This window comes from Nocardioides maradonensis, from assembly GCF_054777115.1.
Genome location: NZ_BAAHAZ010000011.1, coordinates 1 through 113395, shown reverse-complemented (window position 1 = coordinate 113395; position 113395 = coordinate 1). Strand labels below are relative to the sequence as shown.

At 68.5% G+C, this 113395-nt stretch carries 104 protein-coding genes, 4 tRNA genes and 2 pseudogenes (1 of these 110 cut by a window edge); 40 read left to right on the top strand and 70 right to left on the bottom strand.

Annotated elements, in window-relative coordinates; translation table 11 throughout:
- The 4 genes in view from ACYVAQ_RS14620 to ACYVAQ_RS14605 are tightly spaced (at most 33 nt apart) and all read right to left on the bottom strand, a layout consistent with a single transcriptional unit that may run on beyond the window.
- A protein-coding gene (locus tag ACYVAQ_RS14620; RefSeq protein ID WP_460790819.1) for a TfoX/Sxy family protein crosses the window boundary here: on the bottom strand, positions 1-96 show its start. 237 nt of this gene lie to the left of the window's left edge; only the first 96 of its 333 coding nucleotides appear in the window; its start codon is at positions 94-96; the stop codon falls past the left edge of the window.
- A 33-nt stretch (positions 97-129) separates the two neighbouring features.
- The gene (locus ACYVAQ_RS14615) at positions 130-678 is read right to left on the bottom strand and encodes a TIGR03086 family metal-binding protein (protein WP_460790817.1); all 549 of its coding nucleotides are present in this window, start codon (positions 676-678) and stop codon (positions 130-132) included.
- A 7-nt stretch (positions 679-685) separates the two neighbouring features.
- On the bottom strand, positions 686-1174 hold the full coding sequence (locus ACYVAQ_RS14610; protein WP_460790815.1) for an SRPBCC family protein: 489 nt from the start codon (positions 1172-1174) through the stop codon (positions 686-688).
- A complete protein-coding gene (locus ACYVAQ_RS14605; RefSeq protein ID WP_460790812.1) occupies positions 1171-1554 on the bottom strand; it encodes an ArsR/SmtB family transcription factor in 384 nt (127 codons plus the stop codon). Before ACYVAQ_RS14605 ends, ACYVAQ_RS14610 begins: the two co-directional genes overlap by 4 nt.
- A 77-nt stretch (positions 1555-1631) precedes the next feature.
- On the opposite strand from ACYVAQ_RS14605, the gene ACYVAQ_RS14600 reads away from it, so the two are divergent.
- Positions 1632-2933, top strand: a complete 1302-nt coding sequence (locus ACYVAQ_RS14600) for an APC family permease (RefSeq protein ID WP_460790811.1) — start codon at positions 1632-1634, stop codon at positions 2931-2933.
- On the opposite strand, the gene ACYVAQ_RS14595 is transcribed toward ACYVAQ_RS14600, so the two are convergent.
- The 3 genes from ACYVAQ_RS14595 to ACYVAQ_RS14585 are packed head-to-tail and all read right to left on the bottom strand — an operon-like array spanning position 2908 to position 5431.
- Positions 2908-3567: an NUDIX hydrolase gene (locus ACYVAQ_RS14595; protein ID WP_460790808.1), complete on the bottom strand. Its 660-nt coding sequence runs from the start codon at positions 3565-3567 to the stop codon at positions 2908-2910. The genes ACYVAQ_RS14600 and ACYVAQ_RS14595 overlap by 26 nt on opposite strands.
- Positions 3567-4151, bottom strand: a complete 585-nt coding sequence (locus ACYVAQ_RS14590; protein WP_460790806.1) for an isochorismatase family protein — start codon at positions 4149-4151, stop codon at positions 3567-3569. The genes ACYVAQ_RS14595 and ACYVAQ_RS14590 overlap by 1 nt, the downstream gene beginning before the upstream one ends.
- Complete coding sequence (locus tag ACYVAQ_RS14585) at positions 4148-5431, bottom strand: nicotinate phosphoribosyltransferase (RefSeq protein ID WP_460790804.1); 1284 nt, start codon at positions 5429-5431, stop codon at positions 4148-4150. Before ACYVAQ_RS14585 ends, ACYVAQ_RS14590 begins: the two co-directional genes overlap by 4 nt.
- 17 nt (positions 5432-5448) lie before the next feature.
- On the opposite strand from ACYVAQ_RS14585, the gene ACYVAQ_RS14580 reads away from it, so the two are divergent.
- The 14 genes from ACYVAQ_RS14580 (at position 5449) to ACYVAQ_RS14515 (ending at position 17835) form a co-directional block, all read left to right on the top strand.
- Positions 5449-6855, top strand: coding sequence for an N-6 DNA methylase (locus ACYVAQ_RS14580; protein ID WP_460790802.1), 1407 nt, complete (start codon positions 5449-5451; stop codon positions 6853-6855).
- A gap of 19 nt (positions 6856-6874) precedes the next feature.
- Positions 6875-7813, top strand: a complete 939-nt coding sequence (locus ACYVAQ_RS14575) for an ABC transporter ATP-binding protein (RefSeq protein WP_460790922.1) — start codon at positions 6875-6877, stop codon at positions 7811-7813.
- Complete coding sequence (locus tag ACYVAQ_RS14570) at positions 7813-8634, top strand: ABC transporter permease (protein WP_460790800.1); 822 nt, start codon at positions 7813-7815, stop codon at positions 8632-8634. Before ACYVAQ_RS14575 ends, ACYVAQ_RS14570 begins: the two co-directional genes overlap by 1 nt.
- Positions 8631-9434 (top strand): ABC transporter permease, encoded by an 804-nt coding sequence (locus ACYVAQ_RS14565; RefSeq protein ID WP_460790798.1) that lies wholly within the window; start codon positions 8631-8633, stop codon positions 9432-9434. Before ACYVAQ_RS14570 ends, ACYVAQ_RS14565 begins: the two co-directional genes overlap by 4 nt.
- 64 nt (positions 9435-9498) lie before the next feature.
- Positions 9499-10032: a DinB family protein gene (locus tag ACYVAQ_RS14560; RefSeq protein WP_460790795.1), complete on the top strand. Its 534-nt coding sequence runs from the start codon at positions 9499-9501 to the stop codon at positions 10030-10032.
- Positions 10033-10090: 58 nt separating this feature from the next.
- On the top strand, positions 10091-10285 hold the full coding sequence (locus ACYVAQ_RS14555; RefSeq protein ID WP_460790793.1) for a DUF3046 domain-containing protein: 195 nt from the start codon (positions 10091-10093) through the stop codon (positions 10283-10285).
- A gap of 33 nt (positions 10286-10318) precedes the next feature.
- Entirely contained in the window at positions 10319-12898 is a 2580-nt protein-coding gene (locus tag ACYVAQ_RS14550) for an ATP-binding protein (protein WP_460790791.1), read from the top strand.
- 86 nt (positions 12899-12984) lie between these two features.
- Complete coding sequence (locus ACYVAQ_RS14545) at positions 12985-13257, top strand: DUF4242 domain-containing protein (RefSeq protein WP_460790789.1); 273 nt, start codon at positions 12985-12987, stop codon at positions 13255-13257.
- 236 nt (positions 13258-13493) lie between these two features.
- Entirely contained in the window at positions 13494-14537 is a 1044-nt protein-coding gene (recA, locus tag ACYVAQ_RS14540) for a recombinase RecA (RefSeq protein WP_460790787.1), read from the top strand.
- Between the two features lie 247 nt (positions 14538-14784).
- Positions 14785-15306 (top strand): regulatory protein RecX, encoded by a 522-nt coding sequence (locus tag ACYVAQ_RS14535; protein WP_460790785.1) that lies wholly within the window; start codon positions 14785-14787, stop codon positions 15304-15306.
- The gene (locus tag ACYVAQ_RS14530) at positions 15296-15784 is read left to right on the top strand and encodes a phosphoribosyltransferase (protein WP_460790783.1); all 489 of its coding nucleotides are present in this window, start codon (positions 15296-15298) and stop codon (positions 15782-15784) included. Before ACYVAQ_RS14535 ends, ACYVAQ_RS14530 begins: the two co-directional genes overlap by 11 nt.
- A gap of 10 nt (positions 15785-15794) precedes the next feature.
- Positions 15795-16646 (top strand): PPK2 family polyphosphate kinase, encoded by an 852-nt coding sequence (locus ACYVAQ_RS14525; RefSeq protein ID WP_460790781.1) that lies wholly within the window; start codon positions 15795-15797, stop codon positions 16644-16646.
- Positions 16643-17428, top strand: coding sequence for a HipA family kinase (locus tag ACYVAQ_RS14520; RefSeq protein WP_460790778.1), 786 nt, complete (start codon positions 16643-16645; stop codon positions 17426-17428). Before ACYVAQ_RS14525 ends, ACYVAQ_RS14520 begins: the two co-directional genes overlap by 4 nt.
- Entirely contained in the window at positions 17425-17835 is a 411-nt protein-coding gene (locus ACYVAQ_RS14515; RefSeq protein WP_460790776.1) for a DUF3037 domain-containing protein, read from the top strand. Before ACYVAQ_RS14520 ends, ACYVAQ_RS14515 begins: the two co-directional genes overlap by 4 nt.
- A gap of 66 nt (positions 17836-17901) precedes the next feature.
- Here the strand turns inward: ACYVAQ_RS14515 and ACYVAQ_RS14510 are convergent, their stop codons facing one another.
- The 3 genes from ACYVAQ_RS14510 to ACYVAQ_RS14500 are packed head-to-tail and all read right to left on the bottom strand — an operon-like array spanning position 17902 to position 21129.
- Positions 17902-18645 (bottom strand): sirohydrochlorin chelatase, encoded by a 744-nt coding sequence (locus ACYVAQ_RS14510; RefSeq protein ID WP_460790774.1) that lies wholly within the window; start codon positions 18643-18645, stop codon positions 17902-17904.
- A 19-nt stretch (positions 18646-18664) separates the two neighbouring features.
- Positions 18665-19411, bottom strand: coding sequence for a phosphoadenylyl-sulfate reductase (locus ACYVAQ_RS14505; RefSeq protein ID WP_460790772.1), 747 nt, complete (start codon positions 19409-19411; stop codon positions 18665-18667).
- Positions 19408-21129 carry a nitrite/sulfite reductase gene (locus ACYVAQ_RS14500; protein ID WP_460790770.1) on the bottom strand — a complete coding sequence of 574 codons (1722 nt, stop codon included), beginning with the start codon at positions 21127-21129 and terminating at the stop codon, positions 19408-19410. The genes ACYVAQ_RS14505 and ACYVAQ_RS14500 overlap by 4 nt, the downstream gene beginning before the upstream one ends.
- Positions 21130-21476: 347 nt before the next feature.
- Here ACYVAQ_RS14500 and ACYVAQ_RS14495 point away from each other — a divergent pair, with 347 nt between their 5' ends.
- From ACYVAQ_RS14495 to ACYVAQ_RS14485, 3 genes are all read left to right on the top strand, one after another.
- Positions 21477-22925: a glycine hydroxymethyltransferase gene (locus ACYVAQ_RS14495; RefSeq protein WP_460790768.1), complete on the top strand. Its 1449-nt coding sequence runs from the start codon at positions 21477-21479 to the stop codon at positions 22923-22925.
- 145 nt (positions 22926-23070) lie between these two features.
- The gene (locus tag ACYVAQ_RS14490) at positions 23071-23310 is read left to right on the top strand and encodes a hypothetical protein (RefSeq protein ID WP_460790766.1); all 240 of its coding nucleotides are present in this window, start codon (positions 23071-23073) and stop codon (positions 23308-23310) included.
- A gap of 73 nt (positions 23311-23383) precedes the next feature.
- A complete protein-coding gene (locus tag ACYVAQ_RS14485) occupies positions 23384-23806 on the top strand; it encodes a hypothetical protein (protein WP_460790763.1) in 423 nt (140 codons plus the stop codon).
- A gap of 9 nt (positions 23807-23815) precedes the next feature.
- Here the strand turns inward: ACYVAQ_RS14485 and ACYVAQ_RS14480 are convergent, their stop codons facing one another.
- Positions 23816-24319, bottom strand: coding sequence for a nitroreductase family deazaflavin-dependent oxidoreductase (locus ACYVAQ_RS14480; RefSeq protein WP_460790761.1), 504 nt, complete (start codon positions 24317-24319; stop codon positions 23816-23818).
- 324 nt (positions 24320-24643) lie between these two features.
- Positions 24644-27214, bottom strand: coding sequence for an AAA family ATPase (locus tag ACYVAQ_RS14475; protein ID WP_460790759.1), 2571 nt, complete (start codon positions 27212-27214; stop codon positions 24644-24646).
- Positions 27215-27863: 649 nt separating this feature from the next.
- Here ACYVAQ_RS14475 and ACYVAQ_RS14470 point away from each other — a divergent pair.
- The 5 genes from ACYVAQ_RS14470 (at position 27864) to ACYVAQ_RS14450 (ending at position 36087) form a co-directional block, all read left to right on the top strand.
- Positions 27864-28712 (top strand): hypothetical protein, encoded by an 849-nt coding sequence (locus ACYVAQ_RS14470; protein WP_460790757.1) that lies wholly within the window; start codon positions 27864-27866, stop codon positions 28710-28712.
- Positions 28713-28828: 116 nt separating this feature from the next.
- Complete coding sequence (locus ACYVAQ_RS14465) at positions 28829-29230, top strand: hypothetical protein (protein ID WP_460790755.1); 402 nt, start codon at positions 28829-28831, stop codon at positions 29228-29230.
- Between the two features lie 2 nt (positions 29231-29232).
- Complete coding sequence (locus tag ACYVAQ_RS14460) at positions 29233-34017, top strand: DUF5724 domain-containing protein (RefSeq protein WP_460790753.1); 4785 nt, start codon at positions 29233-29235, stop codon at positions 34015-34017.
- A gap of 19 nt (positions 34018-34036) precedes the next feature.
- On the top strand, positions 34037-34672 hold the full coding sequence (locus ACYVAQ_RS14455) for a hypothetical protein (RefSeq protein ID WP_460790751.1): 636 nt from the start codon (positions 34037-34039) through the stop codon (positions 34670-34672).
- A 173-nt stretch (positions 34673-34845) separates the two neighbouring features.
- Positions 34846-36087 (top strand): tyrosine-type recombinase/integrase, encoded by a 1242-nt coding sequence (locus ACYVAQ_RS14450; protein WP_460790749.1) that lies wholly within the window; start codon positions 34846-34848, stop codon positions 36085-36087.
- 4 nt (positions 36088-36091) lie between these two features.
- Here the strand turns inward: ACYVAQ_RS14450 and ACYVAQ_RS14445 are convergent, their stop codons facing one another.
- The 11 genes from ACYVAQ_RS14445 to ACYVAQ_RS14395 all read right to left on the bottom strand — a co-directional run bounded on the left by ACYVAQ_RS14445 (position 36092) and on the right by ACYVAQ_RS14395 (position 47021).
- Positions 36092-36301 carry a helix-turn-helix domain-containing protein gene (locus tag ACYVAQ_RS14445; protein ID WP_460790747.1) on the bottom strand — a complete coding sequence of 70 codons (210 nt, stop codon included), beginning with the start codon at positions 36299-36301 and terminating at the stop codon, positions 36092-36094.
- A gap of 386 nt (positions 36302-36687) precedes the next feature.
- Positions 36688-37998, bottom strand: a complete 1311-nt coding sequence (locus tag ACYVAQ_RS14440; protein ID WP_460790746.1) for a hypothetical protein — start codon at positions 37996-37998, stop codon at positions 36688-36690.
- A complete protein-coding gene (locus ACYVAQ_RS14435) occupies positions 37998-38297 on the bottom strand; it encodes a hypothetical protein (RefSeq protein ID WP_460790744.1) in 300 nt (99 codons plus the stop codon). Before ACYVAQ_RS14435 ends, ACYVAQ_RS14440 begins: the two co-directional genes overlap by 1 nt.
- A gap of 113 nt (positions 38298-38410) precedes the next feature.
- Positions 38411-38947: a hypothetical protein gene (locus ACYVAQ_RS14430; protein WP_460790742.1), complete on the bottom strand. Its 537-nt coding sequence runs from the start codon at positions 38945-38947 to the stop codon at positions 38411-38413.
- 13 nt (positions 38948-38960) lie between these two features.
- Positions 38961-39374 (bottom strand): single-stranded DNA-binding protein, encoded by a 414-nt coding sequence (locus ACYVAQ_RS14425; RefSeq protein WP_460790740.1) that lies wholly within the window; start codon positions 39372-39374, stop codon positions 38961-38963.
- An 80-nt stretch (positions 39375-39454) separates the two neighbouring features.
- Positions 39455-39778: a DUF6011 domain-containing protein gene (locus ACYVAQ_RS14420; RefSeq protein ID WP_460790920.1), complete on the bottom strand. Its 324-nt coding sequence runs from the start codon at positions 39776-39778 to the stop codon at positions 39455-39457.
- A 728-nt stretch (positions 39779-40506) separates the two neighbouring features.
- Positions 40507-42234 (bottom strand): type IV secretory system conjugative DNA transfer family protein, encoded by a 1728-nt coding sequence (locus ACYVAQ_RS14415; protein ID WP_460790738.1) that lies wholly within the window; start codon positions 42232-42234, stop codon positions 40507-40509.
- On the bottom strand, positions 42231-42662 hold the full coding sequence (locus ACYVAQ_RS14410) for a hypothetical protein (RefSeq protein ID WP_460790735.1): 432 nt from the start codon (positions 42660-42662) through the stop codon (positions 42231-42233). Before ACYVAQ_RS14410 ends, ACYVAQ_RS14415 begins: the two co-directional genes overlap by 4 nt.
- Positions 42663-42691: 29 nt before the next feature.
- Positions 42692-43762, bottom strand: coding sequence for an ArdC-like ssDNA-binding domain-containing protein (locus ACYVAQ_RS14405; protein ID WP_460790732.1), 1071 nt, complete (start codon positions 43760-43762; stop codon positions 42692-42694).
- 75 nt (positions 43763-43837) lie between these two features.
- Positions 43838-45475: an ATP-binding protein gene (locus ACYVAQ_RS14400; RefSeq protein ID WP_460790730.1), complete on the bottom strand. Its 1638-nt coding sequence runs from the start codon at positions 45473-45475 to the stop codon at positions 43838-43840.
- Between the two features lie 730 nt (positions 45476-46205).
- Positions 46206-47021: a DUF4190 domain-containing protein gene (locus ACYVAQ_RS14395; protein WP_460790728.1), complete on the bottom strand. Its 816-nt coding sequence runs from the start codon at positions 47019-47021 to the stop codon at positions 46206-46208.
- A gap of 169 nt (positions 47022-47190) precedes the next feature.
- Between ACYVAQ_RS14395 and ACYVAQ_RS14390 the strand changes: the two genes are divergently transcribed.
- Together ACYVAQ_RS14390 and ACYVAQ_RS14385 are read left to right on the top strand one after the other, a co-directional pair.
- A complete protein-coding gene (locus ACYVAQ_RS14390) occupies positions 47191-47466 on the top strand; it encodes a hypothetical protein (protein ID WP_460790726.1) in 276 nt (91 codons plus the stop codon).
- Entirely contained in the window at positions 47460-49241 is a 1782-nt protein-coding gene (locus ACYVAQ_RS14385; protein ID WP_460790724.1) for a nuclease-related domain-containing DEAD/DEAH box helicase, read from the top strand. The genes ACYVAQ_RS14390 and ACYVAQ_RS14385 overlap by 7 nt, the downstream gene beginning before the upstream one ends.
- On the opposite strand, the gene ACYVAQ_RS14380 is transcribed toward ACYVAQ_RS14385, so the two are convergent.
- The 5 genes from ACYVAQ_RS14380 to ACYVAQ_RS14360 form a co-directional block, all read right to left on the bottom strand.
- Entirely contained in the window at positions 49213-51090 is a 1878-nt protein-coding gene (locus ACYVAQ_RS14380; protein WP_460790722.1) for a hypothetical protein, read from the bottom strand. The two genes, ACYVAQ_RS14385 and ACYVAQ_RS14380, sit on opposite strands and share 29 nt — an antisense overlap.
- Positions 51091-51538: 448 nt before the next feature.
- Positions 51539-52990: an SCO6880 family protein gene (locus tag ACYVAQ_RS14375; protein WP_460790721.1), complete on the bottom strand. Its 1452-nt coding sequence runs from the start codon at positions 52988-52990 to the stop codon at positions 51539-51541.
- A gap of 6 nt (positions 52991-52996) precedes the next feature.
- On the bottom strand, positions 52997-54226 hold the full coding sequence (locus ACYVAQ_RS14370) for a TrbL/VirB6 family protein (RefSeq protein ID WP_460790719.1): 1230 nt from the start codon (positions 54224-54226) through the stop codon (positions 52997-52999).
- Positions 54227-54262: 36 nt separating this feature from the next.
- Positions 54263-54571: a DUF6112 family protein gene (locus ACYVAQ_RS14365; protein WP_460790717.1), complete on the bottom strand. Its 309-nt coding sequence runs from the start codon at positions 54569-54571 to the stop codon at positions 54263-54265.
- Between the two features lie 31 nt (positions 54572-54602).
- Positions 54603-54887 (bottom strand): DUF6112 family protein, encoded by a 285-nt coding sequence (locus tag ACYVAQ_RS14360; RefSeq protein ID WP_460790715.1) that lies wholly within the window; start codon positions 54885-54887, stop codon positions 54603-54605.
- Positions 54888-55027: 140 nt separating this feature from the next.
- Here ACYVAQ_RS14360 and ACYVAQ_RS14355 point away from each other — a divergent pair, with 140 nt between their 5' ends.
- Complete coding sequence (locus tag ACYVAQ_RS14355; RefSeq protein ID WP_460790713.1) at positions 55028-56278, top strand: hypothetical protein; 1251 nt, start codon at positions 55028-55030, stop codon at positions 56276-56278.
- Between the two features lie 7 nt (positions 56279-56285).
- Here ACYVAQ_RS14355 and ACYVAQ_RS14350 read toward each other — a convergent pair whose 3' ends face one another.
- The 18 genes and pseudogenes from ACYVAQ_RS14350 to ACYVAQ_RS14265 form a co-directional block, all read right to left on the bottom strand.
- Positions 56286-58076, bottom strand: a complete 1791-nt coding sequence (locus ACYVAQ_RS14350) for an NlpC/P60 family protein (RefSeq protein WP_460790711.1) — start codon at positions 58074-58076, stop codon at positions 56286-56288.
- Between the two features lie 232 nt (positions 58077-58308).
- A complete protein-coding gene (locus tag ACYVAQ_RS14345; RefSeq protein ID WP_460790709.1) occupies positions 58309-58974 on the bottom strand; it encodes a hypothetical protein in 666 nt (221 codons plus the stop codon).
- 18 nt (positions 58975-58992) lie between these two features.
- Entirely contained in the window at positions 58993-59472 is a 480-nt protein-coding gene (locus tag ACYVAQ_RS14340; RefSeq protein WP_460790707.1) for a 5' nucleotidase, NT5C type, read from the bottom strand.
- Positions 59469-60932 (bottom strand): ADP-ribosylglycohydrolase family protein, encoded by a 1464-nt coding sequence (locus ACYVAQ_RS14335; protein ID WP_460790705.1) that lies wholly within the window; start codon positions 60930-60932, stop codon positions 59469-59471. The genes ACYVAQ_RS14340 and ACYVAQ_RS14335 overlap by 4 nt, the downstream gene beginning before the upstream one ends.
- Positions 60929-61708, bottom strand: coding sequence for a T3SS (YopN, CesT) and YbjN peptide-binding chaperone 1 (locus tag ACYVAQ_RS14330; RefSeq protein ID WP_460790704.1), 780 nt, complete (start codon positions 61706-61708; stop codon positions 60929-60931). Before ACYVAQ_RS14330 ends, ACYVAQ_RS14335 begins: the two co-directional genes overlap by 4 nt.
- Positions 61709-61820: 112 nt before the next feature.
- Positions 61821-61997 carry a hypothetical protein gene (locus tag ACYVAQ_RS14325; RefSeq protein WP_460790701.1) on the bottom strand — a complete coding sequence of 59 codons (177 nt, stop codon included), beginning with the start codon at positions 61995-61997 and terminating at the stop codon, positions 61821-61823.
- Positions 61998-62196: 199 nt separating this feature from the next.
- Positions 62197-62592 (bottom strand): hypothetical protein, encoded by a 396-nt coding sequence (locus ACYVAQ_RS14320; protein WP_460790699.1) that lies wholly within the window; start codon positions 62590-62592, stop codon positions 62197-62199.
- A 21-nt stretch (positions 62593-62613) separates the two neighbouring features.
- Positions 62614-63107: pseudogene (locus tag ACYVAQ_RS14315) on the bottom strand (O-acetyl-ADP-ribose deacetylase).
- Complete coding sequence (locus ACYVAQ_RS14310) at positions 63100-64140, bottom strand: PGN_0703 family putative restriction endonuclease (RefSeq protein WP_460790698.1); 1041 nt, start codon at positions 64138-64140, stop codon at positions 63100-63102. Before ACYVAQ_RS14310 ends, ACYVAQ_RS14315 begins: the two are co-directional and overlap by 8 nt.
- A gap of 55 nt (positions 64141-64195) precedes the next feature.
- Positions 64196-65200 (bottom strand): hypothetical protein, encoded by a 1005-nt coding sequence (locus ACYVAQ_RS14305; protein ID WP_460790696.1) that lies wholly within the window; start codon positions 65198-65200, stop codon positions 64196-64198.
- Positions 65201-65313: 113 nt separating this feature from the next.
- Positions 65314-66273, bottom strand: coding sequence for a ParB N-terminal domain-containing protein (locus tag ACYVAQ_RS14300; RefSeq protein ID WP_460790694.1), 960 nt, complete (start codon positions 66271-66273; stop codon positions 65314-65316).
- A complete protein-coding gene (locus ACYVAQ_RS14295) occupies positions 66266-67075 on the bottom strand; it encodes a serine/arginine repetitive matrix protein 2 (protein WP_460790692.1) in 810 nt (269 codons plus the stop codon). Before ACYVAQ_RS14295 ends, ACYVAQ_RS14300 begins: the two co-directional genes overlap by 8 nt.
- On the bottom strand, positions 67072-67419 hold the full coding sequence (locus ACYVAQ_RS14290; protein WP_460790690.1) for a hypothetical protein: 348 nt from the start codon (positions 67417-67419) through the stop codon (positions 67072-67074). Before ACYVAQ_RS14290 ends, ACYVAQ_RS14295 begins: the two co-directional genes overlap by 4 nt.
- Positions 67416-68327 carry a bifunctional DNA primase/polymerase gene (locus ACYVAQ_RS14285; RefSeq protein ID WP_460790688.1) on the bottom strand — a complete coding sequence of 304 codons (912 nt, stop codon included), beginning with the start codon at positions 68325-68327 and terminating at the stop codon, positions 67416-67418. The genes ACYVAQ_RS14290 and ACYVAQ_RS14285 overlap by 4 nt, the downstream gene beginning before the upstream one ends.
- A gap of 113 nt (positions 68328-68440) precedes the next feature.
- Positions 68441-68626 (bottom strand): hypothetical protein, encoded by a 186-nt coding sequence (locus tag ACYVAQ_RS14280; protein ID WP_460790686.1) that lies wholly within the window; start codon positions 68624-68626, stop codon positions 68441-68443.
- 416 nt (positions 68627-69042) lie between these two features.
- Positions 69043-69627 (bottom strand): dual specificity protein phosphatase family protein, encoded by a 585-nt coding sequence (locus ACYVAQ_RS14275; protein ID WP_460790682.1) that lies wholly within the window; start codon positions 69625-69627, stop codon positions 69043-69045.
- Positions 69627-69983, bottom strand: coding sequence for a hypothetical protein (locus tag ACYVAQ_RS14270; protein ID WP_460790680.1), 357 nt, complete (start codon positions 69981-69983; stop codon positions 69627-69629). Before ACYVAQ_RS14270 ends, ACYVAQ_RS14275 begins: the two co-directional genes overlap by 1 nt.
- Complete coding sequence (locus ACYVAQ_RS14265) at positions 69980-70477, bottom strand: EVE domain-containing protein (RefSeq protein WP_460790678.1); 498 nt, start codon at positions 70475-70477, stop codon at positions 69980-69982. Before ACYVAQ_RS14265 ends, ACYVAQ_RS14270 begins: the two co-directional genes overlap by 4 nt.
- 135 nt (positions 70478-70612) lie before the next feature.
- Here ACYVAQ_RS14265 and ACYVAQ_RS14260 point away from each other — a divergent pair, with 135 nt between their 5' ends.
- Complete coding sequence (locus ACYVAQ_RS14260) at positions 70613-71239, top strand: RNA polymerase sigma factor (protein ID WP_460790675.1); 627 nt, start codon at positions 70613-70615, stop codon at positions 71237-71239.
- 55 nt (positions 71240-71294) lie between these two features.
- On the opposite strand, the gene ACYVAQ_RS14255 is transcribed toward ACYVAQ_RS14260, so the two are convergent.
- The 12 genes from ACYVAQ_RS14255 to ACYVAQ_RS14200 form a co-directional block, all read right to left on the bottom strand.
- Positions 71295-74312: a LysM peptidoglycan-binding domain-containing protein gene (locus ACYVAQ_RS14255; protein ID WP_460790673.1), complete on the bottom strand. Its 3018-nt coding sequence runs from the start codon at positions 74310-74312 to the stop codon at positions 71295-71297.
- Positions 74309-74740 carry a TadE/TadG family type IV pilus assembly protein gene (locus ACYVAQ_RS14250; protein ID WP_460790671.1) on the bottom strand — a complete coding sequence of 144 codons (432 nt, stop codon included), beginning with the start codon at positions 74738-74740 and terminating at the stop codon, positions 74309-74311. The genes ACYVAQ_RS14255 and ACYVAQ_RS14250 overlap by 4 nt, the downstream gene beginning before the upstream one ends.
- On the bottom strand, positions 74737-75156 hold the full coding sequence (locus ACYVAQ_RS14245; RefSeq protein WP_460790918.1) for a TadE/TadG family type IV pilus assembly protein: 420 nt from the start codon (positions 75154-75156) through the stop codon (positions 74737-74739). Before ACYVAQ_RS14245 ends, ACYVAQ_RS14250 begins: the two co-directional genes overlap by 4 nt.
- On the bottom strand, positions 75156-75599 hold the full coding sequence (locus ACYVAQ_RS14240) for a TadE family protein (RefSeq protein ID WP_460790668.1): 444 nt from the start codon (positions 75597-75599) through the stop codon (positions 75156-75158). Before ACYVAQ_RS14240 ends, ACYVAQ_RS14245 begins: the two co-directional genes overlap by 1 nt.
- The gene (locus ACYVAQ_RS14235) at positions 75568-75762 is read right to left on the bottom strand and encodes a hypothetical protein (protein WP_460790666.1); all 195 of its coding nucleotides are present in this window, start codon (positions 75760-75762) and stop codon (positions 75568-75570) included. Before ACYVAQ_RS14235 ends, ACYVAQ_RS14240 begins: the two co-directional genes overlap by 32 nt.
- 32 nt (positions 75763-75794) lie before the next feature.
- Entirely contained in the window at positions 75795-76697 is a 903-nt protein-coding gene (locus ACYVAQ_RS14230) for a type II secretion system F family protein (protein WP_460790663.1), read from the bottom strand.
- Entirely contained in the window at positions 76694-77557 is an 864-nt protein-coding gene (locus tag ACYVAQ_RS14225; RefSeq protein ID WP_460790661.1) for a type II secretion system F family protein, read from the bottom strand. The genes ACYVAQ_RS14230 and ACYVAQ_RS14225 overlap by 4 nt, the downstream gene beginning before the upstream one ends.
- Positions 77554-79026 (bottom strand): CpaF family protein, encoded by a 1473-nt coding sequence (locus ACYVAQ_RS14220; RefSeq protein ID WP_460790659.1) that lies wholly within the window; start codon positions 79024-79026, stop codon positions 77554-77556. Before ACYVAQ_RS14220 ends, ACYVAQ_RS14225 begins: the two co-directional genes overlap by 4 nt.
- Positions 79023-79787: a MinD/ParA family ATP-binding protein gene (locus tag ACYVAQ_RS14215; protein ID WP_460790657.1), complete on the bottom strand. Its 765-nt coding sequence runs from the start codon at positions 79785-79787 to the stop codon at positions 79023-79025. Before ACYVAQ_RS14215 ends, ACYVAQ_RS14220 begins: the two co-directional genes overlap by 4 nt.
- A complete protein-coding gene (locus ACYVAQ_RS14210) occupies positions 79787-80341 on the bottom strand; it encodes an SAF domain-containing protein (protein ID WP_460790655.1) in 555 nt (184 codons plus the stop codon). The genes ACYVAQ_RS14215 and ACYVAQ_RS14210 overlap by 1 nt, the downstream gene beginning before the upstream one ends.
- 143 nt (positions 80342-80484) lie before the next feature.
- Positions 80485-81453, bottom strand: coding sequence for a hypothetical protein (locus ACYVAQ_RS14205; RefSeq protein ID WP_460790654.1), 969 nt, complete (start codon positions 81451-81453; stop codon positions 80485-80487).
- On the bottom strand, positions 81438-82058 hold the full coding sequence (locus ACYVAQ_RS14200; RefSeq protein ID WP_460790651.1) for a hypothetical protein: 621 nt from the start codon (positions 82056-82058) through the stop codon (positions 81438-81440). Before ACYVAQ_RS14200 ends, ACYVAQ_RS14205 begins: the two co-directional genes overlap by 16 nt.
- Positions 82059-82407: 349 nt before the next feature.
- Here ACYVAQ_RS14200 and mobF point away from each other — a divergent pair, with 349 nt between their 5' ends.
- Positions 82408-85950 carry a MobF family relaxase gene (gene mobF, locus ACYVAQ_RS14195; RefSeq protein ID WP_460790649.1) on the top strand — a complete coding sequence of 1181 codons (3543 nt, stop codon included), beginning with the start codon at positions 82408-82410 and terminating at the stop codon, positions 85948-85950.
- On the opposite strand, the gene drmB is transcribed toward mobF, so the two are convergent.
- The 7 genes from drmB to ACYVAQ_RS14160 form a co-directional block, all read right to left on the bottom strand.
- A complete protein-coding gene (drmB, locus tag ACYVAQ_RS14190; RefSeq protein ID WP_460790647.1) occupies positions 85875-87587 on the bottom strand; it encodes a DrmB family protein in 1713 nt (570 codons plus the stop codon). The genes mobF and drmB overlap by 76 nt on opposite strands.
- Complete coding sequence (locus ACYVAQ_RS14185) at positions 87574-90798, bottom strand: helicase-related protein (protein ID WP_460790644.1); 3225 nt, start codon at positions 90796-90798, stop codon at positions 87574-87576. The genes drmB and ACYVAQ_RS14185 overlap by 14 nt, the downstream gene beginning before the upstream one ends.
- Positions 90795-92582 carry a UvrD-helicase domain-containing protein gene (locus ACYVAQ_RS14180; RefSeq protein ID WP_460790642.1) on the bottom strand — a complete coding sequence of 596 codons (1788 nt, stop codon included), beginning with the start codon at positions 92580-92582 and terminating at the stop codon, positions 90795-90797. Before ACYVAQ_RS14180 ends, ACYVAQ_RS14185 begins: the two co-directional genes overlap by 4 nt.
- A complete protein-coding gene (locus ACYVAQ_RS14175; protein ID WP_460790640.1) occupies positions 92579-97327 on the bottom strand; it encodes a DEAD/DEAH box helicase in 4749 nt (1582 codons plus the stop codon). The genes ACYVAQ_RS14180 and ACYVAQ_RS14175 overlap by 4 nt, the downstream gene beginning before the upstream one ends.
- Before the next feature lie 132 nt (positions 97328-97459).
- Entirely contained in the window at positions 97460-98512 is a 1053-nt protein-coding gene (locus tag ACYVAQ_RS14170; protein WP_460790638.1) for a DNA cytosine methyltransferase, read from the bottom strand.
- A 523-nt stretch (positions 98513-99035) separates the two neighbouring features.
- Positions 99036-100178: a NaeI family type II restriction endonuclease gene (locus tag ACYVAQ_RS14165; protein ID WP_460790636.1), complete on the bottom strand. Its 1143-nt coding sequence runs from the start codon at positions 100176-100178 to the stop codon at positions 99036-99038.
- Between the two features lie 41 nt (positions 100179-100219).
- On the bottom strand, positions 100220-101359 hold the full coding sequence (locus tag ACYVAQ_RS14160; protein ID WP_460790634.1) for a DNA cytosine methyltransferase: 1140 nt from the start codon (positions 101357-101359) through the stop codon (positions 100220-100222).
- A gap of 233 nt (positions 101360-101592) precedes the next feature.
- Between ACYVAQ_RS14160 and ACYVAQ_RS14155 the strand changes: the two genes are divergently transcribed.
- Entirely contained in the window at positions 101593-102054 is a 462-nt protein-coding gene (locus ACYVAQ_RS14155) for a very short patch repair endonuclease (protein ID WP_460790632.1), read from the top strand.
- On the opposite strand, the gene ACYVAQ_RS14150 is transcribed toward ACYVAQ_RS14155, so the two are convergent.
- On the bottom strand, positions 102051-102434 hold the full coding sequence (locus ACYVAQ_RS14150; protein WP_460790630.1) for a DUF3846 domain-containing protein: 384 nt from the start codon (positions 102432-102434) through the stop codon (positions 102051-102053). The two genes, ACYVAQ_RS14155 and ACYVAQ_RS14150, sit on opposite strands and share 4 nt — an antisense overlap.
- A gap of 199 nt (positions 102435-102633) precedes the next feature.
- Here ACYVAQ_RS14150 and ACYVAQ_RS14145 point away from each other — a divergent pair, with 199 nt between their 5' ends.
- Positions 102634-103938 (top strand): restriction endonuclease, encoded by a 1305-nt coding sequence (locus ACYVAQ_RS14145; RefSeq protein WP_460790628.1) that lies wholly within the window; start codon positions 102634-102636, stop codon positions 103936-103938.
- Between the two features lie 526 nt (positions 103939-104464).
- Here the strand turns inward: ACYVAQ_RS14145 and ACYVAQ_RS14140 are convergent.
- From ACYVAQ_RS14140 to ACYVAQ_RS14130, 3 genes are all read right to left on the bottom strand, one after another.
- Positions 104465-104710, bottom strand: a complete 246-nt coding sequence (locus ACYVAQ_RS14140) for a hypothetical protein (RefSeq protein WP_460790626.1) — start codon at positions 104708-104710, stop codon at positions 104465-104467.
- A gap of 255 nt (positions 104711-104965) precedes the next feature.
- Positions 104966-105037: transfer RNA gene (locus ACYVAQ_RS14135), tRNA-Val, on the bottom strand.
- 37 nt (positions 105038-105074) lie between these two features.
- Complete coding sequence (locus ACYVAQ_RS14130; protein ID WP_460790625.1) at positions 105075-105902, bottom strand: aminotransferase class IV; 828 nt, start codon at positions 105900-105902, stop codon at positions 105075-105077.
- A gap of 132 nt (positions 105903-106034) precedes the next feature.
- Between ACYVAQ_RS14130 and ACYVAQ_RS14125 the strand changes: the two genes are divergently transcribed.
- The 9 genes from ACYVAQ_RS14125 to pgsA all read left to right on the top strand — a co-directional run bounded on the left by ACYVAQ_RS14125 (position 106035) and on the right by pgsA (position 112431).
- Positions 106035-106107, top strand: a tRNA-Gly gene (locus tag ACYVAQ_RS14125).
- 48 nt (positions 106108-106155) lie between these two features.
- Positions 106156-106226: transfer RNA gene (locus ACYVAQ_RS14120), tRNA-Cys, on the top strand.
- Between the two features lie 20 nt (positions 106227-106246).
- Positions 106247-106321: transfer RNA gene (locus tag ACYVAQ_RS14115), tRNA-Val, on the top strand.
- Between the two features lie 165 nt (positions 106322-106486).
- Positions 106487-107422, top strand: a complete 936-nt coding sequence (locus ACYVAQ_RS14110; RefSeq protein WP_460790623.1) for a matrixin family metalloprotease — start codon at positions 106487-106489, stop codon at positions 107420-107422.
- Between the two features lie 105 nt (positions 107423-107527).
- Complete coding sequence (thrS, locus tag ACYVAQ_RS14105) at positions 107528-109510, top strand: threonine--tRNA ligase (RefSeq protein WP_460790916.1); 1983 nt, start codon at positions 107528-107530, stop codon at positions 109508-109510.
- A 1-nt stretch (position 109511) separates the two neighbouring features.
- Positions 109512-110489, top strand: coding sequence for a hypothetical protein (locus ACYVAQ_RS14100; RefSeq protein ID WP_460790622.1), 978 nt, complete (start codon positions 109512-109514; stop codon positions 110487-110489).
- Positions 110490-110517: 28 nt separating this feature from the next.
- Positions 110518-111222: a TetR/AcrR family transcriptional regulator gene (locus tag ACYVAQ_RS14095; RefSeq protein ID WP_460790620.1), complete on the top strand. Its 705-nt coding sequence runs from the start codon at positions 110518-110520 to the stop codon at positions 111220-111222.
- Complete coding sequence (locus tag ACYVAQ_RS14090; RefSeq protein ID WP_460790618.1) at positions 111219-111743, top strand: HIT family protein; 525 nt, start codon at positions 111219-111221, stop codon at positions 111741-111743. The genes ACYVAQ_RS14095 and ACYVAQ_RS14090 overlap by 4 nt, the downstream gene beginning before the upstream one ends.
- A 10-nt stretch (positions 111744-111753) precedes the next feature.
- A complete protein-coding gene (gene pgsA / locus ACYVAQ_RS14085) occupies positions 111754-112431 on the top strand; it encodes a phosphatidylinositol phosphate synthase (protein ID WP_460790616.1) in 678 nt (225 codons plus the stop codon).
- 8 nt (positions 112432-112439) lie between these two features.
- Here the strand turns inward: pgsA and ACYVAQ_RS14080 are convergent, their stop codons facing one another.
- Positions 112440-113195, bottom strand: coding sequence for a hypothetical protein (locus ACYVAQ_RS14080; RefSeq protein ID WP_460790614.1), 756 nt, complete (start codon positions 113193-113195; stop codon positions 112440-112442).
- Between the two features lie 71 nt (positions 113196-113266).
- Between ACYVAQ_RS14080 and ACYVAQ_RS14075 the strand changes: the two are divergent.
- A pseudogene (locus ACYVAQ_RS14075) lies at positions 113267-113395 on the top strand (pyridoxal 5'-phosphate synthase lyase subunit PdxS); the annotation flags it as partial.

The window sequence follows — 113395 nt, the reverse complement described above, 5'->3', positions numbered from 1 at the left end:
GAACGCCAGGCCGCCGAACATCTTCTTCTCGCTGAGCCCCGGCTCACCCTCGACCAGGTCGCGGATGCGGCCGGCCAGCACCTCGTCGTACGCCATGCAAGGGAGGGTACGGCGGACCGGGGACAGTCCTCAGCCGCGCCAGCCCGGGTCGCGGCCGATGAAGGCCACGAACCGGTCCTGCGCCGACGCGTCGTCGGGCACCTCGACCCGCGGCCCGAACTGGCCGCTGCTGCGCAGGACCTCGTCCATCGGCTCCATGGCCACCAGCGCCTCCGCACACCGCTCCTCACCGAGGTCGATGTCGCGGCCCAAGGCCTTGGCGAGGTCCCACGAGTGCATCCACACGTCACCGGTGTAGAACCGGTCGACGGCTGTCGCGATCGTCAGCGTGCCGAACATCGGGCTCTCGAACTCGCGGTCGCCCTCGGTCTCGAGCAGCTGCTGGACATCCGCGGCCCGCTGGTCCCAGGCTGCCACGGGGTCGATCCCGTCGACGGCCGGCAGGATCGTGCCGGTGCGCTCGAGGAAGTCCGGGAGCCAATCGATCAGGTGGTAGACGACGTCGCGCGCCGTCCACTCCTGGACCGGCGACGGACGGGTCCAGTCCTCGGTCGACGCGGAGGCGACGAGCTCGCCGAAGCGGGCGGCGTCCCGGGCGTGGTTCTGTGCTGCGCTCATCGCGCCATCATGCTCCGGCCGCGAGGAGCCGGTCGAGCGCGGCGTACCCCTCGTTGATCCCGACCTCCATGCCGGAGGCGAGCATCGCGTCGCGGGCCGCGATCGAGTCGACGACGGAGGTGATCTCCAGCCGGGTGCGGCCGCCGGGGAGGTCGGTGAGGACCAGCGTCTCGAGGCTGACCGCGTCGGGCATCTCCTCGAAGCCGAAGGTCTGCACGATCTTCTCGTTCTCCCACACGCGGTGGAAGGACCCGTAGAAATGCGCGACCTCCTCGCCCTGGCGGTGCGCGGTGTAGCGGTACTCGCCGCCGGTGCGGACGTCCCAGGTCTCGAGGACGCAGCTCAGGCTGTCCGGCCCGAGCCACTGCGCGATCAGCTCCGGATCGACGTGCGCGCGGTAGACCCGCTCCCGCGACGCGTCGAACTCCCGCACGATCCGCACGACCGGCAGGTCCGGGACCGCCTCGATGGTGGTCTCCTGGGTGGTGGTGGTCATGACGCTGCTCCTTCTCGTTTGTCTTCTCGGTTGTCGGGTCGCTCGTCGGCCTCGCCCATCCGGGCGAGCAGGTCGTCGAGCCGGCGGTAGCGCTGCTCGGCCTCGTGCCGGTAGCGCTCGATCCACTTCGTCATCAGGTCGAACACCTCCGCGTCCAGGTGGACGTGGCGCTGCCGCCCCTCCCGCGTCCGGGTGACGACGCCGGCGTCCTCGAGCACCCCGAGGTGCTTGGAGACGGCCTGGAGGGACATCTCGTACGGCGCCGCGAGCTCGCCCACGGTCGCGTCCCCGTCGGACGCGAGCCGGGCGACGAGGTCACGGCGGGTCGGGTCGGCCAGGGCCGCGAAGGCCCGGGACAGGGGATCCGATTGCTCAACCACAAGGTTGAGTGAACGCCGGCTCGGACCGTATGTCAACCCCCTGGTTGACTGTCGGCGGCGTACGACAGGATCTGCCCGTGACCACCGCCGCAGAGCCGGCCGACCTCCCGCAGGCCGCGCCGATCCCACCCACCGGCCTGTCCGTCCTGCAGGGCACGGCCCTCACCCTCGCGGCGGTCCTCGGCACCGGCGTCATCTCGTTGCCCGCCCTCGCCGACCGCGCGGCCGGCCCGGCATCGCTGCTCGCCTGGGGAGCGCTGCTGCTGATCTCGGTGCCGCTCGCGGCCACCTTCGCCGCGCTCGGCGCCCGGCACCCGGACGGTGGCGGGGTGTCGACCTACGCCCGGCTCGCGTTCGGCGAGCGGGCCGCCAGCCTGGTCGGTTGGGCGTTCTTCGTGGCCATCCCGATCGGTGCGCCGGTGGCCGCGGGCTTCGCGGCGTCGTACGTCGCGGACGCGGTCGGTGGCGGTCGTCGTACCGAGGTGGCCGTGACGGCCGCGGTGATCCTGCTCGTCACGGTGATGAACTGGTACGGCATCCGGGTCTCGGCCCGCGTCCAGCTCGGCATCGCGGCCGTCATCGCCACCCTGCTGCTGGCCGCGATCCTGGTGTCGCTGCCCCGCGTCGACAGCGCGAACCTGACGCCCTTCCTGCCGCACGGCTGGTCCGGGGTCGGGTCGGCGGCCGCCCTGCTGGTCTGGGCGTTCGCCGGGTGGGAGATCGTCAGCTCCCTGTCGGCGGAGTACGCCCACCCCGCGCGCGACATCACGCGCGCCACCGCGATCACCCTCGGTGTGGTCACGGTCCTCTACCTGGGCATCGCCTTCGTGACGGTCGCGGTCCTCGGGGAGCACGCCGGTCGCGCGCCGCTCGCCGACCTGCTGGCCGGCGCGGTCGGCGGCTGGGCCCGTCCGATCACGACCGTGATCGCGGTGCTCCTGACGGTCGGCGCGATCAACTCCTACTTCGCAGGCGCCTCCCGGCTCGGCGGGGCGCTCTCGCTGGCCGGTGCGATGCCGGCGTGGCTCGGCGCCGACCTGCGCGCCGGGTCGTCGACGCCGCGCCGCGCCCTCCTCGTGGTCGCCGCCGGAGGCCTCGGTGTGACGGTCGGGGAGGCGCTGCTCGGTCGCCCCACCGACGCCACCCTGCTCGTCACCACCGGCACCTTCGCGCTCGTGTACGTCGTCGGCACGGCCGCCGCCGTGCGGCTGCTCCCGGCCGGTTGGCCCCGCGCGGCCGCCGTGGTGTCCTTCGTCGCCTCGGTCGGGCTCGTGGTGCTGACCGGCATCCCGGTCCTCGTGCCCTTCGCCAGCGGCCTCGCCGGTGTGGGCTGGATGGCCTGGCGCGGCCGGGTCAGTCGCGGTACATCGGCGGCCTGATCGCGGTCGCCGGGCCACGGCGGTAGTGCGTGGCGCCGTCGCCGCCCACCGGCACCACGAAGCCGGCGGTGCCGAGGACCTTGCGCCGGAACGTGCCGAGGTCCGGGGGCGTGCCCCACACGGCGGCGTACACCTGGCGCAGCTCGGGCAGCGTGAACGGCTCGGTGACGAACTCGGACGCCAGCGTCGTGTACTCCAGCTTCGCCCGCACCCGCTCGACCGCGTCGGCCAGGATCTCGCCGTGGTCGAACGCGAGGTCCGGCAGGTCGGCCACGTCCCACCAGCGGGCGTCGGCCGCGTCGTCACCGGCGGCGGGGTCGGGAAGGCCGGGCGCGAACGCGACGTGGGCCACCGAGACGGTGCGCATCCGGGGGTCGCGGTCGGGCGCGGTGTAGGTCCTCAGCTGCTCGAGGTGGCCGGGGAACTTCGCCAGGCCGGTCTCCTCCTCGAGCTCGCGCCAGGCTGCGGACTCGGCGTCCTCGTCGGGGTCGACGAAGCCGCCGGGCAGCGCCCAGGCGCCGGCGTGCGGGTCGCGGGCGCGCTCGATGAGCAGCACCGACAGCCGCCCGTCGCGGATGGTGAAGAGCGCGATGTCGACGACGACGGCGAACGGCGGGTACTTGGTGGTGTACATCAGCGGACCTCCACGCCGGCCGCCGCCATCTCCTCGAGAGCCTGCTCGGACGTCTCGGGCGCGACGCCCGCGTGCAGCCCGCCCAGCAGTCGTACGTCGAACCCCGCGGCCCGCGCGTCGAGAGCCGTCGCCCGCACGCAGTAGTCGGTCGCGATGCCGGTGACGTCGACCTCGGTCACGCCGGCGTCGCGGAGCACGTCGACGAGCCGCTCACCCGCCTCGGTCACCCCCTCGAACGCCGAGTACGCCGGCACGCCCATGCCCTTCGTGACGTGGTGCGTGACGGCGTGGGTGTCCAGCTCGGGTGCGTACGCCGAGCCGTGCTCGCCGGCCACGCAGTGCACCGGCCAGGTGCCGGCGAAGTCGGGGTCGGTGCCGGGTGCGGCGAAGTGGCCGCCGTTGGTCTCCCCGTCGACGGGTGCGTGGTGCCAGTCGCGCGACGCCGCGACCACGGCGTACTCGTCCGCGTGCACCGCGAGGTGGGCGGTGATGGCGGTGGCGACGTCCTTGCCGCCCGCCACCCCGAGGGAACCTCCCTCGACGAAGTCGTTCTGCACGTCCACGACGATCAGTGCTCTGCTCATCGGTCCTCCTCCAGCTCGACGGTCAGGTAGGGCGCGCCCGCGGCGACCTCGCGGGCAGTGGGGGGAAGGCTGGCGAGGGCGGCCGCGGCGTGGTCGCGGACCGCGGCCAGGGTCGGTCGGTGCACGACCTCGCCGCCGCGGACCAGCGGCACCTGCGGCGAGGCGTCGGAGCCGGGCCGCAGGGTGGTCCGCTCGGCGACCAGGGTCGCGCCGTCGTACTCCCGGACGACGTGCTTGCGGCCGCCGGCCGACGCCTTGCCGACGGCCTTCTTCTCCACCGGTCGGAGCGCCCCGTCGGGCGAGTCGGCCACGGCGACGAGCTTGTAGACCATGCTCGCGGTCGGGTGGCCCGACCCGGTGACGAGGCGGGTGCCGACGCCGTAGCCGTCGATCGGCGCGTCGGCGAGGGCGGTGATGACGAACTCGTCCAGGTCGCTGGTGACGACGATCCGGGTGCCGACGGCGCCGAGGTCGTCGAGCAGGGCGCGCGCCTTCGCGGACTCCTCGGCGAGGTCGCCGGAGTCGATCCGGATCGCGCCCAGCTCGGGGCCGGCGACCTTGACGGCCGTGCGGATGCCCTCGGCGATGTCGTAGGTGTCGACGAGCAGCGTGGTGCCGACGCCGAGCGCCTCGACCTGGCTGCGGAACGCCTCCTCCTCGCTGGTGTGCGCGAGGGTGAAGGCGTGCGCGGCCGTGCCGACGGTGGGTACGCCGTGGCGCAGCCCCGCCGCCAGGTTGCTCGTCGACGCGAACCCCGCGAGGTAGGCGGCCCGCGCGCTGGCGACCGCCGCCTCCTCGTGGGTACGCCGGCTGCCCATCTCGATCAGCGGCCGGCCGTCCGCCGCGTCGACCATCCGGGCGGCCGCGCTGGCGATGGCGGTGTCGTGGTTGAGGACGCTGAGCACGAGCGTCTCGAGCACGACGCACTCGCCGAGCGTGCCGGTCACGGTGAGGACCGGGCTGCCGGGGAAGTAGAGGTCGCCCTCGGCGTACCCGTCGACGTCGCCGCGGAAGCGGAAGTCGCGCAGGTAGCCGGCGGTCAGCCCGCTGATGGCGCCCTGCTCGACCAGCCAGTCGACCTCGTCGGGGGAGAAGGTGAACTCCTCGATCAGAGGGAGCAGGCGGCCGAGGCCGGCGAGTATCCCGTAGCGACGCCCCTCCGGCAGGCGCCGTGCGAACGCCTCGAAGACCGCCGGGTGCCCGGCGCTGCCGTCGCGCACCCAGGAGTCGAGCATGGTCAGCTCGTAGCGATCGGTGAACAGTCCGCTGCGGTCCCTCACACCCCTATTCTGCTCAGGTGGACGCGCGCGCTCGGGCCGAGGAGGTCGCGGCCGACTACGAGCGGGGTCTCGCGGCCGACCCGGGGCGACGCGGACGGGGCGCCTTCTACACCCCGGCCTCGCTCGTGGAGTGGGTGCTCGACCGGGCCGTTTCCCCTGCAACCACGCGGGTCCTCGACCCCGCGTGCGGCACCGGGCACTTCCTGGTCGCGGCGGCCGAGAGGGTCGGCGCGCGAGCGGTGTGGGGGAGCGACCTGGACGAGCAGGCGGTCCTCGTCGCGCGGTCGCGGCTGCGCGCCCTCGACCCGACCCTCGCCGAGGCGGAGCTCGCCGAGCACGTCCGGTACGCCGACGGCCTCGTCGCCTGGGAGGGCGAGGTCTTCGACGCCGTCGTGGGCAACCCGCCGTTCCTCGGCCAGCTGCGGCGGCGTACGGCGGGGGCCACAGGCGGGCTCGGCGCCTACACCGACACCAGCGCCGCGTTCCTGCACCACGCGCTCGGGCTGGTGGGGGGCGGCGGGACGGTCGCCCTGGTGCAGCCCTTGTCGGTCCTCGCCGCCCGCGACGCCGGGCCGGTCCGGGCCGCGGTCGCCGCCCGCGGCGCCGTCATCGACTTCTGGTGCTCGCCGACCCCGGTCTTCGCCGACACCTCGGTGCTGACCTGCGTCCCGGTCGTCCGGGTGGGCGGCAGCGGCGGCCCCGGTCCCGACGACTGGGGCTTGCTGGCCGCCCCCACCTTCGGCATCCCGCCGGTGGTCGTCGCCGGACCCCGCACGGTCGCGGAGCTGGCCACGTGCACGGCCGACTTCCGCGACCAGTACTACGGACTGGTGCCGCACGTCCGTGACGCTCGCGACGGGCTGCGCGAGGGCGAGGTCGCCCTGGTCACCACCGGCCTCATCGACCCGATGGTGTGCGGCTGGGGATCGACCCCCACGCGCTTCGCGCGCCGGCGGTACGACGCCCCCGCGGTTCGGCCCGCCGACCTCCCCGACCCGCTCCGGGCCTGGGCGCGCTCGCGGCTCGTCCCGAAGCTGCTCGTCGCGGGTCAGGGCCGGGTCATCGAGGCCGTCGCCGACCCCGCGGGCGAGCTGCTGCCCTCGGTGCCGGTCGTGTCCGTCGTACCGCACGACCCGGCGGACCTGTGGCGCCTGCTGGCCGTCACGCTCGCGCCGCCCGTCGTCGCCCATGCGGCCGCGCGCTACCTCGGCACCGGCCTCACGCCCGGGTCGCTCAAGGTGAGCGCGAAGCAGCTCGCGGCGCTGCCGCTCCCGACCGACGAGGTGGCCTGGGACGAGGCGGCGGCGCTGGCCGCCGAGGGCGGCAGCCTGGCCGAGATCGGCCGGCTGATGACCCGCGCCTACGGCATCGACGACGGGCTCGTCGACTGGTGGCTCCGCCGGGCTGTCCGTGGCTCCGTCTAGGGTCGGTCGGGTGGACGCCATGATCGAGGCTCGGGGCCTGCGCAAGACCTTCGGCGAGGGGGAGCGCGCGTTCGAGGCGGTCCGGGGCATCGACGTCACCGTGACCAAGGGTGAGGCCTTCGGGTTCCTCGGGCCCAACGGCGCCGGCAAGTCCTCGACCATGCGGATGGTGGCCGCCGTGTCGCCGATCAGCGGGGGAGAGCTGCGCATCCTCGGCATGGACCCCGCCACCGACGGGCCGTCGATCCGCGCGCGGATCGGCGTCTGCCCGCAGGAGGACACCCTCGACGCCGAGCTCAACGTCTTCGAGAACCTCTTCATCTACGGGCGGTACTTCGGGCTGCCCCGCGCGGTGGTCAAGGAGCGCGCCGAGGAGCTGCTGGAGTTCGCCAAGCTCACCGAGCGGGCGAAGGACCGGGTGGAGGAGCTGTCGGGCGGCATGAAGCGCCGGCTCACCATCGCCCGTTCGCTGATCAACCGCCCCGACCTGCTGCTGCTGGACGAGCCGACCACGGGCCTCGACCCGCAGGCCCGCCACCTGCTGTGGGACCAGCTCTTCCGGCTCAAGCAGGCCGGCGTCACCCTCGTCATCACCACCCACTACATGGACGAGGCCGAGCAGCTGTGCGACCGGCTCGTCGTCATGGACAAGGGCCTCATCGTCGCCGAGGGCGCGCCGCTCGACCTGATCCGGCGCTACTCCACCCGCGAGGTCGCCGAGCTCCGCTTCCCGGTCGGCGAGGGCGCCGACGACAACGAGGTCATCGCCGAGAAGATCGCCGACCTCGGCGACCGGCTGGAGGTCCTGCCCGACCGGATCCTGGTGTACGCCGAGGACGGCGAGGCAGTGCTGGCCGCTGCTCTCGAGCGGGGGCTCCGGCCCGTCGCCTCGCTCGTGCGGCGCTCCACCCTCGAGGACGTCTTCCTGCGCCTGACCGGCCGGACGCTGGTGGACTGATGGCTGCCTCCCCGAAGGTGGTCGAGCCTGTCGAGACCCTCCGGCTGAGCGACGGCATCCTGCGGCAGGCCGACTACTGGGGCATCCTCTGGCGGCGTACCTGGCGCGGGGTGCTGGCGACCTCCTTCCTGAGCCCGTTCCTCTACGTGCTCGCGATGGGCGTGCTGCTCGGCGGGTTCATCCACGCCGACCCCGCGCGGCTCGAGGGCGCCCACTCCTACCTGGCGTTCGTGGTGCCCGGCCTGATCGCGGCGCACGCCATGCAGCTCGCGGTCGGCGAGACGACGTACCCGGTGATGGGCATGATCAAATGGCGCCCGACGTACCGGGCGATGTTCGCGACGCCGCTGGAGGCGCGGCACGTCGTGGGGGCGCACCTCGCCACGGTCGCGCTGCACCTCGCCGCGGCCACCGGCATCTACTCGCTGGTGATGGCACCCTTCGGCGTCTACGCGACCTGGTGGGGCGCGGTGCTCGCCTGGCTCACCCAGGTCGCTGTCGGGATGGCCTTCGCCGTGTGGATCTACGGGATCTCCGCGCGGCTGCAGAACGAGGAGGGCTTCGGGCTGATCTTCCGGCTCGGCGTCTTCCCGCTCTTCCTCTTCTCCGGCGCCTTCTTCCCGGTCAGCAACCTCGGTCACGTCGGCGCTGCGATCGCCCGCTGCACCCCGCTGTGGCAGGGAGTGAACCTGTCCCGGATGCTCACCCTCGACCACGTCACCTGGTGGATCGCGGGCGTCAACGCGGCCGTGCTGGTCGCGCTCGTGGCCGCCGGCTGGCGCTGGGCGGTCTCCGGTCTCGAGCGGCGGATGATCACATGAGCGTCCTCTCGCCCGGCGCCGCCGCCCAGCCGCTCCGCCCGTTCGCCGCCCTCCGGCTGCTGGTCTACCGCAACTTCGTCGTCTACCGGCGCGCCTGGAAGCTGTTCCTGACCGGCTTCCTCGAGCCCTTCTTCTACCTGCTCTCGATCGGCATCGGCGTCGGAGCGCTCGTCGGCGGCTTCGTGTTCCAGGGCCACCACGTCTCCTACAGCGCCTTCGTGGCGCCGGCGATGCTTGCCACCTCCGCCTTCAACGGGGCGCTCATCGACTCGTCGTACAACGTCTTCTTCAAGCTGCGGTACGTCAAGCTCTACGACCAGATGCTCGCGACCCCGCTCACGCCCGCCGACGTCGCGCGCGGCGAGATCGCGTGGGGCCAGGTCCGCGGCGGTGTCTACGCCGCCGCCTTCCTGCTGGTCATGGTCGCCATGGGGCTCGTGCAGTCGTGGTGGGCCGTGCTGGCGCTGCCGGCCGCGCTGCTGATCGGGTTCGCCTGCAGCGCCGTGTGCATGGCGGCCACGACGTACATGCGCAGCTTCCAGGACTTCGACAAGATCACCCTGGTCCAGCTGCCCCTCTTCCTGTTCTCGGCCACGTTCTTCCCGGTCACGACCTACCACGGCGCGCTGCGCTGGGTCGTCGAGTGCACGCCGCTCTACCGGGGCGTGGTGCTCTGCCGTGAGCTCACCCTCGGAACCCCCGGCTGGGCCTCGCTGATCTCGGTGGTCTACCTGGTCGCCCTGGGCCTGGCCGGTCTCGCCGTCGTACGACGCCGCCTGGAGACCCTGCTCCTGACCTGATCTCCCCGGTGCTTGGCAGGAAACCGCGTGTCGCCCGGATCCTGCCGTCCGCGATCCTGGGTGCGTGACGATCGCACCTGACACCAAGGACTGGACCTGGGTCCTCGAGAAGGCCTGCCCGGAGTGCGGGTTCGACGCCTCCGCGGTGGGCGGTGCGGAGATCGCCGGCGCGATCCGCGCCAACGCGGCGTTCTGGGCGCAGGCACTGACCCGGGAGGGCGTGGAAGCACGGCCCGAGCCGGGCGTGTGGTCGCCGGTCGAGTACGCCTGCCACGTCCGCGACGTGCACCGCGTGTTCACCGAGCGGCTCGCGCTCATGCTGACCGAGGACGACCCGCTCTTCGCCAACTGGGACCAGGACGAGACCGCGCTCGCCGAGCGCTACGACCTGCAGACCGCTGCCGCCGTGGCGCCGGAGCTGGCAGCGGCCGCGGAGGCGGCCGCGAGCGCCTACGAGAGCGTGGCCGCGGACCAGTGGGACCGCCCGGGCCGGCGCAGCAACGGCAGCGTCTTCACCGTCACCACCCTCGGCCGCTACCAGCTGCACGACCTGGTCCACCACCGGTGGGACCTGAGGGGCTTGCCGGTGGTTGAGTAGCCGCCGCGAGGGACGAGCGGCGGCGTATCGAAACCACCCCACCTGCAACGATGGACTCGTGCGGCACACGGAGTTCTGGGAGCGGATGGACCACCACCTGGGTCCGTCGTACTCCCGCACCTGGGCGAGCACCGTGGTGATGGCCGCCCTCGACGGCCGCACCGCCGAGCAGGCCCTGGCCGACGGCTGGTCGACCAAGGAGGTCTGGCGCGCGGTCTGGGAGATGCTCGACCTTCCTGCCTCCGAACGCTGAACCCGCAGCGCGCCAGCGGCCTACGATCAGCCCATGCTGGTCGAGCGCGAGGCCCAGCTCGGGTTGCTGCGCTCTGCCCTCGGTGGCGACGAGGGCCGCTTGGTGCTGGTCGCGGCCGAGGCCGGCTCCGGCAAGACCTCGCTGCTCCGGGAGTGGACCGCAGAGGTGGCGGTCCTCGGCGACCGCCCGGTCCTGTGGGGCGGCTGCGACAGCCTCCGGACCGCCCGTCCGCTCGGGCCGGTCCTGGACTGGGGACGGGCCGCCGATCCTGACCTGGTCGAGCGGATCCGTGCGGGAGCGCCGCTGTCCGAGGTCCTCGAGCGCACCCTCGCGACCCTCGAGCGGCTGCGGCCGGTCGCCGTGGTCGAGGACGCGCACTGGGCCGACGACGCCACCGTCGACCTGCTGCTCTTCCTGGGCCGTCGGGTCGCGACGACCGGTGCCGTGCTCGCCGTGACCTACCGCAGCGACGAGGTACGGCGCGGGTCGCCCCTCGCCCTGGTCCTGGGCGACCTGGCGGGCGCGGCGCCGCTGCGGGTGGCCGTCCCTCCACTGAGCGTCCGCGGGGTCGCGGAGCTGGTCGCCGCGGAGGGCCACGGCGTGGCGGCGGAGTCCCTGCACCGGCGTACCGGCGGGAACGCGTTCTTCGTCACCGAGTGCCTGGCTGCGCCCGAGGCCCTGCCGGACACGGTCCGCGACGCGGTGCTGGTCCGGTTGCACCGGCTGAGCGGGCCGGCGATCAGCGCGGCCGAGACGGTCGCGGTGTTCCCGGGCTCCGTCGAGCGCACGGTGGCCGAGCAGCTGGGCGCCGATCCGGACGGCCTCGACCTGGCGGTCGACGACGGCCTGCTCGTCGAGGACGGTGGGCGGCTGGCCTTCCGGCACGAGCTGGCGCGGCTTGCTGTCGCCGACGCCCTGCACAGCGCGGACCGCCGCCGGCTGCACGCCGAGGCGTTGCGCCTGGTCGAGGCGATGGTGCCGGTCGACGAGGCGCTCGCGGTCCACCACGCCGTCGAGGCCGGGGACACGGTCGCCATGGTCCGGCACGCCCCGGCGGCGGCCGACCGCGCCGAGGTAGCCGGCGCCCGGCGCGAGGCGATCGCCCACCTGGAGCTGGCGCTCCGGGTCGGCAGCTCGCTTCCCGTCGCCGAGCGCTGCGCGCTCCTCGCGCGCGTCGGCGGTCTGCTCGACGAGGTCGGTGACCACGCCCGCTCCGTCGACGCGTACGACGAGGCACGCGCGCTGGCCCCGGACCGACGTACCGCCGCGCGGCTCCAGCTCCGCGCCTGGAACCCGCTCAGCATGGCCGGACGTCTGGGGGAGGCGTCGGCGCGGCTCGACGACGCCATCACGCTCCTGGACGGGGAGGAGTCGGCGCCCGAGCTCGCCCTCGCCTACGCCCAGCGGTGCTCGCTGCTCATGCTGAGCCGCCGGCTGCGTGCGGCGCGGGAGTGGGGTGACCGGGCGATGTCCCTCGCCGTCGACGCGGGCGACGCCCACACCCTCGCCTACGCGCAGATCCAGAGCGGGGTGGCCCTGTTCATGGCCGGCGACGCGGACGGCTTCGAGCGCGTCGAGGCCGGTATCGAGGGGGCGCGGTCGCTCGGCGCCGCCGGCCTCGTGGCGCACGGCCTGAGCCAGGTCGGCTGCGGCGGCGGCGAGATCCGGGAGTACGACGGCGCGATCCCCGCGCTGCACCGGTGCATCGAGTACGCCGACGCCCACCAGGTCCACGGCCGCGGCAGCTACGCCCGGGCGTGGCTCGGGCGCTGCCTCGTCGAGATCGGCCGCTGGGACGAGGCGACCGTGCTGCTGTCGGGCCTGCTCGCGGCACCGCGCACCACCGGCGTGACGAGGCTGACCGCCCTCGCCGCGCTCGGCCGGCTGCGCGCGCGGCGCGGCGACCCCGACCCGTGGTCGCCGCTCGACGAGGCGCTCGAGCTCGCGCGGCCGACCGGCCACCTGCAGCGGCTCTGGCCGGTCGCGGCGGCGCGCGCCGAGGCTGCCTGGCTCGCCGGGCGGGTGCAGGACGAGGTGCCGCTGGTGGTGGACGTGCTGGACCTGGCCCGCGGGCTCGACCAGCCCTGGGCGACGGGGGAGCTGACCTGGTGGGCGGTCCGCGCCGGCGTACCCACCGAGGTGACGGGGGAGCTCGCGGAGCCCTACGCGCTCTCCCTGGCCGGCCGTCCCGCCGACGCGGCACGTGCCTGGCGCGCGCTGGGGTGCCGGTACGACGCCGCCGACGCGCTCGCCTGCAGCTCTCTCGACGAGGACCAGCTCGAGGCGCTCGACCTGCTCCAGCGGGTCGGTGCCCGGCCGGCCGCGCAGCGACTGGTCGAGGCGCGGCGTGCGGCGGGCCGGCCCGTGCCCCGCGGCCCCAACGCGACGACCCGCGGCAACACGGCCGGGCTGACCGCCCGCGAGCTCGACGTGCTGGCGCTGGTGGCCGGCGGGCTGAGCAACCCCGAGATCGCCGAGCGCGCCCACCTGAGCGTGAAGACCGTCGGGCACCACGTGTCCCACATCCTGGCGAAGCTCGGGGTGGCCAACCGGACCGAGGCCGCGGCTGCCGCGACCCGGCTCGGCCTGGTCCCGGACCCGGGCCAGACATAGGGCATCTGCCCGATGTGAGGGGTGGCGGTGTGGTGCGAGCGTGGGTGCACGACGTACCACCCATCCCGCCATCCCAGGAGGAAGACATGCCCCGCTACCTGATCGAGCGCGAGCTGCCCGGAGCCGGCAAGCTCAGCGACGAGGAGATCCAGGCCATCTCGCAGAAGTCCAACGACGTGCTGTCCACCATGGCGGGCCGCGCCCACTGGGTGCAGAGCTACGTCACCGACGACGCCATCACCTGCGTGTACATCGCCGAGAGCCCCGAGGCGGTGCGCGAGCACGCCGCGGCCGGCGGCTTCCCGGTCACGAACATCCGGGAGGTCGGCCGGGTCATCGACCCGATGACCGGCGAGTGACGGGCCCGCGCCGGTCGTGGTGGGGACGGCCGGCGCGACACGCCGGTCCGCCTTGCCGTGCGTCGAACAGATGTTCGTCTAGTCTCATCCGTAACGACAGGGACCACTTCCTGTCCACAGGTACGACGTCGGACGAGCTCGTCCACAACCACGACCCGGCTGATCAGGCTGTGTCGGGACCTCGCTCTAGCGTCGCCGATGTACCTGGCCCACACCACGGATCAAGGAGATCTCCCATGGCTGGCGACGACCGCTTCAAGGCACTGGACACCGCACTGCTCAACATCGAGAAGGCCTACGGCAAGGGCTCGATCATGCGCCTGGGTGACGACACCCGCGCACCTCTCGACGTCATTCCGACCGGCGCCATCGCGCTCGACGTCGCCCTCGGCATCGGTGGCCTGCCGCGTGGCCGGGTCGTGGAGATCTACGGTCCGGAGTCCTCCGGAAAGACGACGGTCGCCCTGCACGCGGTGGCCAACGCCCAGCGCGCGGGCGGCATCGTGGCGTTCATCGACGCCGAGCACGCGCTCGACCCGGAGTACGCGAAGAACCTGGGCGTCGACACCGACGCCCTCCTGGTCAGCCAGCCCGACTCCGGTGAGCAGGCGCTCGAGATCGCGGACATGCTGATCCGCTCCGGCGCGCTCGACCTGATCGTCATCGACTCCGTGGCCGCGCTCGTGCCCCGCGCCGAGATCGAGGGCGAGATGGGCGACAGCCACGTCGGTCTGCAGGCCCGCCTGATGAGCCAGGCGCTGCGCAAGATGACCGGTGCGCTCAACCAGTCCAAGACGACCGCGATCTTCATCAACCAGCTGCGCGAGAAGATCGGCGTCATGTTCGGCTCGCCCGAGACCACGACCGGTGGTCGCGCGCTGAAGTTCTACTCCTCGGTCCGCCTCGACGTGCGCCGCATCGAGACCCTCAAGGACGGCACCGACATGGTCGGCAACCGCACCCGGGTCAAGGTCGTCAAGAACAAGGTGGCCCCGCCGTTCAAGCAGGCCGAGTTCGACATCATGTACGGCCAGGGCATTTCCCGCGAGGGCGGCCTGATCGACGTCGGCGTCGAGGCCGGCCTGGTCCGCAAGGCCGGTGCTTGGTACACCTACGAGGGCGACCAGCTCGGCCAGGGCAAGGAGAACGCCCGCAACTTCCTCAAGGACAACCCCGACCTGGCCAACGAGCTGGAGAAGAAGATCCTCGAGAAGCTCGGCGTCACGCCGACCGTCGAGGACGAGCTCTCCGACGAGCCGATCGGCGTAGATTCGTTCTAGGCGCGAGCGCGTCGCCGCTGCGGATCTGATGGCGCGAGCGTGTCGCCGCTGATGCTCGCTCGCCGTCCTTGCGGAGCTCGCCCCCTCCGGTCGCTCGTTCCTCGCTCCCTCCGGGACCGAGCTCCGCGCGCACGGCCTCGCTCGCGCGGCGCCGCGCTGCCGCGCACGCAGTTGGCCTTCGTAGGTCCCGCCTTGGTCTGGCGGCAAGACCTGCGTAGCGGCGGTACGACCTGAGGAGGTGGACCTGATGGCGGAGTTCGACACCCGGGGGCCTGAGGAGCTTCCTGAGGCCGATCACGAAGAGGTGGCCCGGAAGATCCTGCTCGACCAGCTGACCGGGCAGGCGCGGAGCCGGCACGAGCTGGCTGCGCGCCTGGCCAAGTGCAACGTGCCCGAGGAGATCGCGGTGCGCCTGCTCGACCGGTTCGAGGAGGTCGGGCTGATCGACGACGAGGCGTTCGCCCGGGCTTGGGTCGACTCGCGGCAGCGCACCCGCGGTCTGGCCCGCCCGGCGCTCGCCCAGGAGCTGCGGCGCAAGGGCATCGACGACGAGACGACGCGGACGGTGCTGGCCGAGGTCGACCGCGAGGACGAGGCCGACACCGCCCGCGCCCTGGTCCGCAAGAAGCTGCGCACCATGGGTGGTCTCGCGCCGGAGGTCGCCACGCGACGCCTGGTCGGGATGCTCGCCCGTAAGGGCTACGGCTCGGGCATGGCGTTCGCGATCGTCCGTGAGGAGCTCGGGGCAGAATGGCCCGGTGACGACTGACGCCGGTCCCGAGCGCGAGACCCTCACCTACGAGCTCTTCGGGACCGCGGTCCGCGACCTCGCCCAGCAGGTCGTGGACGACGGCTACGAGCCGGACATCGTGCTCGCGGTCGCACGCGGCGGGCTCGGTCTCGCGATGGGGCTCGGCTACGCGCTCGACGTCAAGAACCTCTCCGCCGTCAACGTCGAGTTCTACACCGGCATCGACCAGCGCCTGGACGTCCCGATGATGCTGCCGCCGACCCCGGCCGCCATCGACCTCACCGGGATGAAGGTCCTCATCGCCGACGACGTGGCTGACACCGGCGGCACGCTCGAGGTCGTCCGCGACTTCTTCGCCGACCACGTCGCCGAGGCGCGGACGGCCGTGATCTACGAGAAGCCCTGGACGGTCATCCACCCCGAGTATGTCTGGCGCCGGACCGAGAGCTGGATCGAGTTCCCCTGGTCGTCCCAGCCGCCGCTGGTGCGCCGCTAACCTTCGGAGCATGTCGCTCGAGCACCTCACCGAGAAGCTCCGCCTGCCCGACGGCCCGTTCGCCCTGGCGGACTACCCGACCGACACGACGCCGGGCTTCGACGGCGACAAGGAGGCGGGGGAGCAGGCGCTGCTCGACCTCGGCCCGGAGCTGCTCGACCTGCAGACGAAGATGTTCGCGCACCGCGGCCGCCCGACAGCCCGCAGCGTCCTGCTCGTGCTGCAGGGCATGGACACTTCCGGCAAGGGCGGCGTCCTCAAGCACACCGTCGGCCTGGTCGACCCGGTCGGTGTCCGGATCACCTCCTTCAAGGCGCCCACCCCGGAGGAGCGGTCGCACGACTTCCTGTGGAGGATCGAGCGCGCCGTGCCGGAGCTGGGCTACCTCGGCGTCTTCGACCGCTCGCACTACGAGGACGTCCTGATCGCCAAGGTCCGCGAGCTCACCGACGCGAGCGAGATCGAGCGGCGCTACGGCGCGATCAACGAGTTCGAGCAGCGCCTGACCGACGAGGGCATCACTGTCCTCAAGTGCATGCTGCACATCTCGCCTGCCGAGCAGAAGGCGCGGCTGCAGGCCCGGCTCGAGGACCCGACGAAGTACTGGAAGTACAACCCCGGCGACGTGGACGAGCGGCAGCTGTGGACCGAGTACGCCGCGGCGTACCAGACCGCCCTCGAGCGCACCCACACCGAGCACGCCCCGTGGTACGTCCTACCGAGCGACCGGAAGTGGTACCGCAACCTCGCCATCGCGCACCTGCTCCGCCACGCCCTCGACGGCCTCGACCTGGACTGGCCGGCGCCCGACTTCGACCTCGAGCACGAGCTCGAGCGGCTGGCCGAGGACACGATCTCGTGAGCCTTCCCGAGGTGCGCGTCATCCGCTACGTCACCCCGCTCCGCGAGGGCGGGAGCCTGCCCGGGATCGTCGAGGCGGACGACCTCGGCACCTACGTGTGCAAGTTCCGCGGCGCCGGCCAGGGCCTGCGCGTCCTGGTCGCCGAGGTCATCGTCGCCGGCCTCGCCCGGGCGCTCGCCATCCCGACGCCCGATCAGGTGGTGCTCGACCTCGACCCCGAGCTCGCTCGCTACGAGGCCGACGAGGAGGTCCAGGAGCTCATCACCAAGAGCGTCGGCAGCAACCTCGGCATCGACTTCCTCCCCGGCTCCTTCGGGTACGACGCCGCCACCGAGCCCGATCCCGAGCTGGCCGGCCGGATCCTCTGGCTCGACGCGTACGTCGCCAACGTCGACCGCAGCTGGCGCAACCCCAACATGCTGCTGTGGCGCGGTCAGCTGAACGCCATCGACCACGGTGCGTCGCTCTACTTCCACTACTCCTGGCCGGGAGGCCCCGGCGATCCGGCGCGCTTCGCCGCCCAGCCGTACGACGCCGGCGAGCACGTCCTGCGCTCGTACGCCGCGCAGGCGAACGCCCAGGACCCGGAGCTCGCCGCCCGGCTGACCCCCGAGGCGCTGACGGCCGTCGTCGCCGAGGTGCCCGACGAGTGGCTCGAACCCGTGCCCGGCGCCGACACGTCGGACGAGATCCGCAGCCGCTACGTCGCGTTCCTGACGGCCCGCGTCGCCGGAGAACGGTCCTGGCTGCCGGCTCCGGTCGCCGAGGGGGCGGCCGGATGAGCCCGTACCAGTACGTCGTGCTGCGCTGCGTGCCCCGCGTCGAGCGCGAGGAGTTCGTCAACATCGGGGTGGTGCTCTACTGCCCGGACGAGAGGTTCCTCGACGTGGCGTGGGAGATCAGCGCGGCGAAGCTGCACGCACTCGACCCCGATCTCGATGTCGACGCCGTGGCCGACGCGCTCGAGGCCGTCGACCTGATCTGCCGCGGCGAGGCGCACACCGACGCGGCCGCGGCGGTCCGGGCCACGGCGTACGGCACGCGCGAGGCCGCCGACACCCAGGGCACCCGGTTCGGGATGCTCAAGGCGCCCCGTAGCACGGTCGTGCAGCCGGGGCCGGTGCACGGGGGAGTCACCGCAAATGCCGACGAGACGCTCCAGCACCTGCTGGAACGCCTCGTGACCTGATCAGTCGGTGATCGAGTAGCCGGTCGGTGGCCGAGCCTGCGAGGCCACCAACCGGCGTATCGAGATTCAGACCGGAACGAGCTCGACCGCCCCGACGGCGTACCGGGCGAGCACCGTGCGCGCGATCTCCTGGTGCGCGCCCAGCGGCTCGGACACGGCGACCGCCCCGGCCTCGAGCGCGAGCTCGGTGGCCCGGTCGACGAGCGAGCCGGGCGCCAGGAACAGCGAGGCAACGGCGACGTGCCGGCGTCCCTCGGCGCGGAACGCGCGGACCGCCTCGCCGGTCGCCGGCGGCGCGGCCGAGGCGTACGCCGCGGTCACGGGCAGCTTGTGGTGCGCGCCCCAGACCCGGGCGAGCCGCGCGACGGCCTGGTTGGCCAGCGGGTCCGAGGAGCCGGCCGCGGCGAGCACGAGCGCGTCGAGCTCGCGGACGCGGGCGTCCTTGAGGGCAGCGCGCAGCCGCTCATCGAGGACCTCGAGGAAGCGGGGCTCGAGGCCGAGCACCTCGGTGCGCCGGATCTTCAGGCCGGGGTGGCGGGTCGTCGCCTCCTCGATCAGACCGGGGACGTCGACGCGGGCGTGGAACGCCTCGACCAGCAGCAGCGGTACGACGACGATCTCGTCGTACCCGGCCTTCACGAGTTTGTCGATCACCGTCGCGAAGGACGGCTTGGCGAGCTCGAGGAACGCCTTCTCGATGCGCAGGTCCGGCCGGAGCGCCTTGACTTCGTCGACAAGGGCGGTCACGGTCGCGGCGGAGCGGGGGTCACGGCTGCCGTGAGCCAGTGCCACGAGTGCAGGTGCGGTCATCGGGTGTGCCTCCTTCCGATCAGGTGTGGATTCCGCATTCGGTCTTGTTCATCCCGGCCCAGCGCCCGCTGCGCGGGTCCTCGCCGGGCGCGACCCGCGACGTGCAGGGCCAGCAGCCGATCGACGGGTAGCCGTCGTAGACCAGCGGGTTGACGAGGACACCGTTGTCCGCGATGTAGCGCTCGACGTCCTCGTCGCTCCAGCGAGCGATGGGGGAGACCTTGACCTTGCCCTTCTTGGCGTCCCAGCCGATGACCGGCGCGATGACGCGGTTGTGGGTCTCGGCGCGGCGCAGGCCGGTGGCCCACGCGTCGTACCCGTCCAGCGAGGTCGCCAGGGGCTGCACCTTGCGCAGCTTGCAGCACATGTCGGGGTCACGCTTGTAGAGATCGGGGCCGTACTCGGCGTCCTGCTCGGCCACGCTCTGCACGGGCGTGATCGTGATCAGGTTGACCGGGAGCGTGTGCTTGACCGCGTCGGCGGTGCCGATGGTCTCGGCGAAGTGGTAGCCGGTGTCGAGGAAGACCACGTCGATGCCGGGAACGACCTTCGACGCGAGGTGCGAGAGCACCGCGTCACCCATGGACGACGTCACGCAGAAGCGCTCACCGAACGTGGCCGCGGCCCACTCGATGATGTGCTCCGCCGGCGCGAGCTCGAGCTCGGCGCCCATGTGCGACACGAGCTCGCGCAGCTCCTCCGGCGTACGCCCCTCGGTGTGGGTGCCCCGGTTGTTGCGCGCGGTCTCGGTCGCCGAGGTGGTCATGCGACCGGCTCCAGCTTCTGGTCCCCGCGCAGCAGGGCTTCGTCGGCACGCTCGATCCAGGCGGCGAACCGCTCGCCGTCGTTGCGGTCGGCGAGGTAGTTGCGCACCACCGTCTCGACGTAGTCGTCGAGCTCGAGGCTGGTCACCTTGTGGGCACGCAGCTTGCGGCCCAGGACGGTGATCTCGCCGATGCCACCGCCCAGGTGCACCTGGAAGCCCTCGACCTGGTTGCCGTCGTCGTCCATCACGAGCTGGCCCTTGAGGCCGATGTCCGCGACCTGCGACCGGGCGCAGGAGTTCGGGCAGCCGTTGACGTTGACCGTGATCGGTACGTCGAGGTCGGGGATCCGGCGCTCGAGCTCGCTGATCAGGTCGCTGGCGCGCTTCTTGGTCTCGACGATCGCGAGCTTGCAGTACTCGATGCCGGTGCAGGCCATCGTGGACCGCCGCCAGTTCGACGGGTTGGCCTCGAGGCCGATCAGCTTCAGCTCGTCGACCAGGGCGTCGACCTTGTCGCCATCCACGCCGATGACCACGAGCTTCTGGTACGACGTCAGCCGGACACCCGCGGCGCCGTACTGCTCGAGCACGTCGGCGAGCTGGGTGAGCAGCGTGCCGTTGACCCGGCCCACGACCGGGGCGGCGCCGATGTAGAACTTGCCGTCCTTCTGCTCGTGCACGCCGATGTGGTCACCCGGGCGCGTGGCCGCGGCGGGGGACTCGTTGTCGATCAGGCTCCGGCCGAGGTACTCCTTCTCGAGCACCTCGCGGAACTTCTCCTTGCCCCAGTCGGCGACCAGGAACTTCAGCCGGGCGCGCGAGCGCAGCCGGCGGTAGCCGTAGTCGCGGAAGATGCCGGCGACACCCGCCCAGACGTCCGGGACCTCGTCCAGCGGGATCCACACGGCCAGCTTCTGGGCGAACATCGGGTTCACCGAGAGGCCGCCGCCGACCCACAGGTCGAAGCCGGGACCGTGCTCGGGGTGCACCGCGCCGACGAAGGACACGTCGTTGATCTCGGGGGCGCCGTCCAGGCTCGGGTGACCGCTGACGGACGTCTTGAACTTCCGCGGCAGGTTCGAGAAGTCCTTGTTGTTGAGGAAGCGCCGCTTGATCTCCTCCAGCGCCGGGGTCCCGTCGATGATCTCGTCGGCCGCGATGCCGGCGACCGGCGAGCCGAGGAACGGCCGCGGGCCGTCGCCGCAGGCCTCCAGGGACTGCAGACCGACCGCGTCGAGCCGCTCCCAGATGGCGGGGACGTTCTCGATGTCCACCCAGTGCAGCTGGATGTTCTGCCGGTCGGAGATGTCCGCGGTGTTGCGGGCGAAGTCGGTGGAGATCCCGCCCAACGTGCGGACCGCCTCGGGGGAGAGGAGCGCACCGTCGGTGCGGATCCGCATCATGAAGTAGCGGTCGTCCAGCTCCTCCTCTTCGAGGGCGCCGGTCTTGCCGCCGTCGATGCCGGGCTTGCGCTGGGTGTAGAGACCCATCCAGCGGAAGCGGCCGCGGAGGTCGGCGGGGTCGATCGAGTCGAAGCCGCGCTTGGAGTAGATGTAGAGGATGCGGTCCCGCACGTTCAGCGGGTCGTCGTCCTTCTTGGACTGCTCGTTCTTGTTGAGCGGCTCGGTGTAGCCCAGGGCCCACTGGCCCTCGGCACGACGTGGCCGGGGGATCTCGGTGTACTGGGCCTTGCTGGCCTGGTAGCGCAGATCGGGCATGGTGGAAGCAGGTCCTTCGCTGACGGACGGCGCCGGTCGCGGCGCGGAGTGTGAGGGAGGTCGAGGTCGGGGTCAGCGAGGCCAACACATCGCGCTGCGCGTACGCCCGAGGTCCACGTGGCGACGTACCACGAGGAAGGCGTGAGTTGCGGCGGAGACCATGTCAACAAGTCTCAGGTTTCGGACGGCCATCCCACAAACGCTGATCTCATGATGTGGATACGCGGTTCAGGATGTGAGACGGAGTTCCGCTCGTCAGGCGCAGAATGCGGTGTCGTGCGACTCAGGTCACAACGCAGGGCTGGGCACGTCTCCCGCGGCCGGCTGCCGCCACTAGTCTGTGCCGCATGAGCGAGTCGCCGTCCATGAACCTCGTCAGCAGCGCGTACCGGCAGGCCCTCGAGGTGATCGCCTCGGTGGAGCCGCGGATCGCCGAGGCCACCAAGCAGGAGCTGGTCGACCAGCGCGCCTCGCTGAAGCTGATCGCCTCGGAGAACTACGCCTCCCCGGCCGTCCTGCTCACGATGGGCACCTGGTTCTCCGACAAGTACGCCGAGGGAACGGTCGGCCACCGCTTCTACGCGGGCTGCCAGAACGTCGACACCGTCGAGTCGCTCGCCGCCGAGCACGCCAAGGAGCTGTTCGGCGCCGAGTACGCCTACGCGCAGCCGCACTCCGGCATCGACGCCAACCTGACGGCGTACTGGGCGATCCTGGCGCAGCGCGTCGAGGGCCCGTGGCTCGAGAACGCCGGCGTCAAGAACATGAACGACCTCACCGAGGCCGACTGGGAGAAGCTCCGCGGCGAGCTCGGCAACCAGCGCCTGCTCGGCATGAGCCTGGACGCCGGCGGTCACCTGACCCACGGCTTCCGCCCGAACATCTCCGGCAAGATGTTCCACCAGAACCAGTACGGCACCGACCCCGAGACCGGCCTGATCGACTACGACGCCCTCCGGGCGAAGGCCAAGGAGTTCAGGCCGCTCATCCTGGTCGCGGGCTACTCGGCGTACCCGCGCCGCGTGAACTTCGCGAAGATGCGCGAGATCGCCGACGAGGTGGGCGCCACGCTCATGGTCGACATGGCCCACTTCGCGGGCCTGGTGGCGGGCAAGGTCTTCCAGGGCGAGGAGAACCCCGTCCCGTACGCCGACGTCGTCACGACCACGACCCACAAGTCGCTGCGCGGCCCCCGCGGTGGCCTGATCCTGGCCACCAAGGAGTACGCCGCCAACGTCGACCGCGGCTGCCCGATGGTCCTCGGCGGCCCGCTGTCCCACGTCATGGCCGCCAAGGCCGTGGCGCTGGCCGAGGCCAAGACCGAGGCGTTCCAGGCCTACGCCCAGAACGTCGCCGACAACGCCAAGAGCCTGGCCGAGGGCTTCCTCAAGCGTGGCGCGAAGCTCGTCACCGGCGGCACGGACAACCACCTCGTGCTCCTCGACGTCACGAGCTTCGGCCTCACCGGTCGGCAGGCCGAGCAGGCCCTGCTCGACGCCGGCGTCGTCACCAACCGCAACTCGGTCCCGGCCGACCCGAACGGCGCCTGGTACACCTCCGGCATCCGCTTCGGCACCCCGGCGCTCACCACCCGCGGCTTCGGCCACGACGAGTTCGACACCGTCGCGGACCTGGTCGTCAACGTCCTCAGCAACACCACGCCCGGCGTGACCAAGGACGGCGGCTCGTCGAAGGCGACGTACACCCTCGCCGAGGGCGTCGCGGACAAGACCAAGGCGATCTCGGCCGAGATGCTCGACAAGCACCCGCTGTACCCAGGTCTCGACCTGGCCTGACCCTCCGGGCGATCGGGGCCCGAGGACCTCGGGTCCCGGGTCCCGTGACCCGCCCGGGCCAGTGCCACGACCCGGCCGGACAGACCTCGCCGCGGCAGGTCTCCGGGTGCTGACGCGGGCCGCTCGGATGCGCCAGGGTGTGCACATGGCGAGGGATTTCGGACCGTGGGTACGCCTGGACTGGTGCCCGACCTGCTGCACGTCCACCGAGCAGTCCAGGTGGCACTCCTACGTTGCGCCCGGATCGGCGCTCAACGGGCTGAAGGTGCGCTGCAACGTGTGCCTGCAGGCGGTGCCCACGGGCGTCGAGGAGCTCGCGCGCGAGACGGTGGAACCGCTCGCTGTCGCGGTCGGCGACGTGCCGCGCGGGCGTCACTCACGCTGAGTCCGCCCCGATGGGGCATCCGATCCGGAGCGGTGGGTACCCCAGGGTTGAGTCCAACCCGAGGAGGAGACCCATGTCCGGCGTACTGCACGACATCAAGAGCGACCTCGATGGAATGTCCACCGACCTGTGGGCTGACCTGAAGCAGCTGGCCGAGGACGTGCGCCCGGCCGCGGGCACGACCTGGAACGACGCACGGGACCGCGGCGCTGCGGTCGGCGCGACGCTGGTGAGCCACCTGCCGGACCGAGTGATGGAGAAGGTGCCGGACGCGGTCAGCGACCGCATGTCCGGTACGACGTCCCACGGTTCGCGCGCCAAGAAGCTGCTCCTGCTGGGCGGTCTGGCTGGCCTGGTGGCGGCCGGGATCGCCTGGTTCCGCAGCGGCTCGGCGCCGATGCAGCCTGCCGCGGCCGCCTACCCGCCCGCTCCGGGGCGCCCGACCACGATGAAGGACGAGGCGCTCGACCTACCAGTCAACGACGACCTGTCCTGACCCGTCCGGTCAACGGGGGAGCAGCTCGAACACCTTGATCTCACGATCGGCGCGCAGTTCGTAGCGAGCGAAGTTCGGCCACGTGGCGACCATGGTGCGCCACGCGGCCGAACGCTCGTCTGCGACCAGCCTGCGCGCGACGAAGTCTGCGGTCCGGCCGCGGAACCGCACGGTGACCTCGGGGCGAGCCTCGATGTTCTTCACCCACAGCGGTTCGCCGGGGCCGCCGAAGTTCGACCCGGCGATCAGGATCCGGTGCCCGTCGGGCACGCACAGGAGCGGCGTGCTGCGCGGCAGGCCGCTCCTGCGCCCCGTCGTGGTCAGCACCAGGTTCGGCAGACCGGCGATGTCGAGGATGGTGACACGCCCGCCCGTCGCGCGCTGGAGGAGCCGGTCGGTGCGCACGATCTGCGGCAGCAACCGGGGCATCCACGAGATCGCCCCGATCCGCACGCCGAGGGGTGCCAGCGGCCCGAGGGGCCGGGGCGACATGTCGACGCTGGTGCTGGGCATAGAGGCCTCCTCGTGATGCGGAAACGGCCCCGGCTGCATCGCTGCTTCCGGGGCCGATCTCGTGCTCGGTGGGTGATACTGGGTTCGAACCAGATCACGGCCACTCTCTGGTTTCGCCTCCGTGCCTAGCCTATAGGGCTCTGACCAGCGGTTTTGTCCAAGGGCGCCCGTGGTCACGGTGGGCCATCGCGGGTCAGTTCTAGCCCCTCTTGTAGGCAAGTAGTAGGCAGGCTCCCGGACTGAGGGGGCCAGCATGGCGGCGTCCGACAGCAATCCGCCCAGGCCTGACCGTCGTCCTCGACCGACGTCGACCGTGCCCGTCGCTCAGTTCTTGTACTTGCGGACGCGGTCGAACCACTCTTCGACGCACGCATGCTCCTTCTCCAGGTCCTCGACCGGGGGCGCGGAGTAGTTCAGGGCGGAGTCCTTGTCGTGGCGCCGGGCCCATCGAGAGCAGCGCTTGTAGGACTCCTGGAACTGCTTGTTGTCCTCAGCCGTGATCCTCGCGACTACCTTCATCATCGTCACTTGGACCTCAAGGGTGCCTCGGTTGACGAGCGCATCGGCGACGTTCTGGCTGATGAACCGCTCCCAAGTCTCGGAGAGATAGCCAGCCCACATTGCGACCTCGCGGTCGTAGGTCTCGCTGTCCCACTCAGCAGCTTTCTTCTTGATCCGCGCAAGCTCCTGCTTCAGCCATCCGAGGCGGGCGGGTGCGTCCTTCACCGCCCACGGATGGTCGTCCCTACACGCGCCCGGCTGCTGGTCGGGCCGGCCGCGCTCGATCGAGCGGGTGGTGAACTCGATGTCCTCCTCGCCAGCGCAACGCTTGATTTCTGCCGCGAACGTGGCGTCGTGGGTGAAGAAGATGACCTGCCGATTCTTCGCCAGGTCCACCAGCCGCTCGGCAACTCGGCCGCGCCGCTCGTGGTCAAGGCTCGTCACGGGGTCATCGAGCACGAGCGTGGATCGCGACTGGTCGAAGTGGGCCTCGGTGAAGAATCCGGCCAGGCCAAGCGCCGTCTGCTCACCCTCCGAGAGAACCTGTGGGAGATCTGCCGCCAGCGTTGCGCCGATGAAGTCCGGCTTGTGGAGCAGTGCGCCCTGCCGTCCCTTCTTGTCCTGGAGCGTTACCCCCTCGACCCGGAGTCGCTCGGACTCGCGGGAGAACCGGTCTTGGACCGCGACCGTGACGTACTTCCGGGTCAACTCACCTACCTTCGTCGTCAGGCCCGTCGTGGTGGTCAGCTTCCGGGCTTCCTCGATGCAGCGCCGGGCGAGGAGTCGGTCGCGTTCGGCAACCAGCGTGGCCTTGGCCCTCGCGAGGGTGATCCGCGCGCCAAGATCGCGGCGCTGCCGTGCAACCTCCTCGATCTTGAGGGCGAAGTCGCCAGCCTCGATTGCCCGAGCCTGCGCGCGCTGCTGATCCGCCAACCCGTCCAGATCGCCCACCAAGCCGCCAATGTCGGCGCCCGACAACTGCTCGTGTAGCGGTTGGGCGAGGAGCCCTTGCTGCCGAGCACGGAACGCGGTCAGTGCGCCCTTCACTCGGGCCTTCAGGTCCGAGTGGTCCTGGTCGAGAGAGGCGGCGGCGACTGCCACGGCGGCAGGTTCGACCTGGACGGCCGCGATGCTGCGGAGCGTCGCCTCAAGGTCGGCCTCCGCCCGCTTGGCGTGCTGTTCGGTGTCATCTGCCAAGAACGCATCGAACCGGTCCAGACGCTGACTCGCCTCACCAGAGAGTTGCTGCTGGCACAGCACGCAGTGCGCGTCCTCGCCCGTGTGCGGATATGCCTCGGCCGGGTACGCCTCTGCCTCGGAAAAGCGCCTGGCAGCCTCCCACAGGGCCCTCCACGTTGATGTGCCCACACCGCCGATTGGCTCGCCATCGAAGGACGCCGTCGACGCCATTGAGGCCGCTGCACGCTTCTCACGCGCATCCGCGTCGAGCCCCCGTAGAGCCATGACCGCGCCGTCGCCGAGCGAGCGCTCCAGGTCCTTCAGGTGTGCCGAGACAGTCTCGATGGACCCGGCTGCCGAGTTCAGCCGCGCTTTCTCTCCCTCGGGGTTGGTTGACCGCAGGCGCGCCTCCTCCGCCTCCAGATGCGCAGCTTCCGACTCGTGGTCCTCGGGCAGCGTGGCCGCGGCCTCGATGTCGGCGTAGGTCGTGTCGGCCTGCAGAGATGCGGCGAACGCCGCCGAGGGCGAACCCGGGGCCAACGGAGGCAAGGTCGCCGCCGCCCGCGCGTTCTCGCTCAACCGCCGCTCGAGTTCACGACGAACGCCGTCACAGACGTCGTAGAGGTCATCAAGCAGGGTCAGCGCGGACGGACGGTAGGCAATCTCGGCCTCGGTCGTCAGGTAGGCGTCACCGCACTTCTCGTCGTAGAACGCCACCCGGCCAAGCGGGAGCGGCGGCCCGCCCGCAAGATCGGCTTCGGCGGCGATGCCGCCGACCGCGTAGTCAAGATGCCCTTCACGGCTCTGCTGCGGGCCACCGAACACGTCAGGGAGGATGTCCTCCCTATGGCGGGTGCGGACCATCTGCTTGACCAGGCGGGCGTAGCCAGACTTGCCGCTGCCGTTGAATCCGAAGACCACGGTCACGCCGTCCGCGCCGAACGTGAGTCGCTCGTCAGGACGGAGCCGGTTCACGTTCTTCACGTCCCTGACACAGACGAGTTTCACCTGGTCCTCAGCCGACTCGGCAGGTGGCCTTACATCAGCGAGCCAGCCGCCGGGCGGCGTCGTCGGGGCTGGTTCGAGCAGGGAGGCGGCGATCGACGTATGGTCCTCCGGGCCGACCGTCTCGCCCGATGCGAGCCTCGCGAGCACCTGTTGCTGCCACCAAGGACGCGACTCTGCCCACTCGATCAATTCGCCGTACAGACTCATGCCGCACCACCGATCGAACGACGACGGGTCGGAGGTGGAGCCAGGCGGTTGCGATCCGATAGCAAGGTGAGTCGTCTCCTCGAATCCGCACGGTGAGCGGCGGTGAGCGGCGGTGAGTTCGGCAAGCGGACTAATACCGTAGGGGCGACCTCCGACAATCGGCAGGCAAAACCAGAGCCTTGCTGGAGACTCGTTCCACGGTCGCCAGGCGGGTGGGTCGTGGCAGGCTGCAGATGGGACTGGACGGGCCTTTGGAGGCGGCGGAGACCTACGCCTGCGAGCAGGACATGCCGGCGCGCAGGCGTGCCGGCACCGAGGGATTCCGGCCCCGCCGACTCCGCCACACCGCAGCCCTCCGCTGGCTCGCCGCCGGCGGCTCCGAGTCGGGCCTCATCGCCACGCCCGGCCGGACCCGCGTCGAGACGCTCATCAGCTACGCGCGCGCCCACGCAGGCGCGCGCCGCCGCCGAGGCCAGGCGCCTCGACCTCGAAAGGTACTGACGGCGCGGAGTCGTGGCCGACAATGTCCTTCGCGAGAAGGACGGCTTTCTGTTGCCCGCCGGCCGCGGTGCAACACACTTGCCGTGTGACAGACGTGCAGAAGCTGGCGGGAGCTATGGGAATCGCCTCTTGGAAGGCGCGAGCATCCATGCGTGAGTACACCCTCGCGTCCGCGGGTACGGGCAGATTCCTCCACAAGGCTGGCAAGGGAGTTACCTCCAAAGCTGCCGCAGCGGCATCGATCAATGAGGTCGGCCTTACCGATGTCGCCATGGCGAGCCTGTGGACACACGCGGAAGCAGGCACGACGTACGCCGTCACGTCCAAAGCCGAGGCCAACGTGCTCGGCGGAGATCTGGCAGTTCTGGATGGAGCCGGCACGTTGCGGATCTACCAGGCGAAGCTCGTCAAGGATCTCGATGCTGTGTCGGGTGAGTACGTGCTCAAGTCCGCGCTCGCCGTCGCCCACACCCTCCTGCTTAACTCGGGGACGTTCAACTGGGACGGGCGAAGGTTCCACATGAACGGCTACCTGGCGCTGTACCAGCAACACCTAGGCGTCGTGCATGGCACCCGCAAGCCGCATCGATCTGTCTGGTGGACGGCGACTGCGAACTCGGTCAACGCTCCGGCGCTCGGCGCGCGCTACTACTGGGACATGATGCGACCGACGCCCATGGCCTCGGCCAGAGGCATCATGGCGGCACCGGTTCCACCGCTTCCGGCGTCCACGGCGGTCGACCGTGTGCCGATCCACAACAGTTGGCCGTGGGAGTACTCCATCGCGAACACTTGGACTGGGCCTGCAGGTGGCCCGCCAACGGATGACGCGGATGGTGAGCCCGCTCAGCGCAATCCGGGCGACGCGCCGCCGCCCCTCGCAGAGGCGGGCGACTTGTCGCCTCGATCCGAGGAGCAGCGCGCGGACTTCGCGTCGCGACTCTTCGACCGCCTCTACGAGGACCGACCCGCATCGCTCACCGTTGCATTCGTCTGACCAGCGGTGGGATCACCAAGACGACTAGTCATCGAGGCCTCCAACGGTTAAGAACCGGCTGACGACAACCACGGGAGATGGCCGTACCGGTGCCCGATGGATGCCAGAGTGGGCCTGTGATCGTGGAGACCAAAGTCGTCGGCACCAAGGAAACCGAGTCCCTGAGCGTCTCGATGCCTGCCGCCATCGGAACTCTCCGTGACCTCCTGGCTGCACTGGTGCGCCACGAACTCGCTTCCTACGAGCAGCGGAGAACCGCCAGTAGGACCTTGCGGGTTCTGACTCCTGCCGACCTGGCGCGTGGCGTCGACACCGGCGCCTACGGTCGCGAGAGCCGAGCCGTAGCGGCCCCGCCACCGGAGGCCGAGGCGATCGAGCGAGCTGTCGAGGCATTCACCGACGGACTCTTCTTTGTGTTCGTCGACGACCGCCAGGTCGAAGAGCTTGACGCACCAGTGGCGATCCGCCCAGAGTCGACCCTGCGACTCGTCCGCTTGGTCGCCCTGGCTGGGGGCTGAGCATGCTGTCGGGAGACGCCGCACGAGCGGCACTGCAGCAGTACGCCGCGCCGGAGAGCGAGCGCTCGAAAGGCATCCGGATCCACAAGCTCCTGGCGCCGAAAATCGCAACCGACATCGTCACGGCAATGGCTGACACCCGCCGGCCCTGGAGACCTGTCGCCGAGCAGCTCGACGAGCTGAGCCTCCCGAAGCGCGAGAAGGTATTCAGCGCACTCAGTCCCGCGCTCGGCAAGGACCTCGCTCATTGGTGGGAATGGTCCGCACATCAGCCCTACCAGCGCGGGTGGCAACGACGCGCCTACCGCTCCTCGGATCGCGCCGACTCCCGTGCCGCTCGCTGGGACGAGCTACGCCGATACCTGCGCCACTCAGTCGACTACCCGCAGCCACTGTCCTGGCAGGCAGACTGGGCGTTGCACCTCGGCCAATATGTCCCGCTCGGCTCGCTGTTCGCCTCCGCCATCGCGCACGGCAACACCAGCATCGCCCGCACCCTGGCCGCGAGCCTGCGCGGCGAGCACGACATCAGCGGACCTTCACACTCCGCATTCGTCGCACTCCTGTCGTCACCAGACCCCGCCGGGTGGGCCGAAGTGGAGCGCCTGCTGGCAGCCGCACAGCGCTCCGAGGGACTGCGGCAGACGATCCTCGAAGCAGCCGACCTCGCCCATCCCGACGCGTTCGCTCGAATCCTCGACCTGATCGTCGAACACCGGCTCGCCCGATTCGCCGGAACCGTCCGCGCACTGGGCGTCTGGATAGGAGAGGACCTCTCAGTCCGACAGGAGAAGCAGGTCGCTCAAGCAGTGGCCACGATCCGCGACAACCTCCGGCATCCCGTCCCGCCCACGGCACTCGTCGAAGCCGACCCGGTGACCGCATTCCTCGGCGTGTGGTCGCTCGCAGTTCGCGATGTTCGCTCCGCCATCGCGGCCGCCGAGTCCCTCCAGGGAAGCCCAGACGAACGCACTCGGCTGGCAGCCGCCCGACTGCTGACTGACTTCGCAATCCCCGCCACCGGCCCGGCACTAACGCGCGCGATCGCCGACACCTCCACCCCGGTCTACGCCGCGGCCGTCACCGCCTGGCCGGCCCACGCCTACGCGTTCGCGCAGGTTCCGGTCCCGATGCCCGAACCTGTGCGCGCCAACTTGTACGAGCGGGTCCGCACCCTCGGGAAGGTCCAAGAGGTCGAGACGGGACTGATCGGGACTCTTCCACGCAAGATCGGGAGCACACTCGCCGCCGACACCCTCATCTGCCACTCCGGAGACCGGCCGCTCGACCCGGACCTCGTGGCCGCAGCCTCAGCCGACGGGCGGTGGGTCGCCGCCCGCGAGTATGCGAAAGACCCCGTCGCGAACCGCGCAGCGCTTTTCTCACTCGTGACTGACCGCTCGACGTCCGTGCGGGACACGGTGGGCGGTGCGCTGCTGACACTTCCCGAAATCTCGGAAGGCGAGGCCCGCATCCTGGAGGACGCGCTCACCCGCAAGGCGGCCGACCTCCGCACGACCGCTCTCTCCATCCTCCGGAAACAGAGCGCGTCCGCACTCGACTCGTCCACAGAACGACTCGCCTCCGGGACGGCCGACCAGCTGCGCGCAGCCGAAGAACTCGGCGGCGGCCGAGAAGAAACCGACGCCACCGCGAAGCAGGTCCCTTCCACCATCCGCTTCTCCGCCATCGACCGCACGCCCGCTCAGCGCCCGACACCGGCACCCGAGTCGTATTGGACGCCCCATCACGAACGATTCCGGCTCGCCTGGACTTCGTTGACCGGATGGCTCGCCGAACATGCCGACGTGGAGGTCCAGACCTTCCAAGGTGTCGAGCTCCTCGCGAACATCCGCTGGATCCACGCAGGCAAAGACGGCGCACTCCCGATCCCCGAGATCCTGGGTCCTTGGTGGGAACGCATCCAGCCGCAACTCACCGATGGAGGAGTCGAGCTGGCGCTGCTGTCCTACGTCCCGCGAGTCAACCAGCGCTGGGCGGCCGACCTCACCCGCTCTCTGGTCGGGCCGGTGGCCTCGGAATTCCCCAAGGCCGACGTCAACGCTCTGCAGTGGCAGGTCTTCCGTGCGATCGGACACCACGCCAAGCGCGACACCTGGGCCGAGCCTTTCCTGCGCTTCCTGGAGACGGCCGCAGCGGCTCTCCCCATCGACGGCGTGCGCGGCCCTGCTGAGGTGCTGGAGCGACGTGGCCGAAAACTCGAACGCGATCGTTGGGGCAATGCCATCGGCGCGGACAGTCGAGCAACTTTCCGGGACCTGTTCAGCGGCAGCCCCGACTTCATCGACGTCGCGAAACTGACCGACGACCAGGTCGCCCGACTGTGGCGCACGCTCAGGTACATCGACGAACCCGAAGGATCCATCGACCGGTGGGACGGTCCGAAGGTCGAGGTCGAAGTCCGCAACGCCTACGGCCGTGCGGGCGGCACCATCCAAGTTCCCGACCAGCCCGACCGCTGGCCGCCCCCCGCCAGGACCCTGGTCGAAGCCTTCAGCAGGGGCGCGGCCAGTCGGGCCGACCTCATCGACGCCCTCGTGGTCGCGCCACGCGTCCACTACTGGTACTCCCACGGACCCCGCCAAGACGCCCTCCGGGCGCTCACCGGCCTGCGCCCGGAGCCGTGGGCAGGGGCCACCGATGTCCAGGCAGTCGTCTCTGACGTCCGGACTGCCGTCATCGAAACGGAGGTAGCGCGAGGCGACCTCCCGACCGAACTGTCCGAGACCTCCCATGGCTTGCGCACCACCTACGGCACCGCGCAACTCGTCCAGTGCCTCGCCGCGCTCGGCAAGCGTCCCTTCGCTCGCGCCCATGCATGGACCCAGTCGCGAGAAAGCAACCTGTCCCACCTCATTCGCGTCAATCAGCCAACGCCCGAGGACTCCGCAGACCTGCTCGGCCGACTAGCCAAGGAGGCCAAGATCTCCGACCAGCGCCTCATCGAGACCGCGGTGTACGCACCGCAATGGTCCGGTCTGATCGAGCAACACCTCGGATGGGACGGTCTCGAGTCCGCCGTGTGGTGGGTTCACGCCCACACCAAGGACGACAGCTGGTCCGTCGACGCCGAAATCCGCGCCCAATGGGCCACCGAGGTCAGCCAGCGAACACCGCTCGATGCGACCGACCTCGTCAACGGTGCCGCAGACGTCGTCTGGTTCCACGACATGATCGCTACGTTGGGCCAGGACCGCTTCACCGACGTGCTCAAGGCCGCCAAGTACGCCTCGTCCTCCGGTGGTCACAAGCGGGCAGAACTGTTCGCCACAGCGCTGTTCGGGAACGTCGACGAAGCCGATGTCACGCAGCGGATCCGCGACAAGCGCCACCAGGATTCCGTGCGCGCCCTCGGACTTCTCCCGCTGCCGGATCAGCAGACCCTGCTTCGTCGATACGAATTGCTCCGTGGCTTCGTGGCCTCCGACCGAACCTCGGGCTCACAACGGCGCGCATCAGAATCCATTGCCGTTGAGGTCGGACTCGAGAACCTCGCCCGCACGGCCGGCTTCCGCGATCCCCAACGCCTCGTGTGGGCGATGGAAGCAGAAGCGGTCCGCGACCTTGCCGACGGTCCCGTCACCGCCAGCGACGGAGACTTAACGGTGGCCCTCGCGATCGACTCCAGTGGGTCGCCCGAGCTCACGGTGCACCGGGCAGGCAAGCCGTTGAAGTCCATCCCCGCCAAGAGTGCGAAGGTTCCAGAGATCGCTGAGCTCCGGGACCGGGCAACCGCACTGCGGAAGCAGATCCGCCGCATGCGGAGTTCGCTGGAGTCGGCATGCGTTCTCGGCGACGCCTTCGAACCCCACGAGTTGGCGGATCTCCTGCAGCACCCAATCATCGCCCCGATGCTCCGCGAACTCGTCCTGGTCGACGACGAGGGAATCGTCGGCTTCCCGCTGGGCGGAACGAACCTCGCCGGCCCCGACGGCTCCGAGCGGACAAGCGTCGGCGCCCTTCGCGTGGCCCATCCGAATGACCTGCTGACGTCGGGCGAGTGGCCCGACTTCCAGCACGCCCTGATGGTCGACGAGCGACGGCAGCCCTTCAAGCAACTCTTCCGCGAGCTCTACACCCTCAACGAGAACGAACGCGACGAAGCAGGAGTGAGCTCCCGCCGATACGCGGGCCATCAGGTCGAAGGTCGGCAGGCCGGCGGAATCTTCACCTCCCGCGGCTGGGTCGCGGACTTCGAGCAGGGCTTCTCCCGCACCTTCCACCAGCAGAAGATCACCGCTTGGTGCCACCTCGTCAATGGCTGGGGCTCACCCACCGAAGTCGAGGACGCCACCATCGACGACATCACCTTTCACCCATCCGGCAAGTGGCAACCACTGCCGCTCTCAGAGGTCCCGGCACGTGTGTTCTCCGAGACCATGCGCGACCTCGACCTCGTCGTCTCCGTCGCCCACTCCAGCGGTGTCGACCCCGAGACGTCTGAGTCGTCCATCGCGATGCGAGGGCGCCTGGTCGACGAAACCGCTTCGATGCTCAACCTCACCAACGTCGAGGTTGGCGGCCACCACGCCAGGATCAAGGGAGAGCTCGGAACGTACTCGGTCCACCTCGGCTCGGGTGTCGTACATAGGATCCCCGGAAACGCCGTATGCATCGTGCCGGTATCCGCCCAGCACCGCGGCCGCATCTTCCTGCCCTTCGTCGACGACGATCCGCGAACGGCCGAACTGGTGGCCAAGGTCGTCCTGCTGGCCCGCGACGACAAGATCAAGGACCCGACGATCCTTCAGCAGCTGGTCGGCTGACGGGAGTAGGAGGGATCGAATGACCTTCACGATCGACAAGGTCCCCGGCGGAGACATTGCCGCTTGGGGACGCGAATGCCGCGACAAGGCGCTGGCAGGTGCCGCCGAGGGCGACCCGCGAGCTGTTCACGATTGGACCAAGTCCTGGATCGGCTGGGGTGGGGGAGCGTGGCTTCCTGACCCCTGGATCCTCTACACGGTCGCGGGACTCCTCGAAGGCAAGCCACGCATCGCCGTGCACAGTCTCGACATCGCGATCCGCACCTGGCTCGCCGGAGCCTCTGATCGCGCCGCGCTCACGTGGTTGCGAGGCATGGTCATCAGCGATCGACTGAACGACCCCAAGACGGCGCTGATCGACCTCCGTGACGCTGCCGCACAGGTACCTGGCTGGATGACGGTCGCGCCCGATCAAAGGCTCGAGGAGTGCGAGAGCGCCGCGGCGACGAGTCGGAAGCGGGTGGCGTCAGTCAAGCCACGGCCAGCGCACGTGGGCGCGTCCTCGATGGTCGACGTCGTTGCCCCACCCGTCGTCGGTCGCATGATGGGCAGGAGCCTGAGGTCTGGAGCGCCGTCCGACACCACTTCGGATGAGCGCCGAGGTCAAGCTCGACCGATACTGGGTTCGACCCAGACCACGGCCCCTCCTTGGTAACGCCGCTGCACCTGCTCTACAGGGGCGCTGGCCCGCATGTTGTCCACAGGGTCCCGTATTCGCAGGGAGCGATAGCTGCTCACTTCTAGCCTCGTTTGTAGGCAGCTCGTAGGCAGGCTCTGGCCTGGGAGGTGAAGCGCATGGCGGCACGGACCCGCAGGGGCTTCGGGGCGATGAAGAAGCTGGCGTCTGGGAGATGGCAGGCGTTCTACAACGACCCCGACGGCCGGACGACGCTGAGTCGGAACGGGAAGCCCGTCCCGGTTCGCCACTACGCCGGCCGGTCCTTCGAGACCAAGGTGGACGCCGAGGCATGGCTCGCGGACGAACGCCGTCTGATCACCTCCGGTGCGTGGACCTCGCCGGCGGATCGTGCTGCGGCGAGGCGAGCGCGTCCCGAGGTCATCACTTTCGGCGCCTACGCGGAAGCGTGGCTGGCAGGACGCAAGGTGAAGGGTCGCCCGCTCGCGGGCCGCACGCGGGACGGCTACCGCGATCTGCTCGACCGCCTCATCCTGCCGACCTTCGAGGAGGTCACGCTGACGTCGATCACGTCCGACATGGTCGATGCCTGGTACGAGACCGTTGCCCGCGGGCGACCGACGTACCAGGCACGCGCCTATGGCCTCCTGCGCACCATCCTCGGAACCGCGGTCGAGCGCGGCCTCATCACGACAGCCAATCCGGCGAAGGTCCGCGGAGGAGGTACGACGAAGCGCCGCCACGTGGTCAAGCCCGCCAGCTTGTCCGAGCTCGCGATCTTGACGGCCAACGTTCCCGAGCGGCGACGGATGATGGTCCAGCTTGCAGCCTGGTGCGGTCTTCGCTTCGGCGAGCTGGCCGAGCTTCGTCGTAAGGACGTCGACATGACGCACCACCTCATCCATATCCGGCGTGGCGTGACCAAGGTCGACCCGCCCCACAACTCGCTGCCCGATGGGGCCGTCTCATGTCCGTGTCGGCCCGACTGCGTGGTCGGGCCGCCCAAGACCGACGCCGGCGTACGCGACCTACCGATCCCGCCGCACCTCGTCGGCGATCTGAAGACGCACCTCCAGGAGTACGCCGCGCCTGGCCGGGACGGCCTCCTCTTCCCCGGTCCGGGCGGGTCGCATCTGCGGCCCTCGGCGTTCTACGGACGCGTCGCCGCCCTCAAGCCGGACGGCGAGATCCAGCGCAAGGGGCACGGCTACTTCGAGGCACGGCGCCTTGCCGGGCGGCCCGACCTGCACTTCCACGACCTGCGCCACACCGGCCTCACCAACGCTGCCGTTGCTGGAGCGACGCTGGCGGAGTTGATGCAGATGGCCGGCCACTCCACGCCCGGCGCGGCGATGCGCTATCAGCACGCGGCGAGCGACCGCATGAAGGACCTGGCAGCCAGGTTGTCGAAGATGGCTGAAGCGGGGGAGTAGCGGCTCACTCGCCGCGCCGTGTGGTCGGGATCCGGTGCCCGAGTGACTCCAGGTCCTCCAGGCGGACGCGGATGCAACGGGGGCCGAATCGGTACGCCGGAAGCAGGCCGGCCGCGATCCGGCGGCGGAGCGTCTTCTGGGACTGCCCGACCACCTCCGACGCGTCGGCAAGAGTGAGGTAAGTCGGAGCAGTGATCGTGCGGTGGGCGGTCATGCCAGTGGTCCTTTCGAGCGGTGATGCCTCTGAGGTGGACGTGGCTTGCCAACGGCTCCCCGGTGTAGCCTCGACACGTCCCTTCGGCTCCATGGACCTTGGAATGCGGGTGAGCCGGGCGCATCAGCGCAGACCGCCGCCGTGCCGTTCGTCGATAGTGACGAGGCGCCACTCCACACAGTCATTTCTGCTGGAGAGGCCAATGTGCACGAAGGTCCCCTATCCGAATCGCCAAGCGGCCCGGCACGCTATCAAGGCCATGGTCGCCAAGGGTTGGAGCGTGCGGTCCATCCACCCGTGCTTCGACGAGCACAAGGGTGCGTGGCACATCACCCGGAACAAGCCGCGGGGCTGGTAGGCCTTGATTCGCTCGAAGTCCGCGGCCGTTAGAGAGCCGGGAAGTCGCCGCGGTCTGGCCTTGGCCTTGGGCGGTGAACGAGCGCGGAAGCGAGATCGGCCCGGCTGGTGCCGGGTGAGACGACCTGCGGTGCAGGCCTCGGCCGGAGATGTTCGCGTGTGGTGCGGATGACGTCGAGATCGGTGGCCCGCGAGACGGGTACGAAGCGTTCCCTGACCGGTGCCACAAGTTGGCCGTCGCCGCTCACCAGTCGCGGAACGGTGACGCGTTGGACGAAGGCGCCTCGCTCAACCCCGGTCTCGAGGATGTCGGCGATCCGCGCGTCGAGTCGCTGGAAGAGTGCTTGGAAGCCGCCGAGCATTCGTGGCTCGATGATCGTCTCAGCGGATAGGGAGCTCATCCGGCTGACGGCGTTGGCTGCTTCAGCTGCGGCGGCGCCGCCGTTGCCGAGGCGGCCGCCGACGTTTCGGAGTTCGTGGAGCATCCGGTCGTAGGTCGATGCTCGCGCGCGCCAGCGTGCAGCCAGGTCCGGGTCGACCTGCTCGGCGTACGGGACGAGGCGTCCTGTCAGCAGTCGCTGGGAGTCGACGATGCGCCTGAGGTTCATCGCATTCGGCGGGGACTTCAGGCCGACGAGAAGGTTGTGCTGGGCCTGGAGCACGCCGAGAACTCCGGGCTTGCCGGGTCCGGGGATCGGCCTCGTGCGCGGGTGCCAGCCGGTTTGGTCGACGCTGAAATCCGGTTGGCCGAGGCTGACGTCGAGCGCTGTCGCGAGTGCGGCCCAGCCGAGCCGGTCGCTTCCGGGGAGCGTCTCCCACCCGGGGTTGTTGCGGTAGCGACGGTCCAGGACGACGAGTGCTTGAGTGATGGCCGCGACGTCGCCAGCGATGGTGCGGGCCTGTGCGGCAGTCAGGTGGATGGACTGGTCGGGCGCGGTGTCGTGCTCGGCCAGCGCGGCCGCCCTGGCCGCCACGCGCCAGTGCTCGACCACATCGTTCGCGGCCGTGCTGGTGATTTCCGCAGTGGTGGCGCGGTCGGTTGTCCCCGCTTCCCAGGCGCGGATGAGGGCGCGTTGAAGCTCGCGTACTGCGGCGCCGTGGTCGCTGGTCGAGCGGAAGGGGTCGGCGGGCTTGCTAGGGACGTTGGCGAAGGTCAGCGGTGCCGCGGCGTCGATCGCCTGTGTGCACCAGGCGAGTACGACCTGCCGGTATCGCTGGATCTGGCGGCCCACCTCGGCTCGTTCTGTGGGCGAGTCGGTTCCGAGCCGGTGCATGACCCTGTGTTGGCGAAGCAGGATCGCCAGCTCGGTGCGCATCTGCGCGCCGTTCTCGCCGTACATCAGGGCACGTCCAGCTCGCGGGCTTCGATCAACCTCGCGAGGATGAGCTCGACAGACAAGATGTCGATCCCATGCTGCTCGAGCTCCTCGATGGCGCTGGTGGCGACGGCGAGCAGGACGTCGCGGTCGTCGGTGAGGCCCGCGGTGTCGAGTGCGGGGCAGTCGTCGCCGTGGACGCGGTCGAGCTCGAGCAGTGCGTCCTCATACGCCGACGAAGCCTCGGCCGTGACTGCGAGGTCGGCCAGTGCGGCGACGTACGAGCGAGCCTGCGCGAGGGTCTGGACGTGGGCGAGCAGCATGAGCCCTCCTTCAGAAGGTGAGGTGCCAACCGTCCGCCAACCGCACGCGGCGTAGGTCCGCGGACGCCGGTGGCTGTGGACGAGTTCGCGCCGGCGCCTCCTGTGGCGTCGGATCAACCAGCGAGCTGACGGCGCACGAGCGCTTCGACGCGCTCACGGTCGCGGAGATCGTCGCGGACGAAGTCGGCAAAATCCTGGTCGCGGTTCCGGATCTCGACCTCGGTGGAGGACCCGGCGGGGTCTTCGCCCGGCCAGGTGGTCTGCCGTGTCGGGCGATCGCGGTCCAAGCGCGTGCCGCAGATCGACACCCAGTCACGCAGCCGGTGACGGGCCTCGGCGAAGTCCCGCATCCATCCGATCGGCGAACTGGGGGAGCTGGACTCGTGGTAGCAACTCAGCCAGTGGGTGTGTAGTGCGGAGAGTTCCCAGACGAGCTCGTCGTGACGGTGCCAGTACGGCGGCACAATGTTAGGCGGTAGACCGAAGGTGCTCTTGAGCCACTTCACCCACTGGTCCAGGTCGTGCCACTCGCGCCCGGCCTCCTCCGCGTCGAGCAGGTTCCAGTTGATCGGTGGTGGTGGGATCTCGCGCGGTTCCCGCATGCTGTGCGGCGGCAGGTCGTGTGGCTCGTCGGGGTAGTACTCGTCCATGACGACCCGCCGGTCACATTCCGACGGCGGGCGGCTGGGCTACGGCGCTAAATGGCCTCTCAGCGGCGTGACGTGCCCGCTGGACGGTGTAATCGGTCTTGTTGGCGTTGTGCCCGATCTTGCGAGCGACGAACTCCTCCTTGATGACACCACCCTTGCGGCCGTCGAGCTCGTACTCGTGGATGTATCCGCTGGCGATGAACGAGTCACCCTTGCGGAAGCGTGCGTACGTCTCGCGGGCCGTGCTCTCGAAGGCGACCATGTCGTGGAACGTCGGGTCGAGTTTGGTGAACTCCCCGTCGACCTCCTTGCGCCACTGCTCGACCCCGACACGGATGCGACAGCACTCGTCGCCGGACTTGGTGAAGTGCAGCTCGGGTGCAGAGGCGATGAAGCCGACCAGGCTCATCTGGGTGGGGATAGACATCTTGGCTCCTGAATTCCGGGCGCGCCCTGGCGGCGCTTCGCTCAGGAGTTAGGTGCTTCGCGAAGCCCAAGTTTGCTAGGTCACCAATCTGCCGTTACGGCTGCCAGGAAGTTCTTGGTGGTCCGCCCGACTGACCGAACCGAGCCGGGCTTCCACTGCCTGGCCGCAGCCAAGACCTCAGGATCGAAGTACTTGAGGCAGTCCGGACCAATACCTAGTACGACGCTGTTCGGGTCCGACAGCGGTTGGCCGCACTTTGCACAAGTAGTGACCGCGAACCGCTTTAGTCCGTGGCCCGGTCGGAACGGGCGCCTCCCCAGGCGCTCCACGGTGCGATCGAATTCTGCTACAGGCGCCGAAGGATGACGCTGAACGGTCAATTGCGGTGCAGACTTCGGTGACATTTCGAGGAACTGCTCCTTCACGGCCACACGGGCATCAGGGATGGACGTGAAAACCCACACAAGGAGACCCGCGGAGGCATTGTTCGGCATTGCTTCGAGGGGCGCGAGCCGATGTGATGACGGGGCAATCAACCAAGCCCCGTTGATGAACTGGCTGTCGCGGTGGGCAACCCAAGCGGCACTTGGCGCATCTCGGAGGGTTACCCAGACCTGGACGCCTATGCGTGCTGCTACGAAGTCGAACCGTGCGCGGAATTCATTGAGACTCAGCGCCGCTGTCTCGGTGCGTCGATCATCGAGTGCCCTCGCAAGTCGCTCCCAAACAGGGCTTCGAAGTGCTGCATCCGCCGACGTAGCGCCGTCCGAACTCGGCGGCGCCAACTGCGGCCGACCTTGGCCCCGACGAGGGCGGGGCACGACGTTCGCGGCGTCCGACATTGAACCGGGTGAGTCCCAGTTCGTTTCAGGGAGTTGCCCGTCCAGAAGGCGAATCTTTCGTTCCCAAGGTTCGCGTAGTTCCTCCGGTACGGCAGGCAGATGAAGAACCTTGCAGGCCTCGAGCATGTCGCGTGCTCTGTCGACCTTGCCCTTGCGTGACCACGCCTCCACCTGCATCAGGTTCGCGGCCAGTCGAGTCACCGGATCCCGTTTGCGCGGCGAAGCCCGCGGAGGCACGGCGGCTGGCATGTACGGGATCCTGCCACAACGATGAGGCGCTGGCCGGAGCTTCACCGACGACCGGGCCGGATCGTAAATGGACGAAGTCTAGTGACGATCGAGGGCGCACTGCGTAGGAGCACCAGGCCGGTGCCGAAGGGGAGTGTGCGGATCCGCTCGGGCGGCATGACGGCGACGCGTCGCGTGGACCGTTGCCGCGACCTTGCGCCGTAGTCGCTGATCGTCAACGAATCCGATCTCTCGTCGCGCTCGCCGATCAGGACTGACAGTTCTTGAAGATCCTTCGAGGCGGAGGCGCCGCCCAGGATCACCTTCACGATGGACGCGTCCCAGATCGTGCTGGCGGCGTGATCGCCCCACTTGTTCCGCGCCTGGGCGAGCGACTGCAGCACGGGCATCGTGGTGATGCCGGTGCCGCCGCCTTCTGCCATCAGTACCGGCAGGGAGGGCAGCGGGGCGAGGTTGCCGATCTCGTCGAGTGCGAGCAGGAGCGGAGGATCCAGCCGGGCGCCCGGTGAGCTGGCTGCGAGATGCCGGGCTACTTCGGTGAGGTCTTCGAGGAATGCCGCGACCAAGGGCCAGGAGGCGCCCGCACCGGCGCCGGTGGCGAGCAAGTACAGCGTCCCGTTCTGCCGAAGGAAGGCAACGGGGTCGAACGCTTCGTCAGCAGCCGGGCTGACGGCATCGAGGACGTCGGGATCGGCGAGTGAGGCGAGAGCTTGGCTGACGGCCATCCAGATGGAGTCGCGGGTTCTGGGATCGGCGTTGATCATCCCGTCGAGTGCGTCGGACCATCCGGCTGCGGCTTGCGAGCGGCTGGCGAGGATGCCGACTGCGTCGGTCGCGGCCGCGGGCGATAGCGACCAGTCGAAGAGCGTGCGGGTGGAGAGTCCGTCGATGGCGGCGGCGTGCAGGAGGGACTGCAGCGCCGTGCGGGCCTTGCCTTCCCAGAACCCGCCCGACTCGACCCCACCTGACGACAGGCCGGTGGTGGCCGCGAGGCCGGCGGCGCGGATCATCGCGGTCAGCGGTCTCTCGCAGCCGCGTATTGGCGACCAGCGAACACCACTGCCCGACACGCCAGGCAGGCCGGAAGCCAGGTTCTGAGGGTCGAAGACCGCAACAGGTCCGCTCTCGCGGCGGGCTGCGATCGTGGCGACGATGTTGTCCGGCCTGGTGGAGGTCGTCACCACGGCGCCGGGGGCGTCGAGGATCGTGTTGATGACCAGATGCAGGCCCTTGCCAGAGCGCGGCGGTCCGATGACCAGGATCGAGTCCTCGACCGATGCCCAGATCTGGCGGCCGCAGCTGTGGCCGAGGAGATAGCCGACGTCGGTCGGCTGCGGATGGGCGATCGATGGACGCAGGGTCCGGCCGCGTCGTACGAGCGCGTCCCGTGAGGCCGCGGCGTCGATGTCGCGGCGCGTCGCGATGCCGGCGATCTTGCGTGGGTCGTGCGCGCTCCGGTGCCGCGCTCGGGCGACGACGGACCAGACGAGCCACGCCACGGCACCGAGCAGGGAGAGCAGCAGGGCAAGAACGAGCCAGTACGTCGTGGTGGGCACGGTCGGCCGACCGAGTGCTCGGCCGGGATGGCCGGGGTCGGTCAGAACCCGCAGTCCGCTCGCGGCACCACCGATCGGCGCGGGCGCATTCGCCAGCAGACAGGCGAGCTGGCCGGCGAAGGCAAGGGCGACCCCGACGCCCGCGACACCGACGAGACCGATCAAGGCAGCGTTGACGAGCTCGTCGCTTGTGCCGCGTACGCCTGGGTTCACGAGCTCTCCTCGACGGGCGCCACGGTCAGCGAGGTCAGCCCGAACAGCACCAGACCGCTTCTCGCCGCGGCCACCAGCGCCGGCGGAAGGTTGATGGCGGCGGTGCCGTCGGCGTCGGCTAATCGCCGTGCAACGACGTAGGCGAGCGCGACCTCTTCGCCGGGGCGGAACCCGGCACCGGCCAGCGATGGAGACGCGATCTCGGGTGCGCACTCATCGGCGGCCGGTGCCGGGGGATCGGTGGGGAGGTGGACGTCGGTGTAGGTGGCGCCGTCGGCTTCGCGGAGGTCGATCCGTACCGGGCAGCCGAGGTCGGTGGCGATCTCGTCGACCACAGCGCGCAGGTCGGCGCGGGTGAGCGTGCGGTCGTCGGCGTAGGCCTGCCCGTCGAGGGTGACCCGGACTGTGCCGTCTTCGTCGACGGTCACTTGGACGGTGCTGAGTACGACGGGGACGTTCACAGCCCGATCACCGACCCGTCGCGGCGTACGCCGGTGGTGATCCGGGTGCTGTCTGCGTGATGGCTCAACGCGTCGGGGTCGAGCCCGGGAGGGTTGCCGTCGCCGGCCTGCTGAGTGTCGAGCTGATCGAGGACGCCGAGTGCGGTGCGGCGTACCCGCTCGGCCGTGGACTGGACGACCTCGACCGGCGACTTGTCGGGGACGCGCGCTGCCCACGTTGAGACGTAGGGGACGGTGTAGGAGGTGGTGTCGAGGCCGTGGGCTGCGGCGACCATGAGTGCGACGGACTCGGCCTCGACCTCCGCGACGCCACGGTGGAGGGTCGCGTCCGCCGCGACGCCGGTGGACAGTGCGTCGCTCTGTCCAGCATGCAGAAGCACGTGGCCGAGCTCGTGGGCCAGCGTCTTCACCTGAGCTGCGTCGTCCATGTCCATCCGGAGCGAGACCTCTTTGGTCAGGAAGTCCGTCAACCCGTTGGCCCCGCCGATCGCAGCAGACGAGGAGACGAGCCGCAGTTCGAACCCGCGAGCGGTGATCTGGTCGGCCAGGCCGTCCCACAGCCCGGCGGGCGCTTCGCCCTGCAAGAGGTCCGGGCGAGGTAGCTCGGGAACGGGATCGCCGCAGGTCTGGGAGACGTCCCAGACGTGTGTCGGCTTCAGGCCGATGACCTTCGACTTCACGACCTCGCCGGGTGCGGGCTTCTCGCCGCGCGAGAGGCGCCGCCAGGAGGCGGCATCTGACGGGCTCGTCGTGGCGTAGCGCGCGGTGACGGGGGCGAGGATGCCGTACCCGCGCTGGCCCTTCTCGACATGTCGCCCGAGGCTGAGCCACTGATGGAACCCCGCGACGTACGTCGGCGTCGGCGCGGATACGCGACCTTCGCCGTACGCCGCTGCGTGCTGCGACCAGATCAGCATCGTGTTGTTGAAGCTTCTGGAGCGGAACTGTGCTGCGAAGGTCAGCGCCCGCTTCCAGTCCTCGCCGGAGACGAGCGCCTCGACAGCATCAGTGAACTGCGCGTGCAGCGCTTCGATCTTGGCGTCACGCGTGGTCGCCGCCTCGTACACAACTGCCTCCTTAGGACGATGACACCGATGAGGTACGCCGAGCAGTCCGGCGGCACACGACAGCGGCCCTCGCGATCACAGTCCGGCTGCGCGAGCTGACGTATCGAACAGCTCCAGCTCGGCGAGGTGCATCTGGTGCTGCACGACGAACGACCGGTTCTTGATCCGCCACAGCCCCTGCCCGGTCCCGAGCGTGGGGATCAGCGCCTGTTCCGTGCTTGTCAGGCCGAGCGCCGCTGATGTGGATCCGAGTTGGTCGGGCTCCTGGCGATAGACGATCCGGGTCTCGGCGTTCGCGAGCAGCGATGATGCCAGCGCGCGCATGGCGGAGCCCTGGTCGCCGACGTTGTCGAGGTCGGAGAGCTTGTGGAAGATCAACATGTTCGCGATGCCGTAGTGCCGCGCGAGCCGCCAGTGGGCGTCCATCCGCCGCAGCAACGCGGGGTGGGACATGAGCCGCCAGGCTTCGTCGTACACGACCCACCGTGGTCCGCCTGCCGGATCCATCAGCGCCGACTCCATCCAGGCCGATGCGCAGGTCATCAGGATCGAGATGAGCGTGGAGTTCTCGGTGACGCGGGACAGGTCGAGGGAGATCATCGGCAGCGTCGGGTCGAAGTCGACTGTCGAGGGACCGTCGAAGAGGCCTGCGAGGTCGCCGGCAACGAGGCGGCGCAGCGCGTGGCCGACGAGTCGACCGTCTTCGATGAGTCGTCCGTCGTGATCGTCTACGGGATCGGGGGCCAGGAGCCGGTCGACGACCATCGGGAGGACGGGTACGTCGGCACCGCGGACCGTCCGGTCGAGAGCCAGGTCGACCGCACTGTGCTCGAGTGGACTCAAGCGCCGGTCGAGGACGGTCTCGGCGAGGGCGCCGATCAGGTCGCGGCGACGGGCTGTGACCTGGCTGGTCCACTGGACATCGTCGAGCCCCGCAGGTCGATGCCCTTGGTCGAGCGGGTTGAGCCGGTTGGGCATGCCGTGCCCGAGTGCGATCGCCTTCCCGCCGATGGCCTCGGCGACGGCAGTGTGCTCGCCCTTGGGATCGCCCGGAACGTAAACGCGCCGACCGAACGGGATGGACCGGGTGTAGAGGCTCTTGGCCAGCGCAGACTTCCCTGCGCCGACGATCCCCGCGAGCACGAGATTCGGCGCAGTGATCAGGCCGCGGGCGTACAGGACCCAGGGGTCGTAAACGAACGACGATCCGGAGTAGAGGTCCTGGCCGACGAACACGCCCTCGGCTCCAAGACCGCCCTCGGCGAGGAAGGGGTAGGCGCCCGCGAGGGTGGCCGAGGTGTCCTGGTGGCGGGGGAGTCGGAAGCGACCGGGCGTACGTAGGGCAGCCGGACCAGGTTCGCCTGCGGCAGGGAGGATCACGGTGGAGCGGCGCTCCGCGGCGAGCGCGTCAGCCTTCTGCCTTGCGAGGCTCCGTCGCGCCTCGCGATCCTCGGTGACTAGAGCCCGCGCTGCTGCCTTGCGCAGCCTGCGATCACGGCGCCGCTCCCGTCTCGGGGAGACGAGCACACTGGAATGGAGCCGGCGCTCGTCGTATCGGTCGCTCACAGGGAGAGGCCGGATTCGCGCCGAGCCGTCGGCAATGGTGGCACCGGAAGGTGCACGTCGTAGGTGATCGCGGCTTCGAGTTGGTGCGCGCGATCGACGGTCGCCGCGACTTGGTTGACCATCTCGGCTGCGCGATGGAGCTCCCACGAGACCTGGTACGCCGCCGCTCGGTCGGTCCGTCTAGCTGGCCCCTGCCGGTGGTCGGCGGGTGTGTGGTCGTGGGTGGCGCCGAGCTGTCGGAGCACCTGGGCCATGGAGCCGAGCGCCGAGCTGAGCGAGCCGATGACGTTGTAGATCGCCGTGGGGTCCTCGATGTTGCGCGTTGCGTGGGCCAGACCCCGGACAGCCTCTCGGGCTTCGTCTGCGTCTGCGACGGGGTCATTGAACGTAGGCATCGCGTCCTCCTCGATGGATGAGTGCTCATCAACGAGGTGCTCGTGGCGCTCCGCCGCGTCGACCGGGCACCACGCGCCGGGTCGATCTAGCCTTCGGGACCGGGCTGATCTGACCGAGCCCTGTCCGAACTGCGGCCACATGCTCCGCTGGGAGACCTCGCACGAGCGGTGCGACGGCTGCGGCTACATCCGGCCCTGCTGCGAAGGGTCTCCCTGCAACTGACGGGGCTTCACCGCGCCAACGCGTATCTGTCGTCGCTCAGCCGCTTGAGATCGGCGACCACAGTTTCGCGGTTGGCCGGAGCATCGACGCAGATCCTGGATGCCGCCATCTTCAGGCGCCGCCGGCGACGGTTCGGGCGCCCATCCGGGCCCCGCGAGTCCTGGGACTTCCGCGGGACCGGTCGCGCCCGACGTGCAACGCGCATCCGGTGTCCTCGGGCCCATGGTGGTGGTGGGCTGCTGGGGCCACCGGGCAGTGTTCACTTGAGCGCGATGAATGTGTCGTCGCTGAGCATCCCCGGCGAGACGGCGAGTACGCCGGCCTTCCAGTTGGCGGTTGGGATCTCGATCAACTCGTTCCCGGTCTCATTGCCGCCGTGGTACAGCGTCCTCATCAGGTCGAACTGGTGGTCGGGGATCCACATGCTGTTGCCGCTGGTCTGGTCGTAGCTCCTCCCGTTGCGAGCCACGTACTTCACGGTCGCGAACGAGGAGTCTCCCTGGGCGTCGCGGCCGTTGTAGGTCGCGGTCAGGTTGACCAGGAGCAGGGTCTTGCCGGCGGGCGCGGACTGTCCCATCGAGTCGGAGTTCACGGTCTTGACCGAGTTGATCCGCACGGTCCAGTCGCCGCCGGTGATCGAGGATCCGAGCGGCGCCGGGTCCGTCCGGCGGGTGCCGGCCGCGGTCTTCGCGCTGTCGCCGCCGCCGGAACCGGACTTCGCACCGGGCGTCTTCACCGTGCTGGTGTCGACGTTGTTGCTGGTCGCGTCGTCGATGGCCTTGCCGACAGCGGCGTCGATGATGATGGCGATGATGATCGCCAGCACGCCGAGGACGATGCCCGCGATGGCCAGCCCCTTGCCGGCACGCACGGCCTTGGACCGCGCCAGCCCGATTCCGGCCAGAATGATCCCGACGACGGCCAGGACGATCGCGCCGATGTTCACGACGGGGATGAAGGAACCGAGGGCGCCGAGGAGTCCCAGGACGAAGCCCGCAACGGCAAGGCCGTTGCTGCCCTTGGGGGCGATGGCGGGCGCGCCGTACGGCGCCGTGGGGATCTGTGGATCAGACATGGTGTCCTCCGTCTGTCGCGACCCGATGTCGCGTCGAGAGCGGCCCGAGCCGCGTTGTCTATGTGCGGGGATAGGTCTAGGCGCAACTGCCGACACAATTCGCCGGCCGCCTCCTCGAAGAGGCGGGGAATCGCTGCGCGCCCCCGATACGACCGGCAGGATGAGGCCCGTGGCCAAGGAACGTAGGCAACGGGAGTCGGCGCCCCACCGCTCCCGTTGGGCGTTGGACGAGTACGCCGAGCGCAGCACCGTTGTCGCGGACACTGCCGACGGGTTCACCGCCGAGGTCGACCTCCTCGAACCGGTCGGCTGGCCGGTCGGGCTGATCACCCTGGCAGCCTGGCCGGCCGCCGGCGTCTTGAGTCCTTCCGGACTGGTCAGCGAAGCGCCGACCCGGGCGGAGCGCCCGTGGGACCGTCGTCGGTCCGGAGCGCGGCAATGGTGAAGCTGTTCCCGGAATCCCCGCACTTCCCGACCGTCTCCGAGCAGCAGGTCTGGAAGCAGTTCCGCGACGGGCTCGGTCCCGACGACGTACTGTTCGCCAACCTGCGACTCACCGACGAGACCCGGGACTACGAAGCCGACCTGATCGTGGTGATGCCCGAGTTCGGCGTGCTGGTGCTGGAGGTGAAGGGCTCGTCGGTCTGGTACGACGACGGCTGGATCCAGACCGTGGCGGGGGAGTCGAAGTGGATCCAGCCCGTCGACCAGGCGCGAGACGCCAAGCACGCGATCCGCCGCTACGTCGAGGCGGACCCGCGCTGGGGGAGCCGTGGGCGCGTGCGCTGGGCCCACGGAGTCGTCGTGCCGTACAGCACCTTCCCCGCGCAGGCCCTGCCCGACCTGCCCCGCTACGCGTTGCACGACCGCGACGACCTGCCCACGCTGATCGCGCGGGTGCGTCACAACGCCCACGACATGGAGACCAACCGGCGCGCGCTCGACGCCGACGACGCCGAGTGCTTGGCCGAGATCCTGGGTGGTCGCCTGCACACGGCGTACGACGTCAACGCGGAAGCGCTGGAACGACAGGCGAGCGCCGACAGGCTCACCGACCAGCAGAGCCTGATCCTCTCGGTGACCCGGCTGCTGAACCGCGTCGAGGTCCGCGGCGGAGCAGGTAGCGGCAAGACCGTCCTCGCCCTCCAGCAGGCCAAGGAACTCACCCGCGGGCGCCACGAGCGCAAAGGGCAGCGCACCGCCCTGCTCTGCTACTCGATCGGGCTCGCCGAGCACCTCAAACGTCAGGTCGCCTCGTGGCCCCGCAAGGACCGCCCCGCCTTCGTGGGCACCTTCCAGGAACTCGCGGCCGAGTGCGGCATGACCGACTTCGGCGACCGCACCGCATCCACCTTCTGGGAGGAGGAGCTGCCAGCACGGATGGCCCGGCTCGTGCAGGACCTGCCGGAGGGGAAGCGGTTCGACGCGGTCGTCGTCGACGAGGCCCAGGACTTCGCCGACTCGTGGTGGACCCCGGTGCTCGGTGCACTCCGTGACGAGGCCGACGGCGGCCTGTATGTGTTCTCGGACGAGAACCAGCGGATCTTCGGCCGGTTCGGCCGCCCGCCCGTTCCGTTGGTGCCGCTGGTCCTGGACCACTGCCTACGCAACACCAAGGAGATCGCCGAGGCTTTCGCCCCGCTCGCTCCCTCGCGGATGTACGCCCGAGGAGGCAACGGCCCGGAAGTCCGCTTCGTACCTGCGTCAGTCGATGACGCCGTCGATGTGGCCGACGAGGCAGTGATCGGTCTGCTCGACGAGGAGGGATGGGAGGCCGGACAGGTCGCGCTCATCACCACCGGATCCCGCCACTCGACCCAGGTCATGCAGCAGGACCAGGACGGGCAGCAGGGCTACTGGGCCACGTACTTCGCCGGCGAAGAGGTCTTCTACGGCCACGTCCTGGGCTGCAAGGGCCTGGAGCGATCCGCCGTCGTCCTGTGCCTCAACGAGGACGGATCCCGCGACCGTGCCCGCGAGCGCCTCTACGTCGGCATGTCCCGAGCCACCGACCTTCTCATCGTGGTCGGGGACCCCGACGTCGTCACGGCCGTCGGCGGTCACGAGGTAGCCAAGCGCCTGGGGATCCACTGGCGACCACTAGCGGATCGGAAGCTGCGATACGTCAGGTCTGGCCGCTGGCGATTCTGTCGGCTGCCGTGCTGCTCGGGCGCGTCCCTGCAACTGAGGTCTATGCAGGGACGTCCATCGAGTATTTGATGCCCTTCTTCTGCAGCGCCTGTCGGAGCGCATCGTAGGGGCCGACCTTGCCATCTGGGCCTGGGCCGAATCGCCACTCGACAGACCTACAGTTCTTGTTCTTCAGGAGAAGCAGGTCCTTCTCGATCTCCTCGAGATCGTGCTTCTTGTTGGAAGGAACGAGCCCGGACTTCACTTCGATGCACGCCCCGGTCGCTGGGTCGAATACGTCGACGTCCCTGTTTCCAGAGCAGGTCTTCTTGCACCCGGTCTCGAGTCGCTGCTTGCGGGAGCCCGGGATACTGGCGAGCACGTCGTCCTGGTAATCGCGCTCCTTGGGATAGACTGCTCTTGCTGCCTTCCGGACCTGGGTGGCGCCGGCCTCGGCCAGTTCGCGCGCGGTGGCGGGCACGAACGAGTTCGCCTTCCGCCAGACGTTGACAACCTTCGCAACCCTCTCGGCCAGCGGCGCTGCTGCTTCAAGCACTCGGCCTACTGTCGCACCCTTTGCTGCAGTCACTGCGCCGGTAATCGCGGCTCCAACCTTGGTCCCCTTCGCGACCGCTGCCAACTTGGCGAACCACATCTGGGGCACCACGGATGCGAGCGAGATACCAGCCATGAGGTAGTCGCCTTCAACGGCGTACCAACCGGCGTTCGCCACCTCTGCCGAAACTCCGATGAACATCAACGGGACACCGACCTCGGCGCCGACGCCGGTGCCGGTGGTGATCGCTCCTGCGACAAACGCGACAGTTGCCACCGCGTCGAGTACCAAGTGGCCCCAATGCGAGACGTGCTCCCAGACCCATTTCGCGAGGTGTGCGACTGCCTTCGCCGCGGTTACAACGCAGTCGTAGACCCGCCACGAGCACGACGGTCTCTTGCTCTCCTTGATGTCGTTCGCGAAGGCGGTCAGCGTCTCGGCATCGTGCACCGGACCTGGCTCGTCAGCAGTCAAACCGTCGACCGCGGCCTTACCAGCCGCTGACGCGAGTGCGGTCATGGAGACGGTGACTCCCAAGTCGGTGCCATCGGTTCCCTTGGGGTGTTGGTGGTCGAACATCAGGTAATGGGTGAAGTTGCCGATCTCGTAATCGGAACCGTCGATCTGCTTTGTACCTGGTTGAAAGTCAGTGAATGCCCAAGCGCTGGCATCGGGGTTCGAGGTTAGTGCTGCCGTGAGCGCAACGATGCCGTCGGTCAGATAGACGCCGGACGGCGCCGGGGCGTACTGCCCACCCTTGGTCTGCGGGCCTGGCCACGCATGGTCGCCCTCGGCCGTGTCGAAGCTGACGTATGCGGTGGTGACCGTTTTGAGGAATGCGGTCGGCCAATGTCCGTTCGCCAGAAGCAGCAGGAGATTCTGCTTGTTCGCCACGTCCTGTGCCGCGCGAGCGTCGTCGTCCGCCTCCTCGCCGCCGGTACCAAGTGAGGTGGGGTGAGTCGTGGCCGTCACGAATTCGTGTGTCCACATCTGCGCTAGGGGCCACCGGTCCGTGGAGCTCATTGCGAGGGACAACGCTCCTGCGAGATCGGGGACCAGGAACTCGTAGGCCGTGCGGTCGAAGCCAGGGACGAACTCCGTGCCGTTGAAGTCCGTTGCGACCGTCCCTAGGGCATCGCCGAGCGTGCGGGGGTCAGTCTCCGACGCGAAGTAGTACGCGAAGTCCTGATCGCCTCGATAGGCCGCCAGGTAGTTTCCCAGTGTGTCGAGGTTGCCGGCGCGGAGCGCGTGAACCGCTACGGCGGCATCGGCGCGTGTGTGGGCGACCTGGTCATCCTTCCAGTGCCACCACTGAATCGACGCCACGACCAGGCCGGCTAGAAGGCACAGGACGAGGCCTGCGGAGGCGATCGTGCGACCCATGCGGCGGGCTGGGGTCGGCCTACGGAAGGTCAACTCCGAACGGAAGCGACGGTCCTGCTGAGAAACGAGTTCCCAGCCACTTCTATGCCACTTCTCGGTCACCCGCGCCTGTCGACCGCGTAACGTCCGAACGGACCTCCGCTCGTAACGCAACTCATCGTGCCTCGAGCGGCGTGGGCGTCGTCGCGAATCCGCCCGTCCCATGCTGACTCCCTCTGCTGCTCGCCGCCCGCGGTCCGAACGATACGGCGCCCTTCCCGCGCCGCATGCGCCGCAGGCTGGTGCGAACGCTACCGAGATCGACCGACTCAATTCGGTGGTTCGGAGGTTCTATCCGGCACGCGGTAGGAGCAGGACAGGGTTGGTGGCGGTGCTGTGCGCCGTCGTCGGCCGCGCATGTGCGTCTGTTCGTCGACGGTGTCGGCGGGCGCTAGGTCGGTGGACGCGTTCAGATCCTTCGGGCCATTGGCAGCGCGGCGGCGGCGAATGCCGAAGCCTGCTGACCCCAGAGCCGGCGGGTCTCGCACTGCGCCTGAATCGCCGCCTGCTCGATCGCCGCGACAGCACGCTCGAGCTCGTCGAGGTCGCTGGCACTGACCGCGACGAGCCCGGTCGCCCGCAGCACCCCGTGACCGGCGGTGAGGTCGGCCTCTTGCTGGAGGATGTCTTGGTATTCGGCGGTCTGCTGGGCGTCCTCGATCTGGCCGATCTTCTGGCGCTGGGCGGTGTCGGAGATGTACTCCGTCTTCTTCCTACGGATGTCTCGGGCGGCGCGGTCGGTGCGCATGGGCGTGTAGAGGATGGTGAACGTGCGTCGGATGCCTGATGAGAGAAGCAACGGTGCGAGGAAACCGGGGAAGACGTGGGACCGCGGCCATTCGCTGACCCACAGCACGCAGTGGTGGGCGGAATCGCTGCGCAGCGATCCCCAGGATTCGGTGACTGCGACGGGGCCGGCGGTGGCGAGGTCGCGGCCGAGCCCGCCGTGCCGCTCGAGAGCGGCGGCGACGGCGGGGTCGTACGCCGCGCGGAGGATGACGGCAAGGTCGCCGGGAGTGAGCCATTGGCCGGGGGACAGGTCGGCCGACCTGAGGGCGGCCTCCATCGTCGACATCTCTTGGCGGAGAACAGCCGCGGCGCCCCTCATCCCGCCTCCGGCAGCCCGGATCGCGCGCCCGGCGACCTTCATGTCGAGAGAGATCGAGATCGTGCTGGCGTGGCGTTCGCCGGCGGGTCCGGCGCGGTCGATGAGTTCGGCGTACGTCTGCGAGGTCCAGGTCTGGTCGTGGGTGCCGTGGCTGTCCCACCACTGCGCGAGGCCCTTGCCGGAGTCGGGCAGGGTCCGTTCGCTGACCTGGAGGGCGGCGATGCGGCCGGAGCGGCAGGCGGTGGCGAGGACCCGGCCCCAGGCGATGACGCGGCGTTCTTGCTCGGCGGGGTCGAGGAGCACGAAGGCGGGGTGGGCGACGCCGATGATCGCGGTGAGTGTCGCGTCGTGGGGGTCGTGGATCATGACCGCGCCGGTCTCGGGATCGACCCACTGACGAAGACACGCCGCGTCGCCTGGTAGCGCGAGCGTTCCGGCCGGACGGGGCTTCACGATCCCGCGGCGGTAGACCAACTGGCTACCAGCCGATCGCCACAGCCAGCAGGCCCCGACCGGCGCCCACTCGATCAGCCTCCGCCCGCCGACACCGACGAAACCCAGGACGACGAAGACGCCGATGACCGGGAACGTCATCACGACGGCGCCGACGTACAGGCCGAGGATCAGGGTTCCTGCGGCGAGGCCCGCCATCAGGAGCTGCGGACCCGACATGCCGAGCAGGATCCCGCGCCGCGCGAGTCGGGAGAACTTGATCGGCGTCAATGCGGGGTCGGAGTTGGTCGACGCACTCATCGCCGACTACTTCCGTCGCGCAGGCTCGCGCAGGCTCGAATCTGCGACCGGCGGAGCACAGGTCGGGGACTCGGCGGACTCGTGTGCTTGGGCCTGTGTTGCGGATTGGGAGGCGACGAAGCCACCCAGCCGCGGACCGGCCGCGGCTGCTTCCTTCGCGACGACCAGGCCGGCGGCCGCACCGCCGGCGGCTACAGCGCCTCCGCCGGCAGCCCCACCCGTTGCGGCACCGCCGCCCGAGGGCGCGGAGGCGGGCGATCCGCCGCTCGGCGTACCACCGCCGCTCTCTCCAAGGATCTTGGCCGGTTCGCTGCCAACACGCGCTCGAAGCGGTACGGGCATGGGCCGGTTGAGCGAGGCCTTGGCCTCCTGCTCGGCCGACATCGCGTGGTACACGTCGAAGCCCATGAAGGAGATGGCCTTGTAGGTCAGGTACGGGGCGAACCCGGCCATCAGCATGAGGACCACGCCGGCCATCGGCTGGCTGACCGACTGCAGGTCGGCGTCGATGGGTGCGGAGACCTGGGCGGTGGCGACCAGGAAGATTACGACCAGGACGACCTTCGAGAGGATCATCGCGATCACGAACGAGGCCCAGCGGCTCACCCAGTTGCGGGTGTGGTCCCAGCTGGAGCCAGCGAGAGCGACGGGTGCGAAGACGATCGCGATCAGCAGCAGGGCCTTGCGGATGAGCAGGCTGATCCAGACGACCATCGCGCCGATGATCGCGAGACTGGCCAGGAAGATCGTCAGGATCGCTCCGGCGCCCGGGGCGGAGAGGGTGATGGTGCCGAGCCCGCCGGCGAGGACGGCGACCTTGTCGCCCATCTCGCTCATGTTGGTGCCGGCTGCGTTGACGATGCCGATGCAGAGCTGGTCGGCGATCTCGAGGGCGGTGCCCAGCAGCGCGAGGGCGACGAAGGAACCGAGGATCGACTTCGCGAGCCCGAGCGCTGCTCTCGACAGCGCCGCTGGTTCGCGGCGGATCATGCCGCCGATGACCTGGAGCATGAAGAAGGCGAGCATCACGAACACCGCCACGCCGAAGATGATGTTGTAGACGTTCGTGTACTCGCCGCTCGTGACGTCGACATACGTCGTGGTGTCGATGACTTTCCAGACCGACTCGAACATCCACGCCGCCGCCCCGGCCATGCCCTTGGCCAGCCAGTCGAACGGCGCGGTCACGACTGCGCCTGCCGCGTCGCCGGCGACGTTGCAGACGGCATGGATCACCGGGACATTGCACACGCCCATGACTGATCGCTGACCTCAGCTGACCTGCTGGCCGACGTTCCAGAAGAAGTTCACGAGCGTCACCGACGCACCGCACACAACTGCGGCTCCGAGCGCGACCAGGACGCCGAGCTTGCCCCGACCTGCGAGGTGAGGGTTGGAGGAGTTCGCCCCCAGCGCCCAGACGATGGCCGAGGTGATCAGAGCGAGTACGGCGAGGACAAGGCCGACCGTCATCGAGGCCCCAACGACGTTCTTCAGCTGACTGATGCCGGGGAGCCCGTTGGAGTTCGGCCCGATGTTGATGTCGAGCGGCGCGAGGACCGGGGTGAAGAGGCGCAACATCGCAGGTCTCCTGTCGACGGGAACGGACGTCCTACAGGTGGGCGCCGACGCCCAGCAGCCAGTTCGCCCACGTCAGCGCGGCACCCGTGAGGGCCGCCCCGCCGAGGGCGACAAGGCAGCCGAGCTTGGCCTTCTGCGAGGTCTGCCAGCTCCCTGTACTGGATGCGATCGCCCAGGACGTCGCCGAGACGATGAGCATGAGGACGGCGATGACCAGGCCGTAGGTCAGCAAGGCGCCGACGATCGTGCGGAGATCACCGGCGCCGGCTACGGCGCCGAAGTTCGGACCGACGGCGGTGGCGCGAGACTGTTCCATGATCGACAGGTGCGCTGCGGTCGGCGGGGTCGGGTCGTTCTCACTCGCTCGACCGGCGGAGGCTTGCTGGAATGGCGGCGAACTGTCGGCCGCCTCTCGTAGCCGTCAGTCGTTGAGTTGCCACGGTTGAAGGAGTACGAGTGAACGCCGGCATCGAACTGGTCAGTGACGGCGATGGGCTCGCCGTCATCGGGGATCTGGCCGCAGTCGAGCGATTCCTGGCGGAAGAACAGTTGGAGTCGAAGGAGTTTGCACTCCCGCGGCTGAGCAAGGTTGTAGGAAGCGGGGCTGCTGGTCTGCAGGCAGGGTCCGAGATTGCTGCGAACTCCGCGCGGTGGGTCAAGTTGACCGCGAAGTCGGCCGCCGACGTCAAGAGGTTCGGTTTGACGCCGACCACGACGCGAGGCGTCAGTCACGCGATGCTCGGACCGCGGGGCGACGTCAAGGGATGGATCCAGATCGCGACGGGCCCCGGCTCGATCGCGGCGAACCCCGCAGTTCTTGCGGGCGGCGCCGGCATCATGGCGCAGTTGGCGATGCAACAGACCATCGCCGAGATCACCGACTACCTCGCGCGGATCGACGCGAAGCTCGATGACGTGCTCCGGGCGCAGAAGGACGCCGTCATCGCGCAGATGATCGGCGTGGGTCTCCAGATCGAGGAGGCCATGACGCTCCGTAGCCACGTGGGCCGGGTCAACGAGGTCACCTGGTCGAAGATCCAAGCCACCTCTGGCACCATCGCTGACACGCAGGCGTACGCGCTGCTGCAGCTCGACGCCCTCGCCACGAAGCTCGAGGACAAGTCGAAGATCGGGGATCTCGCTAAGGCGTCGAAGGAGGTTGCGCCGAAGGTTCGCGAATGGCTGGCCGTCCTAGCGCGCTGCTTCCAGCTTCTCGACGGTATCGCCGTGTTGGAGCTCGACCGGGTCTTGGAGACCGCGCCCGAGGATCTGGACGGCTACCGGGTCGGACTCAGGGAAGCGAGGGCGGAGCGGCGTGCCGCGATCGCACGCAGCACCGATCGCCTGCTGGCGCGTCTCGGGGACGCTGCGGACCTGGCCAACGCGAAGGTATTGCTGCACCCGAGTGCGTCCCCCGAGATCGTCGCCGCCGCCGATCGAACCGCAGGGGCACTGGATGACTTCCATGGACTGCTCGGCATCGAAGGGACGCGAGAGGCTGTCGAAGCGCGCCGTTGGGGAACCGCTGCCACCGAGGTCCGCGAAAGGGCACTCGCCTCGGGCGCTGAGGGTGTGGATGCCGCAAAGCGCCTCGGGAACGACACCCGAGACCGGGCCAGGACAGCGACCGGCAAGATCTCCAATCGAATCGCTGAGCGCACTGAGCGTTGGCGCTCACGCGGGGACGACGCCGAGGTAGACGACTGAGGCCGCGTCAGCTGAGCCTCCGAACGGTCATGGCCTGACCGGCGAACTCGCTGGTTGTCCCGTAGCGGACGTCCTCACCGGAGCGTGGTGACTGAAGGATCTGGTCGCCGCCGACGTAGATGGCCACATGGTGCGGTGCGCGGGCGCCGGGGTAGCGGAAGAAGATCAGGTCGCCCGGCCGCTTGTCGCCCCAGGCAACTGGCTGGCCGAGGTGGATCTGGTCGCCCGTGTAGTGGGGGAGTCGAATGCGTCCGTCTGAGGCCTGGTAGGCGGCGTACAAGACGAGGCCGGAGCAGTCGAAGCCACCGCCGGTAGGACCGTCGAACGAACCGCCACCCCAGACGTAAGGCGTGCCGATCTCCCTGGCGGCAGCGGCGATCAAGGCGCCGGGGAATCCGGGCGGCAGATGAGCAGGAACGCCACCATCCGGCTGTGTGCATCCGAGTTCACCGGTCAACGAGACGCCGCTGAGCGCTGCCAGGATCTTCTCCGCGACGGGCTGGTTCACGGCGTATCGGCCGGGATAGTTCGACCCCTCTATGGCCTGAGCGGCAGCGCCCGGATCCACGGTCTGCCAGCCGTCGACGTCGAGCAGGCCACGCGGTGAGCCGTGGTTCGGGCCGTTCGGTCCGCCGTAGAAGGCTCGGGACGACCAGATGGGATCCATCAGGTTCTGGGCCGTGCCCCATCCCGCCGCCGGCCGCTGTTGGAAGAGGCCGAGCGAGTCGTGGTCGCCGCCGTTGCCGTCGTTCGGGATTGATGCGGACCCGGGATAGGCCGAGGTGTTCGAGAGGACGCGGAGCGATGACTCGGTGAGGGCCGCCATCAATGCGATGAGCTGGCCGCGGGGTGGGACGCCCTCGCTGCGGCCGACGGCGATGATCGTGGCGGCGCGCGCGAGTTGTCGATGGTCGAGGGTGACGGTCCGGCCGTTCGTGTCGATCGCCGTCAGGTTGTCGGGCGCGTTCCTTGGCCCCGGCTGCGCCGGTATGGGGGCCGTCGTGGGAGCTGTCGCGGGGCCGCGAAGGCGGAGCGTTGTCACCAGGGCGTGCGGGTGGTCGGAGCTGACCGGGACGAGGCTCGTGCCCAACACCCGCGCGGTGTGAGGGAAGAACTGGTAGATCACGGCATGGTCGTAGGTGAAGGAGTACCCCACTCGCGCGAGCTGGTCGGGAGCCGACCAGGCGCCCTGACTCGGGTGGACGTTCATATCCCCAGCGAGCAGAACGGGGCCGTACGCTGACAGCCCGGCGATGAGTTGCCGGAGCAGCCGCATCCCGGCGGCGTACTGCGCGACCCTGCTCGGCCAGGCGTAGTCGCCGTGGGTACGCCGCTGCTTCTGGGGATTCGTCATGTTGTGGGTCGCGACGACCACGATCTGTCCCCCGGTAGCGCGGTTGCGCAGGATCGTCCAGATCGCATAGCGGTTCCAGTCGACCGGTCTCCCCTTGAAGACGACGAGGTCGTCCTCGACGTACTCGAACCGTCCGGCGTCGATGAGGCTCCACCTGTGCGAGTCCCACATGACCGCGTTCTCGAGGCTGTTGCGACTGTTGCCGCGGTGCGTCGCAGACACCGGGTCCTTGTAGGAGTCGTAGCCCGGAGTGTGAGCGGACAGGAACCGCGGGCTGGCCTTGGTGACCTCGTTCAGCGCGATGAAGTCCGGGTGGCTTCGGGTCATCGACCTCAGCGACCCGGGGACGGTCGGGAGCGAGCCCGCGCCGCGATGGGTGGTCGGCAGGTTGGCGACCGCCATCCGCACCTTCCCGACGTACGACGTCCTCGCCGCGGCGTGCACTACCGGTAGGACTCCCAGCCGGAGCCCTGTTCCTATGCCACCGCGGATGACATAGGAAGTCGCGGCTTCTGGCGTTTGCATGCCGCTTGTCGTGCCGGAATCGCAGGCGGTCATGGACGCCGTCGGGGCGGTCACGGCGGCGACCGCGACGAGAGCCGCGGCGGGGACCGACAAGACGGCCGCACCGGCTGCGATCGCGAGCTTGAGTCCCACTTCGCCCTGCCCCGTGGCGTCAGCGGAGCGGGTTGTCGAGCTGCGAGAGCCTGAGCACGTGACAGCGGTCGAAGGCCGGCCGGCAGGCGACGAAGACGGTGAACGACACCGGGGACGATGAGCTTGCAGGCTCGTCGTCCCAGACGCCGCTGCGATGTCGGGCGCCGGTGATCGTTACAGCGGTCGTGCCCGGGCGAAGCTGCCCGTGGGCCTGCGCGAGTGCCGCCGGCCAGGATGCGGGGACGGACGCGCTTGTGATGTCGATGGTCTGGGCGACGTCCGTCGCGCCGAGGTTGAGCCATTGGTCTGTGGTCGGCATGTAGGTGGCGACGTCGTCGAGCAGGCCCGGTATCTCTTCGCCGGATGGGTCGGCGTCGGCCAGCACCGCAGCGGTGTAGTCGGTGGGGAGGGAACCGGAGGCGGTGTCCCAGTCGAACAGGGAGGTCGCGACCGTTCGCGCGTAAGCGATCGGGTCGTTCGTGTGGGGGAGTGCGCGGTTGCGGGAGTCGACCACTGGCAGGTCCGAATGTGTGACGGTCCTGGCGCTCGCTGATGGGCTTGCGAGTGGCGGCGTGGTCTCGCCGCCGGGTCCGCGGACCAGTCCGTACACGCCGACCGCCGCGGTGGACAGGGCGAGCGCCGCCGCGACGATGGCCAGGAGTTGCCCACGAGTGAGGTCGCGCATGCCTCCTAGGTGCGCCGGTCAGGCCATGGGCCGCAGGTAGTCGAGGACCGAGGCCCAGTCGGGGAGTTCGGGGCTGCCGAAATGGAGGGTGGTCGCGCCGGCGTTGGTCTCCGCGAACTGGGCGGCGCCGTTGCGGTTGGGTCGGTCGTCGATGAGGAAGTCGCCGCGGTTGAGGTGCTTGTGGTGGGACAGGATGATCCGCTTCCACAGCGGGCTGGATCTGTCCTTCCCGAAGTGGCGTTGGATCCACTCGATCTTCTGGCTCGCACCTGAGGCATTGGCCCAGGGCACGGTGGAGAGCACATACGTGTCGAAGAGCGCGGTGAGCTCGGTGACGGCCTCGATGGCGCCCGGGATGGAGTCCATCAGTGAGAACAAGTTGGGGATCTGGTCCTCCCGCCCGCGGTACTGCGCACGCACGCCGGGTTCGAGGTGGTCGAACGCTGAGTCGAAGTCGCAGATGACGCCGTCCATGTCGATGTAGAGCGTCTTCTTCATGCGGGGTCCTGGGGTTGTGAGCCGATGCGGCGCAGGGCGGCCTCGAACCCACGGTTCGGCCGTGCCGCCGGGAGGGCGTCCAAAACCGCCGCGCGTGCCTCGTCGAGGGGTACGCCGAGGAGCAGCGCGTAGGCGATCGCTACCGCCGGGGTGCGGGACTGAGCTGCGACACAGTGCAGCAGCACGGTGTGGCCCTGCGCGCGGAGCGTCGAGATCACACCGGCCGCGTCGCGTAGCGCGAAGTCGAGATGCGGGTTCGACTCGCGGTCGGGGCGGTCGATCAACCGGAACGCCACGTGTTCCACGCCGTCAGGAACCTGGGCATGGCCGAGCAGGCACAGGCTCACCACCGCGGTCACTCCCTCGGGCAGCCCCTCCAACGAGCCGGCGTCGGCGAGGAGTACGCCGTCGTCGTACGGGTGGGGGACCGGGGTGATCCCGACGTCGTAGATCGAGTAGTCGATGCGCTCGGTCCTCGGCCAGCCGTAGACGCCGGGGCCGCCGTTCGCGGCGAGGTGGGCGAGACCGACGAGTTGCTCGGCGGTCAGGCCGGGGTAGCCGTGGGTGACGCGGCGCCACCGCGCAGGGAACGCCGAGGCGCCCCAGCGTGCGCCGATCAGCGCACCGGCGATGGCTGCGGTGGTGTCGGTGTCGTGCCCGATGCCGATGACGCACGCGAGCGCGTCCTCGAGGTGGCGACGAGGGTCCTCGGCGGGGACCGGCGCCTGGTGGATCGCGGCCCACGCTGCCTGCAACGCGGCGACTGCCCACACGTTAGGAGTGAACGACTTCGGATCGGCTGTCTCGGCCTCGTCGATCTTCTCGACCCAGAATTCACGCGACGCCGGCGGTAGAACCTCAAGGCCTGACCGGAGGTCGAACTCCGCGTGCAGGACCGCGTGCCTGATCGCCAGGGACCACAGCACGCAGGCCTCCTGGGCCTGTTGGTCGTAGTGGGTGAGGGCGCTGATCCTCCGGGCAGCCTCGGCCACGGCGGCCGGGTCGTGGAGGTAGGGCAGCGCGACAGGAGCGGTCCGCATCAGGGAGCCGTTGCCGGCGGTGCGGCCGGTGCGGGCGTGGAGGTCGTACGCCGTCGCGGTCATCACCGCAGCGGTCGGCTCGGGACCCGACTGTCTCAGGACGGTGCGGGTCTGGTTGCCGATGTCGGGCGGGTGGGAGTCGTACCAGGCGCGGAAGTTGCGTGCGACCTGGTCCAACCCGGCATCGGAGCGCAGATCGACCTGGCGGGCGGCGACATCCAGCACGCACCAGGCCATGGTGGTGTCGTCGGTCCACTCGCCCGGAGCGAAGTCGCCGAGCCCACCACCGATCATGGCCGGGCCCTTGGGGCCGAGACGCGCAGAGCCGAACTCGTACCCTGCGCCGAGCGCATCGCCGACGGCGGTGCCGAGGACTGCTCCGCATGCGCGGTCCTGTTGGGCGGTGGTCAGCCTGATCATGCGACACCTGCACCGAGTCGGAGGGCGAGATCATCGCGGGTCTCGGACATCACGCTCAGGAACACGTCGACCATGTCGTCGAGCTGGGCGGGGGCGAACGGGGCCGCGTAGATCGTGGTCTGCTGCCACACCTCTCGCCCGCGCAGGGTCCAGGTGACGTAGACGCTGTCGCGGTTGAGGATCGTCAGCTCGATCGCCGCCTGGCGGCGCGACTTGACGTTGTGTGCGACCCGGGCCATGATCCGCACCGCGGGGCGGTCGGCGAAGGCGTGGACCCACACCGGCTGGTCCATGTGGGTCAGGACGAAGTCGTTGTCGCTGTCGAGAGTCGGCTCCTCGCCGTACTTCGCCTTCAGCACTGTCGCGATCGCGGCGTTGAGCTCGTCCCGATCCTCCACGGCGAGAGCCACCGGCGCCGCCGGCCCACCGGGCTCGTTCGGGACGTCCTGGGAGTCCTCCAAGCCCAGCATGCTGCGGAGCGCTGCCTGCGGGCCTGAGGCGCTCATTGTGAGCAGGTGGGGGTGCGCGAGGTGCATCCCGTCACGCAACGCCGCGACCGCCAGTCGGGCAAGGTCGACGGCGAGCTCGACGGGGCGACACGCCTGGGTGTTCTCCGACGGCAGCGTGACCTGCACATCCCCGGGCGCATTGACCAGAAAGCACGCGTGCAGCGTGCCCGCCATGTCGAGGTCGAGGTGGTCGTCGGCATCGGTCATGCCTCCGACGTACGCCGACAGGGCCTGCTCGAACACGATCCACGCCGTGGTCTCACTCATTGCGGCGGGAGTTCCGCCGCGGTTCACATCATCCATGTGGAACCTCCTTCGTCATCCGCAACGGAGACTACGGAGGACGTCCGACACAAGTGCCCGATCGACAGTGGGACGTCTACCCCTCCGCCTCGACGTCCTCGATCGCCTTCTTCAAGTTGCTCACGACGTTGGACAGCGCGAGGTAGCGAGGGTTCGTGTTCGACTTGGGCTCACAGCATTGGGCGCGGAGCGTGCGCACGCGTTCCTGCATGGCTCTGAGTTCTCTCGCGATGGCGTCGTAGTCAGTTGTCACGCGTCGAGCCTCTCGATCGTTCGTGCGGAGTCACAGCAGCTCAGTCAGGACTCTGTGGCCCCAGGTACGTAGTCGATCGCCTGGCCTGAGTCGGCCCAGGTGAGCCGCATCGCCCAATCGGGCGCCGGCGGTAGCGACCAATACGAGATCGTGCCGTTGTAGGACCAGCGTCCTGCGGCGGGGCCGGAGTGGAATACCACTACCCCTGCGCGTTCGAGGTTGCCGAGGGTGTCGCGGCGAGGAACGCGGATACGGTGTAGCGCTTGGGTGCGACCGCCGTGTGGCTGTAGCGGCCCATGAGGAAAGCCCAGTCCTTCGGGTTCGCCAGCGCGTATGCCCGCTCGAAGACGCCGTACTCGATCCACTGACCTGCGAAGTCCTTGAGCACGGCAGGGATCTCGACCCCCAGCCCGAGCTCTTCGGCGATACCGCCGAGGTCGGTCCCGGCAGGGGGTGGCGGTGCGCTCATCCACGAGAACGGACCCGGAGTCACGTGGTCGGTGCGGCTGCACGTGAACTCGGTGCCGACCTCGTCACTGATCCACACGCCATCGATCTCCTCGAACGCGTGCTGCGGGCAGACCTGATACGCCACGTCGCTCCTTCCGTCCGGTGCTCAGAGCAGAGTCTGCACGGCGGCGAGCGTGGCCGGGCTGAAAGCGACGATCCGGGCCTCGCGCACACCCGACTCCGCGTCGCGGAGCGTCTGGACCGCGACACGTACGGCGTCGTCGTGCGGCCAGTTGTAGCTGCCGGCGCTGATGATCGGGAACGCGACGGTCTGCGCGCCGAGTTCGTCGGCGACCTGGAGGCACCGGCGATAGCAGGAGATCAGGAGGCTCTGGTCGGTCTCGCCGCGCCCGTAGTTCGGTCCGACCGTGTGGATCACCCATCGCGCCAGCATGTTCCCGGCCGTGGTCCAGCCCGCGTCGCCGGTGGCAAGCCCATGTGGAAAGCGGGCGATGCAGTCCTGGAGCACGGCGGGCCCCCGGCGCGGTGGATCGCGCCGTCGACTCCGCCACCTCCCCGCATCGCACGGTTGGCGGCGTTGACGATCGCGTCGACGTCCTGCGTTGTGATGTCGCCGGAGACGACGGTGATCTCAGGCATCACTCGCCCCGGCGGGGGAGTAACGGTCGACGTACTCGCTGCTGGTGATCGCTACGTCGAGGAACACGGCTGGGTCGACGTGCACGAACCGGTCCGGGGTCCTGAGGAGCTTGGCCCACACCTCGTCGACGCTACTGCCGGCGTCGCGGTGTTCGGCGCGGACGAGCGAGTCCTGGTAGCCGGTGTTGTCCGGCGCGAGGACGTGCAGGACGCGTACGACGTCCGCGCCGTGTGCGCGGGATCGCTCGAGTCGGTTGGCGAGGAGCTGCTGGCGCGTGAGTTGGTAGAACGGCTCGTCAAGCATCATCTCGATCGGGAGTACGTCGTCGCGCACCGGCCCTTCGGGATCGGCGAGGTCGGCGCCGTACCGGCTGATGCGGATCGCGTCCGAGGCCGGATCGCGGTCGAAGGCCGTCAGGTAGGACTCGGTGAACTTCCACTCGACCAGTGCGAGCTCGGTCGTGTCGGCCGAGGTCGTGAATAGGAACGCGGCGTCGACGCTCGTGCAGTTGGTCCCGCGTCGGCGGCCGACGTCACGGCCGTGGCGGACGCCCTCGCCGAAGAAGTCCTCGGGGCCGATGTATTCGAACGTCAGGAACCGATCGGGCTCGATCGGCAGAACCTGGGCGATGTCGACGGCGTGGCCGAAGGCGCGCTTGATGCGGTCGGGATCGGCCACCATCGCGAAGAGGGCGTTGACGCACTGAACCTGGGAGTCGCGCAGATGGTTGCTGGGACCGCCGGTAACCGAGTCGTGCCAGGGGATGTCGAGGTCGCCGAACAGGGCGATCGCGCCGTCTCGGACTTCGGGCAGGAGGTTGTGGTCGGCGTACTCGGGCGGGAGGCACACCGGATACGGGCCTTCGAGCTTGCCGCGGCACGAGTAGTGGCCGGGCACACGGGCCGGTTCGGGAAGCGTGGTGGTGCGCTGCTTCCACGCGACGCTGAGCCTGTTGTAGGCACTTGCGTAAGGGTTGGTCTTCCGGGGGCCCTCCCCGGCCAGCGGCGTTCGCTGGGTCTTCTTCGTGTTCATCGCGAGGCAGTGTGCGGCGACCCTCCGACACATTCTCCCGTTCGGAACGACCCCATCAGTCCTGCGCGTGTGTGTGGGCATCCAGTCGGCCTGAAGGGGCGACCGAGTAGAACTCGAGTTCGGGGTCGCCGACGCCGGCATGAACCAGAGCGTCCTGTACCTGGTGCATGCGGTCGATGAACGTCTGGTTGGCAACTCGCTGGAACGCGACGGCGGGGACTACGCGCGGCTGGAGGTCCTTGGCCTTGAAGTGCGGCGCCGCGAGGCCGATCCTGCGTCGCTGTTCGAGCGTCTTCTCGATGATCTGCTTCCAGTGATTCTTGTCCTCGTCGACCCATCGCTGGAGGACTTGCGCGTACATCGTTGCCTGAGCCGGCACCCAGGCGAGCGAGCTGACGTTTCCAGGCTTGATCTCGATGGCGATGAGGCGGCCGTCCTGGTCAACGGCAAGCGCGTCGGTCTCCATGCCGAAGGACGAGGGCGGGGCCCCGAACCCGAGATCCGCCTCGGTGAGCGCTTGCGCCAAAGGGTTGCTGCATTCCTGGTGTATCCGTGTCTTCGTGGCGGTGTCGCGGAAACTCGGCATAACCTCGCGGTCGATGACGGCGCGCACGTGATCGCCGAGGTATCCAGAGACGGCTGCCTGGACGATGCCCTCGGTCTTGACGTACTTGCCGCCATTCGTGACGGTGAAGGCGATGATCTTCTCGAGGTAGCGCTCGACGTCTGCCCATCGAGTCGTCCACTCGGCGGGCGTGGCCGCCGTGCTCCATTCGTCGCGCCATCCGAGCCGGAGCGTCGGGTCCCGGTAGGTCTTGTGCGCTGTCAGTGCGAGTCCCGTGGTGCCTTTGTCGACGAGGTTCAACACTGCGGTGAGGCCGACGTACAACGTCGCCCATTGGTTCGAGGGACGCTTGACCTCTTTACGGAACTGGAAATCGATCGGGTACGGGGCCTTGGCGTAGTCAACGAGCGCGGAGGCGAACCCTGCCTCGACGAAGTGCGCGAGGAAATCATCGCTGACGGTGCGGTCGTACCGAAGGTCTCCGAAGTCGACCATGCCTAGCCTCCGTTCTCAGTGACACGACTGTAGGCGGGAGGAGCAGATGACCGCAGGTGATTGCCAGGCCCGAGTAGCAACTCGATGCGCCGTCGCGTTCAGATCCGCCCTGACTACACGTTCGCAGACCGCCGGGCCGCGGTGAGCTGGTCGCGGAACGCGATCGTGGCCGTGACGACGCTGTCGAACCGCTTCCAGTCGGCGGCGGTCATCTCGACGGCGAGAACGTCGACGTCGTACATCTCGCCCAGACCGTCGAGCTCGGTCCAGATCAGGTTGAACGAGCGCGTGCTTCGGTAGTGCTTCGTCGGGCCTTGGCTGTGGGTGAGGTGCTGGCCCGACTTCTTCTTGCTGGTCACCCGTTCCAACGCTTCGCGCGCCATCCGCGCCAGATCGGTCTCGACATCGGGCTGGGGCAGTTGCGTCTCGTCGTACGCCGCCTTGACCTTGAGATAGAGGGGCTTGACCGGTTCGCCGTTCTCGATCTTGTGGAGGGCCTCGTTCGCCATCGCCCTGACGTGTGGCGGGGTGGCCTTCCGGGACGCCCAATCCATGAGGGCGCAGACGCGCTCGTGGGTGTTGTACGACGCCTTGCCGGTGATCGCCATCGCCGCCTGCAGCCGCGATGCGCCCGTCTCACCGGGCTGTGCACCGGGTGCACAGCCGGAGATTCCCGGGTTGCCACCGAACTGAGTGGCCTGCATCCGGGCCTCGGCCTCCTCCGCCCGAATGGCCTTGAGCTCGCGGTAGAGGGAGGCCTTCTCGAGCTCGTTGAGAGGCTTGTGCAGCTCGTTGTCGTCCTGCTGCGCGAGCAACGCGTTGAGCTTGTCGGAGATCCCAGAGCGGACCCACACCTTCATCGATTTCCATCCGAGGCGACGCACAGCCTCGAGCCGTCGCCACCCGCAGACGAGAACGCCGTCAGGGGTGATCGTGATCGGCTGGAGCAGTCCCAGCCGATCGATGGATTCGGCGAGCTGGGCAAGGTCGCCCGGGTCCTTGCGGTGGCGGGTGCCGACCGTGATCGAGTCGATCGCCCGGTCGAGTTCGATGTGACCGCGGGGCTCAGACATGTGCCCCACCCCTGACCCGAGGCGCGGTCTGTGCGATCTCCCAGAGCAGCAGGTCGTCGTCGAGGAGCTCACTGACCGGGTCGCCGATCAGGAGGCGCAGGAGCACGCCTCGCCCGTCTGTGGTGCAGAACTCGTCCGGGTTGGGGTTGCCGAGGATGATCCGGAGCACGGTCGACCACGCATCCTGGTCGATGTCGAGCAAGGCCCGAGCGCTCTGGTCGCGGCGCAGCGCGGCGTGGGTCCTGGGCCGGCAGCCGGACTCGACCAACCGCGAGCAGATGAAGTCCAATGCGCAGGTGGCGGTGTTTCTAGGCCAGCCCAGGGCGGTGAACAGGTCGATCGTCGCGTCGACCGCCTCATAGGCGCCGGTCGGTGCGTTCTCGTCGGCCTCGAAGGGGTTGACGGCGAGTGCGGGGAGGAAGTCCGGGAGATCGGCTTCGGTATCGCAGAAGCGGCGTACGTCGTGGTGCTTGGACACCTCGGGCCGCCTGGCCCTGTCGACGGAGCACAGCAGACCGTTGGCGCGTTCCTCGGCGATCAGGCTGACGTTGACTGCCACGGTGACGACTGCCCACGGATCGTCGGCCGTGCGTACGGCGTAGGTGCGCATGGCCTCGAATGCCGCGGCGGCGCCAGCGCTCGGGTCGAGGTGGTGCTTGATCGCGAGGGCCTCGTACTTCTTGGCCGCGAACAGCATCAGTTCCCGCGCCTCGCAGTCCTGCTCCCATGCGTGTGCGCCGAGGACGCGCAGCCGGGTCAGGAGGCGGCGAAGGCCCTGAGATGTCTCGAACGAGTGGCTCATAGCTGAAGTCCTTCCGAGAGGTTCGGCGTTGTCGTCGGGAGCGGCGGGGTCGCCGGCCTTGGCTGTCGCATCGCCCGAGTGGTGGTGATGGGCGCGCGGCGCGCCCGCCGCACGAACTCGGCGTGGAGGTCGATCCCGCGGCCGACCATCGGCTCGGCGTACGACGCCAGCTCGGTCGGGCGCACCCAGGCGACGCGCTTCGGCGCGACGACCGGTCGGCTGCCTCCTGCTGAGAGTGAGGGGTCACGGTGCCTGGCGAGCTCGTTCGCCTCTGCCTCTGCTTGCAGCGTGTACAGGTCGGGCGCCTGGTAGCCGCGGCGGCGGTACTCCGCGTGCGTGTTCACAGTCGGAGCCCCTCACTCGTCCGGGTAGGGCCCGGGCGGCTCGCCGGGCCGAGCCGGGCGACCTGGCGGACCGCGGAGTTGATGGTGGTCTCGATCTCGCGATCACCGAGGCCGGCGTGCTGAGCGGCCGGAGTGAGCCAGCTCGCGATGTCGGCCGGGGTGAAGCCGTTCTCGGCCATCCGGCACGACGCCCAGAACAGCGCCCGGTTGCGTCCACCCTCGGGCGTGTGCGCCACGGTTCGGGCGAGCGCCGGCGGGTGACAGTTCGGGCCGTGGAGTTCAGCGGGTGGTCCGGGGGTTCGGATCGGGCGGGGAGGCTCGAGGAACTGGCGCAGTCCGGTCGCGTCGACCGTCTGTATCGGTCGCGTCGCCACGGCGATGACGTCATACGTCCTGGTGACGCCGCCGACCTCGGTGCGTGATGGGGGAGCGATCACGTACCCGCCGTCGCCGCGGAAGTCGACGTGCGCGGAGGGCACCTGCCAGCTGCGCTGCTCCTCGTGGCCGCCGGTCGGGTAGTAGGCGTGCACGCCACCCGATGGCGTCCGCACCAGCCATCCCCACCGATCCGCGAGTCTCTGCGACCTGGCGCGCTCGAACGCGTCGAACCCGCTGCCGCCGGCATGGACGTCGACGTCGACGACGAGTACGCCGGTACGGACTCCCGTGGGGAGGCCGATGTTCGCGTTCGGTGTTCGTTCCCACCAAGCGTGGACGACACGCGCCGACGAGGTTGCGTCGTGGAACCCGTTCGGCGTCAGCGGCTGCTTGCCGCCGGGAACGCAGGGGAAGACCGGGATGCCGAGGTTGGCGTAGCGGATCGCAGCGCCGGCAAGGGTCGGCTCGGCCGCGACGCGCCGCATCGTCGAGACGGTCCAGTGCGGGACGGGGTTGTCGGGGTCGTACATGCCCACGACGCTGCACCGGCAGGTTTACCCGGAGCAGGTTTACCCGAGCGGCTAACTTGCCCGGAAACGGCTTTTCCGCAGGTCAACAGGTATCCCCAAGTCATCCGGAACTCCTAGCCTGCGGAGGCTGGAAGCCTGTCATGGGACAGCCCGTTCGCGTCCTCGTAGTCCCACAGCGCCCACTCGAAGCCGGCGATGTATGCGGTGTCGGCCGTGTGGTGCTTGTCCAGCCAGCGGTGGCCTCCTTTAACAGATCCGGTCGTGAGCGCGAGCGTGCGACCGGCGTTGTAACCGGCCATGTACTGCTGTTCGCCGCTTGTCTGTCCGCTCGTCCGCACCCGACCAATTCGAACAGGTGTTCGTACATGCGTCAAGATGGGTCTCGTGGGCATGAACCCCTCGGAGCGTGATGCGTGGCCCGAGCCGTCGCGATCGAGTCACTGCTGGGTCCGCTTCGGCCGCACTCCTCAGCCTCCGCCCGCCCTCGGACTCATCCTCGACTGGCGATGTGACCGCCAGCAATGGCGTGCGTGGGTCGTGTGGCTGGAAAAACGCCGGCAACGGTCAGGCCGTGAAGCAGGGCTGGCTCCCGGTCGCTGTGCTGCGCCCTGCGAAGAGCGACATCAACGTCTGGAACGACGGTCCGTGGCGGTAGCCGGGCGAATCGCTCGATGTCGACCTCCCGCTCTTCCTCATAGGCCACGAAGCCGACCGCTCACGCTCCCTCCCCGTGGCGAACCATTCGGATCACGCGCGCGACATCGAGGTGGTTCTCGCGACGCCAGCTTCCAAGCCGCCTTCGCCAGGCTCGGCGTTCGGTTGCTCCTGCTCCGGTCTTACGCAGCCACCAGTCGAGGGCGTCCTCCGCATATCCGACGTAGGCCACGGGACGTGCCTCGCGGACGTGGTCCAGTGCGTCGATCGGGTCCCAGCCCGTGGCGAGCATCGCGGCGTAGCCCATCGAGGGGCCGCGGTTGATGCCCATGTGGCAGTGCGCCAACACCGTGCGTCCGTCCTCGAGCCACTCGCGGATCTGCTGGGTCCCGGCCTCGAACCACCCATCGGGCACCTGCTGCCCGGCATCGTCGACCCCGAGCCAGCGGTACACGATTTCGGGCGCCTCGCGGGCGACGAGCTCCTGATCGCTCCACTCGATCCGGCAATCGACGATTCCGGTGATTCCAACATGTTGCAGATCGGCAAGCTGTAGGCGAGCAAGCGTCGAGGACCTCGTCTCCAGATCGCCCCCGATCCACAGGTTGGTGGCGACCCGGCTGATGTTCGCATGGGTGGGTGCCATCATGACCGCCTGCGAACGTAACGAGAGGTGGTGGAGGCGAAGTCGGACTTCCAGGCCCACTGATCCATCACGTACATCGCGAACTCGTCCTCGCTGAGCTCGATGACGTCATCGATCTGCATCCGCGCCATGGTGAGGACGCGGTCGTAGTCGTCTGTGTGGTCCTCCGGCTCGGGGAGCCGAAAGTACTGGTCGATCGCCCTGCCCCGTCGTACGTCGTGCAACCGCTGCTCCAACTCCCTGATCCACCTGTCGCGGTAGCCCTCGAGGGCGCGCTCGAACACCGCCCTGTGGTTGTCGCGGTTCTGCTGCACCTTCGCGACGAACTCGTCGCGGTCAACCTTGATGACTCTCATCGACCCAGCACCTCCTCCAACCGGCGGAGGATGACGCCCCACTGTGCTCGGGAGACCGCGAAGGCGTTCGGCCGGTTCGGCATCTGGAAGAGCTCGAAGTCGGCGAACTCAGGCAGTTGCTTCATCTCGGCGCGAGTCAGGATCGGCTCGTCGAATACGCAGGCCAACGCCACCTCGACAGAGTCGCGCAACGCCCTCGGGCCGTCCGGCTCGTGGTAACTACGAGCGTGCTCGCGTTCCTCGACCACGCCGCTGGTGACGCCCCAACCGACCACACCCGCCGTGTCGCTTGCCCCCGACCTCCAGAAGATCACGAAATGGTCGAGCCGAATGTCGTCCGAGTGGCGGTTGACCGCCGGGTACTCGAAATCCTCGCCTGCTTCCCACCTCCGAAGCAGGGAATCCGCACTCGCGGGTGCGTACTGGACCAGCCACGCCGGGGTTGCGGCGTACTGCTTGATGGCGGCATCTGTGCTGCCCTGTGTGAGCGTCATAGCGCACGTCCTTCCTCTCGTTGCCAGCTCTCGGTGAGCTTCGTGAGAGGGAGTACGTCGCCTTGCGGCCGACGGGGACAGCTACGGCGAGGATTTCTTTCCCCTGCCGCGAAACTGCGCCTTACCGTAAGGAACATGAATGACGCGAGCGACCCGTGGTGGGCACGCCAGCTCACCGAGATTCCGACGCTGACGGACGTACGCCGGCAGGTCGAGCACATCGTGGCTGGCAAGTACCAGGGTTGGTCTGCCGCGGACCAGGCGGACCTCGTCTCGCTTGTCGTCGAGAAGTACCTCGACAAGTTCGGCAAGAACACCGACGCCTGGAAGCGTGGATCCGGCGGCGAGCGGGAGATTCCGACCGGATGGCTGCGCACGATCGTGACGAGCTCGGCCATCGACCTGTTCCGCAAGGATCAAGCACGCCCAGCCGTGCCTGTCGACTTCGGGGATGCGGAGACGGACGCAGACTGGGACCTGCGAGCAGCTTTGAAGGACCTCGCGACACCATCGTTGGTTACGGCGCGAGGTGTCGCTGCGGATCGGGCTCTCTCGGCACTGTCAGAGAGGGACCGACAACTCATCAGGCTGCGCGTGATCGAGGACCTGGACTTGAAGGAAGTTGCACGCCACACCGGTGCTAGTTACGAGGCGACCAAGCGGGCCGTACAGCGAGCCGTCGCCCGGCTTCGGAAGGTCGTGGAGTCGGACCCGGATCTTCGGGAGGACCTCCAAGACCGCCCGGGCTATCCGCAGGCATAGCGTCGACGTAACGGGGCGACCGGCGGGGTATCCCACATCAGATCGCCTCCGAACTTCATCCGCTTCGGCGGCTGCGTCTGCCGGGCTCCCAGCCCTTTCCTTGGATCACCTTCGTGGTTCGTTCTGGGAGTTCGATCGGCGGGAGCTCGTCGTCGCGGCGGTTGAAGACCTTGTCGGCGAGGTCCTTCCTGGCCCGCTCGTCGTCTCCGCCGGCAGCGACGGCCTGGATGACGTCGAGTTGGGCGACCTCGTCGTACGGCGCCGCCGAGTACGCCGCCCTGGCCGCCCACAGGGCAAGCGCGGTGTCGTCGTCGGCGAGAGCGTGCGCGGAGACGATGTGGCCGACGTCGACGATCGCGCTGGTCATGATGTGGTCCCAACGCTCGCCTTCGAGGAGCCAGGACCAGTGGCGGTCCTGCAGGCTGCTGAACGGCTCGCCGGTGACGAGGCGCAACGCGATGATGAGGTCGCCCATGCCGGCGGCGCCTTTGCTCTGGGCGCGGGTACGCAGCCGGCGGAAGAGGTCGAGGTCGCACAGCACGCCCTGAACCTTGTAGGCGCCGAGCGTTCCTGAGGTGTGGGTCTGCTTCGCGTCGGGGAGGTAAGGCTTGTTGGTGTTGGGGTCTGTGCCGAGCCAGCGCCGCAGGTTGCTCATCGAGACGCGGGCGCGCTCGGGGGTGATGCCGAACGCGTCGGCCAAGTCCCCGGCGGTCGAGCCGTCGGGGTGGAGGACCAGATAGGCCAGCAGCTCGACGTAGTACGGACGCCGGGCCGCGGCGGTCTTCGCGTCACCGGTGGTGCGCGCGCCCACCGGACCCAGCAGCGTCAGTTTCGTCGAGGTCACCGTGGGCGACTCCCAGCGAGCGAGGTCCTCGTCGAGCCCGGGATCTTCGCTCGCGACGAGCGCCGCTGCTTGGGGAGCGGCCACGGGTGCGAGCGTCTCGATGTCCTCGACGGTGGCTGCGGCTGCGTCGGCGTACACGTGTGCCTCGAGCGGTAGGAGTGAGGCGTCTCCCGCCGGACCACCCTCGGGGCGTGGTTCGGTCAGCTCTTCGACGAGCGCGCCTCCGCGGTCAGCCGGGGCGGACGGGCTGGTCGATCGGGGGACGGGCATATCCTGCGAGTCCAAGGTGAGGTCGAGAAGCAGGGCGCAGGCACGGGCCTCCGCCTCGCTGAGCCCAGCAACTGCGATGTCGAGTCCGAGGCTCGGGCACGTCAGCCGGGCGTCGCCGGTCAACTGCAGGTGGGTGGCCATCGGGCGAGGATCGCCGGCGAGGTCGACGAGCGCGGCCGCCGTACGGCCGGTGAAGCCGACGAGCGCGCCGGCAAGTTCGTCGATCTCTTCGCCGGGTGCGTCGGCGGTCGCGATGATCGCGGCGTAGAAGTCGTCCGGATCGCCGTCCGGGACCGACTCGCTGACATGTGCGGCGAGTGTGGCGATGAAGGCGGTGTCGCCTGGCGGGTGGGTGCTGATGCGGCCGAGGTGGAACGAGGCGAGGTCGGCGCCGAGGCCGAGGACGTCGACGTGAGTGGTGATCGACCACGGGTTGACCGCCAGCTCAGCGGCAAGATGGCGCGCGAACGCCGCCTTGCGATCAGGGTCGCCGGTGACGCTGACGACGCGGAGCTCCTCGAGGTTGAGGAACACGAACGCCCCGTGGAGGTCCTGGCCGGCGCTCACGAGGAGCGGGTAAGGAGGGAACGCTTCGCGGTTCTTTGGTACGTCGGCGAGTGCGATCCGCCAGGTCACATCTGAACCTGTCCAAGGCGGTTCAAGGTCGGCGGGCGCTGCGAGTGTGATGCCGATGTCCTCGCCGGTGAGCGTCGCGGTCAGGATCCGGACCTTCGTCGGGTCGAGTGACTGCAGGGCGGCGTCGAGCTTCTCGATGCGTGGCGCGAGCGATGTGGCCGTGACCCGGGCGGTCTTCTCGGCCGGCACCAGCTCGGGTGAGGGCGGTGCGATGATCCGGCCCGGTCGGCGCCAGCGCATCTGTGTGCGGCGTTGGGCTCGCAGGACGATCCAGAACGCTGCCCCGAAGATGGAGCCCGTACCGGCGAGGCCTGGGAGGAGCCAGGCCGGCGCGTCCGAGTGGCCGTCGTCCGCCTGCATGTGCGGTGTGCCGGTCGTTTCGGTCGCCGTCGGCGATGAGGAATCCGCGGTCGGCGGGAGTGCAGGCCGCTGCTCGGGCGGTCTCGCCACGTGGTCGGGCGGTGCCTGGGGGACGGGTTCGGCGGGCCCTGGGATGGTGAGTCGCCAGCCGGGAAGGATCAGGTTCGGGTCGGACAGGTGGTCGCCGTTGGCCTGGGCGGTGCCGCGGGAGGCGTTGAAGATCGCCGGGTACGCGTCGGCGTTGCCGAGCTCGTGCTCGCTGATCTCGGAGAGTGTGTCACCGGGCTTCACCACGTACTCGTCCTCTGTCGGTGTCGCGACGGGGACTTTCAAGACCGTGCCCGGCAGGAGGAAGTCGGGGCGCCCGCCGAGGGCTGGCTCGTTGAGCGCGACGATCTCTCCGTACCGGGTGCCGTCGCCGAAACGTTCATCGGCGATCTTCCAGAGGCTGTCGCCGCGTTTGACGGTGTATCTCTCGGTCGTCGGTTCGCGCTCGAGCGGCGCAACGTGGTGCGTGGTGGGTGCTGTTGGTTGTGGCGCAGCAGCCACCGGCGCAGCGGGCATGGGAGTCGCGGTGACGGCTGCGTCGGCTTTCGGTTGCGGGAGGAGTGCGGTCGCTGTCGGAACGGCGACGAACAGCAGCGCCGCGGCTGCGACGAGGCGATCGGCGGCGAGCTGGGGCACGACCAGTCCGAGCACGCGCGGAGCCCGCATGCCACGAACATGGGAGACGATCGAAGCGATCAGTTGGCACGTGAAGGTAGCCCAGGCGATCCAGCACACGACCGCGATCACCTGCAACGCGAGAGTTCCGTCGTCCGGTGAGGTGAGTCGCGTCCAGGAGAACGGGCCTAGGTCGGGGATCGCGCCGATGGCGATCAGAAGCGCGGGTACGCCGAGCATGAAAGCGATGAGCGCGAGGATCGCTGCCACGCCGCGGCTCCGGGTGGTGAGTGTGCTCATTGCTGGCTGCCTCCGAGGGTGCGGATGAGGTGTGCGCTGGCGGTGCCGGTGACCTTGAGGTGATGGATGCCGATCAGGCCGAGGAACTGCGGGTCGTAGGTGTCGTGGACGGTCACGGTGATGGTGTTGCTGCTCGTGACCGTGACGGTGCCCTGGACTCCGGCCTGTTCGAGATAGCGCTCGGCGGCCGCTCGGGCAGCGATGGGGTTGACCGAGACGCCGGCGCCCTGGATGGCAGGGCCGCCGTTCACCTCCTCGCCGCCGGCGCGGGCGGCTTGTGCGGCGAGGTCCTGGGCGCGTTCGTGGGCGTGCACCTGCCCGCCGAGATCGACGGCCAGGCCGACCAGGAAGATCATCGCGAAGCTGGCCAGGGCCAGCCACACGGTGATGGAACCCCGTTGCCCACGGCGGCGTAGTGCGCGGCTCATCGTTGACGCCAGGTGTCGATCGGGCTGGACATCGTGCTCGTGAAAGTCCTCGAGCCGGGGATTCCTGGCACAGCGAGATCCGACAGGCTGAGGCGGCACGAGACGGTGACCGCGACGGCTCCGGGTACGCCGGGAGCCTTGTTGAAGTCTGAGGTGTCGACGGTGACGTCGATCTGGGTGCAGCCGATGTGTTGGTTGCTGATGCTGGCGGTGGCTGCGCCGCGGGCATCCGTCGTGGCCGTCCGTGCGTCGCGCGCGATCGAGGCTGAGCGGGCGGCGTCTGCGGCAGCGGACTGGAGGGCCTCGTGGGCGTCCGCGGTACGTCCGCCGAAGATGATGAGGCCGAGGAAGAGGGCGAAGGCGGGTACGCCGATCGCCGCTTCGATCGCCGCCGAGCCACGCTCGTCCGAGTGCATCACGGAGCACCGCTCGCTGCGGGGGCGGAGAGGCGCTCGACCGGCAGGGTGGCCGACTGGGTGATGCGGACATGCCAGCCAGGGACGACGCTGAGGCTGAATCCCGTGACCGTCACGGTCGCGGTAGTTGCCGTGCGAGAGACCGTGGTCGAGGTGTTCTGGAGGACGCCGTCGCCTCCGGATTCGTTGATGAAGGCGTTGGCGGCGGCGGCGCCATCGGAATCGCGTCCGTGTTCGCCTCCGGCTGCGCGGGCCCCTTCCGCCGCGGCGGCGATCGCCGTCGTACGGGCGTGGTAGAAGAGCGCGGCCTGCATCCCCAGGAACATGAGGGCGAAGAGGGCAGGCAGCAGGATGACAAGCTCGACCGAGACCGAGCCCCGTTCGACGCGGCCACCGCTCGTGGACTGGCGGCTACTTGATGTTGCCGGACTGCTTCGTGACATAGCTGGTGATGGCTGCGACGACGATGCCGACGATCGCGATGACCGCGACCGCCCAGAGCACATGCTCGGTGGTGACAGAGCCGCGTTCGCTGCGCGACGTCTTCCGTGTGTGGTCGTGCAGGGTGAGTGCTGCGATCTGCAGCAGGACGAGGGCTTTCAACATCCGGGTTCCTCCTGGTGGGTTGTCCTTCCGTGTCACGAGGCCGTGAACATGCGAAGCAGGGATGGGGCGACGAGCAGGGCCATGAAGATGACGCCGAGCAGGGATCCGGGGATGGTCATGCGCTCGCCGACGGCGTTGGCCTGGGCGATCTCGCCGTTGAGCATCGCGGTACGCATGGCGGCGGAGCGGGCGCGCAGGGTGGCGTACACGCCAGCTCCTTCCTCACCGCCCAAGCGCATGATGTCGGCGAAGTCGTCCAGCTCGGGCAGTCCGAGCTCTGTTGCCAAGGTGTGCAGGGCGTCCCAGGGTGGCAGGCCGGACCAGCGGGATCGGGTCAGCTCCTCGGACAGTCGGGTGAAGACCCAGGAGTCGCCGACCTCGGCAGCGGCTTCCATGGCCTGTCGGACACCTATGCCGTTGTTGCGCTCGAGTGCGACCAGATCGATGTAGGCGCCGAGGGCTCGGGCGAACTCCAGCCGTGCCTTCCGGGCGTCGTCGTGGGCGTTGTAGTTCGGGATGAAGAACATGACCGCGGCGAGGGCGAGCGAGGCGAGAGCCGGGATCTGCAGCGGAACCCTCAGACCTAGGGCGTTGAACAGCGTGATGAGGCCGGGTGGGATCACGAGGCCGAGGCAAGCGAAGGTCAGCTTCTCGCCGTAGAACTGGGCCGTCGAGATGCGTAGCAGCGCGAGCTCGCGCGTCGGCGTACGGACCCAGATGCCCGGCGGGAGGACGCGCAGGCCCCACAGGCCGATGCGCTCCTTGCCCGTGCGCGCTGTCTGGGTGGCGGTGGCGGCGCGGCTGCGGGTGATGGTGATGCGGTCGAGTGCGTCGGTCAGGTCTGGCTCTGCGGGTAGGAGGCGGACGAGTAGCAGCGTGAGGCCGAGTCCGACGAGCCCACCGGCCACGATCGCCATTTGGAGTCCGGAGATCATGGCGCGACCCCTGAAACGCGGCTGAGATCGGTTCGCCGGTCGAGGAACCGGGGGAGCGGCTTGCCGGTCGCCATCCGCCGCATCCAGACGAGCGTTGCGACGTACGCCGAGAGCAGCACGATGAGGATGACCTGCCCGATCGGGCTCCCGTACGGCGTCACGTAGCTGCCGGACAGGGCGAGTATGACGAGGACGCTGGCGCTGATGACCGTCACCCAGCGTGCGGTGGCGCGCGGCTTGGCGCGGTCGGCCTCGACCTGACGTCGAGCGCGCACGTCGGCGGCGACCGACTCGGCCAGCCCTTCGAGGACGCTGGTCAGGCCGGCGCCCCGGCGGCGTGCGGCGAGGATGAGGTTGGCGGCGATCAGGTCGCCGGTCGCGTCGTCGAGCTCGTCGGCGAACGCCCGCAGCGCGGTCTCGGTGTTCCAGCGGGCGCGGAGCCTGCTCACGAGCCGGGTCACCTCCGGGTTGATCGGCCCCGGGGTTGAGCGCAGCGTGGTGACGAGCGCCTGCTCCAGTCCGATCCCGACGGTCAGCACCCCGGCCAGGGACCGGGTCCATTCCTCCATGGCTTCGAGCCGGTTGATCTGGGTCGCGGCCGGGGGAGCCGACAGCAGCACCGGGAGGCCGATCACCGCGATCGGGGCGATCGCGAGCGCCAGGATCCAGCCGGTGAGGAGCCAGCCGAGGATGCCGAGGCCGAGGCCGATCACGAGAAGCAGGCGCGTCCGCGAGTCGACGACGCGCCGGGGACGGCTCGGCTTCTTCGGGGTGACGGGAACGGGTCGGAGCCCGAAGGCGATGCCGAGGATTCCGACAGCGATCAGTCCGCCGGCAAGGCCGGGAAGCACGGGCGTCACGACGTACCTCCCAGTGGGCGGGTCTGGAGGTAGCCGGACAGGTCGAACCCGTGATGTGCGAGCGCGCGGTACTCGTCGGGCAGGACATCGGGGACGGCCACCCCTGAGCCGTCGGCACTGAACACATGTGTCGTTGCGTAGCCGGGATCCTTCTCCCCGGGCGCCAGGGCGATGATCTCCGCGACCCGGCGACTCCGATGCGCACCTCCGGGAACGGGTGTGGTCTCCATGCTGAGCTGGACGATCAGATCGACGGTCGCGGCGAGCTTGCTCGTCGCAAGTCCTTGGGTGATGTGCGGCCCGGCCTCCATCGCGCAGGTCACCAGCTTGCGGACCGCCGCAATGGCATCCGATGCATGGGTGGTGGAGATGGACCCGGTGCCGGACTCCATCGCCTTGATCATCGCCCAGATCTCCTTGCCGCGGATCTCGCCGATGATCTGGCGTGAGAGGTTGAATCGGAACGAGTCCACCAGCGCTTCATCGAGGGTGAACTCGCCCGCTTGACGTCCGTCCGGGCCTCGCTCACCAGATCCGGGACGGGCTTCCCAGGCATGGACGATCTGGTCGGGTCTGACCTCGTGCAGGTGGAGCTCGTACTCGGTCTCGAAGGTGCCGATCGCCTCCATCTGGTCGATCTCGGCACACAGTGCACGGACCAGGGTCGTCTTCCCGGCACCCTGGGCGCCGGCGACCACGATCGACTTCCGGGCGCGAACCGCGGCGCGCAGGAAGGAGGCCGCGACCGGCGTCATCATCTCCCGCGCCACCAGGTCATCGAGCGTGACGTGCATCAGCCGGTGTCGTCGAATCACGACCGAGGGCCGCGGCGTCACCCATGCCGCAGCCGCGAGGCGGGCGCCGCCGTCGAGTCGTAGGTGCAGGCGCGGCTGGGCCTCTGAGAACGAGCGGGCGTTGACCTCGCTGCGGGACGCGAGGAAGACCAGGAAGTCGATCAGTTCCTGGTCGGAGTCCGCCACCGGCGGCCCCTCGACCACGGTGCCGTCGATCAGCTCGAGCCGGACCCGGTCGTAGCCGACGATGATGATGTTCTCGATTCGGTCGTCATCGACCAACGGTTGAAGACGGCCGAGCCGAAACAGTGAGTCGAAGACCGCCTGAGCGGTCGCCTGTTGTCGAGCGGTGCTCCATGTGCGCTCGCCGGCGTTGGCGGCATCGGCCATGGCCGACTCGATCAGGTCCAGGACGATCGAGCGGCCGAGCTCCTGCTGGGCGTCCCGGTCGATCCGGGCACGGTCCGAGACGAGCGTCTGGCTCAACTGCTCGGAAGCCTGGGCACGCAGCGCGGCGACGAGTGACCAGTCGACCTCGTTGCTGGCTGTCGGCGGTGCCGTGACCGTCGCGCCGAGCGGCCGGGGCGTCGGCGCTGCTGTACCGGGTGGCTGGGTGAAGAGCGGCAGGTTCGACAGCTCGCCGTACTCGTTCATGTAGCGCCACGCCTCGGTCATCGTGTCGCCTCCTCGACCAGGGCGAACCGGCCGCGGGCGACCTTTGCCTGGATCGACTGGACCGCGCCCTGGAGGGCGCGCACGTAGGGCCCGGACTCGAAGTGTCGCGGCGGAGCCCCGCCCCGGTGGTAGACCGCTGCGGCCTCGGGATCGTCCGGGAGATCAGCCACCACCGGCATGCCGAGGACCTTGGACACCTCGGAGTCCCGGTACGGCCGGCCTTCGGCGACCAGCAGCAGGCCGGGGTGCCGCCACCCCTTGGCGGGCTGCCGAACGGCGTCGGCCCACGACCGGGCTGCTGAGATCGACGGCAATGTCGCGCGGGTCATCAGCAAGGTCAGGTCCGCGGACTCCAGGAGTGCCTGCGGTGATCCGGTCAGGCCGAGCCGGCCCGCGTCGACGATTACGTCCTGCCCATTGCCCTCGAGATCGGCGAGCGCGGTGGCCAGCGGCTCCCATATGTCGCGCAGCGCGGGTGCCTGCGCGTGCGTCCTCGTCCCAGCGACGAGGGAGACGGTGGGACTGAGTCGTCGTACGACGTCGCGCAGGGCATCGGCCACGCCCAGCGGTGACAGTGCGAGCTCGAGCAGGCCGGCGTCATAGGGCTCCGTGCCTTTCAAGAACCCTGCGAGGATCCCTGATCCGCCTGTCGGGTCGGCTTCGACGAGAAGCACCGGACGCGGCCAGCAGAACGCCAACCCGACCGAGGTGGTGGTGACACCTGGCGATCCCGAGGCCGAGGTCAGGCAGATGACGGCCATCACTGATCCTGGGAGTCGAGGACGAGGGCGACGTGCCCGGTCGCCGCGCGGGCGGCGAGGACGCTCGCGTCGGCGTACGGCACCAGGACGTTGACGACTGTGTTGCCGGTTGTGTCATCCAACGCAGTGTCGACCACAACGGCCGGCGTGAACGGTGTTGCGCCTGCGGCCGTGGCACCGCTGTCGCCTGGTGTGACGATGATGCGAACCTTGTCGCCACCACGCATCGGTAGGGCCGGTACCTGCGCCGGCGTGAGTGAGATCCCGACGACCGACTGGCCTTTCGGCGGTATCGGTGCGGTGCTCGTCGAGTCCGGCGTGAGGAGTCCGCCGGCGGAGATGTCGAGCGCTGCACGGTGGCCGATCACGCTGTCGTACGCCGAGGCAGGCAGTGGGGTGAGAGCCGGATCCCCGCTGATCCGGATCCGCTGGACGTCACCGGCCTGGATCACCTCTCCGCGATGGATCGTGTGCGTGGCGGCGAGGACCTCCTCGGTGTTGGTTGTCGCGCTCCATGCCCACGCACCGAGCAGGCATCCGAGCGCTGTGATCACGACCGCGATGACGACCAATGCTGGGCGCCGTCGGAGCTTGACCGGGGGAGTTGCAGGGGCCGGTTCCGGCGCGCTGATGTGGGGGCCGGGCTTCCGGTCCTCTCGGGCAGTCGTGGTCATCGTCGTCCCTCCCGCAGCGCTCGTTAGTCCACGAGCACCTGCGCCTCACCGATCCGGATCTGGGCCGAGCGGGTCAGGCCGTTGAGGCGGATCGTGCCGGTCTGTCCGGCCCCCGCCCAGGTGATGACCCAACTCGAGGTGGCGCTGACCGTGTAGGCCTGACTCGGCTCACGCGCGCTCGACAGCTCGTAGGTGTAGCCGCAGTCAGGCGAGTCCTTGCGCCCGTACTCCGGCTTGTACGGCGTGCCCGCCGTCTTGCAGACGATCTGGCTGCCGTCGCCCATATCCCAGGTGACGTCCAACAGTTTCGCCGTCGCCGTGACCGTCATGCCGCCGGCGCTCGCGCTGGAGGTGATCGGCCCGACGCTGTGGTCGCTGGGGTTCGCCGCCCACATCCACACTGGCATCCCGACCAGCCCGATGCTGCCGGGGCCGGGCTTGGGAGCGATGCCGATGTCTATGGACGTCAGCCCCATCTGCTTGACCGCGATCTGCGCGACCTCGCGGGGAGTCGGCCCGGTGCCCGAGTTCGGGGGCGGGTTCGGCGCCCAGATCATGATCAGGATGCCGGTCTGCGGCTGGCTGCAGTTGTAGACCGCGCCATCGCCGGGCTGGTGCCCCTGCCAGGCGGGATCGCCCGCGAGCGGCTGGGGAGTGACCGCGCTGATGTAGCAGTGATAGCTGTTCGACCAGTAGCCCCTCGTCGTCTTGCAGGGGACCGGTCCGGGCGGAGGGTTCGAGATCCCCTGCGAGGTGCCATCCCAGTAACAGGCCGCGCCGGAACCCGTGTCCTGCGGACCGCCGTTCGGCGTCCCTGGACTGCCTGGCTGGCCCGGAACCTCGACGGTGGTGACGCACAGGCCGGTGTACGGGTTGGTTTGGGTGCACGTTGTTCCGCCGCCACCTCCGGCGTACGACGAAGGTGGCGCGAGCGCGCTCAGGCCAAGGTAGAGGAGCGTGGCCGCCGCGAGGCGAATCAGGATTCCGCGCATGGCGCCTGCTTGAGGTCCTGACCGGACGCGACGCGCCAGCCGCCGTGAGGATCGGCGACGTACGTGTAGTTTGCGACGGTCAACCGAGTCCAGCCACGGTTCGGGCGGCTCCTGGAGATGATCGACGTCCCAATCGAATTGAGTACGTCGACATCGCTGACGTCCCAGCAGACGTCGATGACGACTGCGGGGACCTGGCCGGCCGAGGGATCCGAGTTGTCCAGGCTCACCGACTGGACCTTCGTGTCGGCGATGATCAAAGAGCCGGTCTGCCGTTCATGGCGTGCGTGCTGCTCTCGGAGCACGGTGCGCATCGCGCTCAGCTGAGTACTCGTCGCAACGGTGCTGAGCTTCGACAGGCTGCTCTTCGGATCGCGGCCGAGCTCGTCGAGAACGGAGTAATACGTCCTGACTGCGGCCGCAGCGTCATAGCTCGCTCGGGCTGAGGGCGACATCGGCGTGGCGCTCGTTGTCGGAGCCGTCGGCCTCGAGGTTGGGGTCGCATCCGTGGGCGACGGACTCGCGGCGTTGCTGCCGCACGCCGAGAGCACGGCCAGCAAAAGAATGCCGGTCGCCGACGAGATCAGCCCGAGTCGCTTCGTCATCTGCGGTTCCTGCTCCTTCGTGCCACTCGGCTCGAAGGCAGACGAGTCACATCCGCGGGCGGTGCGTACATCGTCTGCGCTCAGCCTAAACCTGATTGCGCCGGGAAGCGCCAGCCGATTCACAGGCGCTTCAGGGGACAGGTGCTCGGCGTCTCCCACCGCCCTTCCTCCGTCTCCTCCTCACTCCCTCCTTCTCCGCCCGCACTCCTCTCCTCTCCACCGCTCGCCACCACTCCTCACCCCTGCTCCTCTTTCTTCCTCCTCCACCCCACCCCATCTCGAGCTCACACGGTGTGCAGATCGAGGGGGCTGTGGATGAACGCGCGTACCTGAGGACTGTGGAACGGACGTGGCCGTGACGGTCTCGATGCGCAGGATGTCCGCGGGCATCGGCTACCAGTACCTGCTGCGCAGCGTCGCCGTGGGTGACGGCAGCCGCTCTCTGTCGACGCCGCTCACGCGCTACTACTCGGATGTGGGCACGCCGCCCGGCCGGTGGATGGGCTCAGGAGTGAGCGCCTTCGGCGAGGGGCAGATCGTGCCCGGCTTGGAGGTGACCGAGGACCAGCTAGCGCTGCTCATCGGCATGGACCGCGATCCGATCACCGGCGAGCAGCTCGGTCGCGCGTTCCCGACGTACAAGCGCTTGGCCGACCGGATCGGTGAGCGCGTCGCTGCGCTGGATCCCGAGATGACCCAGGAGGACTGCGCCGCCGAGACTGCACGCATCGAGGCTGAGGAGACGGCTCTCGGCATGCGTCATGCCGTCGCGGGGTTCGACCTCACCTTCAGCGTTCCCAAGTCTGTGTCGGTGCTCTGGGGCGTCGCCGACGCAGGGACCCAGGAGCGGATCATCGCCGCACACCACGCCGCTGTCGGCGACGTCCTCGAGTTCTTCGAGCGCGAGATCGCGGCGACTCGAGCGGGCATCTCGGACAGTGACGGCGCCGTCGCACAGGTCAGCGTCGCCGGGGTCGCGGCCGTGGCCTTCGACCACTTCGACTCCCGCGCCGGCGACCCTCAGCTGCACACCCACGTCGTCGTCTCGAACAAGGTCCTCACTCAGATGGACGGGCGCTGGCGAAGCCTCGACGGCCGGCCGGTCTTCGCATCGAGGACCGGGCTCTCGGAGCACTACAACGCTCTGCTCGCCGACCGGCTCGCCCGCGAGCTCGGCGTCGAGTGGGAGATTCGCCAGCGGGGAGCGGAGAGGAACCCGCGATGGGAGATCGCCGGGGTCAGCGACGAGTTGATCGCTGAGTTCTCGAGCCGCACCCGGCAGATCGAGATGAAGAAGGACGAGCTGATCGCGGAGTACGTCGCACGCCACGGCCGGCAACCCTCCGCCAAGGTCATCCTGGAGCTCCGTGCCCACGCGACGCTCGCGACGCGTCCGCCGAAGCAGATCCGTTCGCTCGTCGATCTCACTGCCGAGTGGCGTCGGCGTGCCTCAGAGCGAGTCGGCTGCGATGCCACGGCCTGGGCTTCGACGCTGCTGGGTGCAGGCGCCATGCCGTTGCGAATCGCCGACGTACCCCTCCAAGCGGTCGAAGCGATCGCCGCGGACGTCGTCGGTGCGGTGAGCGTCAAGCGGTCCGTCTGGAATCACTGGAACCTCATGGCAGAGGCGTCGAAGCAGACCATGGATCTCCGCTTCGCGACTACAGGTGACCGCGAGGCGGCCATCGCGATGGTCGTCGACGCGGCCCAGGCCCAGTCGGTAGCCCTCACCCCGCCGGAGCTGGCACTGAGCCCCGCCCGCTTCCAGCGTGAGGACGGAACCAGTGTGTTTCGCCCGCGGCACTCGGTGAAGTACTCATCCACGTCGATCATCGAAGCGGAGGAGCGGCTGTTGGCGCGCTCCGAGGCCAGCGGAGCGCCAACGGTGCGCTCGACCGTCACCGCACGCGTGCTTGCCCACTCGAAGGGACGCCTCAGCACACAGCAGCGGACCGCGCTGGAGAGCATCACGACATTCGGGCGGAAGCTCGACCTCCTGGTCGGGCCGGCGGGCGCGGGCAAGACGACCGCCATGCGTGCGCTTCGTTCGGTGTGGATCACCGAGCACGGGCGCGAGAGTGTCCTCGGGCTCGCGCCCTCGGCCGCCGCGGCTCAGGCCTTGGCTGACGACTTGGGCATCGCCTGCGACAACACCGCGAAGTGGCTGACCGAGTTCGACCTCAGGCGCACGAACCTCCGCGCGGGCCAGCTCGTGATCGTCGACGAGGCGACCCTGGCCAGCACAGCCACCCTCGACCGGATTACCGACATCGCTGAGTCCGCCGGCGCGAAGGTGCTGCTCGTCGGCGACCCGTATCAACTGCATTCCGTCGAAGCCGGCGGCGCCTTCTCGATGCTCGTGGACAGGCGAACGGACGCACCCGAGCTCACCGAGATCCACCGGTTCACGAACGCGTGGGAGAAGCACGCCTCGCTGGCATTGCGCCGCGGCGAGGTCGAGATCATCTCGACCTACGCGAGACAGAAGCGAATCCGCGAAGGACTCACGGACGAGATGCTCGACCAGGCGTACGAGGGATGGCGGACTGACACGAAAGCAGGCAAGGCCAGCATCCTCGTGACCGAGTCGTCGCACGCCGTTCGCGCGCTCAACGAACGGGCACGTGCAGAACGACTCCTGCTCGATGGCGCAGCGGACGGCCATGAGAGCGAACTCGGCGACGGCAGTCGCGCCTCCATCGGCGACATGGTGATCACCCGCCGCAACGACCGGACGCTCCACACGTCGGCCGGCGGCTGGGTGAAGAACGGCGACCGCTGGCGAATCGCCGACATCAGGCCCGATGGTTCCGTGGTCGTCGACCGTGTCGACCCGCGCCGACGGGGCAAAGCGGTGCTGCCTCGCGACTACGTGAGGGAGCACCTCGACCTCGGCTACGCCGTCACCGCCCACCGTGCTCAAGGCGTCACCGTCGACACATCCCATGTCGTCGTCACGCCGGGCACGACGCGGGAGAACCTGTACGTCTCGATGAGCCGCGGCCGCGAGTCGAACATCGCGTACGTCGCGCTCGACCAGCCCGACGACAGTCACACGACACCCGAGCCGGATGACGTCACAGCGCGAACGGTGCTCTTCGGCGTCCTCCAGCACAGCGGTGCCGGCATGGGCGCCCTCCAGACGATGGAGGCCGAGTTCGAGCTGCACGGCGGCATCGACCGCCTGGCCGCCGAGCTGGAGACAATCGCGGCCGACGCCCAGCATGATCGGTTCGCCGACCTGCTCGCACGGTCCGGGCTGTCGGCCGAACAGCACGCCGCGGTGCTCGAATCCGCTGCGTTCGGGCCGCTGACCGCTTCACTCCGCCGAGCCGAGGCCTACCACCACGACCTCGAGACGCTGGTGCCCCGCGTCGTCGGTCAGCATGGACTCGACGACGCCGCCGACATCGCAGCCGTACTTCGCTACCGCGTCGAGAAGGCAGCTTCCGGTAGGCCGCGTGGCTGCCGGCTCCGACCGTGCCTGATCGCCGGACTCATCCCCTTGCCGTTGGGGGAGATGAGGGTAGAGGACCGCCAGGCACTCGAGGAGCGGGTTCAGCTCATCGAGTCAAGGGCCCTCGCCCTGGCGACGGAGGCGGTCGCGTCACGCGAGCGCTGGACGCAGCGTCTTGGCGAGTTCCCGGCTGACCCCGGTGCTCGGACGGAATGGCAGGCGGTTGCGACGACAATCGCCGCGTATCGCGAGCGGTACCAGGTCACGTCGGATGCGCCGCTCGGTGGAGGGTCGTGGTGCGACGCGCAGGAGACCGAGCGACAATGTGCCCAGGCTGCGATGCGGTCCGCAAGTGCTCGTCAGGCGTTCAAGCCGCTGAACAGCCCATCGTTCGAGCCGACGGCTTCACCGATGATCGACACCCTGTCGAGGTAGATGTTTCGGTGCTCGCAGCTGGTTTCGGGAAGCAAGAGGCATGCATGGCACGCGGCCAAGTTGAGTCCGTCGCTGCCGGAGGGGCCGGACTCACAGCAGACCGGGTCGTTGGAACACCAGCTCGCCCGGCTCAATGCCGCGGTCACGGAGTCAGCCAACCGCTTCTCCGCTGCCAGCGCCGCGAGTCCTCCGAGGCTGCCCGCAGCATCAGACGAGGCGGTGTAGATGAGAAGACCGGACTGGCCCGGTTCCGCGTAGACCCGTTCCCGCAGTGATCCGATGGGATACCCGGCATCCAGACTCAGCTCTTGGAGCAGCGCGTGAGCAAAGGAGTGGATTGCGACGAAGCGTGCCGAGGGCGCCTCGACGACGGGTGCGCCGGACTCGGTCGCGCGCTGCCGTAGCGACTGGCTCAGCATTCCGTGGCGCCGTTCGGCCAGCTTCGTTCGCTCCCATCCAGCGACAGCGTCCTCGTCCAGCCTGACGAAGATCCCCTCACCGAGGACCTCGGTCGCTGGGAGCCAGTAGAGCGGCGTGGCGCTCAGCGGCGCGAGACGGGGGCTCGTGGTGTCGGTTGGCATCGGGGTGACCCGCGAGAAGCCCTGGAGCGCTCGCACCTCGCGCAGTCTCGTCGCCCTTGACACTTGACGGACGATTCCGCGAAGCCGGGCGTCGACGTCGACGGGCACGCACTGGAATGTGTCCAGTGCGCCGCCGTCGTTTCCGTCGATCAACGCCCGGTACTCCTCCTCACGGAGGTCCTTGTCCGTCGGCTGCGTTCCGGATTGGAGCCCCTTCCGTCCGCGAACGACTTCGATGATTCCATCCACAGAGTGGCCGCTTCGGCCAGCGATCATCCCGGGGAGTGCGGCGCGCAGCGCGTCTTCGGGGAGGTGCTCGAGGACCGTCCAGTGTTTGGTCACGAACTGAGCGTTCGGGCTCGACCACGGAGGAATGGAGATGGACGAGCGAACGGCGCCGAACCAGACGTTGGACGATCCGCGCTGGAGGGCGCGCAGCGGCTTGTCGCAGATCTCGTCGGGGGCACCGGGGAGCCAGGGGCGCTTGCCTCCGCATCGTTTGATCTCGGTGAGGGCGTTTCGATTGAAGGATCCGTCGAGGTCGTGGGCCGGAACACCGCACGAGCACCGGACGACGATGTCTGCAAGCGAAGACGAGGCTCCACGGGACTCAAGGCGCATCGTGTGGTCGCTACCGGAGGTGTCGGCGCCGCGGTGGACCCACTGGAAGTAGGGGAAGTCCTCGATGTGGCCGTTTTCGCAGCACGCCACGAAGCGTGAAGGGGTTAGATCGCGGGTGCAGTCTGGACACTCCATCTTCCTGGCGTCGAAGGCCCAGAAGCGGTCCAGGCGCCGGCATTCCGGGCAGTAGTGGAAGAGCGGGAAGCGCACGACCGGGACATCGCCGCTTCGTTTGCCGCTGGAAGGGGCCTTGAACGAGTGGACCCCCAGAGAGCGTGCGAGGCGCGGCTCTTCGACTGACGGAGACCACTTCTCGTCCCAGTCATCAGTGCCGCACACCATGAAGCTCTCATCGCCGGCCGGGTACAGCGACCCGACGCCATAGGTGGTGACGAGCTGGCTCTGTCGTGCCTTCGGGCGATCAGTGGTCGCCATTGCGCACCGCCTTCGTCTGTCGGTTGGAAACGATCTTGAGAGTGCTCTCCCGGTCTACGTTCCGGAGGGACATCAACGTCGGCCACGGCGGCTCGGCTGGGGGGAAGATCTCGGCCAGGGGCTCACCAGTCGACGAGTCCATCCCCGAACTGCCTGCTGGGATCATCAGTCCCTTGACCTCTGGTCCCTGCTGAGCCCAGCGTGGATATTGCAGTACGTCGGACTCCTCCACGGCCACTTGCCAGTGCTCGATCAGGCAGTCGAGGGCCTCTTGAACGTCTGCCGTGGAGGCAGGGTCCACCCGCTGGGCGCGGGTGATGACCACCTGTGCCATGTCGCCCAGAGCGTCGCTGTCGACAGGCACGTCTACTGCCTTGTCTCCGGCCGCACCCGACACCAGGTGCCTGGCAAGGATGACGAGAAGACCGTGAAGTCCACGATCGAGCGCCCTCGGAGCGAACGGCGTCGCACCGGTCGCCTCGACTTGGCGGTAGAGCGCGCGGTGGTAGGACGTGAACGACTCGTAATGAGACAGATCTCGCGAGCGCGACGCGTTGTACAGCGTGAACACCAGACCCGGGCGACTGCGCCCGACACGACTCGTGGCCTGGATGTACTCCGAGGTTGTCTGTGGCTGACCCATCACCGCCATCAGGCCGAGACGATCGACGTCGACACCGACCGAGATCATGTTGGTCGCAAGGACGATGTCCGGGGCGTTGGGATCGGGGAAAGCTGTCTGCAATGCGTCCAGTTCCTGAGGGATCTCGCTGGACTTCTTTCGGGACGTCAGCTCGCGTGGATCGCGCGTCTCCCGCAGGTCCGTTCCTCCACGGCGGGCAACGACCTTGACCCTGTCCCGAACGTCGTCGATCGATTGGATGTACGCGGCGCCGAGCACTCGCAGACTGTTGAAGTAGCCCAAGATCGTCCAGTAGGCGTCGCGGACGTCATCGGACGCATCGAGATCCTTGGCGGCCTGGAGAGCGGCTGCGTATGTGCGGATCAGGAGCGTGGCGTGACTCGCGCTTGGCGCCATGAGCCCGACGTACTGCCTCGTGCCTTTCACATCCGGTGCCGCGTCGACTGCGAAGAAGGAGTCGTCGGCGTCCACTCCGGGGGGCGGGAACTGGCGTGCATCACGATCGAAGACCGCCTTCACCTGGTCCGCGGCACGCCGGATGGTCGCAGTCGAAGCAACCAACTTCGGGCGCGCGCGTGTCTGAGGATCTGTGGCGAGTTCGTCGATCGCAGTCTCGTACAGTCCCACGAGCGTCCCGAGCGGGCCGCTGATCAGGTGCAGCTCGTCCTGAACGATGAGGTCCGGCGGCGCATCGTGCCTCGAGCCGAACAGTGCGCCGCTTCGCTCGCGCCAAGCGAGCATCGCGAACTTGTCGACCGTCCCGATCACCAAGGAGGGACGTACCGCGTACACCTGCGAATCGACGAGGTGCACCGGCAACCCGTCACCGGATGCAAACCGGCAGGTCGCGTTCGGGCAACGGACGGTTACCCGGTCTCGACGCGTATCCGCCTCGTAGTGCTCGGGTCCGAGCCTGGAACCGCACCACGGGCACCGCAGCAACTGAATCGGGTCGCCGAGATCACCGGGGTCCTCGCCGCCTTGACGCTTTCTGATCGCCTTCGCAGCGTCTTCGGTCTTGTTGGGTGTCGCGCCCTGCCCGACCCACAGACCGATGGAGAACGGCTCCCAATCGTCGTGTCCTGCCTCGCCGGTCCGCCAGTGTTCCAGCGCGCAAATGAGGCCGGAGGCGCGTTCGAACTGCTGCAGAGTCAGGAGTCGGAGCGTGTACCGCATCAGAACGCCCACCCCTGCGCCATTTCGGTCCGCGCCTGCGCCGCGAAGCCGTCGGTGGACTAGCGTGAACGCGATCAGGCCAAGGTACGCCTCGGTCTTGCCGCCGCCGGTCGGGAACCACAGCAGGTCGGCGAGATCGCGATCCGGGGAATGCGGGTCCGCGATTCCCTCGAGGTTCTGGAGGATGAACGCGATCTGGAACGGCCGCCATGCGCCGACGACGTCGCTCGGGGGAACGGTCAGACCTCGCCGCACCATTTCCTGCCGCGCGCGCTGCTGCTGCATCACAAGGTTCATGACCCGGAATGCCTCGGCTGCGTGCGCGTCACGGCGGAGTAGCTCGATACCGCGCCGCATGCGCGCGGCCGCCACCCTGGCGTCGGACAAATGACCGCGAGCGGTATCGGCGTGCGCCGTCGTCAGCGAAGGCAGCTTCTCGGCCTCCTCGTCGATCCACGACTCGTACTGCGCAACGAGACGTTCGAGCGCGGCGTTGGCGTCCGCCGACGCGAGGTTCGGCATTCCGAGCCCATGGACGTCGTCGCGATCAGCCTGAGCTAGCTGCAGATCGTGTGTGGGGAAGAACGTCGTGGCCACCTCCGAAACGACGTCGCCCTCGTCCCAGGTGACAGCAACGCCGTGCCCGACCGCGAGGTGCCGCTGCTTGCGGTAGAGCAGCTCGCCGCTGCGCTCGTCCGAGTCCATGTGAGCGAGCTCGCGGTCGGGCCTCCGGTCAGCTAGGGACCCATCGACGACCCGCACCCGAAGAGCGGGACGGAACCAGCACAGGCCATCGGACCGACCCTTCTCCGGCTTGCTGTGTGTGTTGACGAGCACCACCGTCACGTTCACGACTCCGTCGGTTGCGGGGCGCTGCACCATGCGCAATGCGAGGCCGTCGGCGACCTGCCTGGTGTCGGAACCCGGTCCCAGCTCGAAAGCCTCGATGACTGGCCCGACTGCAACGCGTCGCCAGTCGGTGACCCGCTTGCCGTATGCGCGAGTTGCCACCCCGGTGGTCTCGGTCGCGCCTTCCGCCGGCTGCTCCAGCGGTTCGTACCGATCGGCGACGACCTGGACCTCGAAGCCGGTAGCGTCCGCGGTCATGCCGAAGGTCAAACCCATCGTCGACGGGTAACGCAGGTGTGCGAACGACACGCCTGGGTCGAAGTCTGCGTCCGGGGCGGTGCCGCCTTCGCTGTCAGGTTCCTCGTCGGCGACCTCGACCGGCGCGGCCGCTCCGTCGGCGGTGCGGGGGTGGAGGATTCCAACAATGAATCGCTCCAGCGGCTCCTCGTCCAGGCGATCGTCCGTCTCCGCGCCGTAGAGGTCGGCAACGACCGCGTCGACCATCCGAGCACGGGCTTCGTACCAAGGGTCGAGCTTGCTCATTCGGTTGATCCGTTCCAGTCGAGGGTGAGAAGTCCGGTGACAATCGGTGCGAGGTAGAGGCCGTGACGCCACGACGAATCCGACCGAGGATCTGATGCATAGGTGGCGATGGCCTCGACCTCAGCGCCGTAGAGGCCCGGCCACGTGCCTCGTCGTCGTTCGAGGGTCCCGATGCGGCTGGCCAGATCCTCGCCGAAAGTCCGAGATGTGCGAGCGATCGTCATCCCGTTGTGGATGACCGCGTAGACCGGGAACTCCAAGGTCGACGCCTCAACATCGATCCGCAGATCCAAGTCAGCGCCCGCCACGACTTCCGCCTCTATCTGCGCCTGGCTGGGCGCGGGATCGTCGAAGACCGGCTCGATGTCGCCGACGCCGATCTCGGTGCCGAACGTCATCCAGGGCTTATGGCCGCCAACGATCCACCGAGCTCGCTGAGTTCCAGGATTCGTGGCCAGCCGGAGGTCTCGATCATCGGGGCCGTCCGCACGGACAAGGTGGCTCCGCGCTCGGCTGAGCGCGACGAACTGGGTGCGGCGAGCCCCGTCCACGTCGCTATCAGCCGCGATGCGACCCCGCGAGGGGAAGTCGAGCAGGACAACGTTGTCGAACTCGAGGCCCTTGGACCGGTGAACGGTCGACACCACGACGTCCGCCGAGGGCCGCTGCGTCAGGTCGGGAAGGAGGCGGCGGCCGGCTCGCAGGCGGTTGGCGATAGAGCTGACCGTGATCTCGGTGCCGCGAGCGTCGGTGAGGCTTCTGAGGGCACGCCAGGCGTCGGCCGCATTGATGTCTGGATGCCTCTCGGAGATCAGCTTTTCGAAGCCCGCTTTGCCGACGCTGTCGGTCGTCGAGTCGCCCAACGTCGCCGCGATCCACCCGGCAGCGACCTGGTGATGGGCGCTTCGTCGGATCTCCACAACCATGCCGAGGCGTCGAAGGACGCCAGCCGTCGCCAGTGCCTGGCCGTTTGTCGATGTGAGCAGCGCCGTTGTTCCTGACCAGCCTCGAAGGAGATCGACGGCTTCTTCGAGGCGGCCGAGGTGAACGAGCTCGGCGAAGAAGTCCTCCATCTCTGTTGCATCCCCGTCGGGAAGGGCTGCGTCGCGCAATCGCATGGCGGCCCGAGCATCGCGACTCGCGGCGCGATACTGACCCGTCAGTTGGCGCAGCGCCGGGGCATGGGCCGCGGTTACCGATTCCAGGAGTTGCGCCGCGGTGGTCGTCGAAGCAGGCGCGCGGCCGCTGCCGGGCGGCCGAAGCTGAAAGTCGTAGATCCCCTGAGCCGGATCCCCCAGGAGGCTGAATCCTGCATCGGCCGGGATGGCCGCGATGATCGCCAGCAGGAAGTCTGCGCGCACCCCGACAACGTCCTGGACCTCGTCGACGATGAGATGCTGAAGGTCGCTGATCCGTTCCCATCCGTCGATCTCCAAGAGCCGCGTGGCTTCTACGACTCTGCCGTCGAAGTCCAAGTCTTCGTGGTCTTCGGTGGCAAGGTCTCTCAGCAAGGAGGAAGCCAGCGAATCCAATGTCTGGACTGACACCGGTGCGGCGCCGTGGGCTCTCAGCCTGCTTTCCGCGGCGTGGACTGCGGCATTCGAGAAACTGATCACGAGGAGTCCGTCGAGATGATCGACGTCCTCCTCTTCCGTGAGGTGCTCGATGAGTGCGGACACCACCTCGGTTTTGCCCGAGCCCGGGCCGGCTATCACGATCTGGCGTTCTTCTGGGTCGATCTGGACGGTCGCGCGCTGGCTGTCGTCCAGCGAGACCTCGGTCATCGCTTGGTCCAGAGGTACTCGAACTCCCGAAAGGCGAGCAGATCGCCGTACTGCTGGAAGTTGTCCTGGACGTTCACGATCAGCACTTCCTCCGAACCGCCGTTCTTGGGACCGCGAAGCCCGCGACCGATCATCTGCTGGTAGACGTTCGGGCTGAAGGTCGGCCGCGCGACGTAGACGGCTTGGACCTTGGGTGCGTCGAAGCCCTGCGTCAGAACGTTGAAGTTCGTCAGAACCCTGATGCGCCCTGCCTTGAACTCCTCCACGTAGTGGCGTCGTGCCGCCGTCTCGGTGTCCGCAGAGACTGAAACGGCTGGGATCCCTTGATGCGAGAGCAACGCCGCGAGCACTCGGGCGTTCTCCACAGACGGCGCAAACGCCAGTACCGTCCAGTCGTCGGGGAGCGCCGCAATGGAATCGACGACCTTCAACGTCCGCGTCAGGTTTGCGCCGAGGCGCTCGGCCACAGCCGGAGGCAGTCGCTTCATCTTCTCGATCTCGGCGATGTCGGATGCGGTCAGCTCGGCGTCGCTGCCATCGAGGATCCGGTGTTTGACCTGAGCGAGCACGCCCATGTCCTGGAGCTCCTCGTAGGGGTCCTCCTTGACGAAGGCACCGCGGTCCAGCCGGTTCCCGAGGTACCTGCCCGCCAACCGTTCGGTCTCGTCGACCGAGGTGCCGCGGAACGGCGTTGCCGTCAGACCGATCAGAGGCTTGCGAACCTCTCCCTTGCGCGGTCGCGCGCCACGCCCGAGCCAGTCCAACACGCGCGTGTAGGACGAGGCGATCGACGTGTGAGCCTCGTCAATGACGATCACCGAAGGTTGCCTCAGCCAGTCGTACTCGCCGTTGGATCGCGAAACCAGCGAATTGAGCTTGTCCACGGTGGCGATGACGAGTTGGAACGTCCCGGGTTCCTCGGGCACTTCGTTGTTCGCCCACAGGCGGCCGAGACGCATCGGGACCTGGGGCCCGATGGCTCTCCACACGTAGGTCCAGGTCTCAGCAGCCTGCTCGCAAAGCTCGTCGGTCTGGGCGATCCAGATCTGAGGGACGCTCGCAGGGACGTCACCCTCCCTAACTGCATTCACAAGCGCCTGCACCGTGACGCGCGTCTTGCCCGCGCCCGTGGGCAGGGACACCATCCCGCGCTCGTTCCCCACGCCTCGGAGCATGCTCTTGATGCGATCGGTGACGAAGTCTTGATAGTCGTGCAAGGGGCTGAGAATCGCAGGCCCGTCGATTACCTCCACCGCAGCGCGGCTGCTCCCAGGGAAGCCCGCCCAGTCGGAGGGAAATCCGTGGTCGTGGACCCATTGGCGGGTGCGATGCCGTCCCGTCCACTCGCGTGGCGGCTCGAGACCGCGTTCTTCGAGGGCGGGACGGAGCTGCTTGAGAATGGCGACGCCATGCACAGAGCGCGCCAACGAAGCGACGTCGGTAGGACTCGCTCCACCGGTCGCGCCATCGAGAACTTCGAGCGCCTGAGCAGGCACACACCTGCGGAGCGCGTCGACACCAACGGCGACGACTAGTTTCTCGTCGTCCGACTTCGCCTTCTTGATCTCAGCCCGCAGCTTGTTGGTGGCGGTTCGCTCCATCTGCTGCAGGACCTTGGCAATGGCTGCCGCATCCATGCCGAGGCCGAGCACACCCGAGACCTGAGCGATCTGCTCGGTCGGTCTGGTGGCGGTCACCAGGATGGCGTCACCGTCGCGGCGCGCTTGGATCGGCGACGCTACCTGCCCACGGGGCGTCGAGATCATCTTGACGAGCCTGGAGACCGGTTGGAGTCGGAGGTCTTGGTCGGCCGGATCGAGCCGAAGCTTCAACGGCGGGTAGATATCGGTCAAGAAGACGGCTTCACCCGATGTCTCAGCGACGATCTCTTCCTGAAGGAGATCCTTGCCGCGGGGCATGCCCCACGTCTCAATGAAGCGTTCGGCGTCGTCTGCCACGGCGGCGAACAAGACGGGGATTTGGGCTTCCACCATTGATTCGTGCACGGCAACCTCGGCAGTCACACCGATGTTCTTCGTCTCCACTGACTGGAGTTGCCGGCCGACCCTGACGACGAGCGAATCGCATTCGATGCGTCCTGGCAACCAGGCATAAAACGCGGTCCGACGCTCGTCGTCTTCCGGACCTCGCCAGGTGTCTGCAACGGCTTTCAGTTCGCGCCAGTCCGCCGCGCTCAACGTCTCCAGGTCGCGTTCGATCCCCAGCGCTCTGGCCCACGCATCCGACACATCGACTGCGGGCAAGATCGACGGGTCGATGTTCTCGCTGGCCAGCAGTGTGGAATTTGGACGTCGGACCCCGAACTCCGTACGAAGCAGCCCGTGCTTCCGTAGGAACCACACCTCAGGCGGAACAACGTTATAGCTGCCATAGCTGGCGTTCGACGAATGCTGCACGCGCCAATCGGCGCTCACGGGACGTGACATCAGGTGCTCGGTCGCGGCGACGAGTCCCTCGGGGCTCAGCGTCCGAAGCGGGGTCAGCGGCCACGGAGGAGGTGCACCCTCGGTCCCGGCCGATACCTGGACCTTCGTCAGATCCGGCCGGCTACCACCTCGTGGCTGGGCGTTGATGAATGCCTCGCGCATGTCGTCCTCGTACACCGCGAACCATGACTCGGTCGGCGCATGCATCCGCCACACGGGGGCGTCGACTGCGTCCAACTCGTGCAGAAGATCTTCATCTTGCGCATGGAAGTGCGGGTCGATCAGACGGTCGCGATCCCGGCTTCCGTCGGCCGGAATGATCCTGCCTGCTAGGAACGCCTGCGGAATCGGCAGCCATGTGCCAGCAGCAGTCCGAACTCTTATGTGACTCAGCAGGTCTTGCCCGAGGTCCTCACGCAGAATCTGGAGTGCAGTGTCACGCGGCAGGTCACGAAGCACAGCCCAGATGGCCGACCAGACGGTGCCGGGCGACTTTAGAGCCGCGGGGGTCTTCGCCTCGGCGAGTAAGCGGCGTAGCTCTCCGCTCCTGTCCATGACGACAATGCCGAGCTGGCTCAACGCTTCGCGCACCGCGGGCAGCGCCGCGAGTGCGGGGTCGACGAAATCGACGTCGGAGGTCGTGTCACCAGGAACACGCACGAAGACTCGGCCCTTTGCGGGCGCACGGAATTCGCCGTTCTCAAGGCGGATGATCTTCGCGCTACGAACGCTGGCGGCGGCGTTGCGGATTTTCACCTCGGACGAGGCTCCAGCGTCCATCGCAACCCTGGCGGCGAGAAGGATCGCCTCAGCAGACGCCTCAACGGTCCCGGGGGCGACGAGCGACTCCAGCCACTCGTCGATGCCCGACTGAGTCGGAGCATCCGACGATCCGCGCTCGTGCTGCATCAATCGCACGATCTTGTTGCGACGCTCGGGACTCGAGTAGGCGTTGGGGTGCAGCCACTTCTCGAGAGGCGCGTCCTTGATCCGCGCCCAGTGCTCGAGCCATTCCGTCGGTGCGTCGCCGATCCACTTGACGTCGGCAGGCGGGCGGAGAGTATTGGTGCCGTCAGGAAGGGACGCCACCCGTCGAAGCTCCCTGAAGATCGGATCGTTTATCTCCCGATCAACCCAGTTCCGGGATTCGAGTCCTCGTGCGGGCATCGCGTCCAGGGCGGAGACGGCATCGTTCGTGCCGCTGAGGATCTGCAGCGCTTGGCCCACGAGCCGTGGAAGCTTCTCGAGCAACTCGATGTTGAACCCACCCTCGAGGAGGCCGGTCCGATCGTCACTCAGCTTCCACGGAGCGTTGATGAGCCCGGTGAGCGTGGTCTCGAAGTTGGTGGGGAAGTAGGCCCAGAAACGGCCCAAGCGGCTGGAACCCGGCGGGATCGGCAGGGCGTACTGAACTTCCACTTGCTGACGGGACGCAACATGGCCGCCCTCTCGGCGAGCCGAGCTGCTGGGGACGTGCATCGCGCGCTTCACGACCCAACGGGCCGATACTCCGCCAGACTTGAGGATCACAGAGCCATCCGTGACCGCTTCTTGACTGATCGATCGATCGGATGGTCGACCTGAGGTTCCCTGCTTCGCAGCAGGGTCCGACTCGGCGAGGTTCCTGAGCCGCGCGCGCTTGATGTGCGGCGAGAAGAGGATGAACTCCGCCGGGAAGTCGTAGAGCCGGCGCGAGATCGTCTCGTATGAGACCGCGAGAGGCACGACGACGACTGTGCTGGCCCACTCCATGAGTTCGCGGAGGTTGTCGTCTCGCGCCGAGCCCTCCGCGATCGGGTCGAGTGAACGAGCCAAGCGCATCGTCGGGTACTGGGCGAACTCGTATCCCTCGTCCTTCAGAGTCTCGGTGGCCCAGGCCTTGTCGAAGCCGAACGAGACAGTGCGGCTGAAGACGCGGGGACTGGTCGAGACCGCCAGAACAGACTTGAAACCGATGCCGAACTTCCCGATCTTGTCGTCGTCCTTGGACGAGATGTCGGACGCCATCACCGACCGAAGCCCGCGCTCGTCGAACGGTTCACCGTCGTTGGCGACATACAGGGTGTCCTTCGTCAGAAGGACCTCGACCCGCTCGCCGCCCTTGCGCGCGGCGTCGACCGCGTTCTGCAGGAGCTCCTCAAGCTGTCGAGTGGCGTACCCGCCCTCCGAGATTCGACGCTCGTTGTTCGCGTCCTGGAGCACACGGCTCGGGTCTTCGGCGTAGACCTTGAGGCATACGTCGGTTTGCTCCCAGACAACCTTGGCAAGGCCATCCGCCCCGCGCTCCCAACCCTTCACCGCAACCCCATCGTCAGACGACACCCGAGCCGGTTGAACCGCCCGTCGACCGACGTTGCGAATCTAGGGGATACCACCGACAGAAACTGTGGCTTCGACAAAAGTCCCGCTCCAGCAAGGCAGTGCCTTGGGTCAGATAGCGATGAATTTCGCGAGATGCTCGGCAATGGCCCTAGCGAGCGGCACAGGAACGGCGTTGCCGATCTGCCGCGCGATCGCGGCCTTCGTGCCACACCACGCGAAGGACTCCGGGAATCCTTGAATGAGGGCGGCTTCGGCGTGCGTCAACGGTCGATGCTCGGTTGGATGAAGGAACCGCCCCTTCTCAGGTTTGAAGAACTCCGTCCGGATCGTCACCGCGGCCTTGTTCCACGCGAGCCGGCCCATAACGTCGCCCGCCCCTCGAGTGTGCTTGCGCCAACCGGGCGTCTGTAGCTCGTCGGGAAGGTCGAAGCGGCTCCCGCCAGGCGGGATCGCTCGGTACCTAGCCATCGAAAGCGGCGGAACCGCTCGAGTGAAATGAAGGTCCGTGAGTTTGAACGGTCCTGGCATGACCTGACCGCGAAACTCGATCGTCCTGACTGGAAGGTCGTTGGCGTCCACACGAGCGTCCAACCAAGCTGGGAACGCTTCGCGCAACACGCGCTGTTGCCCCACCGGCGGTGGGCCGACAGGCGACAGCTCTCGAGGACGACCGATAACGACGGCGCGCTTTCGTGCCTGGGGCGTGCCGTAGTCGGCGGCGTTCAGAACGAAGGGCTCGAGTGCGTACTTAGCCAACCTCCCGCGCGCCGAGGTCTCGCGCCTCAGACGATCGAACTCAACCGAATGAAGGAATTGCGGAACATTCTCGATCACGAAGAATGCCGGGCGAACACGAGTGAGTACGTCGACATAGTGTCGCCAGAGCTTGTTGCGCGGGTCGTTCGGATCGCGTCGGCCAAGCGCAGAGAATCCCTGGCACGGAGGTCCGCCGACTACGACCTCTGCTCGTGGCATCGAGACGGCAGCCCAGGCGGCGATGTCTCCCACGTGGACGTGGTCGCCGAAGTTCTGGGCGTACGTCGCAGCCGCCTGCCGATCGGATTCGACCGCCGCAACTGGTTCGTACCTTCCGGTCTCGTGGAAGCCTGCAGTCAGGCCCCCGCACCCCGCGAATAGGTCGATGATCCGCAGGCTCCGCATGCGCGAAGGCTAGTTCCACGCATCGTGCGAGCGACGGCGGCGCGCCACTCGAACAACGTCGATTCGCGCGGAGGTGAGCCATCCAGGTCCTACAGATGCTCCCGCCCGCCGTTCGTCCACAGGCATGTTGTGCCACGCCCTCGGCTGATCTGTGTCACGCGTACACGTGGTGATGACGAGTCCATCGAGGAGGAATCGATGCTGCTTCTGATCTCCGTCCCGGTCGTCTTGGCCGTGATCGTCGTGCACCGCTTCATTCAGCGCCACGCCCCAACGAATCGCCTTCTTCGGCACGCGCGAGCCTCCGCGCCGACCGTGCGGGCCGCGACGGTTCACGCCGGTCTTGCGGTGGGCTGCCTACTCGCGCTTCGCGCGGTAGATCTCGCTATCGAGGCAGGGGCGCCTGGAGTTCTCCACCTGCTGGTGCTGCTGTTGGCCTGGGATGCCGTCAAGCTCTTGGGTTCGGCGGTCGTGTTGTTCGGCCGGACGGGCGTCCAATCTCTACGGCGACTGGCATCAGGTCTCAGGTCCAGACGATGTCGAGCTTGGGAGCCGGAGTCACTGGCTCCTCACGCTGGGCTCGCGCCCAGCGCTGTTCGGCCGCGCTGAAGAACGGGCGACTGTCTGTCGGCTCGACAGGCACGACCCTTACAGCGATCCACTCGCCCTTGACGGGAACGGGGAGTCCCAGCGCGGCGGCAACCCGTGGGTGGGTCTCTTGGTGCCCAAGGACCAAGAGGCCTTCGTTCTGGAGCTTCAGGCGCGCGTCTCTCGCCCGCTTCGGGGCGTCGTCCTGCTGAGCCACGGTCAGCACCATCTGCCTGCTGACGATCGACTCTTGGACCTCGCGGAACAACTGGTTCACGCGGGCTTGTCCCGACCGCGGGAACGAGAAGATCCGGTCACGGGCAGCGGGTTCCATGTGCAGAAGCAGGTTGCGCGGCAGGTCATCCTGAAGGCCGCCCCACAGCCAGTAGATGTCTGCCGCCGCCGCGTCGGCGAGGCGGCGCTTGTTGTCCCGGTTGTAGGCACGCCGCACGTCCCCGGTCGTCTTGTCGGTCCGCCACCGCAGGCGTTCGTCGGTGATCGTTAGCAGGCCTGCCGCCCATCGGCTCGTGTCGTCGTTCATCCATGCCACGAGCGCCGGATGGTTCGCCTTGCCCTGCCGGTCCTCGTGGTCGTCGCAGCGATACATCTCCATGGGGATCTCCCAACCACCCATGTCCTTCGAGAACTTGCAGTCGACGTCTCGGCCGGCGATGCGCCAGTCGAGGTCGTCGCCGTTCGCGAACTCGAACTCCTTCGTCAAGTTCACCTCGACTGCCGTGCCGAGGTAGGTCTTCTCCGTCTTCGAGAGGTGCTGGTATGCCCAGCGGCCCGTTCGTTGCCCGTCGAGCAGCTCGTCCAGAGAGTCGCGGAGCGCCCAGCGGAACCGCTCGCGGGCGTCCGGCTCCTGCTCGAACCAATCCACGATCTCGGCGAGGTCAGTTGGCACCGGCTGCTGCGGCCCTCCACGGAGCGACCATGCGCGCGGAACTTTGCCCATCGGATCCGTCGGCGCCGGGTGGGTCCGAAACGTGTTGCGGCGCCGGCGGATCGCCCTCGCTCGGGAGTCCTGGCTGGCCGTGGTGGGCTCGTTGTCCAGCGGCAGCGCGTCCTGGGTCACCTCGGCAGTCTGTCAGGACAGCCGCGCCGCCCGTGTGCTGATCAGGCGATGAAGGGACGAACCTGCTTCGCGATCGCACGCGCGAGGCCCGACGGAACGGCGTTTCCGATCTGCTTCGCGATGGCGGTCTTCGTGCCCACCCACAGGTAGTCCTTCGGGAAGTCCTGGATCAGCGACGCTTCGTAGTGCGTGATCACACGGTCGACCGATTTCCTCGGGTCGCCCTTGATGTACTTGGAGTCGTCTCCGCGTCGTTGGCGGCCGGGAACCCACTGCGGGTGGAGGTAGGCGCCCTTCTCAGGCTTGAAGAACTCGGTTCGGATCGTCAGCGACGGAGCGTCCCAGCGCATCCGTCCCATCACATCGGTCGTTCCCGTCGGCTTCTCTCGCCAGCAGCGGGGGAGGAGTTCTACAGGAACGTCGAATCGACCACCGCCGGGCGGCACGAACGAGTACCGGTCGAGGGACAGCTGGTTCGGGTTGCGACGGAAGTGGATGTCGAGTCCCTTGAAGACCCCCGGCATTGGTTCGTTGAAGAACTCGGTCACGGACTCTGGCAGCTCTGTCGAGTCCGGGCGGGCCGGGAGACCTTCGATGACGTCGCGGACGGTCCGCCATGGAGCGAGGCCGGATCCGGCTTCTGGAGTGCGTGCGTGGGTGGCTGCCGGAAGCTCGATCTTCCCGACTCGCGACCCGATGACGATGGTTCGACGTCGGCGCTGCGACACGCCGTAGTCGGCCGCGTTGAGGACGCCGAACGAGATCTCGTAGTTCTTGAGGATGCCGTGATCGACTTCGTCGAGGAGCATCTGGAACTCCGGCGACTTCGAGAAGCGGTCGACGTTCTCGATGACGAACACCTGTGGCTTCGCCGTCTGAATGAAGCGCATGTACTCGCGCCACAGCTGGTTTCTGGGGTCGTCCAGCTTCTTCAAACCGAGGTTGGAGAAACCTTGGCATGGCGGGCCGCCGATCATCAGGTCGGCGAGCGGAATCTGACGCTTCTCGACCGCGGCGATGTCGCCGGCGATCACATGATCCTCGCCCCAGTTGGCGGCGTACGTCGCAGCGGCGTGTCGATCCCACTCGACGGCGAGCACCGGCTCGAAGCCCTCGCTGTGGAACCCGACCGTCATGCCCCCGCACCCTGCGAACAGGTCGATCACGGTCGGATTGGTCATGGACCGTAGCCTACGTTTTGCCGCCGACAGTCTCGGTAGCAACGCCGTGGCGTGATCAGTGTGACGGGTGGGAATCGGCTCGGGAGATGCGTCGACTGGCTTCATGGTTCGTATGGTCAGGGTCGGGCGGCGGCGAGTGCGAGTGGCGGGAGCGCTCCTGTGGAGAGCGAGTCCGGGCAGGCGTCCATGGCGGGCCGACGGCGTACATTCGGGACTCGGAGGAGGTCGTCGCGATGCCCGATTCTTCATCTTGGGCCACGTCCCAAGCGACGCGCCGATCGATGCAGGCCAATCGCGGTCGCGACACCGCACCCGAGATGGCGGTCAGGCGCATCGTGCACGCCCGGGGACTTCGCTACCGGGTCGACCTCCGTCCGGTCGCCTCGTTGAACCGTCGCGCCGATCTGGTCTTCTCTCGGGTCAAGGTGGCGGTTTTCATCGACGGGTGTTTCTGGCACGGCTGTCCCGACCACCACACGGTGGCGAAAGCCAACGCGAGCTACTGGGCAGAGAAGGTCGAGAGCAACCGCGAGCGAGACGTCGACACATCGGAGCGACTCCGCGAGAGCGGCTGGCTGGTGCTTCGATTCTGGGAGCACGAATCGGCGCACGAGATTGCCGAAGCGATCATCGTCGCAGTCCAAGAACGCAGAACCGGCGATGCGGGTTCGCGCGATGAGGCAGACGCGTCTTAGCCCGACGCCACTCGAACGCTCGCCATGCCGAGAGCGTCCAGGGTTGCCTGCGGAAGGTCACCGCTGACGAGATCTCCGGTCGGTCCGGGAGCTTCGCCGACGATGAGCGCTCTTCCGCTGATCGTGTCGTCGGGGAACAAGCCGGCGTGGAGGCGGTGAGCGATCTTGGTCGCCAGCAGGTTCGTAGGGAGCCCGAGGCTCTTGCCCGCCTCGTTCAGCCACAGCACGGCCCCGCCGTCTATCTCAACCGCTTCCACATTGCCCTCGACGATCCTCGCGATGGCCTCCGGCGCGTTCGCTTCAACCGGTCGCAACGACGCGACCTCATCACCCGGCTCGATGATGAGCGCCAGCACGGGAGCGGTTGGGTCGAATGACATTGAGGAATCATCTCCGCCCCATGTTCACAGTCCACGAACCGACCGCAGTACTGCGGACGAGCGTCCGGTTCTGCCGCATGCCCGCGCAATCCGTCGGTAGCGTGGTGCCACTGGCGCGAAGCGAGAGGCGGGGCAGGTGGATCGAACACGAGTTGAGTTCGTATGGCCGCTGCCTTCGGGGGACCCGAGTCCACGCCACTTGTACATCCACGACGAGCTCCGCTACGCCCGCAAGGCGAACCAGCTAGACGTCGAGCATGACGGATTCCTGAACTACCACTGGCTCATGAGCCCGGGTGATCTCGGCCGTCCCATGGTGATGCTCGAAGCGGGCATCAATTCGCCGGCCGAAGTCATCGGACCTGACGGGGGCCGGCGAGCGCTCATCGCCATCCGATCGAGTCCGTGGAAGGCGGGTCACGAGACCAACCCTTGGCACGACGAGTTCGACCTCGACCATGGACACGTCCGGTACTTCGGCGACCACAAGCCCGGGACCGTCGGACTTCCTGGGGCCACCAAGGGCAACCGGCTCCTCCTGGAGGCTGCTCGCCTCCATGCAGGAACAAGCCGGGACGAACGCCTCCTCGCCCCGCCGCTGCTGCTTTTCCGGAGTGTCACGGTTCATCGTGAAGGACGGGCGATCGTCAAGGGCCACGTCGAGTTCTGCGGCGCGGCGATCATCGAACGCCTCGAGCACGTCGTTCAGCGGGATCCGGAGACTGGACGGAGCTTCCCCAACCTCGCCCTCGACCTCGCTGTCGTCTCAGGTGGAGAAGTCGACGGCATCGACCTGCGATGGATCGACGACAGACGGGATCCGCAGCTGACAGCTGAGCAAGCGCTCCGTCATGCTCCCGAGTCGTGGGCTCGCTGGGTAAAGCAGGGGCGTGTCGCAGTTCCGGGCGTCAGACGCCGAGTTCTGGCCAGCGCTGTCCGGTCCAGCAAGGATCAGCAGCCGATTCCCGGCAGCCCCGAGGCGGCCGTGCTTCGTCAGGTTTACGACTTCTACGACGGGCGGAAGCACGCTTTCGAGCTCCTGGCGTCGCGTGTCGCCGCCGAGGTACTCCGTGAATCGGGAGCTCGATACAAGGAAGGGTGGCTATCGCGGTCCTCCGGAGATGGAGGCGTGGACTTCATCGGCAGGATCGACATGGGGTCACTCGCCGCGAGCACACCGGTGGTCGTCCTCGGTCAGGCGAAGTGCGTCACGCCCACCTCGTCGATTTCCCCGGAGCAGGTCGCTCGGGTCGTGGCTCGACTTCGGCGCGGCTGGATCGGCGTGTACGTCACCACGGGCTCCTTCTCGCGCCAGGCACAGGTCGAGATCATCGACGATCAATACCCGGTGGTCCTGATCGCGGGCGGCACGTTGGCGACGGCGGTGCGGCAGATGGCCCAGGCCAACTACGGCGGCGACCTGGATGCGCTTCTGGAGTCGACCGTCGACGGCTACGGAACGGCCGTGACTCATCGACGGCCCGAAGAGGTTCTGTCGACGTAGTGCTGTGGACCTCAGGTGGCATCGACGTCTTCGGTCGCCACGAAGTCGACCCTCACGACAGGCGGCGCTAAAGCCCGTGCCTAACGCTACCCCGCAGGCGGGCTTCGCTGTCCTGACCATAGCGCCCGCGCCAATTCACACCGTGGTCACCGTGGAGTCGGTCAACTCCGCGATCCGCGTGTTCGTCCCCCGTCGGCGGCCAGCAACACGATGCGCGTCCGTTTCGCCGAACGAGCGCTGACCCTGTCCGAACGGGTCCAGCGTTCCAGCTCCTCCCGATCTCCATCAAAGCGTGAGAGTAGGGGCAGGACAGTTGGCCATGGCCCCGTCATTTCAGAACACCAGCCATCTAGTTATTCACGTCGCGCGGCACTAGTTCGGGCCGCTCGGCGAAGGCCTTCGGTGCTCGGTAGCGGTCACGGCACGTGTTGGTGCCTCGAGTGGCTCGACGGGCGGCCACACTGACCGAGACCTTGCCTGCCATGGGAAACCGTCATCGTTGCCTGCTCGGAAGAAGAAGCTGGTCTCAGGCGATGATTCTGAATGACTCGCACTCGACAACGTCGTTGGGGTAGGCGCCGTTGATCGACAAAACCAAGTACTGGCCGCCAGTTCGTTTGTCCACTTCTGAGCCGTGGTACTCGACGGTCTCGAGGGGTGCGAGGTTGCTCAAGATGAAGGTCTCGTCGCCATTGTCCCGCACCTCCCGCAACGTTGTGCCCTCGCGAACCATCTGCCAACCACTGTCAAGATCGGTGTAGATCACCTGCATGCCGACAGCATCGCATGAAGGAGCGACACAACTGCGTCGACTGGTTGTTGCCGCTGCCAGTGGGCTGCCGAGTTGGCCCGCTCACCTCGAAGGTTGACAGGCCGGAATACCGACTCGCACCGGTTCTGCCAGGCCTGATCGCGTTCGTCGTCCGGTGCGCGGCGGCAGATCTTGTAGGCAATATGTAGGCAAACAGCGGAAACGAAACATCCCCAGATCCGCGTCTCCGCAGGTCAGGGGATGTTTTCTGCTCGGTGGGTGATACTGGGTTCGAACCAGTGACCTCTTCGGTGTGAACGAAGCGCGCTACCACTGCGCCAATCACCCGCGCGGTGGCGACTCTAACGCATCGTTCGCCGCCAGTTCACATCGGTGGGTGGAGGAGTGACGGCTCGTTCGCCCGCCAGGCGGCCATCGCCTCCCGGGTGACCGGTCCGGGCGCCGGGAGATCGCGCTCGTCCCAGCGGTGGACGCCCTGCACGTCGCGTGTGGTGGACACCAGGAAGACCTCGTCAGCATTCGCGCAGACCTCGGTCGGCTCGTCGACCTCACGGCCGCCGAACCACTCGAGGACCAGGTCGCGGGTGACGCCGGCGAGGCACCCGCTGGCCAGTGTCGGGGTGCGCAGCTCGCCGTCGACGACGTAGAAGACGTTGGAGCCGGTGCCCTCGCAGAGGTTGCCGGCCAGGTTGGTGAAGATCGCCTCGCTGGCGCCGCGCTCGGTCGCGCGGGCGAGGGCCACCACGTTCTCGCCGTACGACGTGGTTTTCAGGCCGGCCAGCGGGCTCCGCTCGTTGCGCGGCCACGGGACGGTCACCACGGCCGTGGACTCGGCGGCGGCCGCCATCGGTGCCGCGACCACGACCGTGGTGAGCGGAGAGTCGCCGCGGCCCGATCCGAGCGGCGCGTTGCCGCCGGTGACGGTGATGCGCAGTCGGCCGAGGGGGAGCGCTTCCTCCGCGAGCACGTCCGCGACCCCTCGGCGTACCTCGTCGAGGTCGAGGCCGACGAGCCCGAGGCCGGTGGCGGACCGCTCGAGGCGGGCCAGGTGGCGGTCGAGGGCGAAGGGCTGTCCGTCGATGACCTTGACGGCTTCGAAGACCGCGTCGCCGACGGTCAGCCCGTGGTCCGTCACGGGCACCGCGGGACTCGTCGGATCGGCCAGCAGACTCCCGTTCACCCACGCACGCATGGCTGAACTCTAGGGCTGCCCAGCCGGCGCGACGCACCGAAGTGGACCCCGTTTTGGCGGCATCTGGGGGATCGGCTAATGTTCTCGACGCAGCAGGGAACGGGCCGGAAACGGAACGTGATCGGCTGCAATGCGGACGTAGCTCAGTTGGTAGAGCACGACCTTGCCAAGGTCGGGGTCGCGAGTTCGAGTCTCGTCGTCCGCTCGGAGTGGTCAGACCACTGGCTGACCCCGGCCAGATCGTGACCACCGCGGTGGGTTGGCCGAGAGGCGAGGCAACGGACTGCAAATCCGTGTACACGGGTTCAAATCCCGTACCCACCTCGTAACAACTCAACAAGCTAGGGCGATTGGCGCAGCGGTAGCGCGCTTCCTTGACACGGAAGAGGTCACTGGTTCAAACCCAGTATCGCCCACCACCAGAGAGTGCCCCGGAACCTGAGGTTCCGGGGCACTTTCGTTTTTCTGCCGGCGCAGGGCCCGGCCGAATGGCGCCTACGAGAGACTGAATATTACTGGTGAGTAGCATCACACGGCGAACGTGCTAGCAGATCGCTAGCTGTCAGTTAGCGTTACGCACTGTCATGAATGAGAACAAGTTCTGGTTGCGCCTGTCCGTCCTGCTCGCGGTGATCACCTCCGCGTTCACCGTGGCTCCGGCACCGGCCTCCGCATCGGTCCCGCTGAGCGCGCGTCTCTCGCGCAGGGTCGTCCGGGTGGGAGGGACGATGGAGGTCGCAGGTGAGGTGACACCGGGGTCGCGCGTCGCGTTCGCATGGCGTCGCGCCGGGACGTGGCAGCACCTGGACACGGTCGTCGCCGGCGCGGACGGCAGCTACCGGGCCGCCGTACCGACCTGGTGGATCGGCGACCGGACGGTGCGGGTCTCGTCCACCGACGCGGCGACCGGAGCGCTGTCCGACGAGCAGCTGGGCTACGACGTGAGCGCCGGCTACGTCCCGCAGGGGAGCAGGACCACGTTCCGACGGTACGCCGACGAGCGCTACTGGGATCCCTGCGGCACGATCACCTGGAAGTTCACGCCCGGTGGGTACGCCGGTTCGCTGCGGACCGTGAAGGCGGCGATCCGGCGGGTGTCGGCGGCGACGGGTCTGCAGTTCTCCTACCGCGGCACTACGCGCAAGATCGCCTTCCGCGGCGGCGCCCCGTCCGCGGGCGTCGACCTCCTCATCTCCTGGGCGACACCGCGGCAGGTCGCATCGCTGTCCGGCAGCGAGGTCGGCAGCGCGATCAGCACCACCGGCTTCGGCGGCTACTACGACGACGGCGAGATGGTGCTCGACCGCACGGCCCACCTGCGTCACGGCTTCCACGCCAGCGGCGCCGTCGACTGGGGGCAGGTCATGCTGCACGAGCTCGGTCACGTCGTCGGCCTGGAGCACGTGGGGTCGCGGTCCGAGATCATGTACCCGGACGCCACCCGCCGGACGCACCGGTACGGCGCGGGCGACCTCGCCGGTCTGCGGGCGGTCGGCGCGGGCAGGCCCTGCGCCGCCTGACGAACTCAGCTATCCGCGCGCGGAGGCACGGCGCCTCTCGGTAGAGTCGTCGGCAAGAGAGCGACCCAGCCGTAGGGGCCGCCGTACGACGTGAAGGTGACTGCCGTGCCAGACCTCGACATCCTCGTCCGCACCGAAGCCGGAGAGGAGAAGCGCAGCGTCGAGGCGGGCACCAAGGCCTGGCAGCTGTTCGCCGACGCCCCCGACGTGATCGCCGCCCGCGTGGGCGAGACGCTCAAGGACCTCTCCTACGAGCTCGCCGAGGGCGACACCGTCGAGGCGGTGGACATCGCGAGCCCCGACGGGCTGAACATCCTGCGCCACTCCACCGCGCACGTCCTGGCGCAGGCCGTGCAGCAGGTCTTCCCGGAGGCCAAGCTCGGCATCGGCCCGCCGATCACCGACGGCTTCTACTACGACTTCGACGTCGAGACCCCGTTCGTGCCCGAGGACCTCGCCAAGCTCGAGACCGCGATGCGCAAGATCATCAAGGAGAACCAGCGGTTCTCCCGTCGCGTCACCACCGACGAGGACGCCCTCGTCGAGCTCGCCGACGAGCCCTACAAGGTCGAGCTGATCGGCCTCAAGGGCTCCGCCGCCGACGCGGCCGAGGGTGCGAGCGCCGAGGTCGGAGCCGGTGAGCTCACGATCTACGACAACATCAACCGCAACAACGAGGTCGCGTGGAAGGACCTCTGCCGCGGGCCGCACCTGCCCACCACGAAGCGGATCCCCGCGTTCAAGCTGATGCGGAGCGCTGCGGCGTACTGGCGCGGCGACGAGAAGAACAAGCAGCTCCAGCGCATCTACGGCACCGCCTGGCCGACCAAGGAGGAGCTGGACGCCTACCTGGAGCGGCTCGAGGAGGCCGAGCGCCGCGACCACCGCAAGCTCGGTCGCGAGCTGGACCTGTTCAGCTTCCCCGACGAGATCGGCTCCGGCCTGCCCGTCTTCCACCCCAAGGGCGGTGTCGTCAAGCGCGAGATGGAGGACTACGTCCGCCAGCGCCACATCGACGAGGGCTTCTCGTACGTCGGCACTCCGCACATCAGCAAGGACGGGCTGTTCCACACCAGCGGCCACCTGCCGCACTACGCGGACACCATGTTCCCGCCGATGGAGTTCGAGGGCGCGAACTACCAGCTGAAGGCGATGAACTGCCCGATGCACAACCTGATCTTCAGCAGCCGTGGGCGCTCCTACCGCGAGCTGCCGCTGCGGCTGTTCGAGTTCGGCAGCGTCTACCGCTACGAGAAGTCGGGTGTCATCCACGGCCTGACCCGGGTCCGCGGCTTCGCCCAGGACGACAGCCACTCCTACTGCACGCCCGAGCAGGCGCCGGCCGAGGTCAAGCACCTGCTCGACTTCATGCTCAGCGTGCTGCGCGACTTCGGTCTGAACGACTTCTACCTCGAGCTCTCCACCCGCGACGAGGCCAAGAAGGACAAGTTCATCGGCTCCGAGGAGGACTGGGCGACCGCTACCGCGATCCTGGAACAGGTCGCGACCGCGTCCGGCCTCGAGCTGGTGCCGGACCCGGGCGGCGCGGCGTTCTACGGGCCCAAGATCTCGGTCCAGGCCAAGGACGCGATCGGTCGCACCTGGCAGATGGGCACCGTCCAGTACGACTTCAACCAGCCGGCACGCTTCGGCCTGGAGTACACCGCGCCGGACGGCTCCAAGCAGCAGCCCGTGATGATCCACTCCGCGAAGTTCGGGTCGATCGAGCGGTTCCTCGGCGTGCTCGTCGAGCACTACGCGGGTGCGTTCCCTCCGTGGCTCGCCCCGGTCCAGGTCCAGGGCATCCCGATCGCCGAGCGCCACGTCGACTACCTGTACGACGTCGCGGCCCAGCTGAAGAAGCAGGGCATCCGCGTGGAGATCGACGACTCCGACGACCGGATGCAGAAGAAGATCCGCAACGCGCAGCTGCAGAAGGTGCCGTTCATGGTGATCGCCGGTGACGCCGACGTCGAGGCGGGCGCGGTCAGCTTCCGCTACCGCGACGGCCGCCAGGACAACGGCGTACCGGTGGCCGAGGCCATCGAGCGCGTCGTGACGGCGGTGCAGTCCCGCGAGCAGGTCTGACGTGCGTCGCACGGTCGCCGTGGTCGGAGCCGTGCTCCTCCTCGGTGGGTGCGGGTCGCCGTCGACCGGAGCGGGCGGCTCGGGGGCGACCGCGCGCTCGACGCAGCAGGCGACCCAGGCCGTGCAATCGGCCGCACCGGGTGGCCAGGAGGTCCCGACCGACGCCGGTGCGCTGGCGTCGATGGCCCAGTCGCTGGCCAACCAGACGAGCGCGCCGACCACCCAGACGCCCACGGCGATCACCGCCGGCGCCACCACCGGTGGCGACGTCAGCTGGCCGCAGTGCTCGCCGGGCATGGGGATCCCGCAGAAGCGGTCGACGGGGCAGCCGATGCCGCTCCCGGACGCCTCGTTCGTGGTGGTCGGCCTGACGAACGGACCCGGCTTCGTGCGCAACCCGTGCCTGAAGTCGCAGGTCCAGTGGGTGAAGATCCACCGGCTCAAGCTGGCCGCCTACTCGGTGGTGACGTACCCGAGCGCCGCGGACCTGCGCACGTACGGCGCCGCCGGACCGTACGACGCCTCGACCGAGCTCGGCCGGCTGAAGAACGTGGGCTACCAGCAGGCGACGTACAACGTCGGCTCCATGGGGCTCGCGGGCCTCGCGACGCCGATCGTGTGGCTCGACATCGAGAACGTCCCCGACTTCGACTGGCCGGCGAACAACGCGCAGAAGAACGCCGCCGTCGTGCAGGGCGCGGTCAAGGGCTACCAGGACGCCGGCTACACCATCGGCGTCTACAGCACGCCGACGATCTATGCCGGCATCGTCGGCGGGCTGAAGCTCGGCGCGGACGTGCCCGAGTGGCGTGCCGCCGGCCAGACGTCGGCCGCGGAGGCGCTGAACCGGTGCGGTGCCGACTGGTCGATCCAGGGCGGCACGGCCATCCTCGGCCAGTGGGTCGAGCAGCGTCGCGACCGGGACATCGTGTGCCCGGGGGTCGCCGGTGACCTCAGCACGTGGTTCCATCAGACCTGACCACACGCGTGGTCCGAACGGAGGCGTGATGGCCGAGGCCAAGCCCGATGGGCGGCAGGTGCGCTGGCAGGAGCACAACGAGCAGCGTCGCCAGCTGATCGTCGACGCGGCGGTCGCCGTGCTCGAGCGGCAGTCGCCCGGTGACGAGGTGCAGGTCCAGGCCGTCGCCGACCAGGCCGGGCTCAGCCGCACCGTGATCTACCGGCACTTCGAGGACCGGGCCGACCTCGACCGCGCGGTGCAGCGCACGATCTGCGACCGGATCGGTCTGGTGCTGCTCTCGGCGCTGTCCGTCGACGGCACTCCCGAGGAGATCATCGCGAACGTCATCGAGGGCTTCGTGCGCTGGACCGTGCAGCACCCCACGCTGTTCTGGTTCGCCGACCGCGACCTCGCGGACTGGGGGCCCAGCCCGATCGCCGAGGCGATGGAGCAGATCGCTGCTGGCGTCGAGGACATCATCAACGTGGTCGTCGCGGCCCTCGGTGCCCGGCTGAGCGAGAACGACATCGCCGGCCTCGAACCGTGGGTGTTCGCCATGATCGGCGGGGTCTTCGCCGGCGTACGGCGGTGGCTCGGGCGGCCCGAGCGGAACCCGCAGGTGGACGAGTTCATCGCGATGATGGCGGAGGTCGTGTGGGTCCAGATCAACGGCATGGCGCTGTCGCGCGGCATCAGCCTGCCCGACCTGCCCGTGGCCGAGCTCCTCACGCCGCTGAGCGGGGCCGAATGACCGACCCCGACGGGCTGGAGCGGCTGTGGACGCCGTACCGGATGGCCTACGTGCGCGGCGAGGAGAAGGTCGACGAGGTGCCGGCGAAGCCGATGTGCCCCTTCTGCCGGATCACGCCCGACCCCGCGACCTCGACCGACGACACCCTGGTCGTGCACCGGGGGAGCACCTGCTTCGTGGTGCTCAACCTGTACCCGTACAACCCCGGCCACCTGATGGTGCTGCCGTACCGGCACGTGCCCGACCTGACCGACCTCGACGACACCGAGGCCGACGAGCTCACGGGGCTGACCCGTGCGGCGCTGGTCGCGATCCGTCGGGTGTCGTCGCCCGATGCGTTCAACGTCGGGCTGAACCTCGGCGGGGCGGCCGGCGGGTCGCTGTCCTCGCACCTGCACCAGCACGTCGTCCCGCGGTGGACAGGCGACGCCAACTTCATGACCGTGGTGGGCGGCACGAAGGTCCTGCCGCAGGTCCTCGAGGACACCCGCGATCTGCTGATCGGGGCCTGGTCCCGGTAGCGTTCGGCAGGTGCTCGAACGGTTCCGCGCCACCTGGACCAAGATCTGGGCCCCCGTCGCCCACCTGCTGATCCGGCTCGGGGTGACCCCCAACATGGTCACCTTCGTCGGCACCCTCGGGGTCTCGGCCGGCGCCCTGGTCTTCTTCCCGACCGGTCACCTGCTCATCGGTGTCCTGGTGATCACGGCCTTCGTCTTCAGCGACCTGATCGACGGCTACATGGCCCGTACGACGGGGCAGGTCTCCACCTTCGGCTCGTTCTGGGACTCCACGCTCGACCGTATCGGCGACGCGGCCATCTTCGGCGGCCTGGTGCTCTACTTCGCCGGCCCCGACGACAACCGGCTCTACCTCTGCCTCACCCTCTACCTGCTCGTCGCCGGCAACGTGACGTCCTACGCGCGGGCCAAGGCCGAGTCGCTCGGCATGGACGCGAAGGGCGGTCTCGCGGAGCGCGCGGACCGCCTGGTGTCGACGCTGGTGATGACCGGTCTGGGTGCGCTCTTCGACCTGCCGATCCTGATGTACGTCACGCTCTGGGCGCTGGCCGCGGCCTCGACGTACACCGTCTTCTTCCGGATCCTGAAGGTCTACCGGCAGTGCGTCGCGCGCGACACCGAGCTCCGTCTCGCGGCGGTCACCGAGGCGGCCGAGGAGGCTGCCGTCGAGGTTGCTCCGGAGGATTGAGCGCACCATCAGGGCCCTCCGTTGCCGCGGGTGAACTCCAGACGCGGCCAATCGATCGTCGGGTAGAGCTGCTGCATGTCGCGCCGACTGACATCCCGGTGGTACGGGACCCGTAGCTGCCAGCGCTCGGCGATCAGCGTTTCGAGGCTCGGCTCCCAGTCGCCGAGCCGCAAGATCACGAGCGGTCGACCACTCTCGCCGAGCAGCGCGAGCCGCGGCACTCGGTCGGGCGGAATGTACGACGCCGCTTGCACGAGCCCGGCGCGGTCGACGACATAGGTCCGGCGGCGCACGATGTGGACCAGGCGAACGTCGTCGATGGTGAGCGACTCCGCCAGCCAGATCCGCCCAGCGAGTATCCCGCCAGCCGCACACGCGATGCCACCCCCGCCCGCCACCCAACGTTGCGGGACCGTCAGGGCCGGACCACTGCCGAGCCAGGGAGTCCAGATGGCCATCACGACGACGCCGAGTGAGAGCGCGATCACGACCGCGATGGCGAAGTACACGTCCTTGCGTGGTCTGCGCACCACCACCGCGTCGGGCGACGGCAGAGGCACCTCTGGCTCAGGATCACGGTCGCTGAGGACGACGTACACAGCCATGCCCATCATGCCCACCGCGAACGCCACGAGGATCAGCCTCATGATCAGCACCGACGTCGGGCCGCCCTTCGCCGGCGCGAAAGTCGCGAGCAGCGCGAACGCCGCCGCGAGCACAACGAATGGGATCGCGCCCGTCCACCGGATCGGCCGGTCTGGCATGAGTGGAGAGTAGTCAGCGGGAGGCTGCCCCGGCAGGGTGCTGGCACCCCAACGGTCGTAGGATCGGACCCATGAGCGACCAGCAGAACCCGCAGTCCGGCATCGGCACCTTCCGCGTGAAGCGGGGGATGGCGGAGATGCTCAAGGGTGGCGTGATCATGGATGTGGTCACCCCGGAGCAGGCCAAGATCGCCGAGGAC

What these genes read in the sequence shown, in the direction of transcription:
- ACYVAQ_RS14385 (WP_460790724.1), top strand. Translation starts at nt 47,460, where the DNA reads ATGGTGAAGCTGTTCCCGGAATCCCCGCACTTCCCGACCGTCTCCGAG.
- ACYVAQ_RS14200 (WP_460790651.1), bottom strand. Translation starts at nt 82,058, where the DNA reads ATGACGAAGCGACTCGGGCTGATCTCGTCGGCGACCGGCATTCTTTTG.
- ACYVAQ_RS14380 (WP_460790722.1), bottom strand. Translation starts at nt 51,090, where the DNA reads ATGGGTCGCACGATCGCCTCCGCAGGCCTCGTCCTGTGCCTTCTAGCC.
- ACYVAQ_RS14545 (WP_460790789.1), top strand. Translation starts at nt 12,985, where the DNA reads ATGCCCCGCTACCTGATCGAGCGCGAGCTGCCCGGAGCCGGCAAGCTC.
- ACYVAQ_RS14240 (WP_460790668.1), bottom strand. Translation starts at nt 75,599, where the DNA reads ATGTCACGAAGCAGTCCGGCAACATCAAGTAGCCGCCAGTCCACGAGC.
- ACYVAQ_RS14160 (WP_460790634.1), bottom strand. Translation starts at nt 101,359, where the DNA reads ATGACCAATCCGACCGTGATCGACCTGTTCGCAGGGTGCGGGGGCATG.
- ACYVAQ_RS14255 (WP_460790673.1), bottom strand. Translation starts at nt 74,312, where the DNA reads ATGAGCACACTCACCACCCGGAGCCGCGGCGTGGCAGCGATCCTCGCG.
- ACYVAQ_RS14420 (WP_460790920.1), bottom strand. Translation starts at nt 39,778, where the DNA reads ATGTCACCGAAGTCTGCACCGCAATTGACCGTTCAGCGTCATCCTTCG.
- ACYVAQ_RS14180 (WP_460790642.1), bottom strand. Translation starts at nt 92,582, where the DNA reads ATGACCGAGGTCTCGCTGGACGACAGCCAGCGCGCGACCGTCCAGATC.
- recA (WP_460790787.1), top strand. Translation starts at nt 13,494, where the DNA reads ATGGCTGGCGACGACCGCTTCAAGGCACTGGACACCGCACTGCTCAAC.
- ACYVAQ_RS14305 (WP_460790696.1), bottom strand. Translation starts at nt 65,200, where the DNA reads ATGGTCGACTTCGGAGACCTTCGGTACGACCGCACCGTCAGCGATGAT.
- ACYVAQ_RS14285 (WP_460790688.1), bottom strand. Translation starts at nt 68,327, where the DNA reads ATGTACGACCCCGACAACCCCGTCCCGCACTGGACCGTCTCGACGATG.
- ACYVAQ_RS14335 (WP_460790705.1), bottom strand. Translation starts at nt 60,932, where the DNA reads ATGATCAGGCTGACCACCGCCCAACAGGACCGCGCATGCGGAGCAGTC.
- ACYVAQ_RS14615 (WP_460790817.1), bottom strand. Translation starts at nt 678, where the DNA reads ATGAGCGCAGCACAGAACCACGCCCGGGACGCCGCCCGCTTCGGCGAG.
- ACYVAQ_RS14500 (WP_460790770.1), bottom strand. Translation starts at nt 21,129, where the DNA reads ATGCCCGATCTGCGCTACCAGGCCAGCAAGGCCCAGTACACCGAGATC.
- ACYVAQ_RS14450 (WP_460790749.1), top strand. Translation starts at nt 34,846, where the DNA reads ATGAAGAAGCTGGCGTCTGGGAGATGGCAGGCGTTCTACAACGACCCC.
- ACYVAQ_RS14215 (WP_460790657.1), bottom strand. Translation starts at nt 79,787, where the DNA reads ATGGCCGTCATCTGCCTGACCTCGGCCTCGGGATCGCCAGGTGTCACC.
- ACYVAQ_RS14345 (WP_460790709.1), bottom strand. Translation starts at nt 58,974, where the DNA reads ATGCGCGACCTCACTCGTGGGCAACTCCTGGCCATCGTCGCGGCGGCG.
- ACYVAQ_RS14480 (WP_460790761.1), bottom strand. Translation starts at nt 24,319, where the DNA reads ATGCCCAGCACCAGCGTCGACATGTCGCCCCGGCCCCTCGGGCCGCTG.
- ACYVAQ_RS14595 (WP_460790808.1), bottom strand. Translation starts at nt 3,567, where the DNA reads ATGTACACCACCAAGTACCCGCCGTTCGCCGTCGTCGTCGACATCGCG.
- ACYVAQ_RS14310 (WP_460790698.1), bottom strand. Translation starts at nt 64,140, where the DNA reads ATGAACACGAAGAAGACCCAGCGAACGCCGCTGGCCGGGGAGGGCCCC.
- ACYVAQ_RS14360 (WP_460790715.1), bottom strand. Translation starts at nt 54,887, where the DNA reads ATGGAACAGTCTCGCGCCACCGCCGTCGGTCCGAACTTCGGCGCCGTA.
- ACYVAQ_RS14445 (WP_460790747.1), bottom strand. Translation starts at nt 36,301, where the DNA reads ATGACCGCCCACCGCACGATCACTGCTCCGACTTACCTCACTCTTGCC.
- ACYVAQ_RS14610 (WP_460790815.1), bottom strand. Translation starts at nt 1,174, where the DNA reads ATGACCACCACCACCCAGGAGACCACCATCGAGGCGGTCCCGGACCTG.
- ACYVAQ_RS14490 (WP_460790766.1), top strand. Translation starts at nt 23,071, where the DNA reads ATGGCGAGGGATTTCGGACCGTGGGTACGCCTGGACTGGTGCCCGACC.
- ACYVAQ_RS14250 (WP_460790671.1), bottom strand. Translation starts at nt 74,740, where the DNA reads ATGAGCCGCGCACTACGCCGCCGTGGGCAACGGGGTTCCATCACCGTG.
- drmB (WP_460790647.1), bottom strand. Translation starts at nt 87,587, where the DNA reads ATGGCGACCACTGATCGCCCGAAGGCACGACAGAGCCAGCTCGTCACC.
- ACYVAQ_RS14235 (WP_460790666.1), bottom strand. Translation starts at nt 75,762, where the DNA reads ATGTTGAAAGCCCTCGTCCTGCTGCAGATCGCAGCACTCACCCTGCAC.
- ACYVAQ_RS14340 (WP_460790707.1), bottom strand. Translation starts at nt 59,472, where the DNA reads ATGAAGAAGACGCTCTACATCGACATGGACGGCGTCATCTGCGACTTC.
- ACYVAQ_RS14535 (WP_460790785.1), top strand. Translation starts at nt 14,785, where the DNA reads ATGGCGGAGTTCGACACCCGGGGGCCTGAGGAGCTTCCTGAGGCCGAT.
- ACYVAQ_RS14515 (WP_460790776.1), top strand. Translation starts at nt 17,425, where the DNA reads ATGAGCCCGTACCAGTACGTCGTGCTGCGCTGCGTGCCCCGCGTCGAG.
- ACYVAQ_RS14265 (WP_460790678.1), bottom strand. Translation starts at nt 70,477, where the DNA reads ATGACGCTCACACAGGGCAGCACAGATGCCGCCATCAAGCAGTACGCC.
- ACYVAQ_RS14455 (WP_460790751.1), top strand. Translation starts at nt 34,037, where the DNA reads ATGACCTTCACGATCGACAAGGTCCCCGGCGGAGACATTGCCGCTTGG.
- ACYVAQ_RS14205 (WP_460790654.1), bottom strand. Translation starts at nt 81,453, where the DNA reads ATGCGCGGAATCCTGATTCGCCTCGCGGCGGCCACGCTCCTCTACCTT.
- ACYVAQ_RS14170 (WP_460790638.1), bottom strand. Translation starts at nt 98,512, where the DNA reads ATGCGGAGCCTGCGGATCATCGACCTATTCGCGGGGTGCGGGGGCCTG.
- ACYVAQ_RS14275 (WP_460790682.1), bottom strand. Translation starts at nt 69,627, where the DNA reads ATGGCACCCACCCATGCGAACATCAGCCGGGTCGCCACCAACCTGTGG.
- ACYVAQ_RS14430 (WP_460790742.1), bottom strand. Translation starts at nt 38,947, where the DNA reads ATGGACGAGTACTACCCCGACGAGCCACACGACCTGCCGCCGCACAGC.
- ACYVAQ_RS14110 (WP_460790623.1), top strand. Translation starts at nt 106,487, where the DNA reads ATGAATGAGAACAAGTTCTGGTTGCGCCTGTCCGTCCTGCTCGCGGTG.
- ACYVAQ_RS14505 (WP_460790772.1), bottom strand. Translation starts at nt 19,411, where the DNA reads ATGACCACCTCGGCGACCGAGACCGCGCGCAACAACCGGGGCACCCAC.
- ACYVAQ_RS14510 (WP_460790774.1), bottom strand. Translation starts at nt 18,645, where the DNA reads ATGACCGCACCTGCACTCGTGGCACTGGCTCACGGCAGCCGTGACCCC.
- ACYVAQ_RS14495 (WP_460790768.1), top strand. Translation starts at nt 21,477, where the DNA reads ATGAGCGAGTCGCCGTCCATGAACCTCGTCAGCAGCGCGTACCGGCAG.
- ACYVAQ_RS14365 (WP_460790717.1), bottom strand. Translation starts at nt 54,571, where the DNA reads ATGTTGCGCCTCTTCACCCCGGTCCTCGCGCCGCTCGACATCAACATC.
- ACYVAQ_RS14280 (WP_460790686.1), bottom strand. Translation starts at nt 68,626, where the DNA reads ATGGCCGGTTACAACGCCGGTCGCACGCTCGCGCTCACGACCGGATCT.
- ACYVAQ_RS14475 (WP_460790759.1), bottom strand. Translation starts at nt 27,214, where the DNA reads ATGAGTCTGTACGGCGAATTGATCGAGTGGGCAGAGTCGCGTCCTTGG.
- ACYVAQ_RS14295 (WP_460790692.1), bottom strand. Translation starts at nt 67,075, where the DNA reads ATGAGCCACTCGTTCGAGACATCTCAGGGCCTTCGCCGCCTCCTGACC.
- ACYVAQ_RS14095 (WP_460790620.1), top strand. Translation starts at nt 110,518, where the DNA reads ATGGCCGAGGCCAAGCCCGATGGGCGGCAGGTGCGCTGGCAGGAGCAC.
- ACYVAQ_RS14140 (WP_460790626.1), bottom strand. Translation starts at nt 104,710, where the DNA reads ATGCAGGTGATCTACACCGATCTTGACAGTGGTTGGCAGATGGTTCGC.
- ACYVAQ_RS14565 (WP_460790798.1), top strand. Translation starts at nt 8,631, where the DNA reads ATGAGCGTCCTCTCGCCCGGCGCCGCCGCCCAGCCGCTCCGCCCGTTC.
- ACYVAQ_RS14570 (WP_460790800.1), top strand. Translation starts at nt 7,813, where the DNA reads ATGGCTGCCTCCCCGAAGGTGGTCGAGCCTGTCGAGACCCTCCGGCTG.
- ACYVAQ_RS14080 (WP_460790614.1), bottom strand. Translation starts at nt 113,195, where the DNA reads ATGCCAGACCGGCCGATCCGGTGGACGGGCGCGATCCCATTCGTTGTG.
- ACYVAQ_RS14090 (WP_460790618.1), top strand. Translation starts at nt 111,219, where the DNA reads ATGACCGACCCCGACGGGCTGGAGCGGCTGTGGACGCCGTACCGGATG.
- ACYVAQ_RS14575 (WP_460790922.1), top strand. Translation starts at nt 6,875, where the DNA reads ATGATCGAGGCTCGGGGCCTGCGCAAGACCTTCGGCGAGGGGGAGCGC.
- ACYVAQ_RS14425 (WP_460790740.1), bottom strand. Translation starts at nt 39,374, where the DNA reads ATGTCTATCCCCACCCAGATGAGCCTGGTCGGCTTCATCGCCTCTGCA.
- ACYVAQ_RS14395 (WP_460790728.1), bottom strand. Translation starts at nt 47,021, where the DNA reads ATGTCTGATCCACAGATCCCCACGGCGCCGTACGGCGCGCCCGCCATC.
- ACYVAQ_RS14470 (WP_460790757.1), top strand. Translation starts at nt 27,864, where the DNA reads ATGCGTGAGTACACCCTCGCGTCCGCGGGTACGGGCAGATTCCTCCAC.
- ACYVAQ_RS14330 (WP_460790704.1), bottom strand. Translation starts at nt 61,708, where the DNA reads ATGAGTGAGACCACGGCGTGGATCGTGTTCGAGCAGGCCCTGTCGGCG.
- ACYVAQ_RS14230 (WP_460790663.1), bottom strand. Translation starts at nt 76,697, where the DNA reads ATGATCTCCGGACTCCAAATGGCGATCGTGGCCGGTGGGCTCGTCGGA.
- ACYVAQ_RS14150 (WP_460790630.1), bottom strand. Translation starts at nt 102,434, where the DNA reads ATGTCATTCGACCCAACCGCTCCCGTGCTGGCGCTCATCATCGAGCCG.
- ACYVAQ_RS14270 (WP_460790680.1), bottom strand. Translation starts at nt 69,983, where the DNA reads ATGAGAGTCATCAAGGTTGACCGCGACGAGTTCGTCGCGAAGGTGCAG.
- ACYVAQ_RS14130 (WP_460790625.1), bottom strand. Translation starts at nt 105,902, where the DNA reads ATGCGTGCGTGGGTGAACGGGAGTCTGCTGGCCGATCCGACGAGTCCC.
- ACYVAQ_RS14550 (WP_460790791.1), top strand. Translation starts at nt 10,319, where the DNA reads ATGCTGGTCGAGCGCGAGGCCCAGCTCGGGTTGCTGCGCTCTGCCCTC.
- ACYVAQ_RS14435 (WP_460790744.1), bottom strand. Translation starts at nt 38,297, where the DNA reads ATGCTGCTCGCCCACGTCCAGACCCTCGCGCAGGCTCGCTCGTACGTC.
- ACYVAQ_RS14460 (WP_460790753.1), top strand. Translation starts at nt 29,233, where the DNA reads ATGCTGTCGGGAGACGCCGCACGAGCGGCACTGCAGCAGTACGCCGCG.
- ACYVAQ_RS14155 (WP_460790632.1), top strand. Translation starts at nt 101,593, where the DNA reads ATGCCCGATTCTTCATCTTGGGCCACGTCCCAAGCGACGCGCCGATCG.
- ACYVAQ_RS14375 (WP_460790721.1), bottom strand. Translation starts at nt 52,990, where the DNA reads ATGAGTGCGTCGACCAACTCCGACCCCGCATTGACGCCGATCAAGTTC.
- ACYVAQ_RS14590 (WP_460790806.1), bottom strand. Translation starts at nt 4,151, where the DNA reads ATGAGCAGAGCACTGATCGTCGTGGACGTGCAGAACGACTTCGTCGAG.
- ACYVAQ_RS14260 (WP_460790675.1), top strand. Translation starts at nt 70,613, where the DNA reads ATGAATGACGCGAGCGACCCGTGGTGGGCACGCCAGCTCACCGAGATT.
- ACYVAQ_RS14525 (WP_460790781.1), top strand. Translation starts at nt 15,795, where the DNA reads ATGTCGCTCGAGCACCTCACCGAGAAGCTCCGCCTGCCCGACGGCCCG.
- ACYVAQ_RS14185 (WP_460790644.1), bottom strand. Translation starts at nt 90,798, where the DNA reads ATGAGCAAGCTCGACCCTTGGTACGAAGCCCGTGCTCGGATGGTCGAC.
- ACYVAQ_RS14300 (WP_460790694.1), bottom strand. Translation starts at nt 66,273, where the DNA reads ATGTCTGAGCCCCGCGGTCACATCGAACTCGACCGGGCGATCGACTCG.
- ACYVAQ_RS14245 (WP_460790918.1), bottom strand. Translation starts at nt 75,156, where the DNA reads ATGCACTCGGACGAGCGTGGCTCGGCGGCGATCGAAGCGGCGATCGGC.
- ACYVAQ_RS14440 (WP_460790746.1), bottom strand. Translation starts at nt 37,998, where the DNA reads ATGTACGGCGAGAACGGCGCGCAGATGCGCACCGAGCTGGCGATCCTG.
- ACYVAQ_RS14220 (WP_460790659.1), bottom strand. Translation starts at nt 79,026, where the DNA reads ATGACCGAGGCGTGGCGCTACATGAACGAGTACGGCGAGCTGTCGAAC.
- ACYVAQ_RS14485 (WP_460790763.1), top strand. Translation starts at nt 23,384, where the DNA reads ATGTCCGGCGTACTGCACGACATCAAGAGCGACCTCGATGGAATGTCC.